Annotated in this window: 95 protein-coding genes (1 of these 95 only partly in view); 50 read left to right on the top strand and 45 right to left on the bottom strand. The window is 64.3% G+C overall.

Annotated elements, in window-relative coordinates; all coding sequences use genetic code 11:
• Nucleotides 1-19: 19 nt before the first annotated feature.
• The 3 genes from BRA1253DRAFT_RS22560 (at nt 20) to BRA1253DRAFT_RS22550 (ending at nt 3441) form a co-directional block, all read left to right on the top strand.
• Nucleotides 20-529, top strand: coding sequence for an OsmC family protein (locus tag BRA1253DRAFT_RS22560; RefSeq protein WP_007598152.1), 510 nt, complete (start codon nt 20-22; stop codon nt 527-529).
• Between the two features lie 66 nt (nt 530-595).
• Nucleotides 596-1405, top strand: coding sequence for a hypothetical protein (locus BRA1253DRAFT_RS22555; RefSeq protein ID WP_007598151.1), 810 nt, complete (start codon nt 596-598; stop codon nt 1403-1405).
• Nucleotides 1406-1764: 359 nt separating this feature from the next.
• Entirely contained in the window at nt 1765-3441 is a 1677-nt protein-coding gene (locus tag BRA1253DRAFT_RS22550; RefSeq protein WP_007598150.1) for a PAS domain-containing methyl-accepting chemotaxis protein, read from the top strand.
• A 109-nt stretch (nt 3442-3550) separates the two neighbouring features.
• Here the strand turns inward: BRA1253DRAFT_RS22550 and mutS are convergent, their stop codons facing one another.
• Nucleotides 3551-6289 (bottom strand): DNA mismatch repair protein MutS, encoded by a 2739-nt coding sequence (gene mutS / locus BRA1253DRAFT_RS22545; protein WP_007598149.1) that lies wholly within the window; start codon nt 6287-6289, stop codon nt 3551-3553.
• A 216-nt stretch (nt 6290-6505) separates the two neighbouring features.
• On the opposite strand from mutS, the gene pcaF reads away from it, so the two are divergent.
• From pcaF to BRA1253DRAFT_RS22515, 6 genes are all read left to right on the top strand, one after another.
• Complete coding sequence (pcaF, locus tag BRA1253DRAFT_RS22540; RefSeq protein WP_007598148.1) at nt 6506-7714, top strand: 3-oxoadipyl-CoA thiolase; 1209 nt, start codon at nt 6506-6508, stop codon at nt 7712-7714.
• A gap of 115 nt (nt 7715-7829) precedes the next feature.
• Nucleotides 7830-8723, top strand: coding sequence for a dioxygenase (locus tag BRA1253DRAFT_RS22535; protein ID WP_007598146.1), 894 nt, complete (start codon nt 7830-7832; stop codon nt 8721-8723).
• A gap of 91 nt (nt 8724-8814) precedes the next feature.
• Nucleotides 8815-9516, top strand: coding sequence for a protocatechuate 3,4-dioxygenase subunit beta (gene pcaH / locus BRA1253DRAFT_RS22530; protein ID WP_007598144.1), 702 nt, complete (start codon nt 8815-8817; stop codon nt 9514-9516).
• On the top strand, nt 9517-10107 hold the full coding sequence (pcaG, locus tag BRA1253DRAFT_RS22525; protein WP_007598143.1) for a protocatechuate 3,4-dioxygenase subunit alpha: 591 nt from the start codon (nt 9517-9519) through the stop codon (nt 10105-10107).
• Nucleotides 10108-10314: 207 nt separating this feature from the next.
• Entirely contained in the window at nt 10315-12006 is a 1692-nt protein-coding gene (locus BRA1253DRAFT_RS22520; protein ID WP_007598141.1) for a methyl-accepting chemotaxis protein, read from the top strand.
• Nucleotides 12007-12169: 163 nt separating this feature from the next.
• The gene (locus tag BRA1253DRAFT_RS22515) at nt 12170-13144 is read left to right on the top strand and encodes an ecdysteroid 22-kinase family protein (RefSeq protein ID WP_245285954.1); all 975 of its coding nucleotides are present in this window, start codon (nt 12170-12172) and stop codon (nt 13142-13144) included.
• A 174-nt stretch (nt 13145-13318) separates the two neighbouring features.
• Here the strand turns inward: BRA1253DRAFT_RS22515 and BRA1253DRAFT_RS22510 are convergent, their stop codons facing one another.
• From BRA1253DRAFT_RS22510 to BRA1253DRAFT_RS22500, 3 genes are read right to left on the bottom strand one after another with little or no spacing between them, the layout of a single operon-like run.
• Nucleotides 13319-14875 (bottom strand): MDR family MFS transporter, encoded by a 1557-nt coding sequence (locus BRA1253DRAFT_RS22510; protein ID WP_007598138.1) that lies wholly within the window; start codon nt 14873-14875, stop codon nt 13319-13321.
• 16 nt (nt 14876-14891) lie between these two features.
• A complete protein-coding gene (locus BRA1253DRAFT_RS22505) occupies nt 14892-16067 on the bottom strand; it encodes an HlyD family secretion protein (protein ID WP_007598136.1) in 1176 nt (391 codons plus the stop codon).
• A complete protein-coding gene (locus BRA1253DRAFT_RS22500; protein WP_007598134.1) occupies nt 16060-16542 on the bottom strand; it encodes a MarR family winged helix-turn-helix transcriptional regulator in 483 nt (160 codons plus the stop codon). Before BRA1253DRAFT_RS22500 ends, BRA1253DRAFT_RS22505 begins: the two co-directional genes overlap by 8 nt.
• Nucleotides 16543-16699: 157 nt before the next feature.
• Here BRA1253DRAFT_RS22500 and BRA1253DRAFT_RS22495 point away from each other — a divergent pair, with 157 nt between their 5' ends.
• The 6 genes from BRA1253DRAFT_RS22495 to BRA1253DRAFT_RS22470 all read left to right on the top strand — a co-directional run bounded on the left by BRA1253DRAFT_RS22495 (nt 16700) and on the right by BRA1253DRAFT_RS22470 (nt 22759).
• Nucleotides 16700-17194: a Fur family transcriptional regulator gene (locus BRA1253DRAFT_RS22495; RefSeq protein ID WP_007598132.1), complete on the top strand. Its 495-nt coding sequence runs from the start codon at nt 16700-16702 to the stop codon at nt 17192-17194.
• A 36-nt stretch (nt 17195-17230) separates the two neighbouring features.
• Complete coding sequence (locus tag BRA1253DRAFT_RS22490; protein ID WP_007598130.1) at nt 17231-18184, top strand: DMT family transporter; 954 nt, start codon at nt 17231-17233, stop codon at nt 18182-18184.
• Between the two features lie 12 nt (nt 18185-18196).
• Nucleotides 18197-19480, top strand: coding sequence for a flavodoxin-dependent (E)-4-hydroxy-3-methylbut-2-enyl-diphosphate synthase (gene ispG / locus BRA1253DRAFT_RS22485; protein WP_007598128.1), 1284 nt, complete (start codon nt 18197-18199; stop codon nt 19478-19480).
• 134 nt (nt 19481-19614) lie between these two features.
• Nucleotides 19615-20511 (top strand): TauD/TfdA family dioxygenase, encoded by an 897-nt coding sequence (locus BRA1253DRAFT_RS22480; RefSeq protein WP_007598126.1) that lies wholly within the window; start codon nt 19615-19617, stop codon nt 20509-20511.
• 85 nt (nt 20512-20596) lie between these two features.
• Nucleotides 20597-21934, top strand: coding sequence for a Rieske 2Fe-2S domain-containing protein (locus tag BRA1253DRAFT_RS22475; RefSeq protein WP_007598124.1), 1338 nt, complete (start codon nt 20597-20599; stop codon nt 21932-21934).
• 3 nt (nt 21935-21937) lie between these two features.
• Nucleotides 21938-22759: an N-acetylmuramoyl-L-alanine amidase gene (locus BRA1253DRAFT_RS22470; RefSeq protein WP_007598123.1), complete on the top strand. Its 822-nt coding sequence runs from the start codon at nt 21938-21940 to the stop codon at nt 22757-22759.
• Between the two features lie 26 nt (nt 22760-22785).
• Here BRA1253DRAFT_RS22470 and BRA1253DRAFT_RS22465 read toward each other — a convergent pair whose 3' ends face one another.
• From BRA1253DRAFT_RS22465 to BRA1253DRAFT_RS22455, 3 genes are all read right to left on the bottom strand, one after another.
• On the bottom strand, nt 22786-24393 hold the full coding sequence (locus BRA1253DRAFT_RS22465; RefSeq protein ID WP_007598122.1) for a Na+/H+ antiporter: 1608 nt from the start codon (nt 24391-24393) through the stop codon (nt 22786-22788).
• Between the two features lie 48 nt (nt 24394-24441).
• Nucleotides 24442-25311 carry a class A beta-lactamase gene (gene bla, locus BRA1253DRAFT_RS22460; RefSeq protein ID WP_007598118.1) on the bottom strand — a complete coding sequence of 290 codons (870 nt, stop codon included), beginning with the start codon at nt 25309-25311 and terminating at the stop codon, nt 24442-24444.
• A gap of 191 nt (nt 25312-25502) precedes the next feature.
• On the bottom strand, nt 25503-25877 hold the full coding sequence (locus tag BRA1253DRAFT_RS22455; RefSeq protein ID WP_007598116.1) for a nuclear transport factor 2 family protein: 375 nt from the start codon (nt 25875-25877) through the stop codon (nt 25503-25505).
• A gap of 94 nt (nt 25878-25971) precedes the next feature.
• Here BRA1253DRAFT_RS22455 and BRA1253DRAFT_RS22450 point away from each other — a divergent pair, with 94 nt between their 5' ends.
• Together BRA1253DRAFT_RS22450 and BRA1253DRAFT_RS22445 are read left to right on the top strand one after the other, a co-directional pair.
• The gene (locus tag BRA1253DRAFT_RS22450) at nt 25972-26400 is read left to right on the top strand and encodes a GFA family protein (RefSeq protein WP_007598114.1); all 429 of its coding nucleotides are present in this window, start codon (nt 25972-25974) and stop codon (nt 26398-26400) included.
• 180 nt (nt 26401-26580) lie between these two features.
• Complete coding sequence (locus BRA1253DRAFT_RS22445; RefSeq protein WP_007598113.1) at nt 26581-28413, top strand: caspase family protein; 1833 nt, start codon at nt 26581-26583, stop codon at nt 28411-28413.
• 132 nt (nt 28414-28545) lie between these two features.
• Here the strand turns inward: BRA1253DRAFT_RS22445 and BRA1253DRAFT_RS22440 are convergent, their stop codons facing one another.
• Complete coding sequence (locus tag BRA1253DRAFT_RS22440; protein ID WP_007598111.1) at nt 28546-29238, bottom strand: DUF1345 domain-containing protein; 693 nt, start codon at nt 29236-29238, stop codon at nt 28546-28548.
• A gap of 7 nt (nt 29239-29245) precedes the next feature.
• Complete coding sequence (locus BRA1253DRAFT_RS22435; RefSeq protein WP_007598109.1) at nt 29246-30169, bottom strand: polyprenyl synthetase family protein; 924 nt, start codon at nt 30167-30169, stop codon at nt 29246-29248.
• Nucleotides 30170-30329: 160 nt separating this feature from the next.
• On the opposite strand from BRA1253DRAFT_RS22435, the gene mtgA reads away from it, so the two are divergent.
• From mtgA to BRA1253DRAFT_RS22420, 3 genes are all read left to right on the top strand, one after another.
• Nucleotides 30330-31004 carry a monofunctional biosynthetic peptidoglycan transglycosylase gene (gene mtgA / locus BRA1253DRAFT_RS22430; protein ID WP_007598107.1) on the top strand — a complete coding sequence of 225 codons (675 nt, stop codon included), beginning with the start codon at nt 30330-30332 and terminating at the stop codon, nt 31002-31004.
• A gap of 170 nt (nt 31005-31174) precedes the next feature.
• A complete protein-coding gene (gene rpmF, locus BRA1253DRAFT_RS22425; protein ID WP_007598106.1) occupies nt 31175-31357 on the top strand; it encodes a 50S ribosomal protein L32 in 183 nt (60 codons plus the stop codon).
• Between the two features lie 142 nt (nt 31358-31499).
• On the top strand, nt 31500-32144 hold the full coding sequence (locus BRA1253DRAFT_RS22420) for a hypothetical protein (protein WP_007598105.1): 645 nt from the start codon (nt 31500-31502) through the stop codon (nt 32142-32144).
• A gap of 1 nt (nt 32145) precedes the next feature.
• Here the strand turns inward: BRA1253DRAFT_RS22420 and BRA1253DRAFT_RS22415 are convergent, their stop codons facing one another.
• Nucleotides 32146-32406, bottom strand: a complete 261-nt coding sequence (locus BRA1253DRAFT_RS22415; protein ID WP_007598104.1) for a hypothetical protein — start codon at nt 32404-32406, stop codon at nt 32146-32148.
• A 221-nt stretch (nt 32407-32627) separates the two neighbouring features.
• Between BRA1253DRAFT_RS22415 and BRA1253DRAFT_RS22410 the strand changes: the two genes are divergently transcribed.
• Nucleotides 32628-34322, top strand: coding sequence for a GGDEF domain-containing phosphodiesterase (locus BRA1253DRAFT_RS22410; protein ID WP_007598103.1), 1695 nt, complete (start codon nt 32628-32630; stop codon nt 34320-34322).
• Between the two features lie 17 nt (nt 34323-34339).
• On the opposite strand, the gene BRA1253DRAFT_RS22405 is transcribed toward BRA1253DRAFT_RS22410, so the two are convergent.
• From BRA1253DRAFT_RS22405 to BRA1253DRAFT_RS22390, 4 genes are all read right to left on the bottom strand, one after another.
• Nucleotides 34340-37207, bottom strand: a complete 2868-nt coding sequence (locus tag BRA1253DRAFT_RS22405; RefSeq protein WP_007598099.1) for a PAS-domain containing protein — start codon at nt 37205-37207, stop codon at nt 34340-34342.
• A 228-nt stretch (nt 37208-37435) separates the two neighbouring features.
• Complete coding sequence (locus BRA1253DRAFT_RS22400; RefSeq protein ID WP_088941075.1) at nt 37436-38311, bottom strand: acyl-CoA acyltransferase; 876 nt, start codon at nt 38309-38311, stop codon at nt 37436-37438.
• Nucleotides 38312-38348: 37 nt separating this feature from the next.
• Nucleotides 38349-39329, bottom strand: coding sequence for an amino acid--[acyl-carrier-protein] ligase (locus BRA1253DRAFT_RS22395; protein WP_007598089.1), 981 nt, complete (start codon nt 39327-39329; stop codon nt 38349-38351).
• A gap of 64 nt (nt 39330-39393) precedes the next feature.
• Nucleotides 39394-40611, bottom strand: coding sequence for an acyl-CoA dehydrogenase family protein (locus BRA1253DRAFT_RS22390; protein WP_007598088.1), 1218 nt, complete (start codon nt 40609-40611; stop codon nt 39394-39396).
• Between the two features lie 355 nt (nt 40612-40966).
• On the opposite strand from BRA1253DRAFT_RS22390, the gene BRA1253DRAFT_RS22385 reads away from it, so the two are divergent.
• The 3 genes from BRA1253DRAFT_RS22385 to mtnA all read left to right on the top strand — a co-directional run bounded on the left by BRA1253DRAFT_RS22385 (nt 40967) and on the right by mtnA (nt 43367).
• Nucleotides 40967-41239, top strand: coding sequence for a phosphopantetheine-binding protein (locus tag BRA1253DRAFT_RS22385; RefSeq protein WP_007598087.1), 273 nt, complete (start codon nt 40967-40969; stop codon nt 41237-41239).
• A 124-nt stretch (nt 41240-41363) separates the two neighbouring features.
• Complete coding sequence (locus BRA1253DRAFT_RS22380) at nt 41364-42239, top strand: S-methyl-5'-thioadenosine phosphorylase (protein ID WP_007598086.1); 876 nt, start codon at nt 41364-41366, stop codon at nt 42237-42239.
• Between the two features lie 18 nt (nt 42240-42257).
• Nucleotides 42258-43367: an S-methyl-5-thioribose-1-phosphate isomerase gene (gene mtnA / locus BRA1253DRAFT_RS22375; protein WP_007598085.1), complete on the top strand. Its 1110-nt coding sequence runs from the start codon at nt 42258-42260 to the stop codon at nt 43365-43367.
• Between the two features lie 109 nt (nt 43368-43476).
• Here the strand turns inward: mtnA and BRA1253DRAFT_RS22370 are convergent, their stop codons facing one another.
• Nucleotides 43477-44112, bottom strand: a complete 636-nt coding sequence (locus BRA1253DRAFT_RS22370; RefSeq protein WP_007598084.1) for an HAD-IA family hydrolase — start codon at nt 44110-44112, stop codon at nt 43477-43479.
• A gap of 111 nt (nt 44113-44223) precedes the next feature.
• Between BRA1253DRAFT_RS22370 and BRA1253DRAFT_RS22365 the strand changes: the two genes are divergently transcribed.
• Both BRA1253DRAFT_RS22365 and BRA1253DRAFT_RS22360 read left to right on the top strand, forming a co-directional pair.
• A complete protein-coding gene (locus BRA1253DRAFT_RS22365; RefSeq protein ID WP_007598083.1) occupies nt 44224-44982 on the top strand; it encodes a trypsin-like serine protease in 759 nt (252 codons plus the stop codon).
• A gap of 125 nt (nt 44983-45107) precedes the next feature.
• Nucleotides 45108-46610: an NAD(P)/FAD-dependent oxidoreductase gene (locus BRA1253DRAFT_RS22360; RefSeq protein ID WP_007598082.1), complete on the top strand. Its 1503-nt coding sequence runs from the start codon at nt 45108-45110 to the stop codon at nt 46608-46610.
• Nucleotides 46611-46794: 184 nt separating this feature from the next.
• Here the strand turns inward: BRA1253DRAFT_RS22360 and BRA1253DRAFT_RS22355 are convergent, their stop codons facing one another.
• Nucleotides 46795-47724, bottom strand: a complete 930-nt coding sequence (locus BRA1253DRAFT_RS22355) for a response regulator (protein ID WP_007598081.1) — start codon at nt 47722-47724, stop codon at nt 46795-46797.
• Entirely contained in the window at nt 47708-51079 is a 3372-nt protein-coding gene (locus BRA1253DRAFT_RS22350; RefSeq protein WP_007598080.1) for an ATP-binding protein, read from the bottom strand. The genes BRA1253DRAFT_RS22355 and BRA1253DRAFT_RS22350 overlap by 17 nt, the downstream gene beginning before the upstream one ends.
• 166 nt (nt 51080-51245) lie before the next feature.
• On the opposite strand from BRA1253DRAFT_RS22350, the gene urtA reads away from it, so the two are divergent.
• From urtA to BRA1253DRAFT_RS22305, 8 genes are all read left to right on the top strand, one after another.
• Nucleotides 51246-52505 (top strand): urea ABC transporter substrate-binding protein, encoded by a 1260-nt coding sequence (gene urtA, locus BRA1253DRAFT_RS22345; RefSeq protein ID WP_007598079.1) that lies wholly within the window; start codon nt 51246-51248, stop codon nt 52503-52505.
• 148 nt (nt 52506-52653) lie between these two features.
• Nucleotides 52654-53580, top strand: coding sequence for an urea ABC transporter permease subunit UrtB (gene urtB, locus BRA1253DRAFT_RS22340; protein WP_007598078.1), 927 nt, complete (start codon nt 52654-52656; stop codon nt 53578-53580).
• A gap of 17 nt (nt 53581-53597) precedes the next feature.
• On the top strand, nt 53598-54737 hold the full coding sequence (gene urtC / locus BRA1253DRAFT_RS22335; RefSeq protein WP_007598077.1) for an urea ABC transporter permease subunit UrtC: 1140 nt from the start codon (nt 53598-53600) through the stop codon (nt 54735-54737).
• Between the two features lie 10 nt (nt 54738-54747).
• A complete protein-coding gene (gene urtD, locus BRA1253DRAFT_RS22330; protein WP_007598075.1) occupies nt 54748-55503 on the top strand; it encodes an urea ABC transporter ATP-binding protein UrtD in 756 nt (251 codons plus the stop codon).
• Nucleotides 55504-55755: 252 nt separating this feature from the next.
• Entirely contained in the window at nt 55756-56445 is a 690-nt protein-coding gene (gene urtE, locus BRA1253DRAFT_RS22320) for an urea ABC transporter ATP-binding subunit UrtE (protein WP_007598073.1), read from the top strand.
• 27 nt (nt 56446-56472) lie between these two features.
• Nucleotides 56473-57702, top strand: coding sequence for a formamidase (fmdA, locus tag BRA1253DRAFT_RS22315; protein WP_007598072.1), 1230 nt, complete (start codon nt 56473-56475; stop codon nt 57700-57702).
• Nucleotides 57703-57792: 90 nt separating this feature from the next.
• Nucleotides 57793-58170, top strand: a complete 378-nt coding sequence (locus BRA1253DRAFT_RS22310; RefSeq protein ID WP_007598070.1) for a zinc ribbon domain-containing protein — start codon at nt 57793-57795, stop codon at nt 58168-58170.
• Between the two features lie 40 nt (nt 58171-58210).
• Complete coding sequence (locus BRA1253DRAFT_RS22305; RefSeq protein WP_007598069.1) at nt 58211-59251, top strand: aliphatic amidase; 1041 nt, start codon at nt 58211-58213, stop codon at nt 59249-59251.
• Between the two features lie 70 nt (nt 59252-59321).
• Here BRA1253DRAFT_RS22305 and BRA1253DRAFT_RS22300 read toward each other — a convergent pair whose 3' ends face one another.
• The 5 genes from BRA1253DRAFT_RS22300 to BRA1253DRAFT_RS22280 all read right to left on the bottom strand — a co-directional run bounded on the left by BRA1253DRAFT_RS22300 (nt 59322) and on the right by BRA1253DRAFT_RS22280 (nt 66813).
• Complete coding sequence (locus tag BRA1253DRAFT_RS22300; RefSeq protein ID WP_007598064.1) at nt 59322-60152, bottom strand: MlaD family protein; 831 nt, start codon at nt 60150-60152, stop codon at nt 59322-59324.
• A 145-nt stretch (nt 60153-60297) separates the two neighbouring features.
• The gene (locus tag BRA1253DRAFT_RS22295) at nt 60298-62517 is read right to left on the bottom strand and encodes an acetate--CoA ligase family protein (protein ID WP_007598062.1); all 2220 of its coding nucleotides are present in this window, start codon (nt 62515-62517) and stop codon (nt 60298-60300) included.
• 162 nt (nt 62518-62679) lie between these two features.
• On the bottom strand, nt 62680-63660 hold the full coding sequence (locus BRA1253DRAFT_RS22290) for a glycosyltransferase family 2 protein (protein WP_007598061.1): 981 nt from the start codon (nt 63658-63660) through the stop codon (nt 62680-62682).
• 152 nt (nt 63661-63812) lie between these two features.
• Nucleotides 63813-64382 carry a class GN sortase gene (locus tag BRA1253DRAFT_RS22285; RefSeq protein ID WP_007598060.1) on the bottom strand — a complete coding sequence of 190 codons (570 nt, stop codon included), beginning with the start codon at nt 64380-64382 and terminating at the stop codon, nt 63813-63815.
• Between the two features lie 169 nt (nt 64383-64551).
• Nucleotides 64552-66813, bottom strand: a complete 2262-nt coding sequence (locus BRA1253DRAFT_RS22280) for a marine proteobacterial sortase target protein (RefSeq protein WP_007598059.1) — start codon at nt 66811-66813, stop codon at nt 64552-64554.
• A gap of 183 nt (nt 66814-66996) precedes the next feature.
• On the opposite strand from BRA1253DRAFT_RS22280, the gene BRA1253DRAFT_RS22275 reads away from it, so the two are divergent.
• Nucleotides 66997-67767, top strand: coding sequence for a helix-turn-helix transcriptional regulator (locus BRA1253DRAFT_RS22275; RefSeq protein ID WP_007598058.1), 771 nt, complete (start codon nt 66997-66999; stop codon nt 67765-67767).
• Nucleotides 67768-67815: 48 nt separating this feature from the next.
• Nucleotides 67816-69339, top strand: a complete 1524-nt coding sequence (locus BRA1253DRAFT_RS22270) for a glycosyltransferase family 2 protein (RefSeq protein ID WP_035993797.1) — start codon at nt 67816-67818, stop codon at nt 69337-69339.
• A gap of 85 nt (nt 69340-69424) precedes the next feature.
• On the opposite strand, the gene BRA1253DRAFT_RS22265 is transcribed toward BRA1253DRAFT_RS22270, so the two are convergent.
• Complete coding sequence (locus BRA1253DRAFT_RS22265) at nt 69425-70975, bottom strand: long-chain fatty acid--CoA ligase (RefSeq protein ID WP_035995350.1); 1551 nt, start codon at nt 70973-70975, stop codon at nt 69425-69427.
• Between the two features lie 265 nt (nt 70976-71240).
• Between BRA1253DRAFT_RS22265 and BRA1253DRAFT_RS22260 the strand changes: the two genes are divergently transcribed.
• From BRA1253DRAFT_RS22260 to BRA1253DRAFT_RS22230, 7 genes are all read left to right on the top strand, one after another.
• A complete protein-coding gene (locus BRA1253DRAFT_RS22260) occupies nt 71241-72377 on the top strand; it encodes an acyl-CoA dehydrogenase family protein (protein ID WP_007598053.1) in 1137 nt (378 codons plus the stop codon).
• A 123-nt stretch (nt 72378-72500) separates the two neighbouring features.
• Nucleotides 72501-73664, top strand: a complete 1164-nt coding sequence (locus tag BRA1253DRAFT_RS22255) for an acyl-CoA dehydrogenase family protein (RefSeq protein WP_007598051.1) — start codon at nt 72501-72503, stop codon at nt 73662-73664.
• Entirely contained in the window at nt 73664-74320 is a 657-nt protein-coding gene (locus BRA1253DRAFT_RS22250) for a glutathione S-transferase family protein (protein WP_007598049.1), read from the top strand. The genes BRA1253DRAFT_RS22255 and BRA1253DRAFT_RS22250 overlap by 1 nt, the downstream gene beginning before the upstream one ends.
• Before the next feature lie 298 nt (nt 74321-74618).
• Nucleotides 74619-75419, top strand: a complete 801-nt coding sequence (locus tag BRA1253DRAFT_RS22245) for an AraC family transcriptional regulator (protein ID WP_007598047.1) — start codon at nt 74619-74621, stop codon at nt 75417-75419.
• A 193-nt stretch (nt 75420-75612) separates the two neighbouring features.
• Nucleotides 75613-76479, top strand: coding sequence for a 3-keto-5-aminohexanoate cleavage protein (locus tag BRA1253DRAFT_RS22240; RefSeq protein ID WP_007598046.1), 867 nt, complete (start codon nt 75613-75615; stop codon nt 76477-76479).
• A 114-nt stretch (nt 76480-76593) separates the two neighbouring features.
• Nucleotides 76594-78210: an acyl-CoA carboxylase subunit beta gene (locus BRA1253DRAFT_RS22235; protein WP_007598045.1), complete on the top strand. Its 1617-nt coding sequence runs from the start codon at nt 76594-76596 to the stop codon at nt 78208-78210.
• A complete protein-coding gene (locus BRA1253DRAFT_RS22230) occupies nt 78207-80180 on the top strand; it encodes an acetyl-CoA carboxylase biotin carboxylase subunit (RefSeq protein ID WP_007598044.1) in 1974 nt (657 codons plus the stop codon). Before BRA1253DRAFT_RS22235 ends, BRA1253DRAFT_RS22230 begins: the two co-directional genes overlap by 4 nt.
• Before the next feature lie 105 nt (nt 80181-80285).
• Here the strand turns inward: BRA1253DRAFT_RS22230 and BRA1253DRAFT_RS22225 are convergent, their stop codons facing one another.
• From BRA1253DRAFT_RS22225 to BRA1253DRAFT_RS22195, 7 genes are all read right to left on the bottom strand, one after another.
• Nucleotides 80286-81281 (bottom strand): ABC transporter ATP-binding protein, encoded by a 996-nt coding sequence (locus BRA1253DRAFT_RS22225; RefSeq protein ID WP_007598043.1) that lies wholly within the window; start codon nt 81279-81281, stop codon nt 80286-80288.
• A complete protein-coding gene (locus BRA1253DRAFT_RS22220) occupies nt 81278-82285 on the bottom strand; it encodes an ABC transporter ATP-binding protein (protein ID WP_007598042.1) in 1008 nt (335 codons plus the stop codon). The genes BRA1253DRAFT_RS22225 and BRA1253DRAFT_RS22220 overlap by 4 nt, the downstream gene beginning before the upstream one ends.
• Nucleotides 82285-83178 (bottom strand): ABC transporter permease, encoded by an 894-nt coding sequence (locus BRA1253DRAFT_RS22215; protein WP_007598041.1) that lies wholly within the window; start codon nt 83176-83178, stop codon nt 82285-82287. The genes BRA1253DRAFT_RS22220 and BRA1253DRAFT_RS22215 overlap by 1 nt, the downstream gene beginning before the upstream one ends.
• Before the next feature lie 9 nt (nt 83179-83187).
• The gene (locus BRA1253DRAFT_RS22210) at nt 83188-84135 is read right to left on the bottom strand and encodes an ABC transporter permease (protein ID WP_007598040.1); all 948 of its coding nucleotides are present in this window, start codon (nt 84133-84135) and stop codon (nt 83188-83190) included.
• Between the two features lie 42 nt (nt 84136-84177).
• Nucleotides 84178-85776: an ABC transporter substrate-binding protein gene (locus tag BRA1253DRAFT_RS22205; protein ID WP_007598039.1), complete on the bottom strand. Its 1599-nt coding sequence runs from the start codon at nt 85774-85776 to the stop codon at nt 84178-84180.
• 304 nt (nt 85777-86080) lie between these two features.
• Nucleotides 86081-87631, bottom strand: coding sequence for an AMP-binding protein (locus BRA1253DRAFT_RS22200; protein ID WP_007598038.1), 1551 nt, complete (start codon nt 87629-87631; stop codon nt 86081-86083).
• Between the two features lie 18 nt (nt 87632-87649).
• On the bottom strand, nt 87650-88804 hold the full coding sequence (locus BRA1253DRAFT_RS22195; protein WP_007598037.1) for an iron-containing alcohol dehydrogenase: 1155 nt from the start codon (nt 88802-88804) through the stop codon (nt 87650-87652).
• Nucleotides 88805-89286: 482 nt separating this feature from the next.
• On the opposite strand from BRA1253DRAFT_RS22195, the gene BRA1253DRAFT_RS22190 reads away from it, so the two are divergent.
• The 3 genes from BRA1253DRAFT_RS22190 (at nt 89287) to BRA1253DRAFT_RS22180 (ending at nt 95121) form a co-directional block, all read left to right on the top strand.
• Nucleotides 89287-90492, top strand: coding sequence for an efflux RND transporter periplasmic adaptor subunit (locus tag BRA1253DRAFT_RS22190; protein WP_007598036.1), 1206 nt, complete (start codon nt 89287-89289; stop codon nt 90490-90492).
• Nucleotides 90489-93653, top strand: coding sequence for an efflux RND transporter permease subunit (locus BRA1253DRAFT_RS22185; RefSeq protein WP_007598035.1), 3165 nt, complete (start codon nt 90489-90491; stop codon nt 93651-93653). Before BRA1253DRAFT_RS22190 ends, BRA1253DRAFT_RS22185 begins: the two co-directional genes overlap by 4 nt.
• A gap of 274 nt (nt 93654-93927) precedes the next feature.
• Nucleotides 93928-95121: an ABC transporter substrate-binding protein gene (locus tag BRA1253DRAFT_RS22180; RefSeq protein WP_007598034.1), complete on the top strand. Its 1194-nt coding sequence runs from the start codon at nt 93928-93930 to the stop codon at nt 95119-95121.
• A gap of 176 nt (nt 95122-95297) precedes the next feature.
• Here BRA1253DRAFT_RS22180 and BRA1253DRAFT_RS22175 read toward each other — a convergent pair whose 3' ends face one another.
• From BRA1253DRAFT_RS22175 to BRA1253DRAFT_RS22160, 4 genes are read right to left on the bottom strand one after another with little or no spacing between them, the layout of a single operon-like run.
• Nucleotides 95298-95684: an MAPEG family protein gene (locus BRA1253DRAFT_RS22175; RefSeq protein ID WP_007598033.1), complete on the bottom strand. Its 387-nt coding sequence runs from the start codon at nt 95682-95684 to the stop codon at nt 95298-95300.
• 27 nt (nt 95685-95711) lie between these two features.
• On the bottom strand, nt 95712-96794 hold the full coding sequence (locus BRA1253DRAFT_RS22170) for a lipocalin-like domain-containing protein (RefSeq protein ID WP_007598031.1): 1083 nt from the start codon (nt 96792-96794) through the stop codon (nt 95712-95714).
• Nucleotides 96784-99246, bottom strand: coding sequence for an FtsX-like permease family protein (locus BRA1253DRAFT_RS22165; protein ID WP_007598029.1), 2463 nt, complete (start codon nt 99244-99246; stop codon nt 96784-96786). The genes BRA1253DRAFT_RS22170 and BRA1253DRAFT_RS22165 overlap by 11 nt, the downstream gene beginning before the upstream one ends.
• Nucleotides 99243-99896: an ABC transporter ATP-binding protein gene (locus BRA1253DRAFT_RS22160; protein ID WP_007598028.1), complete on the bottom strand. Its 654-nt coding sequence runs from the start codon at nt 99894-99896 to the stop codon at nt 99243-99245. The genes BRA1253DRAFT_RS22165 and BRA1253DRAFT_RS22160 overlap by 4 nt, the downstream gene beginning before the upstream one ends.
• Before the next feature lie 145 nt (nt 99897-100041).
• On the opposite strand from BRA1253DRAFT_RS22160, the gene BRA1253DRAFT_RS22155 reads away from it, so the two are divergent.
• A complete protein-coding gene (locus BRA1253DRAFT_RS22155) occupies nt 100042-101367 on the top strand; it encodes an MFS transporter (RefSeq protein WP_007598027.1) in 1326 nt (441 codons plus the stop codon).
• A gap of 89 nt (nt 101368-101456) precedes the next feature.
• Here BRA1253DRAFT_RS22155 and BRA1253DRAFT_RS22150 read toward each other — a convergent pair whose 3' ends face one another.
• From BRA1253DRAFT_RS22150 to soxX, 10 genes are all read right to left on the bottom strand, one after another.
• Complete coding sequence (locus tag BRA1253DRAFT_RS22150; protein WP_007598026.1) at nt 101457-102665, bottom strand: MFS transporter; 1209 nt, start codon at nt 102663-102665, stop codon at nt 101457-101459.
• Between the two features lie 264 nt (nt 102666-102929).
• A complete protein-coding gene (locus BRA1253DRAFT_RS42920; protein WP_007598023.1) occupies nt 102930-103103 on the bottom strand; it encodes a hypothetical protein in 174 nt (57 codons plus the stop codon).
• A gap of 75 nt (nt 103104-103178) precedes the next feature.
• Nucleotides 103179-104216, bottom strand: a complete 1038-nt coding sequence (locus tag BRA1253DRAFT_RS22145) for an MBL fold metallo-hydrolase (RefSeq protein WP_007598021.1) — start codon at nt 104214-104216, stop codon at nt 103179-103181.
• 273 nt (nt 104217-104489) lie between these two features.
• Entirely contained in the window at nt 104490-104951 is a 462-nt protein-coding gene (locus tag BRA1253DRAFT_RS22140; protein WP_007598019.1) for a hypothetical protein, read from the bottom strand.
• Entirely contained in the window at nt 104948-106699 is a 1752-nt protein-coding gene (soxB, locus tag BRA1253DRAFT_RS22135) for a thiosulfohydrolase SoxB (protein ID WP_007598017.1), read from the bottom strand. Before soxB ends, BRA1253DRAFT_RS22140 begins: the two co-directional genes overlap by 4 nt.
• Before the next feature lie 55 nt (nt 106700-106754).
• Nucleotides 106755-107072, bottom strand: coding sequence for a hypothetical protein (locus BRA1253DRAFT_RS22130; RefSeq protein WP_007598015.1), 318 nt, complete (start codon nt 107070-107072; stop codon nt 106755-106757).
• Nucleotides 107069-107932 carry a sulfur oxidation c-type cytochrome SoxA gene (soxA, locus tag BRA1253DRAFT_RS22125; protein ID WP_007598012.1) on the bottom strand — a complete coding sequence of 288 codons (864 nt, stop codon included), beginning with the start codon at nt 107930-107932 and terminating at the stop codon, nt 107069-107071. Before soxA ends, BRA1253DRAFT_RS22130 begins: the two co-directional genes overlap by 4 nt.
• Nucleotides 107932-108243, bottom strand: a complete 312-nt coding sequence (gene soxZ, locus BRA1253DRAFT_RS22120) for a thiosulfate oxidation carrier complex protein SoxZ (protein WP_007598011.1) — start codon at nt 108241-108243, stop codon at nt 107932-107934. Before soxZ ends, soxA begins: the two co-directional genes overlap by 1 nt.
• A gap of 15 nt (nt 108244-108258) precedes the next feature.
• The gene (gene soxY / locus BRA1253DRAFT_RS22115; protein ID WP_007598010.1) at nt 108259-108750 is read right to left on the bottom strand and encodes a thiosulfate oxidation carrier protein SoxY; all 492 of its coding nucleotides are present in this window, start codon (nt 108748-108750) and stop codon (nt 108259-108261) included.
• Between the two features lie 38 nt (nt 108751-108788).
• Nucleotides 108789-109142, bottom strand: coding sequence for a sulfur oxidation c-type cytochrome SoxX (gene soxX / locus BRA1253DRAFT_RS22110; protein ID WP_035995348.1), 354 nt, complete (start codon nt 109140-109142; stop codon nt 108789-108791).
• A 260-nt stretch (nt 109143-109402) separates the two neighbouring features.
• Here soxX and BRA1253DRAFT_RS22105 point away from each other — a divergent pair, with 260 nt between their 5' ends.
• Nucleotides 109403-110074, top strand: coding sequence for a DUF938 domain-containing protein (locus BRA1253DRAFT_RS22105; RefSeq protein WP_007598007.1), 672 nt, complete (start codon nt 109403-109405; stop codon nt 110072-110074).
• 179 nt (nt 110075-110253) lie between these two features.
• Here the strand turns inward: BRA1253DRAFT_RS22105 and BRA1253DRAFT_RS22100 are convergent, their stop codons facing one another.
• The gene (locus BRA1253DRAFT_RS22100) at nt 110254-112323 is read right to left on the bottom strand and encodes a prolyl oligopeptidase family protein (RefSeq protein ID WP_007598005.1); all 2070 of its coding nucleotides are present in this window, start codon (nt 112321-112323) and stop codon (nt 110254-110256) included.
• 217 nt (nt 112324-112540) lie between these two features.
• Between BRA1253DRAFT_RS22100 and BRA1253DRAFT_RS22095 the strand changes: the two genes are divergently transcribed.
• Both BRA1253DRAFT_RS22095 and BRA1253DRAFT_RS22090 read left to right on the top strand, forming a co-directional pair.
• The gene (locus BRA1253DRAFT_RS22095; RefSeq protein ID WP_007598003.1) at nt 112541-113788 is read left to right on the top strand and encodes an MFS transporter; all 1248 of its coding nucleotides are present in this window, start codon (nt 112541-112543) and stop codon (nt 113786-113788) included.
• A 174-nt stretch (nt 113789-113962) separates the two neighbouring features.
• On the top strand, nt 113963-114514 hold the 5' end (the start) of the coding sequence (locus tag BRA1253DRAFT_RS22090) for an MFS transporter (RefSeq protein WP_007598001.1). 684 nt of this gene lie beyond the right edge of the window; 552 of the gene's 1236 nt are visible here — the first part of the coding sequence; its start codon is at nt 113963-113965; its stop codon lies beyond the right edge, outside the window.

Here is a 114514-nt window from a genome sequence, read left to right as displayed (position 1 = left end):
TTTTCCGGGAGAGAACAAGATGGACGCCGCAGAACTGCGCCAGATGCAGGCCCCGATCAAGGAGCGCTACAAGACCGATCCCAAGACCGCGATGATCACGCTGAAGGCCAAGGGCTCGACCGACAGCGAAGGCATCGCCTGCAAGGTCGAGACCGGCCGCGCCATCGCAATGGCCGGCCTGCATCCCGCAACCGGCGGCTCCGGCCTCGAGCTCTGCTCCGGCGACATGCTGCTCGAGGCGCTGGTCGCCTGCGCCGGCGTCACGCTGAAATCGGTCGCGACCGCGATCGAGGTGCGCTTGAAGACCGGCAACGTCTACGCCGAGGGCGATCTCGATTTCCGCGGCACGCTCGGCGTCGACAAGGAGACCCCGGTCGGCTTCGCCGAGATCCGTCTGCGCTTCGAGGTCGACACTGATGCGCCGCAAGACAAGCTCGACCTGCTGCTCAAGCTGACCGAACGCTATTGCGTGGTCTACCAGACCATCAAGAACGGCCCGAAGGTTTCGGTCTCGATGCAGCGGATGTAGCGAGCGAAGGCCGCTCGCCCCACAATTAGTGTCGTCTCGGCGAAGCCCGGGACGACAAAGAAAAAAATGTCCCCCGAGCTCCACTTCATCCTCATCCTCGTTCTGCGCATGATGGTCGCGGCGGCGTTCGTCGTGACGGCGTCGATCATCACCGAGCGCTCAGGGCCGGTGATCGGAGCGCTGGTCGCGACCTTGCCGGTCTCGGCCGGACCATCCTACGTCTTCCTCGCGTTCGACCACGATGCCGCCTTCATCGTGCAGGGCGCACTGTCGAGCTTGCCGGTCAATGCAGCGACGATCTTCATGTGCGTTACCTATGTGGTGCTGGCACAGCGGCGTAGCCTTCTGGTGAGTTGCGGAAGCGCGGTCGCAGTCTGGATCGTGTTCGCATCGATCATCAAGCAGTTCGATTGGCCGCTCACCGCCGGGCTCGCCGCCAATCTGATCGCGTTCGGCATCTGCATTCCGTTGCTCGCGGGCTATCGCCACGCGAAGATGCCGCTGGTGACGCGGCGCTGGTATGACGTGCCGATGCGGGCTGCGCTGGTCGCGACCCTGGTCGCGATCGTCGTCTCGACCTCGGGCTGGGTCGGTCCCCGGATCAGCGGCATCATCGCGCTGTACCCGGTGGTGTTCTCCAGCATCATGGTGATCCTGCATCCCCGCATCGGCGGCCCTCCGACTGCTGCCGTGCTCGCCAACTCCGCCTGGGGCCTGCTCGGATTCGGCATGGCGATCGCCACAATGCACGTGGCGGTGGAATGGTTCGGTTCAGCCATCGGTCTTGGGATTGCACTCGCCACATGCATCGTTTGGAACCTTACTCTATGGGGGATCGGGCGCAGTACGTTGCACAAGGCGCGGCAAGCACCGTGACACTACGGACATGCGGCACGGCGTCGCCGGATTCTTCCGTAGCAAACTCGCCATGACCGATCACGAGACGCTTTCCTTCAAACCCCTGAAGGACCAAGGCCATTTCAATTCAGCGCGGACCGAGCAGCGTGTAAGGCGTGCCGTCGTACAGCTTTAGGCTGCTTTGTCGGCCATCGCCTTTCCCAGAATTCGTTAGCACTTTATTCGAGTCTTATAGGTATTGAATCATCTTGCGTACCCGCCTCGGTCTTCGCAACGCGAGTTTACCGGCGGAATTTTCGATTGGAATTCGGTGCGTGTGCCGCGCCGTCACGTCCCCTGATCCCGTCACGCAATTTCATGATTTTGGAGATTCACTGATGTTTGGTCGCAAGTCCCGCAACGACGCGGACGCTCAGCTCGCAGCCATCGGGCGCTCGCAGGCCATGATCGAGTTTGCCATGGACGGCACGATCCTTCACGCCAACGAAAATTTCTTGAATGCCCTCGGCTATTCCCTCGACGAAATCAAGGGGAAGAAGCACGCCATGTTCATGCCGGCCGATCAGCGCGATAGCGCCGAGTACAAGGCGTTCTGGGCCGCATTGAACCGCGGCGAGTATCAGGCAAGCGAGTTCAAGCGGATCGCGAAGGGCGGCCGCGAGATCTGGATCGAAGCATCCTACAATCCGGTGCTCGACGGCGACGGCAAGACGGTGATGGTCGCCAAGATTGCGACCGAAATCACCGAGAAGAAGATCCGGAGCATGACGGACGCTTCGAAGATCGCTGCTGTGGGCCGCGCCCAGGCCGTGATCGAGTTCAAGCTCGACGGCACCATCGTCACCGCGAACGAGAATTTCTGCAAGGCGCTCGGCTATTCGCTTGCCGAGATCCAGGGCAAGCATCACAGCCTGTTCGTGCCCCAGGCCGAGCGCGACGGCGCGGCCTATCGCGAGTTCTGGGCCAAGCTAAACCGCGGCGAATACCAGGCTGGCGAGTTCAAGCGCATCGGCAAGGGCGGCCGCGAGGTTTGGATTCTAGCCTCCTACAATCCGCTACTCGATGAGAACGGCAAGCCCTTTGGCGTCGCCAAGTTCGCCACCGACGTCACCGCCGAGAAGATGAAGACCGCCGATCTCGCCGGCCAGATCGCGGCGATCGAGAAGGCGCAGGCGGTGATCGAGTTCAACATGGACGGCACGATCATCACCGCCAATGCCAATTTCCTCGGTGCCCTCGGCTATTCGCTGGCGGAGATCAAAGGCAAGCACCACAGCATGTTCGTCGAGCCCTCGGAGCGCGATGGCAATGGCTATCGCGAGTTCTGGGCCGCGCTCAACCGCGGCCAGTACCAGGCGGCCGAATACAAGCGCATCGGCAAGGGCGGCAAGGAGGTCTATATCCAGGCCTCCTACAACCCGATCATGGATCTCAACGGCAAGCCGTTCAAGGTCGTGAAATATGCGACCGACGTCACGAAGCAGGTGCTGGTCCGCATGGGCAACGAGCGCGTCCGCAGCATGATGGAATCGGTCGCCGCGGGTTCGGAGGAACTGAACGCCTCAGTGCGGGAGATTTCCGAGGCCATGACCAAATCGCGCGAGACCGCGATGAGCGCGGTGGAGCAGGTCGCTTCCGCTGATGCCCAGGCCCAGCGCCTCACTGAAGCGGCGCTGGCGATGAGCGGGATCGTCGAGCTCATCAACAACATCACCGGGCAGATCAACCTCCTGGCACTTAACGCCACCATCGAATCCGCCCGCGCCGGCGAAGCCGGTCGGGGCTTTGCGGTGGTGGCCTCGGAGGTCAAGAGCCTCGCCAACCAGGCCAAGCAGGCCACCGACAAGATCGGCGCTGAGATCGGTAGCCTCAACGGTATCTCCGGAGACGTCGTCACCGCCCTGGCTTCGATCAAGACGGCCATCAGCAACGTCAGCGAATATGTGACGTCGACGGCGGCGGCAATCGAAGAGCAAAGCACGGTGACCAACGAGATGTCGACCAGCATGCAGCGCGCCGCAGCGGAAGCAGCGGCGATCTCGGCGAGGGCGTAGCCAGCGCTCGGAACGGTAGGGTGGGTTAGCGGAGCGTAACCCACCTCTTTAGTTTCTGCGGTGACGGAAGTGGTGGGTTACGCCTTCGGCTAACCCACCCCACGGCACCTCATGCCTTCGGCAGCTTGGCCTTCAAAGCATACAGCGCGTCCAGTGCTTCGCGCGGCGACATCTCGTCCGGATGCAGCGCCTTCACCGCGTCCATCAGCAGTTCGGCTTCGCTCGGCGGGGCGGCTTCTGCGGCGGCGCGCGAGGGCACCGCGAACAGCGGCAGATCGTCGGCCAGCGCGCGCGCCGTCTGACCGCGGTCCTGGGCTTCCAGCTTCGCCAGCACCGATTTCGCGCGCGTGATCACGGCCGGTGGCAGGCCGGCGAGCTTGGCGACCTGAATGCCGTAAGAGCGATCGGCCGAACCCGGCAACACCTCGTGCAGGAACACGACGTTGCCCTGCCATTCCTTCACCCGCACGGTCGCGTTGAACATCCGCGGCAGTCTTGCGGAGAGCGCCGTCAGCTCGTGATAATGCGTCGCGAACAGCGTGCGGCAACGATTGCTCTCGTGCAGATGCTCGATCGCGGCCCAGGCGATCGAGAGGCCGTCGAAGGTCGCAGTGCCGCGGCCGATTTCATCGAGGATCACGAGCGCGCGCTCGCCGGCCTGGTTCAGGATCGCGGCGGTCTCGACCATCTCGACCATGAAGGTGGAACGGCCGCGGGCGAGATCGTCGGCAGCGCCGACACGCGAGAACAGGCGATCGATGATGCCGATCCGCGCGCGTGTCGCCGGCACGAAGCTGCCGATCTGGGCAAGCAGCGCAATCAGCGCGTTCTGGCGCAGGAAGGTCGATTTGCCCGCCATGTTCGGACCGGTCAGCAACCAGAGCTGGCCGGACTTTTGCGCAGGGCCCGGCGAGAGATCGCAGGCATTGGCGATGAACGGCTCGCCATTGCGCTTCAAGGCCTGCTCGACCACCGGATGGCGACCCGCCTCGATGGCAAAGCCGAGAGACGCGTCCACCTCGGGCCGCACATAGTTCTCGTCGATCGCCAGCTTGGCCAGCGACGTCGCGACGTCGAGCAGCGCAAAGGCGTGGGCGGCGGCGCGCAGCTCCTCGCTGATTGCCAGAGCCTTGGCGCAGAGCCGCTCGAAAATTTCGAGCTCGAGTCCGAGTGCGCGGTCGCCGGCATTGGCGATCTTGGCTTCGATCTCTCCCAGTTCCGAGGTGGTAAAGCGGACCTGGCCGGCCAGCGTCTGGCGGTGGATGAAGGTTGCGTTCAGCGGCGCCGACATCAGCTTGTCGCCGTGCTGCGCGGTGACCTCGACGAAATAGCCGAGCACGTTGTTGTGCCGGATTTTGAGACCCTTCACACCCGTGTTGTCGGCGTAGCGCGCCTGCATCGAGGCCACCACCAGGCGTGAGGCGTCGCGGAGGTTTCGCGTTTCGTCCAGCGCAGGCTCATAGCCTTGGCGAACGAACCCGCCGTCGCGCTTGATCAGCGGCAGTTGATCGTCGAGCGCCCTGGCGAATTCCGCCGCGAGCTCGCGCGATGGCCTTTGCAGCGCCGCCATCACCACGGCGATCTCCTGCGGCGGCTGGTCGAGTTCGTCAAGCCGCGTCAGCACCTGGTCGGCGGCGATGATGCCGTCGCGCAGGCCGGCGAGGTCGCGCGGCCCGCCGCGGCCGACGGATATACGGGCCAGCGCTCGCGACATGTCGGGGGCGCCGCGCAGGATGCTGCGAATGTCCTCGCGCGCGGCCGAGTCAGCAACGAAGCTGCCGACGGCATCGAGCCGCCGCGCAATCGCCGCCGCATCGGTCAGCGGCGCGGCAAGCCGCTGCGCCAGCAGGCGCGAGCCGGCCGAGGTCACCGTGCAGTCGATCGCATCGAGCAGCGAGCCGCGGCGTTCTCCGGCCAAGGTCCGCGTCAGTTCGAGATTGGCACGGGTGGCGGGATCGATCGCCATGGTCGCGCCCGAGGCTTCGCGCGCGGGCGGCGACAGCGGCGGATGTTTGCCGACCTGGGTGCGGTCGACATAGGTGACGGCGGCGGCGGCGGCAGTGGCTTCCAGCCGCGTCAGCTGGGACAGTCCGTCCATGGTCGCGACGGCAAAATAGTCGCATAGCCGCTTCTCGGCGGTGGCGCCGTCGAAGACGTCGCGGGTCAGCGGCGTCACCGCCGGCAGCTCGCGCAGAGTCTGTCCGAGCTCGCGATCGTTATAGAGCGCGTCGGTGACGATCACCTCGTTCGGATTGATGCGTGCCAGCGTCGCGGCAAGTTCGCCGCCCGAACATTCCGTCACCGTGAATTCGGCGGTCGAGATGTCGATCCAGGCGAGGCCAAAGCGGTCACCGCCCGCAGACGAGCGCGCGCGCGCGAGCGCCAGCAGGTAATTGTTGGCGCGCGCGTCGAGCAGCGTGTCCTCGGTCAGCGTGCCCGGCGTGACCAGGCGCACCACGCCGCGGCGCACGACACTCTTGTTGCCGCGCGCCTTGGCGGCGGCGGGATCCTCGGTCTGCTCGCACACCGCGACCCGGTGCCCGGCGACGATCAGCCGGTGCAGATAATCCTCGGAGCGCTCGACTGGCACGCCGCACATCGGGATATCGGCGCCTTGATGCTTGCCGCGCTTGGTCAGGACGATGCCGAGTGTCCTGGAGGCGATCTCTGCGTCCTCGAAGAACAGCTCGTAAAAGTCGCCCATCCGGTAAAACAGCAAGAGGCCCTGATGCGCCGCCTTGATTTCAAGGTACTGTTCCATCATCGGCGTCACGCGCGCGGCAGCTTCCGCCTGCGGCGCGGGCGTATCGTCGGGGGGCGGTACAGGGATCGGTTGTTGCATTGTCATGGGCGGCGCAACCTACAAAATTTCGCCCCGCGCTCCTATCGCTTTGGCCGGGGAGGGGAGGTTTTCCACGTTGTCCGCACCGCGGCATGCGCAACTCGCGTGCGCACCCCCAGGAACACGCGCGTATCGGTCAATTGACCTCCCGCGGGCACCCTCCTAAAACTCCGCCGACATTGAAGAATTTAGGCCGGATCGCGGCATTCAGGGAGAACAACGATGCGTGACGTCTTTATCTGCGATGCCGTGCGGACCCCGATCGGCCGTTTTGGCGGCTCGCTCGCCAAGGTGCGTGCCGACGACCTTGCGGCGGCCCCGATCAAGGCTCTGATGGCCAAGCACCCCAATCTCGACTGGGCACAGGTTGACGAGGTCTTCTTCGGCTGTGCCAACCAGGCCGGCGAGGACAACCGCAACGTTGCACGCATGGCGCTCCTGCTTGCGGGCCTGCCGGATTCGGTTCCAGGCCAGACCCTGAACCGGCTCTGTGCCTCCGGTCTCGATGCGGTCGGTGCCGCCGGCCGCGCCATCCGCTCCGGCGAGATCGAGCTTGCGATTGCCGGCGGCGTCGAATCCATGACGCGCGCGCCCTTCGTGATGGGCAAGGCGCAGGAAGCGTTCTCGCGCTCGGCTGAGATCTTCGACACCACGATCGGCTGGCGCTTCATCAATCCGCTGCTGAAGGCGCAGTATGGCGTCGACGCGATGCCCGAGACCGGCGAGAACGTCGCCGAGGAATTCCAGGTCTCGCGCGCCGATCAGGACGCCTTCGCGATCCGCTCGCAGCAGCGCGCGGGCGCCGCGATCGCGGCCGGCTATTTCGCCGAGGAGATCATCCCGATCACCATTCCCGGCGGCAAGGCCGGCCCTGTTACAGTCGACAAGGACGAGCATCCGCGTCCCGAGACCACGCTGGAAGCCCTGACCAAGCTCAGGCCGATCGTGCGCAATCCCGGCACGGTGACCGCCGGCAACGCCTCCGGCGTCAATGACGGCGCCGCCGCGATGATCCTGGCGTCCGAGGCTGCCGTGAAGAAGCACGGCCTGACACCCCGCGCGCGCATCCTCGGCCTCGCCTCGGCCGGCGTGCCGCCGCGCATCATGGGCATCGGCCCGGTGCCGGCCACCCGCAAGCTGATGGAGCGTCTCGGCAAGAAGATCAGCGATTTCGACCTGATCGAGCTCAACGAAGCCTTCGCCTCGCAGGGTATCGCCTGCATGCGCCAGCTCGGCGTTGCCGACGATGCCGATTTCGTCAATCCGCATGGCGGCGCGATCGCACTCGGTCATCCCCTCGGCATGAGCGGCGCGCGCCTCGCGCTCACCGCCGTGCACGGCATGGAGAAGCGCGGCGGCAAGCTGGCGCTCGCCACCATGTGCGTCGGCGTCGGCCAGGGCGTGGCTGTCGCGATCGAGAAGCTGAATTGACGAGACGCGCAGCGTGCCGTCATCCCGGGGCGGGGCATTTGCACCGAACCCGGGATCTCGAGATTCCGGGTTCAGCCCTCGGGCTGCCCCGGAACGACAGGGAGAAAACCGTGCCATGATCATCGCGAGCGAGCAGGACGTCACGGCCGCGGCATTGGCGGTGATGGAGCGGACGTCAGATCCGCGGCTGCGCCAGATCATGGTCTCTCTGGTCAAGCACCTGCATGCCTTCGTCCGCGACGTTCGCCTGACGGAGAAAGAGTTTCGCGACGCCACGGCTGTCATCGCCGAGCTCGGCAAGCTCTCGACCGACACGCATAACGAGGTCGTGCTGATGGCAGGCTCGCTCGGCGTCTCGCCGCTGGTGTGCCTGCTGAACAACGGCGACCAGGGCAACACGGAAACCGACCAGTCGCTGCTCGGACCGTTCTGGCGATTGAACTCGCCGCGGGTGGAAAATGGGGGATCGATCGTCCGCTCCGAGACGCCGGGCGCGCCGCTGTTCGTCAACGGCCGCGTCGTGGACAAGGACGGCCGTCCCGTCGCCGGCGCCGAGGTCGATGTCTGGCACGCATCGCCCGTGGGTCTCTATGAAAACCAAGACCCCGAGCAGGCCGACATGAACCTGCGCGGCAAGTTTACGACCGACCACGACGGAGCCTTCTCTTTCCGCTCCGTGATGATGGTCGGCTATCCCATTCCGACCGACGGCGTGGTCGGCCGCCTTCTGGAGGCGCAAGGCCGGCATCCCTATCGTCCCGCGCACCTGCATGCGTTGATCTTCAAGCCCGGATTCAAGGTGCTGATCTCGCAGGTCTACGACCCCGCCGATCCGCATATCGACAGCGACGTGCAGTTCGGCGTGACCAAGGCGCTGATCGGCAAGTTCCTGCGCCATGACACGCCACATCCGAGCGAGCGCGACGTCGCGACGCCATGGTATTCGCTCGACCATGTCTACCGGCTCGAAGCCGGCGAGGCCGTCCTGCCGCGTCCGCCGATCAAATAGGGCTCAAAGCCGCTTCCCCCAATTAGTTATATCCTATAATGATTGGCGGAAGCGTTGACCGGTCGGAAAAAGGCCGGGGAGGAGTTCGCCAATGACATTGATCTATCCCGTCGACAGCAACACGGCGCATCCGCTGCCGCTGTCGCCCGAGTACAAGAGCTCGATCAAGCGCGCGCCGAACAAGCCCTTGATCCCGATGCGCCATACGCTGTCGGAGCTGACCGGCCCGGTCTACGGCCATGAGACCGTGCGCGAGGGCGACAGCGACCTCACCACCCAACACACCGGCGAGCCGCTCGGCGAACGCATCATCGTGCACGGCCATGTGCGCGACGAGGACGGCCGCGGCGTGCCGAACTCGCTGGTCGAGATCTGGCAGGCCAATTCCTGCGGCCGTTACGTTCACGTCCGCGACCAGCATCCGGCGCCGCTCGATCCGAACTTTACGGGCGCGGGCCGCACTGTCAGCGATGCTGCGGGCTATTACCGCTTCGTCACCATCAAGCCCGGCGCCTATCCGTGGGGCAACCATCATAACGCCTGGCGTCCCGCCCACATCCACCTCTCGGTGTTCGGCCATTCCTTTGTCACGCGTCTCGTGACGCAGATGTACTTCCCGGCCGATCCGCTATTCCCGTTCGATCCGATCTTCAATTCGGTGCCGGACGAAAAGGCGCGGGCGCGGATGGTGTCATCGTTCGATCTCGAGAACACCCAGCCCGAATGGGCGCTGTGCTACCGCTTTGATGTCGTGCTGCGCGGCAAGAACGCCACCCCTATGGAGAACCATTAAGTGCAGGACAATGGGATCACGCCGTCGCAGACCGTCGGCCCGTTCTTCAAATACGGCCTGACGCCGACCGGCGAGTACGCCTGGAATGACGCGTTTACCAACTCGACGCTAACGCCCGACGTCACCGGCGAGCGTGTCCGCATCGAGGGCCGCGTGTTCGACGGCGATGGCGTCGCCGTGCCCGATGCCATGCTGGAGATCTGGCAGGCCGATGCGCAGGGGCGCTTCGCCGATCCGCAGGACAAACGCGCGCTGCCGAATGCGAGCTTCCGTGGCTTTGCCCGCTGCGGCACCGACAAGGACGGCAATTATTCCTTTGAAACCATCAAGCCGGGCGCGGTGCCCGATCCCGACGGCAAGCCGCAGGCACCGCATATCCTGCTTGCGGTGTTCGGCCGCGGCATGCTGCGGCATCTCTATACCCGCATCTATTTCAGCGACGAGGCCGGCAATGCTGCCGATCCCGTGCTGGCGGTGGTGCCGGCCGACCGCCGCGCCACGCTGACGGCCGTGCGCGAGGCCGGCAAGCCGGTGTACCGGCTCGACCTGCGGCTCCAGGGCGACAACGAGACGGTGTTTTTCGACGTGTGACCCCAGCGTCGTCCCGGTCAGGCGGAGCGCCGATCCGGGACGACAGCGGAGGACGGGCCTGATTTCGCTGCCCGAAACCGTTCACCTGACGCCGTTTCCCGTATTTTTTCGGAGCTCGCGCGATGCAATTTCTGCGCGAAGCAATCCCGTGTTTACCGTAATCCTCTAGGGTCCGTGGGATTCGGCGCGGCCCCATTGGATTATTCCATGAAAATTCGCCTTTCGCTTTCTTCCGCAATCATTGCTTTCGGCGTCGTTCTGGCGATCGGTTTCACCGCCGTGGTCTCCACCAGCCTTTACGCCTTGAAAGAGCTCAAGGTCGGCGGTCCGCTCTATTCCGACATCAAGCTGGGCAATGACCTCATCGCCGACATTCTGCCGCCGCCGGAATATGTGATCGAGGCCTATCTCGAGGCCACGCTCGCCATGCGCGAGCCCGACCAGCTTGCGGCCCATGGCGAACGCCTGGTCCAGCTCCGCAAGGACTACGACGAGCGCAAGGCATTCTGGGTCACCTCCAGCCTCTCGGCCGACCTGAAGACGGCCCTGGTGTCGAAATCCGACGCCGAGGTGCAGAAGTTCTGGAAGCTGTTGTCCGACCAGCTCCTCCCCGCCCTCAAGTCCAAGGACACGGCCGGCTCCGAGCGCGCCTACGCGCAGCTCAAGGATGCCTACACCGCGCACCGCGCCGTCATCGACAGCATCGTCGAGAGCGCCAACAAGCAGAATGCCGACATGGAGAAGCTGGCCGCGGACCGCGACAGCTCCATGCTTTATATCCTCCTCGGCGTCTCCGCCGCCGTCCTCGCCTTCATTGCGGCGGGCCTGCTCGGCGTCGCTCTCGGCGTGATGCGCCCGATCGTGCGCATGACCAGCACGATGCAAAAGCTCGCGACCGGCGATCTCGCCGCCGACATTCCTTTCGCGCATCGGCAGGACGAGGTCGGCTCGATGGCGGGCGCGCTCCTGGTGTTCAAGCAGGCGGCGGTCGAGAATTCCCGGCTGCGCGAGGAGCAGTTGCAGAAGGAGCATGAGGCGGCGCTCGCCAAGCGCGGGGCCCTGCACCAGATGGCCGAAACCGTCGAGCGCGAGACCGGCCGCTCGGTCGACACCGCGAGCGCGGCGACGCAAGGCGTGGAGCGTGCCGCCTCCAGTCTGTCCGAGATCGCAAGGTCGCTCTCGACACAGTCGCAGGCGGTCGCAGCCGCCTCGACCCAGGCCCTCGGCAGCTCGCAGACCGTCTCGGCCGCAGCGGAAGAACTCAGTGCTTCGATCCGCGAGATCGCAACCCAGGTCGCGCGGACCAGCACGGTTACAAAATCGGCGGTCGCCGGTCGGGAACAGGCGCGCTCGACCATCCAGACGCTGGCTGGATCGGTGAAGAAGATCGCCGAGGTCTCCGACCTCATCGGCGGCATCGCCGGCCAGACCAATCTGCTGGCACTCAACGCCACGATCGAGGCGGCGCGGGCCGGGGAGGCAGGCCGTGGCTTCGCGGTGGTCGCCGCCGAAGTGAAATCCCTGTCCGACCAGACCGCCAAATCCACCGAGGAGATCGCGCGGCTGATTGCCGAGATCCAGGCCTCGACGCAGGCCGCAGTCGATGCCGTCGAAACCATGGGAGGCCACATCGTCGAGATCGACGGCGTCGCCACCTCGGTTGCCGCCGCGATGGAAGAGCAGGACGCCGCGACGCGAGAGATCACGCGGTCGATCTCCGAATCGGCTTCCGCGGCCAAGGAGGTCTCGGCCAAGATCGGTGATGTCAGCCGCGACGCCGCCTCCGTGAACGAGCGCGCCGCGGAGGTCAGGCAGGCGATCGCCGGCATGGCGGCCAATCTCGAACAGCTCCGGTCGGTCGTGGTCCGGACGGTGCGCGACTCGACAGCGGCGGCCTGAGCCGGGCGCGACGTCGTTCGCTGGCGCCTGCGGCCGTGATCGTGCAGTATGACGCGGGACAGGGGCATCGTGGTTCATGACACCTCCACAATTGCCGGCGGTCGTTGAGCCCGCCCAACTGACAGCTGCGCTGCGTAGGAGTGGCGTACTGGACGCCGGCGCAGTGCGCGAAGTGAAGGTGCTGCATCAGCACCCGGCCATGGTGTCACAGGTCATCCGCCTTGGGCTGCGTTATGTCGGGGAATCCGCCGGGGCACCGCCCTCCGTGATCCTCAAGATGCCGCATCCGACCTACGCCAAGACGTTGGCCAATTCCGGTCGGCAGGAAGTGGCCTTCTACACTCATCTTGCACCGAATATGCCGTCGCAGATCGTACCGCGCTGCTACGATGGCCATTTCGACGAGGAGAGCCAGGACTGGCATCTGCTGCTCGAAGATCTCACCGGCAGCCATGAGATCGCGGCAGCTTGGCCGCTGCCGCCTTCGCGCGATCGGGCAACGGCGATCGTCACCGCACTCGCGCGCTGGCACGGTGCGTGGTGGGATCATGCCAGCCTTGGTGAGGCTGTCGGCTCCTGGTCAAGCGTCGACGAAAGCGTGAGGCAGATGGAGACCTTCGCCGGCCATTACGACCGCTTCGCCGATCTGCTCGGCGACCGCCTCAGCGAAGAGCGCCGAATCCTCTACCGGCGCTTCATCGACCAGTCGGGCCACCTGCTCCAGCGCTACCATTCGCACCGCAACGTGACCGTCGTCCACGGCGACGCGCATTGCTGGAATTTCCTGGTGCCGCGCGCCGGCGTCGCCGATAGCGTACGCATTTTTGATTTCGACCGGTGGCGCATCGGTGTGCCTACGAGCGATCTCGCCTACATGATGGCGACCCAATGGTATCCGGAACGCCGGCAGGCACTCGAACGGGCGCTGCTCAACCGCTACTATGAGACGCTGATCGCGTACGGTGTCGCCGGCTACACACGCGGCGCGCTGGACCAAGACTATCGCTGGTCGGTGCTCTGGCACATCACGAAGCCGGTTTGGCAATGGAGCGTCAACACCCCAGAGGTCGTCTGGTGGAATAATCTGGAGCGCGTGATGATGGCGGTCGAGGATTTGGGTTGCGAGGAATTGTTGTAACTGCTCACGCGATAAACCGGTGTCATCCTGGCGAAAGCCAGGACCCATTACCCCAGGGAAAGGTTGTGGCGCGAGGCTGGTAACCACGACTTACCACCAAACTCCTCCCTGGGGTAATGGGTCCTGGATCTGCGCTGCGCTTGTCCAGGACGACGGCGGAAGTTGTGACCCACGTTACTCCATCACCGCATGTTCCGGCCCGGCCGCCTGCTTGCGCAGGGTGGCCTTGGTCGAGCCGATCAGCAGGGCGAGCGGGATGGTGCAGAGGATGAAGAACATCACCAGCTGGTAGTCGTGCGCAAAGGCGATGATCTGCGCCTGCACGCTGACCATGCGATCGGCCATGGCGCGGCCGGCGTCGGTGGAGAGATTGATCATGCCGCTGACGCTGGGCATCTGGAGCGCGTGGTTGAATGGATTGATATGCTCGGACAGGATCGCGTAGGTCCGCCGCGTGCCCTGCGTCAGCTGGGCGATGACGACGGAAATGCCCACCGAGCTCGCGACGTTGCGCATCAGGGTCAGCATCGCGGTGCCGTCGGTGCGTAGCTCATTCGACAAGGTCAGGAACGCCACCGTCGATAACGGCACGAAGACAAGGCCGAAGCCGAAGCCCTGGATGACGCTGACGGTCACGATCTCCGGCACCTGGGTCAAATCGGTCCAGCCGGTCATCTGGAACAGCGAGCCGGCGGTCAGCGTCAGGCCCGTGATGATCAGCGTACGGGCCTCGACATAACGCATCATGCGGCCGACCAGCATCATGGCGAAGAAGGTGCCGAAGCCGCGGCTCGCCAGCAGCAGGCCCGCGGTGATGATGGGATAGCCGATCACGTTCTGCATATAGGGCGAGGCCAGCGCCATGGTCGAGAACAGCACGAGCCCCATCACGACCATGAACATGCAGCCGGTGACGAAGTTGCGATCCCTGAAGAGCGCGAAGCGGATGAACGGCGTCGAGGTGGTGAAGGAGTGGGCGATGAAGAAGTAGAAGGCGACGGCCGAGACGATGAACTCCGCAAGGATCTCACCCGATTCGAGCCAGCCCAATTGCTCGCCGCGGTCGAGCGCGAGCTGAAGCGAGCCGATCGCGACCGCCAGCGCCGCGAAGCCGAACCAGTCGAACTTGAGACTGAGATCTTTCCGCGTCTCGTCCATGAAGATGATCAGCCCGATCACGGTGATCGCGCCGAACGGCAGATTGACGAAGAACACCCAGTGCCAGGAATAAGTCTCGGTCAGCCAGGCGCCGAGCGAGGGGCCCATGATCGGCCCCATCATCACGCCCATGCCCCAGATCGACATCGCCTTGGCGCGTTCCTGGAGCGTGTAATAGTCGAGCATCACCGATTGCGACAATGGCACTAGCGCCGCGCCGAACACGCCTTGCAGCAGGCGGAACAGCACCATCTGGTTGATGTCCTGCGCAAGCCCGCACAGCACCGATGCCATGGTGAAGCCGGCCGAGCAGATGATGAAGATGCGCTTGCGGCCGAAGCGGTTGGCGATCCAGCCCACCGGTGCCGTCATGATCGCGGCGGCGACGATGTAGGAGGTCAGCACCCAGTTGATCTGGTCCTGCGAAGCCGACAGCGTACCCTGCATATAGGGCAGGGCGACGTTGGCGATGGTGGTGTCCAGCGCCTGCATGATGGTTGCCGTCATGGCGCAGATCGTCACCATGTTCCGGCGCAGGCCGGGAACCATCAAATGGGCATTGGGGCCGGACATCGGATCAGTCCTTGTCTCAGTCTTTGTCCGAATCTTTGTCTTGGCTCGCGGTCGCCGACAGGCCGAGCAGGCCGGCGAGCGAGCGCCGGTGGCCGGTGTCGATGGTGGCGTAGACGCTCATGCCGGCCTTCAGCTTGCGCACGTATTTGTCGCTCTCATCGAAATAGATGCGGATCGGCACGCGCTGCACCACCTTGACGAAATTGCCGCTGGCGTTCTGCGGCGGCAGGATCGCGAATTGCGCGCCGGTGCCGGGCGAGAGCGAGCCGATCTTGCCCTTGAAGAGATGGTTCGGGAACGCGTCGACCTCGAGCGTGACCGGCTGTCCTTCGGTGACATAGGTGAGGTCGCTCTCCTTCGGATTGGCGTCGACCCAGGGATGGGCGACGTCGATGATGGAGAACACCGGCGTGCCGGCGGCGACGTAGCGGCCGAGCTGAATCTGTTCGACCTGGGTTGCCACGCCATCCATCGGCGCGCGCAGCACGGTGTGGTCGAGGTTGCGCTGGGCATCGTCCAGCTTGGCTTTGGCTTGCGCGTAGGCGGGGAATTGCTCCAGCGGCAACTCGGGATTGCCGAGCAATTGGGTCTTGGCATTGGAGAGTTGCTGCTTGATGTATTGCGCCTGCGCGCCGGCGGTCACCAGCGCATTCGACGCGTTATCGAGATCGAGCTGCGAGCCGTAATTGTTCTTTACCAGCGCCTGCTTGCGCTCGACGTCGCGCTGCTTCAGGTCGACGCCCTGCTGGGCGAGGTTGAGCATGTCGCCGTAGATCTTGATGTTGGCAACGAGATTGTCATAGGTGATGCGGGCCTGGGCGAGTTGCGCTTTGGCTTCTTCCAGCGCATGACGGAACGGAGCGGGGTCGATCTCGAACAGCTCGTCGCCGTGCTTGACGATCTGGCCCTCCTTGACGACAACCTTCTGGATTTTGCCGGAGATATCGGGCGTCACCAGCACCTTCTGCGCGCCGACATAGGCGTCGTCGGTGCCGACGTAACGGCCGCCGTTGAGATAGAAAGTGAAGCCGGCAACTGCGACGACGATCGGCAGCACGACCAGAAGCAGGACGCGGCGATAACGGCGCAGGCCCGCCACCAGGCGGCGGCGCGGATTGGTGCCGGCTTTCTTGGTGGGCTTGCCGCCGTCGATTTTCTGCTCGGGCTGGAATTTGAGAACCTGATCAGCCATAGCGCTGCTCCTTACGCGCTTGTTCCGCTCCGCTGGTCTGGATCGCGGACCGCACGTTTTCCTTGATTGTTTCGAGTTGGGTGAGGAGGCGGTGGGCGTCCGCCGGAGTGATGCCGTCGAGCGCGTTGGCCGTGAGCTCGGATTTCAGCCCGCTCATCCGCCCGAGCAATTGCCGCCCGGCCTTCTTCAGGTACAGCCGCTTGACGCGGCGGTCCGAAGGATCGTTGCGTCGCTCGATCCAGTCGCTGTCACAGAGCTTGTCGATCAGGCGTGTCAGCGTGATCGGCTGCACCTCGAGAAGCTCGGCGAGTTCCGACTGCTTCATGCCTTCGCTACGCTCGACCTTGGCCAGCACCGCCCATTGCGCGCGGGTGATGCCGAAGCGCGAAGCTTCCTTGTCGGCATAGACCCGGAGCAGGCGATAGAGCTCGGCGAGCGTAAACAGGAAGTTCTGGTCCACGGGCCCTGGGCTCATGAGCTTGGTCTCCAATAAGCTTGGAATATAATAAGCAAGCTTATGATTATTTCATGGCGGGTTTGCGGGACGCTGTCCCGCAGGCCGAGCATGGCTGATGGCCGCATCGCCGGTCCTGCTTTGGGTTCCCCTTTCGAAATGGTAGAACGCCGGTCGCATGACCCTCGCAAAACCGGCATTTCCCGCGCCCGATCACGATCACGGCCGCTGTACCGCGGATGCGCTGGCGCATGCCGAGGCCGTTTGCGGAGAGCGCGCGCAGAAATTCACGCCGATACGCCGCCATGTATTGGGGGCGCTGCTCTCGAGTCACCGGCCGCTCGGCGCCTATGAGGTGATCGACGAGCTGGCGAAATCGATGCCGCGGCCGGCGCCGATCACGGTCTATCGTGCTCTCGATTTCCTGATGGCCAACGGCCTCGTGCACCGCATCGAAAGCCGCAACGCCTATCTCGCCTGCGCCGCTCACGACCACGACGCGACCTCGGCGGTGACGTTCCTGATCTGCGAGCGCTGTGGCCTGGTCGGCGAGATTCCGTCGGCATCCTTCGCCAAGGACCTCAACGCCGCCGCGCGCAGCTCAGGCTTCGCTCCCAAATTGTCCGTGGTGGAAATCACGGGCGTCTGCGCGCATTGTCAGAAAGCTGCTTAGAGCAACAACGGCGCAAAGCCGGTTTTTCAGGAAGAAATGTCCTCACCTCAAGCCATACCGTCCGCCGGTCGTCCCCTCAGTGCCGGCGCCATCGCCCTGATGCTCATGCTGTGCCTGACCTGGGGATTCAACCAGATCGCGGTGAAACTGGTGCTGCCGGACATCCCGCCGATGCTTCAGGCCACGTTCCGTTCGATGGGCGCGCTGCCGGTGCTGTTCATCATCGGCAGCTTGCGCGGCGTTAAATTCTTCGAACGCGACGGCACCTGGAAGCCCGGCGTGATCGCGGGACTGATGTTCGGCATCGAGTTCGTGCTGATCTTCCAGGGCCTGCGCTTCACACCGGCATCGCGGGCAGTCGTGTTCCTCTACACCGCGCCGTTCTTCGTCGCGCTCGGCTCCTACCAGGTGCTCGACGAGCGGCTTGGGGGGACGCAATGGCTGGGGCTCGCCATCAGCTTTGCCGGTGTCGCACTCGCGATCGGGGTGCCGCAGCCCAACGTCGATTCGCATGTCCTGCTCGGCGACCTCATGATCGTCGGCGGCGCCGCGCTGTGGGCGGCGACCACGCTGGTTGCCAAGGGCACCCGGCTGCGCTTCGCGGCGCCCGAGAAGGCGCTGGGCTACCAGGTCGCGACCTCGATCCCGATCCTGGGGCTGGCCGCCTGGCTGTTCGGGGAAACCATCCCGCACACCCCGTCGCCGCTGTCGCTGGGCCTGATGGCCTTCCAGGTGATCTGGGTCGTGGGAACCACGTTCACGCTTTGGTTCGCGCTGGTGAAGACCTATTCGGCCAGCAAATTGTCGGCTTTTACCTTCATCACCCCTTTGTTTGGCGTGGTGGGTAGTTATTTCATCATGCACGACACGCTGAACCTGACATTCGGGGCTGCCGCCGTCCTTGTCATTGCTGGGCTTTTTCTGGTTAACCGTCCCAGTCAATCCGCTGCGGCGCCGCGCGATGCATTGCTGAACGTCACCAAAACCTGATATTTGGACGCCATGAACAAGCTCGAAAACACCATCGATTCCGACGTTGCGGGCCCTGCGCCCCGGCATAAGACCACCCAGGTCAAGGTCGGCGACGTCGCCGTCGGCGGCGGCGCGCCGATCGTCGTGCAGTCGATGACCAACACCGACACCGCCGATATCGACGGCACCATCGCCCAGGTCGCAGCGCTCGCCCGCGCCGGCTCCGAAATGGTCCGCATCACCGTGGACCGTGAGGAGGCCGCCGCCGCCGTCCCGCACATCCGCGACGGCCTGCTCAAGCGCGGCATCACCACGCCGCTGATCGGCGACTTCCACTATATCGGCCACAAGCTGCTCGCGGCCTATCCGGCCTGCGCCGAGGCGCTCGCCAAATATCGCATCAATCCCGGCAATGTCGGCTTCAAGGACAAGCGCGACACCCAGTTCGCCGACATCATCGAGATCGCCAACAAGAACAACAAGCCGGTACGCATCGGCGCCAATTGGGGCTCGCTCGACCAGGAGCTGCTGACCAAGCTGATGGACGAGAACGCCGCGTCCGCCGATCCGCGCGATGTGCGCGCGGTGACGCGCGAAGCCATGGTGCAGTCCGCGCTGCTCTCGGCCGCGCGCGCCGAAGAGCTCGGCATGCCGAAGAATCGCATCATCCTCTCGGCCAAAGTCTCGGCCGTGCAGGATCTGATCGCGGTCTACCAGGATCTCGCCAGCCGTTCCGACTACGCGATCCACCTCGGCCTGACCGAGGCCGGCATGGGCACCAAGGGCATCGTGGCGTCCTCGGCCGCGCTCGGCATCCTGTTGCAGCAGGGCATCGGCGACACCATCCGTATCTCGCTGACGCCGGAGCCCGGCGGCGACCGCACCCGTGAGGTGCAGGTCGGTCAGGAGCTCTTGCAGACCATGGGCTTCCGCACCTTCGTGCCGCTGGTTGCGGCATGCCCCGGCTGCGGCCGCACCACTTCAACTACGTTCCAGGAACTGGCCAGCTCGATCCAGGGTTTCATCCGCGACGAGATGCCGACCTGGAAGACGAAATATCCCGGCGTGGAAGAGCTCAACGTCGCGGTGATGGGCTGCATCGTCAACGGCCCTGGCGAATCCAAGCACGCCAATATCGGCATCTCGCTGCCGGGCACGGGCGAGGCGCCGGCTGCCCCGGTGTTCGTCGACGGCAAGAAATTCCGCACCCTGCGCGGCCCGACCATCTCCGCCGACTTCAAGGCCCTCGTGATCGACTACATCGAGCAACGCTACGGCCAAGGCGCCAAGGTGCCGGTGACCGCGGCGGAGTAGGCCTTTTGCGGCGTGTAGCCCGGATGGAGCGCAGCGAAATCCGGGTTCTCGCAAGCTGACGAACTCAACCCGGATTGCGCTTCGCTCCATCCGGGCTACGATGTCCCCAATCAAGAGCGATCGGGAGACACGCCATGAGCTCACTCGCCGGCAAGCAGGGCCCGCGCTATCGCCACGCTACGGACGACGGCGTGCCTTACGAGACGCTTCGGGTCGAAAAGCTCACGCCCATCATCGGCGCGGAAATCTCCGGCGTCGACATCGGCAAGCTCGTTTCCGACGATGCGCGCTCCAACCGGCAGATCGACGAGGTCCACCGCGCGCTTGCCGAAAACCTCGTCATCTTCTTCCGCGACCAGACCATCACGCCACAACAGCATCTCGCCTTCGGCCGCAAGTTCGGCGAGCTGCATTTTCATCCCGCCGCGCCGCATGAGGATGAAGACCCGGCGCTGATGAAGATCTATGCGGATGCGAATTCGCCGCGCGCCAACGGCGAGGGCTGGCATTCCGACGTGTCCTGCGATCTCGAGCCGCCGATGGGCTCGATCCTCTACATCAAGCAGTGCCCGCCGCGTGGCGGCGACACGCTGTTCGCCAACATGTACGCCGCCTACGAGGCGCTGTCGGACCGGATGAAGGCCTATCTCGACGGGCTGACTGCGTTGCATGACGGCGAGCCGATCTATCGCGGGCTCTACGCCAATTACGGCGTCGTCGACCGTCCCTCCTATCCGAGTGCCGAGCATCCCGTGGTGCGCACACATCCGGTCACGGGCAGGAAGGCGCTCTACGTCAACCGCGGCTTCACCCGCCACATCAACGGAATCCCGCGCGACGAGAGCGATGCGATGCTGGCCTATCTCTACCAGCACGCCGAGAACCCGCTGTTCCAGTGCCGCTTCCGCTGGACCCAGAATGCCATCGCCTTCTGGGACAACCGCTGCACCCAGCACCGTGCGATGTGGGACTACTGGCCGCATACGCGCTCAGGCACACGGGTGACGGTGAAGGGGGAGCGGCCGGTTTAATCCGCCTGCGCACCGCTTCCGCGTTGACGTCTTCCCGCGTCCGCGCCAATCTTGCCGAAAACAAAGACCGTCGGGAGGATTTTCCATGCTCCGCGCCGAGGACAACAAATTCCTGACCGAGTCGGGCCCGGGAACGGGCATGGGCGAATTGTTGCGCCGGTTCTGGATTCCCGTTCTTCTGTCCGAAGAACTTCCCGAACTGGACGGCGAGCCGAAGAAGATCATCGTTCTCGGCGAGGAGCTGCTCGCCTTCCGCGATACGCGCGGCGTTGTCGGATTAATCGATCAGTACTGCCCGCATCGCGGCGCCAATCTCTGGCTCGGGCGCAACGAGGAATGCGGCATCCGCTGCGTCTATCACGGCTGGAAGTTCGACACCGACGGGAGGTGCGTCGACATGCCGACCTCCTATCCCGATCTCAACGCCAAGGATCTCATCCGCATCAAATCCTATCCGGCGCGCGAATGGGGCGAGATGATCTGGGCCTATATGGGTCCCGCGGATGCGATGCCCGAGCTGCCGGATCTCGAAATGGCGCTGCTGCCGGCCTCGCACCGCTACGTCAGCAAGAAATGGCAGGACTGCAACTGGGTGCAGGCGCTGGAAGGCTCGATCGACACCGCACATTTCACCTTCGCCCATCTCTCCTTCGACAAGGAGGAGAACGAGATTTTGGATATCAAGAAGCATTTCGTGAATCCGATCGCGCGGATGTCGAGCGATCACATGCGCTGGATCGCGGAGGATCCGCGCCCTGTGATCAAGATCGCTCCGCACGCGGCGGGCCTCACCATCGCCGGCGGGCGGCTCACGGGCCGCGATGACATCTACTGGCGCATTGCGCAGTTTCTGATGCCGTTCCACGCCTATGCCCCGAGCGCGATGCCGGGCGAGAACATCTTTGGCCAGACCTTCGTGCCCGTCACCGACACCAATTGCTGGATCTACACCTATGCCTGGAATCCGGAGCGGCCGCTGACGCAAGCCGAGCGTGACGCCTTTGACCGCGGCAATGGCGTGATCGCGGAGGTCGGCGACGATTACGTGCCGCTGCGCCACAACGGCAATGACTATCTGATTGATCGCAAGCTGCAGAAAACCAGGAGCTACACCGGCATCAAGGGTGTATCCGAACAGGACGCGGCCGTACAGGATAGCCAGGGTCCCATCGCCGATCGCACCCGCGAGCATCTCGGTCCGACCGATCTCGGTATCATGCATTTCCGGAAAGTCGTGATGGAACTGGCGCGAGCGCTTCAGCAGGGCGAGCCGCCGCCGCAGGTCGCGCATCAGGATCGCTACGCCGTGCGCTCGGGCGCCTGCGTCACCAGCAAGGCCAAGGACCTTTCCGCGGTGATGCTGGAGCGTTTCGGCGACGTCACAGGCTTTGTCGGCCGGCCGCGAACAGCGGCAGCGGAGTAGCACTTGGGGCAGCCGCGCAGCATCCTTGCAAGTCTCGTCTCCACGCTCGTCGCGTCGATCTTGCTATGGTCGCTGGCGCCTGCAGGTGAGGGCCATGCTGCGATCGCGCGGAAAATCGCGAAACCCAAGCCGCCGCACGCGCCGGTCAAGTGTGAGATGTCGAAATTCCGGATCGTCGTGGATGTCGGGCACACCCCGGACTCCTACGGCGCGTTGAGCGCACGCAACGACACCGAGTTCGGCTTCAACTTCCGGCTTGCAAGTCTGATCACGGCGAAGCTCAAGGCCGAAGGCTTTGCCGCGACCCGGCTGCTCGTCACGGACGGCAAGGCCCGGCCGAGCCTGCTCAAACGCGTCAGCACCGCGAATGGTGCCCGGGCCGATCTCTTCCTGTCGATCCATCACGATTCGGTGCCGGACAAGCTGATCGAGACCTGGGAGTTCGACGGCGCGAACAGCTATTTCAGTGACCGCTTTTCGGGCCACTCTCTGTTTGTGTCGGAGCGGAATCCGCACTTCGCCGCAAGCTTGATGCTGGCCCGGATGATCGGCAGGCAGTTGAAAGAGCAGGACCTGCATTATGCCAGCCAATACAGCCTGCCGGTGATGGGCCGCTACCGGCGCCAATTGCTCGACAAGGATGTCGGCGTCTACCGCTATGACGGGCTCGTCGTGCTCTCGCAAACCCGTAGCGCCGCAGTGCTGCTCGAAGCGGGCTCCATCATCAACCGCGACGAGGAAATGGCGATGAACTCGCCGGAGCGTCAGGAGATCATTGCGGGCGCCGTGGCGGTGGCGATGAGGGAATTTTGCGAGAGGCGGTAGTTTGCACCGCCAGCAATGACGGGAATCTACAGCGGCCCTCCCCGGTACTCCCGGTTTGCCAAACTCGCCTCCTCCAGGTCCAGATCCCGCTCGATCCTCCGGCGCGTCTCGTCGGTGATCTGGCCGTCGCGCAGCAGGTCATGGATGAATTTGCGCTCGGCGGCGATCAGGTCGCGGGTCAGCGCGGTACCTGCGGCGGAGACGTCGTGGTGGGTGGGATCGAGCGAATCGGGCAGCTGGTTGACCCGGATCTCGTGGCGGGCGCGCAGGAGCCGCATCACCTCGTCCGACACGTCCTTCTCCTCGGTCAGCGCATCGAGCGACGTCAGGGCGGCATCGAGGGCCTGGCGCCGTGCCGCGATCTCGGACTCGTGCTCGGCGGCATGCTCGCTGCGGCCGGCGTCCGCGACACCGAGCCAACGCACCACCGGGGGCAGTGTGAGGCCGACGCCGATCAGCGTGATGAAGATGACACCGAAGGCAACGAACAGGATCAGGTCGCGAAACGGAAAGGCCTCGCCGCCCGGCAGCGTGAACGGCAGCGCCAGTGCCGCCGCCAGCGACACCGCGCCGCGCACGCCGGTGAACGCAAGCACGAACGGCCATTGCCATGGCGGTGACGGATCGCGCGCACGCAGCGACTTGCTGAGCATTCGTGGCAGATAGGTCGCGGGATAGAGCCAGGCGAAGCGTGCGATCACGACGACCGCCAGCACCACGGCGGTCGCAATCATGATGTCGTCGAGCGGGAACGCTTTCGACTTCTCGTAGAGCGCGCGCATCTGGAATCCGGTGAGCAGGAACAGCAAGCCCTCAATCAGATAGATCACGAGGTCCCAGAAGAAGATTCCTTGCAGGCGCGTCGATGCCGAGATCAGCAGCGGGCCGTTCCAGCTCACATAGAGGCCACAGGCAACGGTGGCGATCACGCCGGAGCCTCCGAGATGTTCGGGCAGCCAATAGGACACGTAGGGCGTGATCAGCGACAGCGTCAGCTCGACCTGCGGATCCCCCGACCATTTGCGGAAACGCAGGGAGAGCCAGCCGACACCAATGCCGAAGGCGATCTCCCCGGCGACGATGAGCAGGAACTCGCCGCCTGCCAGAGGCAGCGAGAAATGCCCGACCATGATTGCGGCGAGCGCGAACCGATAGAGGATCAGCGCGGTGGCGTCATTCGCGAGCCCTTCGCCTTCGAGAATGACCATGAGCCTGCGCGGCAGATGCAGCCGGCGCGCGATCGCGAGCGGCGCCACCACGTCGGGCGGCGCGACGATGGCGCCGAGCAGGAAGCCGATCGTCCAGGGCAGGCCGATCAAATAGTGGGTGGCGGTTGCGACCAGTGCTGTGGTGAAGATCACCGCGCCGACCGCGAGCATCACAATGGGGCGAAGATTCTTTTTGAATTCGCGCCAGCTCATCGCCACGCTCGCCGAATAGATCAGCGGCGGCAGCACCATCAGTAGCACCAGTTCCGGCGGTAGTTCGACCGGTGGCATGCCCGGCACGAAGGCGAGGCCGACGCCGGAGAGCATCAGCAGAATGGCAGGCGCGATGTTGAAGCGGCGGGCGACAAGCGCGGTGCCCGCCAGCACGGCGAGTAGGATGAGAAAGGTCTGAAATTTCGCTTCCATGATGATCTGTCTTCACCCGGAAGCGGCCGCAAGGTCAATGCGTGCGGCTTACGCCAGCCGCTCGGCCACGATGTGCCCGATGCGTGCGAACACGGCTTCGATCTGTGCCGCGCTCGGCGTGCCGCCCTGGGTATAGGCCGCGATCAGGATCGGGGCATCGGGTTTCGTATCGGGCTTGGGCCAGGCCACCGCGATGTCGCCCGAGGCGTCCTTGCCGTTGTTGCCGGTCTTGTCGCCGATCTTCCAGCTTGCGGGAAGCCCGCCGCGCAGCCGGTTCGCGCCGGTCTTGCAACCCACCAGCCAGTCCGTGAGCTGCGCACGCGAGGTCGCCGACAGCGCCTCGCCCGTCACAAGCCGGCGCAGATTGCCTGCCATCGCCGCCGGCGTCGTGGTGTCGCGGGGATCGCCGGGCGGTGAGCGGTTGAGCTCGGGCTCGTTGTGGTCGAGCCGTGAGGTGGTGTCGCCGAGCGACCGCCAGAACGCGGTGAGTGCGGCGGGACCGCCGATCCGCGCCAGCAGCAAATTGGCGCAGGTGTTGTCGCTGAGCTCGACGATCGCCTTGCACATCTCGGTGACCGACATTGCGCCGGCGGCAATGTTTTGCTTGGCGACCGGTGCGTACTCCAGCAGGTCGGCCTTGCCGTACGGGATCATGGCCGCAAGCTGATCCTCGCCACGATCGACCCGCGCCAGTACGCAGGCCGCGAGCGAAGCCTTGAATGTCGAGCACATGACGAACCGTTCGTCGGCGCGCCATGCGAGCTTCGCGCCGGTCGCGAGGTTCTCGGCATAGACCCCGATCCGGCCGCCGCTCTCGCGCTCATAGGCTTCGAGTTCAGGTAGCGCGTCCGCGGCGAGCGCGGGAGAGGCGGCAATCCAGCACAGCGAGGCAAGCAGCGAACGGCGGTCGAGAAGCATGGGGAACCTTTTGAGCGAGGCGGGCGGGGTGGAGATGCGGCATGCACTCCATCCGCATCATCATTGCGAGCGCAGCGAAGCAATCCAGTCTGCCTCCGCGGAAAGACTCTGGATTGCTTCGCTGCGCTCGCAACGACGGAGGATGTGGGACGAGTGCGCCCGATTTCGGGCAGCGGAAGATTAGGCCCCCCTCACTCCCGCAGATCATACCGATAAGACTTCGATACGATCTGCCAGCCGTCGGCGAGCTTCATCGCCACCAGATAGTCCGTGAAAAAACGCGGCGGCAGTTGGCATCGGACCTTGATGAAGGCGGTCTTGTCGTCGGAACGGTCGATCGTGACGATGAAATCCTCGCGCGGCTTGCCTTCGGCCTTGCCGGAGGGACGCTTGCGCACGCGGTCGAGCCAGTCCGGCACGGTCAGCACCTGCAGCTCACCCTTCTCGACCCAGCGCAAATCGGCGGAGGGATGGAAGATGGCGCCGAGCTTTTCGGCATCGCCCTCATAAAGTCCGTCGAAATAGGATTGCACGACGGCTTCGACACTCGAACGGTTCTGGCTCATGGGTCATCCCTTTGAATGATGGCTCGGGGCGAACTTAGTCGTACACGTCAAAATGCGCTATGGGAGTGCGTACCATTTGCGCGAGGACACTGTGATGACCGGATCAGAGAATTCGAACGCTCGTATCCTGGTCGGCGAATGCTACTGCCGCGCCGTGCGCTACGAGGTGGCGGACGCGTTCTCTTATGCGATGAACTGCCACTGCTCGGATTGCCGCCGCACCACCGGCGCCGCCTTCAAGCCGTTCGCCGGTATCGAGCAGGGCAAGCTCCGCATCGTCAGCGGCGAGAACCAGCGCACCATCTACGGCGACGACACCACCCATGACGCCCACTGCGCCCGCTGCGGCTCGCTGCTTTATTCCCGGGTGCGCGAGGGAAAATGGGTCCATGTCGCCATGGGAACCCTGGTCGATGCCCCCTCGATCCGACCGAGCGCCCACATTTTCGTGGGCTCGAAGGCGCCTTGGCACGAGATTACGGATAATCTGCCGCAATATCGGGGCCACGTGGGAGATGCCTGAGGGAATCTGCTGTGCACTCGTTTCTCGGCGAACCGCGGCCGGACTGGCGCGACAAACAAAAGGGGCCTTTCGGCCTGCCGCTGGCACCACCTTCGTGACCTCCGTCACAAGCGTCCGCGACGGACCCTGCTAAAGCCGTCCCAAAGGGGCTCGAACGGCCCTGAACCCGGAAGTCGTGTCATGCGCAAATTGCTCAGACTTTGCCCCCTTCTCCTCGCCGTCGCGCTGCTATTCGGCACCGGGCCCGCTTTCGCCGGAAAGCGCGTCGCGCTGGTGATCGCCAACTCCGCCTACCAGCATGCGCCGTCGCTGACGAACCCCGTCAATGACGGTTCGGTGATGGCCCGGACGCTGAAGGAGGCCGGGTTCGACATCGTCGATTCCCGGCACGACCTGACGGCGCAGGAAACCCGACGCGTGCTGCGCGAATTTGCCGACGGGACCCGCGATGCCGATATCGCCGTGGTCTATTATGCCGGCCACGGCATCGAGGTCGAAGGCTCGAACTATCTGATCCCTGTCGACGCCAAGCTGGAGCGTGACACCGACGTCTTTGACGAGGCGCTCTCCCTCGACCGCGTCCTGGTCGCGGTCGAACCGGCCAAGCAGCTTCGCCTGGTGATCCTGGACGCCTGCCGTGACAATCCGTTCGGCAAGACCATGAAGCGCACGGTCGCGTCGCGCGGCATCGGCCGCGGCCTCGCCCAGGTCGAGCCGACCAGCCCCAACACGCTGATCGCCTATTCGGCCAAGGCCGGCTTCACGGCGCAGGATGGCGACGGTGCGAACAGCCCCTTCACCGTGGCGCTGTCCAAGCATCTGACGACGCCGGGCCTCGACGTCCGCCGCGCCTTCGGCTTCGTGCGCGACGACGTGCTCAAGTCGACAGGTAACAAGCAGGAGCCGTTCGTCTATGGCTCGCTCGGCGGCGAGGACGTGCCGCTGGTGCCGGTCAAGGTGACGGCTGCGGCTCCCGCCGCGCCCGCGCCGAACCCGCAAGCCGACATCCGCCGCGATTACGAACTCGCGCTCCAGGTCGGCAACAGGCCGGCATGGGAGGCGTTCCTTGCCCAGCATTCCGACGGCTTCTATGCGAGCCTTGCCAAGCTTCAGCTCGAAAAAATCGGCGCCGAGCAGGCTCATGCGGCGGCCACCGAGAAGGCGAAGCAGGCCGAGGCCGAGCGCGATCGTCTTGCCGCACTTGGCGCGCAGAAGGATACGCAGGCCAAGGCAGTCGCCGATGCGAAGGCCGCCGAGCAGGTACAGCTTGCGGCGCAAAGGGCCAAGGAGCAGGCGCAGCAGCAGGCGGCCGCCGCCGAGCAGCAGCGCGTCAATCTCGCCGCCGCGGCGCCGAGTGCGGCGCCAGCCACCACGGCGAGCCCCGCCGGCACAAACGTCGCGTCGCTGACGCCGGCCACCGCGCCGGCCGATCTCAGCCGCTCGGTGCAGACCGAACTCGGCCGCGTCGGCTGCTTCTCCGGCGCCGCCGACGGCAACTGGACCGCGTCCGCGCAGCGCTCGTTGTCGCAGTTCAACCGTTATGCCGGCACCAAGCTCGACGTGAAGGTGGCGAGCACCGATGCGCTCGACACGGTCAAGTCGAAGCAGTCGCGCGTCTGTCCGCTGGTTTGCGAGCACGGCTTCAAGACCGACGGCGACAAATGCACCAAGATCGTCTGCCGTGATGGTTATGCGGTCAACGACGACAACGAGTGCGAGAAGCAGCGTGCCGCCAAGCCTGCGACCGCCAAGCCTGCGACCGCAAAGCGTGACGATGGCGACGAGCGTCCCGCGCGGCAGCGTCGTCAAGCCGGCGGTGAGGCTGCCGGAGCGGCCGGCGGCTTTGGTGGCGCTGCGGGCATCGCTGCTGCCGCTGGCGCCAGCCGCCGCTCGAGCGGCGGACAGCTATTCTGCAATAGCGCCGGCTGCCGTCCGGTCAACCGCGGCTGCCATCTCGAATATCGCGGCGGCGGCGGCCCCGGCAACGATGCCAATGCCGAGGTGTGTAATTAACTCCCAATGTCGTCCTGGCGAAAGCCAGGACCCATTACCCCAGGGAGAAGTTGCGGCGCCGAGGAGCCAACCACCAGTCTTCGCAAAACCACGGCCGGTGGCAATGGGTCCTGGCTTTCGCCAGGACGACGACTACGTCGAGATCGCGCTCGCCGCGATGTTGACCGTCAGCGCCAGCAAGGCCGTATTGTAGATGAATGAGACGATGCCGTGCGCGGTCGCGGTGCGGCGGATGGTCTTGTCGGAGATGCCGACGTCGGAGACCTGCGCGGTCATGCCGATCACGAACGAGAAATAGACGAAGTCCCAATAATCCGCGTGGTCTTCCTTGTCGCCGCTGGGAAACTGAAGGCCGCCCGGCGTGGCGTGCCGGTAATAATCATGCGCGTAATGCAGGGCGAAGATCGTGTGCACGGCGGCCCACGACAACACGATGGTGGTGATTGCGATGCTCAGCTCCAGGACGCCGCGATGCGGCGTTCCAAGCTCGGAGACGATCGCGGCGATGCTGGCGAAGGCGCCGATCGCCGTCACCAGCAGGATCACGAAGCGGCCATCGTCCTGCATCGCTGCGGCGCGGCGGATGTGCTGGTGGTCGTTGCATAGCATCATCGCGTAGACCAGCACCAGATAAACGGCGATCAACGCATCCCAGCCGAACAGAAGCCGCGTGACCAGCCGGTGCGAACCCGGGATGAGCAGGCAGACGAGAATACCAACAGCAAGCGACATGAACGTCCGCGGACGCGCATAAATCAGCCGCATCGGCCGCGACATCTTGCGAAAGCGGGCGAGGGCGGGGTCTTCCTTGCTGCCGCCCGCCATCGCGCTATCAGCTCTTCCGTTCGGCCACGAACCGCGCAGCCGCTTGCAGCACGGCGGCCCGTTCGCCGAAGATCGACACGGCGCTGTCGGCGCGCGCGAGCAGGTCGCGCACGCGCTGCTTGGCGCCTTCGATGCCGAGCTGGGTGACGAAGGTGGTCTTGCCGAGCGCTGCATCAGCGCCGGCAGGCTTGCCGAGCGCGGCGGCATCGCCTTCGACGTCGAGCAGGTCGTCGGCGATCTGGAAGGCTTCGCCGAGCGCGCGGCCGTAATCGTCGAGCGCCTGATATTCCTTTTGTGAGGCCTGGCCGAGGATCGCGCCGGCGACGCAGCCGTAGCGCAGCAGCGCGCCGGTCTTCATCTGCTGAATGCGGGCGACGTCGATCGGCTCGTTGCCGCCAAAGCGGCCTTCGCCGGCGAGGTCGAGAATCTGGCCGCCGACCATGCCGCCGATGCCGGCGCAGCGCGCCAGTGCGCGCGTCAGCAGGAGCCGCACATTGGCGTCGCGATGGATCTCGTCGCGGGTGATGATGTCGAAGGCGAGCGTCAACAGGCCGTCGCCCGCGAGGATCGCGGTCGCGTCGTCGGTCTTCTTGTGCAGGGTCGGGCGCCCGCGGCGCAGGTCCGAATTGTCCATCGCCGGCAGATCGTCGTGGATCAGCGAATAGCAGTGGATGCATTCGAGCGCCGCACCGGCGAGCAGTGCGGCTTCGCGCGACACGCCGAACACGGCCGCGCTTTCGACCACCAGGAACGGCCGCAAGCGCTTGCCGCCATTGAGGCTCGAATAGCGCATTGCGTCCATCAGTCGCTTGGGACGGGCGATCTCATCGTGCAGGATGTCGTCCGACAGCAGGCGCCCGAGCAGGGCCTCGGTGTCATCAGCGGTCTTGTCCAGACGTTTGGCGAAATCGGACGGGGACGTGCCGGTCATCAAGAAGGGCTCCAGAACTAAAATTCGGCGGGACAATCCTTTATGCGCCCGCCTCAGTCAATCGTTTGGAAGGCCTAAAAAGTGCTGGAAAAGGCCCGAATTATCACAGACTTAATGCCGGGCCCGTGGCCGCGTTTCGTTCTGCGCCGGAAAGGTTGATTTGCGCGTCGTCAAAACCCTTCTCCTGGTGCTCGCGGTCGCGGCTCTCGCGCCCTATGTCATCGCGCCGTTCTACCGTGCCGGCCATCCCGTTTCGGCGCTGATGGTCTGGCGCTCGCTTCGGGGTGCGCCGATGCAGCGGGCATGGATCGATCTGGCGGCGATGTCGCCCTCGCTGCCACGCTCGGTGGTGGCAGCCGAGGACGCCCATTTCTGCAAGCATCACGGCATCGACTGGGGTGCGCTGCGTGAGGCGATCGACGATGCGAAGGAGGACGGCACCCCGTTCCGGGGCGCTTCCACCATCACCCAGCAGGTGGCGAAAAACTTGTTCCTCTGGCAGGGGCGGGACTTCGTCCGCAAGGCGCTGGAATTCCCGTTGGCGCTGTGGATCGATCTCGTCCTGCCGAAGGCACGGATCCTGGAGATTTACCTCAACATCGCCGAACTGGGACCACAGGGCCAGTTTGGGGCCGAGGCGGCCAGCGCCTATGCTTTCGGCAAGTCGGCGGCGAACCTCTCCCCCCGGGATGCGGCGCTTCTGGCCTCGATCCTGCCGAATCCGGTCAAACGCAGCGCCAGGACGCCGGGACCGGGTGTCCGGCGGCTGGCCGGGACCTATGTGGCGAGGGCGCAGGCCAGCTCGCTTTCGACCTGCTGGCGGGAGAATCGCTGATTTCGGGTCCTTTTCGGGCGCATTTTCCGGCCCCAGAGCCCTAGATTTAAGGCAGGCCTTCCTCTATAAGCCCGGCCTTGACCGGCATTCAGCTCGCCTCGGTTTGCGGGTGCTGAGCCGTCCCTCCGCGGACGATGCCCTGATGACACCAATCCCTAGAGGATACTGAAATGGCCGTTCCGAGAAGAAAAACCTCGCCGTCGCGCCGTGGCATGCGCCGCTCGGCTGACGCCATCAAGAAGCCGACCTATGTGGAAGACAAGGATTCCGGCGAGCTCCGTCGTCCGCACCATCTCGACCTCAAGACCGGCATGTACAAGGGCCGTCAGGTCCTGAAGAAGAAAGAGTCCTGAGTTCGGACCTTTCTTTGGGCAGGACGATCGGGCCTGCCTGATTTCGGCCAACCCATGAGATATGACAGTGACGGCGGCGGAGCTAATGCTTCGCCGCCGCATTGTCCTGTCTGGATATCTTGATCGAGAAGGCATTTCGCCGATGGTCGGTTTCCCGCTGCTCCTGATCCCGCTCGCGGTCTACAACATCATCGCTTTCCTGATGCCGAGCGTGTCCTTTACGGACGTGCTGTTCAAGGTGCCGATGATCACGGGCGAGGCCTGGCCGGTCACGCTCGCCGACGTGATGCTCGCGCTAGGTGTCGTGCTGCTGCTGCTCGAAGTGGTCAAGGGCGCGCGGCCCGGTTCGAAATTCCTGATGGATCATTTGCTGTCACTGATCGTGTTCGGCGCGGCTGCGGCCGAATTCGTGATGTGGCCGAAATTCGGCAACTCCACCTATTTCCTTCTGGTGCTGCTCGCGATGGCCGATTTCCTCGGCGGCATCGCCCAGCGTACCCGCCGCCGCGTGGCTTATGTCGCCGAGACCGCACCAGCGCCGCGCAAGGCCAGGCGTCAGGCCGAGACGCCGGCAGATGAAGGGACGTTCGAGCCCAAGTTCGAGCCAGTGCCCGCTCCGCAACCAGCTCCGGCGGAGCCGCCCGCGCCTACGGCACAATCGGTCGCCGAATCCGTGCTGATGGATCACCCGGCGCCGAAGCCTGTGAGTACGCCTTCACCGGAAATTCCCTCGCCGCATTTGCAGCCGGGCAACGGCACCCAGCCGTCTCCCGACGCGCCGCGCTGATTCAAGCCACCTGCCGCGTGCGCGCGGTGACGCTCGGAAGCGGGCGCTTGCTGCCATAGGCGACCTGCGCATCCCCGGAAGACGCGCGGCGGAGCCGGGTCGCCTGGGGCAGGTGCTCGGCATTGGCGATGAGCTGGGTGACGAAGCTGGGATCGGGGCGCGGCAGCGGTGCCTTGTGGACCCACTGCAGAATCGGCATCAGCGGCACCAGAGCCGAGCCCGTGCTGTTGTCCGAGGCGTTCGATCGATCGGTACTCAACATCGCAATCACCGTTGACCCGGCGAAGATCGTCTCGTTTCGAGACGCTGGCGCCGGTGCGTGTCATGTACTCGCAAGGCCTATGCCGGGCGGGCCGGTTTGGTTCCTGCGCGTGAGGAAACGTGGTTTCCAAATTGTTTATCAACTTTGCCTAGGGTCAATGGCGAATCTGGCTTTATCCTGTGCCGACTCAGGACTCCCCGCTGTCCCGAAACGAGGCGATTTTGACCCCCGCATTGCCGCAAGCCTCCGACATCCTGGCCGCCCTCGGCCAGGCCGTGTTCGCCTGGGACATCGCTAGCGATGCCATCGTTTGGGGTGAGCAGGTCGGCGCCATCTTTCCTGGCATTCCCCCTGAACGGCTGGCCACCGGCGCCGAATTCGCCAGGCTGATCGAGCCCGCGCAATCGCTGCGGACCGCCGCGCTGGCGCAGACCTCAGCCGTGCATGGCGCCGACGGCACGCCCTACCGGATCGAGTACGGCGTGCGCATGAGCGCCACCGATCCCGTGGTCTGGATCGAGGAGACCGGCCGCTGGTTCGCCGGTCCCGATGGCCGCCCGGTGCGTGCGATCGGGTCGGTCCGCATCAACAATGAACGCCATGCCCGCGACGAGGAACTGACGAAGCTGGCCCGGCTCGATCCGCTGACCGGCGAGCTCAATCGCTCGCATCTGATCGCCGCGCTGGCCGAGGCTATCGAGGAGGCGACCCGTTTCCGCTCGACCGCGGCCTTCATGCTGGTCGGCATCGATCATCTCGCGCGTGTGAACGAGGCCTTCGGCTTCGACGTTGCCGACGCCGTGATCCTCGACGTCGCCACGCGCATTCGCGCGCGCTTGCGCGGTGGTGACGTGCTCGGCCGCTTCTCCGGCAACAAGTTCGGCCTGATCCTGAAGAATTGCACCGTCGACGACATGAACGTCGCCGCCGAGCGCTTCCTCGCCGGCATCCGCGACGAGGTGGTGCCGACCAAATCCGGGCCGGTGTCGGTCACCGCCTCGATCGGTGCGGTCAGCGTGCCGCGCTATGCCCGCAACACCGATGAAGCCGTCAATCGCGCCCACGAGACCCTGGACACGGCGAAACAACGCCGCGTTGGCTCGTTCGCAACCTGGCGCCCGGATGCCGCGCGCGACGCACAGCGCCGCGTCAACATCCGCGTCACCGACGAGATTGTCACCGCACTGAATGAGCGCCGCATCAAGCTCGCTTATGAGCCGGTGGTCGCTGCCCTCTCGCGCGAGTGCGCCTTTCACGAATGCCTGGTGCGAATGGACCAGGGCGACGGCCAGGTGCTGCTTGCGCCCGACATCGTGCCGGTCGCGGAACGGCTCGGCCTGATCCGCCTGGTCGATCACCGCGTGCTCGAGCTGGTGGTCGCCGAGCTCGCCGCCGCGCCCGACATCTGCCTCAGCCTCAACATCTCCCCGGACACCACCATGGACCCGGATTGGTGGGCCGGAATCGAATCGCTCATGCGCGCCCATCCCGGCGTCGCCGAGCGGCTGATCGTCGAGATCACCGAAACCGTCGCGATCCAGGACATCGACGACGTGCGCGGCTTCGTCACCCGGCTGAAGAATTTCGGCAGTCGCATCGCCATCGATGATTTCGGCGCCGGCTACACCTCGTTCCGCAATCTGCGCAAGCTCGGCGTCGACATCGTGAAGATCGACGGCGCGTTCGTGCAGAACATCACTCGCTCGGCCGACGACCGCGCCTTCGTGCAGACCCTGATCGACCTCGCCCGCCGCCTCGACATCAAGACGGTGGCCGAATGGGTGCAGGACGAAGAAGCTGCGAACATGCTGCGCGACTGGGGCTGCGACTACATCCAGGGCCGCCTGATCGGGCTCGCCTCAGCCGACCGCCCCTGGGGCGCGCCGCCGGACAGCGTGCTGCCCGCGGCAGGATAGGAGTCTGAGCCCGATCCCTACGCCACGCGCCGAACGGTGTTCAGGCGCTCGATGACTCGCACGACCTCCGCGGCCGGGGAGGGCTTGCCGAAATAATATCCCTGAACGGCGGTGCAGCCGCATTCGCGGACGAAGTCGAGTTGTTCAATCGTCTCGACACCCTCCGCCGTGGTCTCGACGTTGAGCACCGAGCCGAGGCTGGCGATGGTGCGGACGATCGCCATACTCTCGGGGCTTTCGCTGAGCGTGCCGACGAAGGAGCGGTCGATCTTGATGCGATCGAACGGAAACTTGCGCAAATAGCTCAGCGAAGAATAGCCGATGCCGAAATCGTCCAGGCTGACGCGCACGCCCAACGCGCGCAGCTGGTGCAGGATCTCGATCGTCGCCTCGCTGTCGTCGAGCAGCGCCGTCTCGGTGACCTCGAGCTCGAGCCGATGCGGCGGCAGGCCGGCCTCCGCAAGCGCGCTCGTGACCATTGCCACCAGCCCGCGCGAGCGGAACTGAACCGGCGACAGGTTCACCGCGACGGTGAGATCGGGCCAGGTCGCTGCGGTCGCGCAGGCCGTGCGCAGCACCCATTCGCCGATCGGAACGATCAGCCCGTTCTCTTCCGCGATCGGAATGAATTCGGCCGGCGAGACGAGGCCGCGCGAAGGATGTTTCCAGCGCAGCAGCGCCTCGAAGCCGGTAAGTTCGGTGGTGTCGAGCCGCACCTGCGGCTGGAATGCGAGGTGGAATTCACGGGCCTCCAGCGCGCCGCGCAGATCGTGCTCGAGCGCGTGCCGGCTGCGAGCCTCTTTCTCCATTTCGGGCTCGAACAGCTGATAGGCGCCGCGCCCTTTGGCCTTGGCCTGGTACAGCGCGAGGTCGGCGCATTTCATCAGCTCGTCGGCGTCGAGCCCATGATCGGGCGCGATTGCGATGCCGACCGAGACGCCGACATGCATCGACTGGTGCTCCAGCGGCGGCGGGTGACCGATGATCTCCACCAGGCGGCGTGCGAGCCTTTCCGCCGATTGCGGCTGCGGTCCGCGCTGGAGAACCGCGAACTCGTCGCCACCGAGCCGCGCGACGGTGTCGTGCTCGCCGACATTCTCCTGCAGCTGCGCCGCGACCCACCGCAACAGCCGGTCGCCGGCCGCGTGGCCGAGGCGGTCGTTGACGGTCTTGAAATTGTCGAGGTCGAAGCACAGCACGGCCATCGCGCCGCCGGCGATCGCGACCTGGTTCAGCCCCTCGCCCATCTTCTCGCGGAACAGCGTGCGATTGGGCAGGTCGGTGAGCGAATCGTGCCGCGCCATGTGCGCCACGCGGGCCTGGGCCTTGTGGCGTTCGGTGACGTCCTCATAGGTGACGACCCAGCCGCCATGCTCCATTCGCTTGTGATTGAGCTTGATGATGCGGCCGTCGCCCAAATAGCGGTGCAGCGTGTGCTCGCCCTCGCGCAGCCTCTCGACATAGTCGGCATAGAGCCGCGCGGCGGTGGTCTTTGGATGGATGCCGAGCTCGCAGCTGTGCTCCATGATCTCGCGCATGGACACACCCGGCTTCACCAATTCGGGGGACAGTCCATACATCTCGATGTAGCGCCGGTTGCAGACGATGACGCGCAAGCTCGAATCGAGCATGCACAGGCCCTGGCTCATGTTGTTCAGGGCCGCGTCGAAGCGTCGATACTGTTCGCTCAACTCCTCGACTGCGTGCTCGCGTTCGGTGATGTCCTCGTAGGTGGACACAAAACCACCTTCGGCCAGGGCGCAATAGCGCACCGAGATCGTAGTGTCGTTCGACATCCGCCGGCGTATCGGCGAGGAGTTGCGGTCTGCAATCCTTGCGCTGGCGGCTTCCAGGAGTTGTTGCGGACTATACTCGGACGAGAACGCGCCGTTTGCCATCGAGCGTTCGATCAGTTCGCCGAGATGCGTGCCTGGCTTGGCTTCCTCCGGCGACAGCCGATAGATCTTTCGGTAGGTGGTGTTGCAGACGCGCAGGCGCATGTCGCTGTCGTAGAAGGCGAGTCCGTGCGCCATGTTCTCCAGCGCCGCATCGAGCATGAAGTTCTGCTGCCTCAGCATCTCCTCGTATTGCAGCCGCTCGGTGACGTCTTCGTGCACCGTCACCCAGCCGCCGTCGGGCAGAAAACGGGAAACCACCTGCACCATCCGTCCGTCATAGCGCATCACCAGCAGGGTTTTCGTCGTCCTGGTGCGCACGTCCTCCAGCCTGGTGTCGTGGAATTCGTCGGCCGACATCCCCGGCAGGTTGCCGCGCGAAAGCCAATGATCGATGGTCGCGCCGTGCGTGACGCCCGGCTTCACGATGTCCGCGTCGAGATTGTAGAGCTTCAGGAAACGTTCGTTGCAGACGACGACACGGCTGTCGGCGTCGTACATGATCAGCCCGTGCGACATGTTGGCGAGCGCGTGCTGGCTGCGCTCAGTCTGCACGCGCAGCTCCGCCTCGACCCGGGCGAGGCGGCTGACGTCGTCGCATATCGTCATCCAGCCGCCGCCGGGAAACGGCTTCAGCTCGAGCGCCATGACGAGGCCGCTTGCAAGCGTCTGTTCAGTCCGGAACGGCTGGCCGGTTGCGATCCGCGCCATGCGCGCGGCATAAAGTGTGTCGACTTCGTCTGCGGGGATATTGCCAAGGGCCACGCTGTGGGCGAGCACGTCGCGGTAGGTCGTGCCGACCCGCACGATGTCGGCCGACATGTTGAACAGCGCAAGGTAGCGCTGATTGACCAGCACGATCCGGTTGCCGGCATCGTAGACGCAGACGCCTTGCTCCATGTGGTCGAGCGCAAGCTGGCTCAGCCCGACCAGGGCCTTCGGGCCTTGCTCGCGGCGTGCATCAAGCTCGTTGTTGCGCATCGACGTCATGGGGCGGCGGGGTCTCGGCGGGCAATAGACCTAACGCAAGGTAATTCGGTCGCCGAGGCTAGCGAAGAGGCGGGAAAATTCCCTTAAGCGCCGTAGTTTACGGAGGGTGACCAGCATCGCAGTGATGCGTGCGAATGTGGAGGGGCGTGCAGGCACGCGTCGCGCCGGTCGACCTGCGCAATTGCGCGTTAGGCCCTAATGACATCGAATGTCTGGCCCAAACGGCGCCTACGGCCCGTACAGCACGAGTTCCGTATCCGTGAGGTCGGCGAGCTGCGGCCGGTGTGGGCCTTTGAAATATTTGCGGCCGCGACGCTCGGTATAGATGCCGACGAGGCCGGGAACCGGGCCGTTGGAATCGACGGCGACCGCGATCTTGCCGAGCCGCAGCAGCAGCCGACCGATGCGGCCCGCGCATTCGGTGTATTCGGCCGCGTTGCGGCAGTAGATCAGCTTCATCGCGGGTGGCGCAATGATGCCACGGCGGATGCGCACCGGTTGCAGGATGAAGGGGAACGCTCCTTTCGGCGTGCGGCAGACGAGGCTGAGGCAATTGTAGCGCGCATGCCGCGTCAAGAGATCGGTCTCGGCATCGGAAAGCCCGTCGATCGTCTTGGCGTGCTGCGAGATGACCTCGATCTTGCTCCAGCGTGGGACGCGCGCCAGCGCAGGGACGGAAAAGAATATGCCGCGGCAATAGGCGCGAAAGCCCTGCGTCTCGATGATCGGCCAGGTCCAGGGCGCCGGGCTGATGTTGAGATAGGTGACGTCCTTGTGACGTTGCGCGATCTTGGTCAGGAGCGGGGCGTAATTGCGGTAGGCCGGGTCGACGTACCAGCTCGACAAATTGCACTGGATGGCGGTCTCGTCGCCGTCCCTTCGCGCCGTATAGATCAGCAACAGCACGCCGACCGGCGTACCATCATTGTCGAGCATGTAGCCGAAGCGCGGGTAGCCGTCCGGTACGGGTCGGAAGGCTTGCCGGCGCAGGCCCTGGATCCAGTAGCTGCGCGAGCGGCCGACGAAGCCGCGCGTCAGCAAGTCCGCGACCGCATCGACGTCGGCCTCGGTGATCTCGCGGCATCGGACCTTGGTATGGATCACGCTCGTCTTTCCCGTGGAAATGACCGGCCTCGTTCCGTTAGCGCCAGCCTTCGCCGTGGGCATCGGCCGCGATCTGCGGCTGCAGGCCCATGATCTCCCGCACCTTGGCGGGCCAGGCGGAAGGGTCGGTGCCGTGCGTGTGGAACATGGCGACAGCCAGGCGGTCCATGCCGAAAGCGACGCAGCCGGTGTGGGCCGGCTCGCCATTGGCGTCCTGGATGTCCCAGGTCGTGCCGAAATGCTCACGGTGATAATTGAAGCTCATGCAGGCGGTCGGCTGCTCTTCCGAGCGCAGCGGGATCAGCAGTTCGAACTTGAGCTGCTGCTGCTTCTGGCTCACCGCCTTCATCTGACCGACGCGGCCGAAGAACGGATCGCTCGCGTAATCGACGCGGAAGGTGAGACCGAGATCGGTCGCAATCGCCTGCGCCCGCACCATCCAGCGCTCGCGGAAATCGGCGACGTCATCGGGGCTGCCGATGCAGACATATTCCCGCATCCGGAACGATTGCAGCCGGTCGAGATGTTTTGACGGTTCACGGCGGAAGCAGTCGGCGGCGACGTCGAAGCGCAGGCCACCCTTCGGCAACTGGCCGCGGCTCGCCGCGATCGGATAGACGGGATAGCAGGCCGCCGGCGACAGCACGAGGTCTGCCGGCGAGAGCGAGCTGGTCCAGTCGCCGCCGGCATCGAAGCGGCTGACCGCGGCGTTGATCTCGCGCTCGGTGCCGTGCAGGCCGCAGACGCAACCGAGCAGGTTCGGAAAGCTCTTGAGGTAGCCGGATCTTTCCAGCTGAGACCGGCTCATCACCGGCGGGAAGCGCATCACCTCAGTGCCGGCCTCGCGATGGCTCGTGATCAGCGCGGCGAGCTTTTCGACGATGCCTTCATAAAGCGCGGTCCGGGCATAGACGCCGTCAGAGCCCATGGGGTGGAACAGCTTCTCGGCGAGATGGTCCAGCGGATCCGCGATCTGCGGCGCGGTCTCAGGCGAGTTGGGGAGAACAGCAATGTTCATGTTCGGCTTCCTGCTATCTGAAATTATTCTTATTGAACGAAGGCACGTCGGTCTCGAAAGCTCGTCAGTCCCGAAGGCCTGTCGGCACGCCGCTCATCAGGGTCGACGTCGCGGCATTGGCCAGAATGCGGTCGTTGTTGATCATGATCGGCGACGACAGCACGTCGCGCAGGTGGCGGCCCATGGTGAACTCACCGTCGTTGCGGTAGCCGGATAGTCCTGCGGTGCGCATCGCATGCATCACGGTCTCGACCGCGAGCTCGGAGGCCTGCACCTTCAGAAGCGTGATCGAAGACTGGAAGTCGAGCGAGCCGAGCGCGCGTTCGTCGTGCTCGGCGCGAGCAAAGGAGTCGATATTGGCCGATATCAGCGCCCGCAGTTTGGCCAGCGACATCTTGGCGGCGGTGAAATGCGCGGCTGCCGGGGGCATCTGTCCGCCCGAGGTGCGGGCCGCCTTGCGGACGAAGGCCTGCGCACGGGTAACGGCGGCTGCAGCGATACCAGCCCAGGCCGAGGACCAGCACAGATGTGCGAACGGCGTCATGGTCTGGGCGTGGATCTTGTCGTAGGATTCCGGGAAGACGCGGTCGGTCGGGCAGTCGACCTTCAGCTCGAAGCCGGTCGAGCAGGTGCCGCGCATGCCGAGCGTTTCCCAGCCCAGCGTCCGCTTCAGCGAATAATCGTCCCTGGCGAGCGCCAGCAGCACCTGGTCGGATGCAGAAGCGTCGGTGGCGCGGCGGGCGATGGTCACGAGGCCGTCGGCCTCGGCGCCGTAGGAGATCACGGTGGCGTCGCGCAGCAGCGAGACAGTGTCGCCGGCGACGTCGACGGCGGCGGCGCTAGCGCGGATGTTGCCGCCGTTCTGGCCTTCGGTGGTGGAGGAGGCGAGCAGCCACTGGTCGCGCGCGACCCGGCGCATCATGGTTTCCATCCAGGGAATGCCGTGACCGTGCCTGACGACGCAGGCGACCTTTGTCGTGTGCATCGCGTAGATCATCGCCGTGGAGGCGCAGGCGCGTCCGAGCGTGTAGCAGACGTCGGTGAGGTCGTGGATCGAGGCACCGAAGCCGCCGAACTCGACCGGGATCATGACGCCGAGCAGCTTCTGCTCACGCGCAACCTCGAAAGCCTTGTGGGGGAAGCGGGCATCGCGATCGACCCCGTCTGCGTCGGCAGCCGCCACGGTGGCGGTCCGGGCGGCGCGCTCAATGAGGGAGGGACCCTGCTCGAGAAAGCTCGTCTGCGTCTCGTCGACAGTGAGGACTGCTTCACGCACGTTCATACTCGTCCGCCTCCGGTTTGCCGTTCAGGATCGCCGGCATCATTCGCGATGCCGCAAGCGATCCTCCGACCATCTTTGCTTATGAGATGAGGCTACGGATTTAATTCAAATTCGTCGATGAAATAGAGGGTAAACAAAGGCCAATTCCGAACGAACAGTTAAGTTCGGGTTGTTTGCATCGCCCGGATTTCCGCGGTCGCGTTAGGGATCTGTAAGAAGCCGGAATTCCAGACAATCTGAGTCATCGTTTACTAAGAAACGCGAAGTAATGGTGGCGTCCATTGCGGGATCGGCCCGCCGTGCCCATCGTAGCCGGCAACCGGTCCGACCTTTGTCGACAGATGGGAATTTACCGATGCAGGCTTTCGATACCGAGTTGCGCAATCGCATCATCAAGCTGGTGAAGGGCATCCTCGCCCAGAACTCGCTCTCCGCTGAGGTCGCGCCGCAGGCCAAGCTCGTCGACGTCGGCCTGACCTCGATGGACATGGTCAATCTGATGCTCGGCGTCGAAGCCGAGTTCGACTTCACGATTCCGCAGTCCGAGATCACACCGGAGAACTTCCAGTCCGTCGAGACGCTGGAGCGCATGGTCGCGACCCAGCTGCAGTCGGCGGCCGCGGCATAATCAGGAGTGCTGGCGCGCATCCTCCTGACGGCACTTCCTGATCCCATCCCCCGTTCCAAAACCGATGTAAAACTGGCATAGCTTCCTCTCGGGATTGCGATGGCGCAAACGGGGTGGAGCAGGCATGGCGCAGGCGGTATTGGGCATCATCGGCGGCTCCGGCATCTACGATCTGCCGGGGCTGGAGGACGCTCGCGAAGAGGTGATCAGGAGCCCCTGGGGCGAGCCGTCGGCGCCCCTGCGGCGCGGCTCCATTGCCGGCCTGCCGATCGTGTTCCTGCCGCGCCACGACAAGGGCCACCGGCTGTCGCCGTCCGATATCAATTATCGCGCCAATATCGACATCCTCAAGCGCGCCGGCGTCACCGACCTGATCTCGCTGTCGGCCTGCGGCTCGTTCAGGGAGGAGCTGCCGCCGGGAACCTTCGTTCTCGTCGACCAGTTCGTCGATCGTACCCACAAGCGCGAGAGCTCGTTCTTCGGGAGGGGATGCGTCGCGCATGTGTCGATGGCGCACCCGGTCTCGCCGCGGCTGCGCATCCATCTTGCCACGGCGGCCGAAGCCGAGGGCATCGCGTTTGCGCGAGGCGGCACCTATGTCTGCATGGAGGGGCCGCAATTCTCGACCTATGCGGAAAGCATGACCTACAAGACGCTGGGCTATTCCGTGATCGGCATGACCAACATGCCCGAGGCGAAACTCGCGCGTGAGGCCGAGCTTTGCTACGCCACCGTTGCGATGGTGACGGATTTCGATTGCTGGCATCCCGATCACGACGCCGTCACCGTGCAGGACATCATCCGCGTTCTGAGCTCGAACGCCGACAAGGCAAAAGCGCTGGTGGCGCGGCTGGCGAAAGACTTCCCGCGCGAGCATGAGCCGTGCCCGATCGGCTCGGACCGCGCGCTCGATACCGCGCTGATCACCGCGCCCGAGGCGCGCGATCCCGAGCTCTTGAAGAAGCTCGATGCGGTGGCCGGGCGCATCCTGCGGACGTGATACGAAAGGCAGAATGCCATGAAAGTCGACGGCAAGCATTTCCGCAGCATCTGGCGTGAGCGCGACGGCTGGTCGGTCGGCGCGATCGACCAGCGCCGGCTGCCGCATGAGTTCATCGTTGCGAAGCTGACCTCATGCGAGGACGCGGCCCTCGCCATCCGCGACATGCTGGTGCGCGGTGCGCCACTGATCGGCGCGACCGCAGCTTACGGCATGGCGCTGGCGATGCGCGAGGATGCTTCCGACGCCGGGCTGAAGCGCGCCTACGACACGCTCGTGGTGGCGCGGCCGACGGCGATCAATCTTAAATGGGCCCTGGACGAGATGCGCGCGAGCCTCGCGCCGATCGATCCGCTGGAGCGCGCCGAAGCTGCCTATGCGCGCGCCGACGAGATCGCCGAGCAGGACGTCGAGATCAACCGCGGCATCGCCGGCAACGGCCTGAAACTCATCGAGGCGATCGTCGCAAGGAAGAAGCCGGGCGAGACCGTCAATGTGCTGACCCATTGCAACGCCGGCTGGCTTGCGACGGTCGATTGGGGCACGGCGACGGCGCCGATCTATCTGGCGCATGAGCGCGGCATCAAGGTCCATGTCTGGGTCGACGAGACGCGTCCGCGCAACCAGGGCGCCTCGCTCACGGCCTGGGAGCTCGGCCATCACGGCGTGGCGCATACGGTGATTCCCGACAACACCGGCGGGCATCTGATGCAGCACGGCATGGTCGATCTCGCCATCGTCGGCACCGATCGCGTTGCCGCCAATGGCGACGTCTGCAACAAGATCGGCACATATTTGAAGGCGCTCGCCGCGCACGACAACAACGTGCCGTTCTATGTCGCGCTGCCGTCGCCGACGATCGACTTCGCCGTCGATGACGGCATCCGCGACATCCCGATCGAGCAGCGCAGCGGCACGGAAGTCACCGACATGACCGGCCGCACTGCGGACGGAAGACTTGAGACCGTGCGCATCGTGCCGGAGGGCTCGCCGGTCGCGAATTATGCCTTCGACGTCACCCCGGCGCGGCTCGTCACCGGCCTCATCACCGAGCGCGGCGTGCTGAAAGCCGATCGCGCGTCACTTGCCGCGGCGTTTCCGGAGCGGATCGCAGCCGCGGCGGAGTAGCGTTCGTAGGGTGGGGCAAAGGCGCATCGCGCCGTGCCCACCATATTCATTCCGGGCCGCGCGAGCTTTGGTGGGCACGCTTCGCTTTGCCCACCCTACGGTTCACCGCCTAGCTCAGCTTCAATCCCGTCGCGGCCTCGAGCTCAGCGATCGCCTGGGCGCCGCTGGTGACCTTGATCGTCGTCATGCCCATCTCGCGGGCCGGCTTCAGATTGACGCCGAGATCGTCGAGATAGACGCAATTCTTCGGATCGACCTTCAGCGCCTCGACCATCAGCTGATAAATGCGCGGGTCGGGCTTGCGCAGGCCGATCTTGGCGGACTCGATCACATGATCAAACAGCACCATCACCTCGGCGACATAGAGTGAGCGCCCGGTCATGCTGCCGATCGCATTGGCCGGCAGATTGTTGGTAATGCAGCCGGTCTTGAATTGCGCCTTGATGCGCTTCAGCGCTTCGACCATCTCGGGGCGCAGATCCCCCTGAAGCAGCGGGAGCACATCGCGGCCGCGCACCTCTGCGCCGAGCGCCAGCGATTCCGTCGCGAACAAATGATCGAACGTGTCGATGTCGACCTCGGCGCGCTCGAACTTGGCCCATGCATTTTCCAGATGATTGGCGGCGTTGGTGCGCCGGATGATGTCGATGGGCAGGCCACGCTCTGTCTCGAACCGCGTGAACGCCTCAAACGGCGAACTCGTCAGCACGCCGCCAAAATCAAAGATCACAGCCTCGATCGTCAAGATCCCGCCCTCGTCAATTCCTTTCCAAGAGCGCTAGCATGCGCTATCGGCAAGGGCCAGTCCGAAGCCATCCCACCGCCGTCAGCGATGCCGATACCAAAGCGTGTTCCCATGAAAAAGCTTGTAACCATCATCGCAACCGCGCTGCTGCTCGCCACGCCCGCTTATGCCATCGTTGGCGGCGGTACGCCGCAGGCCGATGGCGTCGCGCGCGCCGTCGTCACGATCGTCGGCTCGCGCGGTAATTTCTGTACCGGCACCCTGGTTGCGCCAAAGCTGGTGCTCACCGTTGCCCACTGCGTGCAGCCCGGCGCGGACTACAAGATCGTCGATCGCGGCACCGACGGGCAGCCGCAGCTGCTGAATGTCCGCACCGTCGCGATCCATCCGAATTTCAACATGCAGGCGATGCAAGCGCATCGCGCTACCGCCGACCTGGCGCTTCTGCAATTGGAAATTCCACTCAAGGGAAAATCGACGGTGCCGGTCGGTGCGCCGAATATTCCGATCCAGGTCGGCAGCCGCTTCGTCATCGCCGGTATTGGCGTCACCGTGCGTGGCGACGGCAAGAGTGGCGGCGCGACGCGTGTTGCCGGCCTCGTCGCGACGGGGCAGCCCGGCACGCTCCAGATCAGGCTGGTCGACCCCGTAACCAACGGTGTTCGCGACGGAATTGGGGCTTGCACCGGTGATTCCGGCGGTCCCGTGTTCGAGGACAAGCCGACCGGAGCCGTGCTCGTCGGCGTCATCAGTTGGTCCACGGGGCCGAACGGAGCCGCCGGCTGCGGCGGGCTGACCGGCGTCACGCCGCTCACGCTCTATCGCGACTGGATCTTGCAGACCGCGCGGATCTGGGGTGCGGCGCTGTGATTTGACCGCGCCCTGATCTATGTCATCTTGAAGCGGAAGCGCGATGGGCAACCACGTCCGTCGCGGAGGAAACGCGCCGCCCAATCAAGGGCGGGCACAAAAACAAGCAAGGCATAGAAGCAACAATGAATGTCGCTGTTCGCAGTCACGCCACGGCCAAACAAGCTTCTGAACATTTCGACGTGCTGATCGTCGGTGCCGGTATCTCGGGTATCGGTAGCGCCTATCACATGACCAAGCAGCTTCCGGGTGCGAGCTTCGTCATCCTGGAAACGCAGGCGACGTTCGGCGGCACATGGACCACGCACCGCTATCCCGGAATTCGTTCGGACAGCGACCTCCACACCTTCGGTTATAGCTTCAAGCCCTGGGTCGGGCCGCCGATCGCGACCGCCGACGAAATCCTCGCCTACATGAAGGAGGTGATCGACGAAAACGATATCGCGCGGCATATCCGCTACAAGCACAAGATCAATTCGGCGAGCTGGTCGAGCGAACAGAACCTCTGGACCATCGCGGCGGTGACGATCGACACCGGCGAGCCGAAAACTTTCACGGCGAACTTCCTCTGGATGTGCCAAGGCTATTACCGCCATTCGGAAGGCTATACGCCGGAATGGAAGGGCACGGATCGCTTCAAGGGCCGAATCGTTCATCCGCAGACCTGGCCCGATGATATCGACCTCGCGAACAAGAAGGTCGTCGTGATCGGCTCCGGCGCGACGGCGGCGACGCTGGTGCCGAATATCGTCGACAAATGCGCGCATGTCACAATGCTGCAGCGGTCGCCCACCTATTTCCGTCTCGGGCGCAACGCCATCGAGATCGCGGAGGAGCTGCGCCGGCTTCAGATCGACGAGGCCTGGATCCACGAGATCGTCCGCCGCAAGATCCTGTTCGAGCAGGACGCGTTCACCAAGCTTTGCTTGTCAAAACCCGAGCAGGTGAAGCAAGAGCTGATCGGGCAGATCAGCGCGGTGCTCGGTCCGGAGTACGATGTCGACACACATTTCACGCCGAGCTACCGGCCCTGGCGGCAGCGCATCGCCTTCGTGCCCGATGCCGATCTGTTCAAGGGCATCGCCAGCGGCAAGGCGTCTGTCGTCACCGACGAGATCGAATGTTTCGTCGAGAACGGTATCCAGCTCAAATCCGGCAAGCTGCTGGAAGCTGACATCATCGTCACCGCGACCGGCTTCAATCTCGCGGCGCTCGGCGACATCGCCTTCGAGATCGACGGCAAGCCGCTCGCTTTCGGCGACACCGTCACCTATCGCGGCATGATGTTCACGGGCGTGCCGAACATGGTCTGGGTGTTCGGCTATTTCCGCGCCAGCTGGACGCTGCGCGTCGACCTCGTCGCCGACTTCGTCTGCCGCCTGCTCGGTCACATGAAGTCCAAAGGCAAGAAGAAGGTCGAGGTCAAGTTGCGCGCCGAAGACCACAACATGCCGATCCTGCCCTGGATCGATCCGGAAAACTTCAACCCCGGCTACATGATGCGCAACATGGACCTGCTGCCCAAGCGCGGCGACAAACCGGAATGGCAGCACAGCCAGGATTACTGGACCGAAAAGGACGAGATCCCGAAGACGGATCTGGATGGCGGGGAGTTCGTGTACGGGTGAGGCGCGGCAGGCGACGCTACAAACTTCTCCGTCGTCCTGGCGAAAGCCAGGACCATCACCCCAGGGAGAAGTTGCGGCGCGAGCTTGTCATCAAGAGTCTTCGCCATACGACGTACCGTGGTAATGGGTCCTGGATCGGCGCTCCGCTTCGCTGCGCTTGTCCAGGACGACGGCGGTGGGGGGGTCAGGAATTCCTTCTTGTTGCATTCGTTGCAATCGCCGCAGCCGCAGTCCGGTTCTCGACCCCAAGCTTGGAGTAGATCTGCTCGAGATGCTTGTCGACCGTGCGCGGGCTCAAGCCCAAGATCTGCGCGATGTCGCGGTTGGTCTTGCCCTTGCTGAGCCAGGCCAGCACCTCGCCTTCGCGGGTGGTGAGGCCAAGCTCGCTGGTGAATTCGGGTGGCGGCGCGGTGCCGGACTCCCTGGACAGCCGCAGCAGGAACTCGTTCGGCGCGGTCTCGCCCATGTAGTACAACCGGAGTTGAGGATTGTCGGGCAGGGACGCGGCCTGAGACTTCGAGCTGCCCTTGCCCTTGGCCTGCTCCAGCCATTGCAGCAATGATACCGGCAGGACGAAATCGTCGTCGGCCTGCGCGCCGTGGTGGTCCGCCAGCAGCTTCTGCGCCTGCGGGGTCGCCCACAATAATTTGCCCTGGCGGTTGACCGCGAACAGGAATCGGCCCGAGACGTCGAGCGCAGCGCGTGCGCTTTGCGTCAGCCGCGCATTGCCGAGATGAACGCGGATGCGCGCCAGCATCTCCTCGATCACGATCGGCTTCGTCACGTAGTCGACGCCGCCGGCCTCCAGCCCGCGCACGATGTGCTCGGTCTCGGCGAGCCCCGTCATGAAGATCACCGGGACATTGGCAAGGCCCGCATCACGCTTGAGGCGGCGGCAGGTCTCGAACCCGTCCATGCCCGGCATCACCGCGTCGAGCAGCACGATGTCAGGCGTGATCTGGTCGACGATGCGCATCGCGGCCGCGCCGTCGAGCGCCACCATCACCGTCATCCCGGCGCTGTCGAGCGCGTCGGTGAGCAGCCGCAGCGTCTCCGGGGAGTCGTCGACAACGAGCGCGACGTCGCGCTTTTTCGACTCAGTGCTCATACGCATGCAACGTCTTCAATGTGGCCATGTACTGGTCGAGATCGAAGCGGTCGATCAGCGACCGCATTTCCGCGACGAAGTCGGCATGTTCAGGGTGCTCGCTGCCGATCTCGTCCAGCTTCAACTGGATAGCCTTGACGTAGCCGATCTGACCAAGCCCGATCAGCGCCTCGATGTGTTGGACAGGCGGCCGCGAGCCGCTTTCGGGCCGCCACAGCGGCACGGCGATCTCCTCCGAGCCGTATTGCCATTCGATCTTCAGAAGCTGGCGGATGCTTTCCAAAAGCTTGGGAATGTCGATCGGCTTCATCAGATAACCGTCGTGGAAAGGCTGTGCCAGCGGTGTGCCGTGGGCCTCGAGCGCGCTGGCCGACACCATCAGGATCCGCGCCTGATGGTGGCCGCTGGCGCGTAGCGTCTCCGCGACCGTCCAGCCATCCATGCCAGGCATGGAGATGTCGAGCAGGAACAGATCGGGCCGGCAGTGCTGGGCCAGTGCCAGGCAACCAGGTCCGTCGGGCGCGCTGAGCAGGATGAAGCCGAGTGGTGTCAACACCTCGCGCAGGAGGTCGCGATGCACGGGATCGTCGTCGGTAATGAGGATGGTCTTGCGCGTGCCGTGATAGCCGGAGATCGGGGCCTCCACCGGCGCAATGCGCTGCGGATTGGTGACTTCCGAGAGCAGCATCTTGACCTTGAACGTGCTGCCGCTGCCGACCGTGCTCAAGACCTTGATGTCGCCGCCCATGACGCCGGCGAGCAGCCGGCTGATGGTCAAGCCCAGTCCGGTGCCGGTCTGTGGCTGCGAGACACCGAGCGCGCCGCGCTCGAACGGTGCGAAGATGCGTTCGAGATCGTCGCCCTGGATGCCGGGGCCGGTGTCGATCACCTCGAACTCCGCGACCGGGCTGCGATAGTGCACCACGAACTGCACACTGCCGGTCTGGGTGAATTTGATCGCGTTGGACAGCAGATTGATCAGCACCTGGCGCAGCCGCTTTTCGTCGGCATAGACCACGATCGGTAAATGCGCCGGACGCCTGAACACGAAGTCGATGCTCTTGGCGGCGGCCTGAAGGCGGAACATGCCGACGAGCTGGTCGAGGAATTCGGTCAAGCGCACCTCGTCGCGCGACAGGTACAGCCGCCCCGCCTCGATCTTGGAGATGTCCAGAATGCCGTCGATCAGGCCGGAGAGGTGATCGGCGCTGCGGCGGACGACGCGGACCTGGTCGCGCGGCTTGGTGTTGAGCGTGGTGTCCTGCTCCAGGAGTTGGGCATAGCCGCTGATCGCATTGAGCGGCGAGCGCAGCTCGTGGCTCAGGCCCACCACGTAGCGGCTCTTGGCGAGGTTGGCGGATTCGGCGATTTCCTTGGCGCGCTGGAGCTCTGCGTCGGTGCGCTTGTGGGCATCGATCTCCTGGATCAGCAGCGTGGTCTGGCGCCGGGTCTCGGCCTCGGCGGCCCGTCGGCTCTGCTGCGCCAGCACGAACAGCCAAGCCACGACCCCGATGATGATGCTGAGCGAGAAGAACACCTTCCAGAGCACGTTGGAGACGAGCATGTTCTCGCCTGGCACGCTGACCGAGGTCTGGAGGTAGATCAGCCCCAGCACCAGCGCGACGAGGCCCGCGGAGACCACGAACACACCGATGTAGTGGCCGAACTGCGAATTGATCCGCTGATAGATCGACTGCGGCAGGATCCTGGCGAGCGCGTCGGCGAACTGCACCTGCGCCCGCGCATGCGGTTTGCACAAATCATGGCAGCGCGCGTCGAGCGAGCAGCATAGCGAGCAGATCGGGCCGGCATAGGCAGGACAGGAGGTCATGTCCTCCGGCTCGAAATGGTGCTCGCAGATGCAGCACTGGATCGATTCGATATTGGCCCAGCTCCTCTTCGGCTTGCGCGCGATGTAGTATTTACCGTCAGTGAGCCAGGCGATGACGGGCGCGGTGACGAAGGCGACCGTCAGCGCGACGAAGGCCGCGAGCGCTTTCATGGTCGAGCCGAACAGGCCGTAGAATGCCGCGATCGAGACGATGGTCGCGATCGTCATCGCGCCGACGCCGACCGGGTTAATGTCGTAGAGATGGGCGCGCTTGAACTCCATCTGCGGTGGGCGCAGGCCGAGCGGCTTGTTGACCACGAGATCGGACACCAGCGCCCCGACCCAGGCGATCGCGACATTGGAGTAGAGCGCGAGCGTCTGCTCCAAGGCCTTGTAGACGCCGATCTCCATCAGCAGCAGCGCCACCATCACGTTGAACACCAGCCAGACGACCCGGCCGGGATGGCTATGTGTCAGACGCGAGAAGAAGTTCGACCAGGCGATCGAGCCTGCATAGGCGTTGGTGACGTTGATCTTGAGCTGCGACAGGATCACGAACGCGCCGGTGAGTGCCAGGGCCATGTCCGGCTGCGACAGCACGTAGCGAAACGCTTCGAGATACATGTGCGCCGGCTCGGCCGCCAGCTCGCTGGAGAGACCGTGGCTCAGCGCGAAGAAGGCGAGAAACGAGCCCAGCAGCAATTTCAGCGCGCCGAAGATGATCCAGCCGGGGCCCGCGATCAGCAGGGCGGCCCACCACGACGTTCGCGAGGTGCGGCGGTCGCGCGGCAGGAACCTGAGGAAGTCGACCTGCTCGCCGATCTGGGCCACCAGCGAAAACACCACGGAAGATGCGACACCGAACAGCAGCAGATCGAAATGTCCGCTGGGGTCGCCGTGCTCGCCGGCGAATTTCCGCCACTCCGTGAATGAGTAAGGATTGGCCCAGGCGATCGCCGCGAAGGGCAGGATGTGCAGGATGATCCAGATCGGCTGCGTCCAGAGCTGGAAGCGGCTGATCAGCGTGATGCCGTAGGTGACAAGCGGGATGATTGCGACGGCGCTGATGAGATAGCCGATCGGGCGCGGAATGCCGAAGCACATCTCGAGCGCCGTGGCCAGGATCACCGCTTCGATCGCGAAGAAGATGAAGGTGAAGGAGGCGTAGATGAGCGAGGTGACGGTCGAGCCGATATAACCAAAGCCGGCGCCGCGGGTGAGCAGGTCAATGTCGATGCCGCATTTGGCGGCATAATAGGCAATCGGAACGCCGCAGCAGAAGATGATGGCGGAGACGACGAGGATCGCGGCGGTGGCGTTGGTAACACCGTAGTTCAGGGTGATGGTGCCGCCGATCGCCTCCAGAGCGAGAAAGGAGATGGCGCCCAGTGCGGTGTTGGCGACGCGGGCGGCGGACCACCGGCGCGCGCTCTTGGCGGTGAAGCGCAGCGCGTAGTCTTCCAGCGTCTGGTTGGCGACCCATTGGTTGTACTGGCGCCTGACGCGATCTATCCGCTGCCGCCCTGCCACTTAACCCCCACTCCCGAACTCCCGCATCCCTCGCAAAACCTGTACCAAAAGCCTACGTCGTCATTTTGCGGTGCAGTATACGCGATCTTGCGTATGCTTGCAGTGCACAAATTCGAGCCATCCTCACGGCACCAATCGCGTGTCCTCGAACAACAGTGGGGTGCTCATGTCAGACGAAGCGAACAAGGGCCTGTTATCGCCGCTCCGGCGCAAATTATTGATGGGAATGGCGGCCGTGCCGGCCATCACCCTGCTACCGCGAGCATCTTTTGCGCAGGCCCCGGCGACCTCGGCGGTCAATACCACGGGTCTCGCGGTCACCGACACCGAGGTGACGGTCGGCATCCTGCATTCGGCGACCGGCACCATGGCGATCTCCGAGACCGGCTCGATCGAAGCCGAAAAGCTCGCCATCGAGCAGATCAACGCCATGGGCGGCGTGCTCGGGCGCAAGATCAAGTTCATCCAGGAAGACGGCGCCAGCGATTGGCCGACCTTTGCCGAAAAGGCCAAGAAATTGCTGGTCAACGACAAGGTCGCGGCGATCATGGGCTGCTGGACCTCGGCGTCCCGCAAGGCCGTGCTGCCGGTCATGGAGCAGTACAACGGCATGCTCTATTACCCGACCTTCTATGAAGGTCTCGAGCAGTCCAAGAACGTGATCTACACCGGCCAGGAAGCCACTCAGCAGATCCTCGCCGGCCTGAATTGGATCGCCAAGGAGAAGGGTGCGAAGTCGTTCTTCTTCATCGGCTCCGACTACATCTGGCCGCGCACCTCGAACAAGATCGCGCGCAAGCATGTCGAGAACGTGCTGAAGGGCAAGGTTGTCGGCGAAGAGTATTATCCGCTCGGCAATACCCAATTCAATTCGGTCATCAACAAGATCAAGCTGACCAAGCCCGACGTGATCTTCACCGACGTTGTCGGCGGCTCGAACGTCGCGTTCTACAAGCAGCTCAAGGCCGCCGGCATCGACCTCTCCAAGCAGGCGCTGCTGACGATCTCGGTGACGGAAGACGAGATCGACGGCATCGGCGGCGAGAACATCGCGGGCGCCTATGCCTGCATGAAGTACTTCCAGTCGCTCGACAATCCCAACAACAAGACCTTCGTCCCGGCGTTCAAGAAGATGTGGGGCGAGAAGACCGTGATCGGAGACGTCACCCAGGCTGCCTATCTCGGCCCGTGGCTGTGGAAGTTGACAGTGGAGAAGGCGGGCTCCTTCGACATCGACAAGATCGCGGCGGCGTCGCCAGGCATCGAGTTCAAGGGCGCTCCGGAAGGCTATGTGCGCATCCACGAAAATCATCACCTCTGGTCGAAGACCCGGGTGGGGCGCGCCAAGCTCGATGGCCAGTTCGAGCTGATCTACGAGACCGCCGATCTGGTCGAGCCGGATCCGTTCCCCAAGGGTTACCAGTAAGACCAGAGCTACCAGTCAGTCACGGCGTTCGCCGCCGTTTCCCTCTCAGGCAAACCCTCTCCCTGGCGTGGACCGCAAATCCACGCCCAAGACCCCCGCGTCGCGAACCTGCTCGCGACGCGGGACCCTTTCCCGACGGAGGACATCGATGTTCGGCGACTACTCGCTTGGTGACCTTGGCTCCATCTTCGTCATGCAGGGCTTTGCAGGACTGATCCTGTTCTCCGTCTACGTCCTGATGGCGCTCGGTCTTGCGATCATCTTCGGCCAGATGGGCGTCATCAACATGGCCCATGGCGAGTTCATGATCCTTGGGGCCTACGTCACCTGGATGACCTCGAGTTTCTTCCAATCCTATTTGCCGAGCCTGTTCAGCGGCTACTTCTTCCTCGCGATGATCCTGGCCTTTATCGCATCCGGTGCGTTGGGGATGCTGGTGGAATGGGTGCTGATACGGCATCTCTACAAGCGCCCGCTCGACACGCTGCTTGCGACCTGGGGCCTCAGCCTGATCCTGCAACAGGCCTATCGCTCCGTGTTCGGCGCGCGCGAGGTCGGCGTCGAGCTGCCGCAATGGATGCTTGGCTCGCTGCACGTAACCGACAGCATCGAAGTGCCGATCAACGGCGTCTTCGTGATGTGCCTCACCGTCCTGATCACCGTCGGTGTTGCCTACGTGATGTACAAATCGCGCTGGGGTCGGCAGGTGCGCGCCGTCGTGCAGAACCGCATCATGGCCGGTGCCGTCGGCATCAACACCGAAAAGGTGGATCGCTACACTTTCGGCCTCGGTTGCGGCATTGCCGGTGTCGCCGGGAGCGCCTTCACCATGATCGGCTCGACCGGGCCGACCTCCGGACAGCTTTACATCGTCGATACGTTCCTGGTGGTCGTGTTCGGCGGCGCGGCAAGCCTGCTCGGCACCATCGCATCGGCCTTCTCGATCTCGCAGACCCAATCCACCCTCGAGTTCTTCCTGTCGGGCTCGATGGCCAAGGTGCTGACGCTGCTTGCCGTTGTCGGAATCCTGATGCTGCGGCCGCAGGGTCTCTTCGCCCTCAAGGTCCGCAAATAACAAGAAGCAGGCAAGTCATGGTCATCAACTCACGCTTCTTCAATCGATCCGAGCTCATGGGCTTCCTCGTGCTGGCCGTTGTGCTGTTCGTGATCCTGCCGCTCTCGCTGGATGTGTTCCGTCTCAACCTCGTCGCAAAATATCTGACCTACGCCTTCGTCGCGCTCGGTCTCGTGCTGTGCTGGGGCTACGGCGGCATTCTCAGTCTGGGGCAAGGCGTGTTCTTCGGCCTCGGCGGCTATTGCATGGCGATGTTCCTCAAGCTGGAGGCCTCCAGCGTCGAGAATACCAAGATCCAGTCGACGCCAGGCATCCCGGACTTCATGGACTGGAATCAGATCACGTCACTGCCACTGTTCTGGCAACCGTTTCACAGTCTCACCTTCACCATCCTCGCCATCATCCTGGTCCCCGGCATCTTCGCGCTGATCATCGGCACTGCGATGTTCAAGCGCCGCGTCGGCGGCACCTACTTTGCCATCATCACCCAGGCGGTGGCGGCCATCCTCACCATCCTGATCGTGGGCCAGCAGGGCTACACCGGCGGCATCAACGGCATGACCGACCTGCGCACCCTCAAGGGTTGGGACATAAGGCCCGACCACGCCAAGGTCATCCTGTACTTCGTCGAAGTGGTGCTGCTGTTCGCCTGCATCGGCATCGCGCAGTTCATACGCCTGACCAAGCTCGGCCGCATCCTGGTGGCGATGCGCGAACAGGAGGACCGCGTCCGCTTCTCCGGCTACAGCGTCGCCAACTTCAAGATCTTTGCGTTCTGCATGGCCGCGGTCTTCGCCGCGATCGGCGGGGCCATGTTCGCACTCAATGTCGGTTTCATGTCCCCGTCCTTTGTCGGCATCGTGCCGTCGATCGAGATGGTGATCTACACCGCGGTCGGCGGACGGATGTCGATCTTCGGCGCGATATGGGGAGCCATTCTGGTGAATTTCGCCAAGACCAGCCTGTCGGAGTCCTTCCCGCAACTCTGGCTGTTCGGTCTCGGCGCGCTGTTCATCGCCGTCGTGCTCGCTTTCCCGAACGGCCTGTCGGGGCTCTGGGCCGACTATGTGCAGCCGCGCATCGACCGCCTGTTCACCTCGCGCAAGAAGCCGGGCTGGAGCGACAATTCGGTTGCCGATGGCGCACCGGCAGAGTGAGGAGACCATCATGCTTGTTGGACATCAGCCGAAGGAATTCCTGCTCGCGGTCTCCGGACTGACCGTTTCCTTCGACGGCTTCAAGGCCGTCAACGATCTCTCGTTTTACGTCGAGGAGAACGAGATCCGCGTCATCATCGGCCCCAACGGGGCCGGCAAAACGACGGTGCTCGACCTGATCTGCGGCAAGACCAAAGCGACCGAAGGCTCGATCCAGTTTCGCGGCACCGAGCTGACCAAGCTCAAGGAGAACGAGATCGTCAAGGCCGGCGTCGGCCGCAAGTTCCAGACGCCGTCGGTGTTCGAAGACCTCACCGTGTTCGAGAATCTCGAGATTTCGTTTCCGCGCGGCCGCACCGTGTTCGGCTCGCTCACCTTCCAGCGCGACCAGCCGGTGAAGTCACGCGTCGCGGAGGTCGCCGAGATGATCTTCCTCAAGGACAAGCTCAACACCTATGCCTCTGAGCTCAGCCATGGCCAGAAGCAATGGCTCGAGATCGGCATGCTGCTGATCCAGGACCCGGACCTGCTGATGCTGGACGAACCCGTCGCCGGCATGAGCGTGTCCGAGCGCGCCAAGACCGCCGAGCTGCTCAACCGCATCATCAAGAACCGCTCGGTGCTGGTGATCGAGCACGACATGAAGTTCGTCGAGGACATCGCGCACAAGGTCACCGTGCTTCACCAGGGCCAGATCCTCTCGGAAGGGACCATGGATAAGGTGAAGAACGACCCCAAGGTCATTGAAGTCTATCTGGGGCACTGAGATATGACGAATTCGGGCCAGTCTGTTGCGGCAATGACAGTGCACCTCTCCCCCTGTGGAAGAGGTCGGATCGCGCAAGCGATCCGGGTGAGGGGTATCTCTCCGCAGCTCAAACTGCCTCTCGCCTTCGCGGACGCAGACCCCTCATCCGTCGCGGACTTCGTCCGCGCCACCTTCTCCCACAAGGGGAGAAGGGAGAAAGTTCACGGCAGAGCGGCCTCACCAGAATTCATGCTGATTTAGGGAGCGATCATGCTGGCAATTTCCGATCTTCACGTCGCCTATGGCCAGAGCGAGGTGCTGCACGGGCTCAACGTCAAGGTCGCGCCCAACGAGATCGTGGCGATCATGGGCCGCAACGGCATGGGCAAGACCACGCTCATGAAATCGCTGATGGGCATCCTGCCGGCGAAGAGCGGCTCGGTGACCATGGACGGCGCCGAGCTTGGTGCCTTGCCGAGCTACGCGCGCGTCGCCAAGGGCCTCGCCTATGTGCCGCAGGGCCGCATGATCTTCTCCACCATGACGGTGAAGGAGAACATCGAGACTGGCCTCGTTGTCTCCGGCGGAACCGAGGTGCCCGGTGACATCTACGAACTGTTTCCGGTGCTGCTGGAGATGAAGGACCGCCGTGGCGGCAATCTCTCCGGTGGCCAGCAGCAACAACTCGCGATCGCACGCGCGCTGGCGACCAAGCCAAAAGTTCTGCTGCTGGACGAGCCGACCGAAGGCATCCAACCGTCGATCATCAAGGAGATGGCGCGCACGCTCAAGCGCATCCGCGACGAGAAGGGGCTTTCGATCGTCGTGTCCGAGCAGGTCCTGAGCTTCGCGCTCGATATCGCCGACCGTGTGCTGGTGATCGAGAACGGCGAAATCGTCCGCGACGATCCGCGCGACGCCGTCGATGCCGCGCAGGTCTCGAAATATCTGTCCGTCTAACCAACCGTGTAAAAGGGGAGCCTCTCGATGCCAGAGACACTGATCAAGGTCGATCTCACCAAGTCGGCCTATGAAAATGACATGGTGCATAACCGCTGGCACCCCGACATTCCGATCGTAGCCTGGGTCAATCCCGGCGACGACTTCATCATCGAGACTTATGACTGGACCGGCGGTTTCATCAAGAACAACGATTCCGCGGACGACGTCCGCGACATCGATCTGTCGATCGTGCACTTCCTCTCCGGCCCGATCGGCGTCAAGGGCGCCGAGCCCGGCGACCTCCTCGTCGTGGACCTGCTCGACGTCGGTCCGATGAAGGAGAGCATGTGGGGCTTCAACGGCTTCTTCTCCAAGCAGAACGGCGGCGGCTTCCTCACCGATCATTTCCCGCTGGCGCAGAAGTCGATCTGGGACATCAAGGGCCTCTACACCTCGTCGCGGCATATTCCGGGCGTCAACTTCGCCGGCCTGATCCATCCCGGCCTGATCGGCTGTCTGCCCGATCCGAAGATGCTGGACACCTGGAACAAGCGCGAGGCCGAGCTGATAGCGACCAATCCGACTCGTGTGCCCGGCCTTGCCAATCCACCGTTCGCGCCGACCGCTCATGGCGGCCGCGCCAAGGGCGAGGTCAAGGACAAGATCGGCGCGGAAGGCGCGCGCACCGTGCCGCCGCGCGAGCATGGCGGCAATTGCGACATCAAGGATCTCTCGCGCGGCTCGAAGATCTACTTCCCGGTCTATGTGCCCGGCGCCGGTCTCTCGATGGGCGATCTGCACTTCAGCCAGGGCGACGGCGAGATCACCTTCTGCGGTGCGATCGAGATGGCCGGCTGGCTGCATCTGAAGGTCGAGGTGATCAAGGACGGCATGGCGAAGTACGGTGTCAAGAATCCGATCTTCAAGCCGTCGCCGATCACGCCGAACTACAAGGACTATCTGATCTTCGAAGGCATCTCGGTCGACGAAGCCGGCAAGCAGCACTATCTCGACGTCACCATCGCCTATCGCCAGGCCTGCCTGAATGCGATCGAGTACCTGAAGAAGTTCGGCTACTCCGGCGCCCAGGCCTATTCGATCCTTGGCACCGCACCGGTTCAGGGCCACATCTCCGGCGTGGTCGACGTGCCCAACGCCTGCGCCACATTATGGCTGCCGACGGAAATTTTCGACTTCGACGTGATGCCGTCCTCGGCGGGTCCGATCAAGCACATCAAGGGCGATATCCAGATGCCGATATCGCCGGACAAGTAATCCCTGCGCGACGGGATGCGGGACGGCGTAGCTGTCGCCCCGCATCCTTCGCCGGAACTCTCTCACAGACAACAGCGTAGGAATGATGCGATGCCGGTCTATGAATATCTCTGTGACGATTGCGGTCCGTTCAAGGATCTGCGCCCGATGGCCGAATGCGACGATCCGCAGGTTTGTCCGCAATGTGAAATCATGGCGCCGCGCGTCATTCTGACCGCCCCGAACTTCTTCTGCATGCCGTCGGAGACGCGCAAGGCTCACGCCGTCAATGAGCGCAGCACGCACGCGCCGCAGACGCTGGCGCAATACAAGGCCTCGCATGGCCCCGGCTGCGGCTGCTGCTCGACGGGAAGAAACTCCTCGGACATGAACTCATCGGACAAGAAAAAGCCGGCGCGGCTGGTGACCAAGACCAGGAGCGGCGCGAAGGGTTTCCCGACCGCGCGGCCCTGGATGATCAGTCACTGATTCATGCGGCAATCTCAAACAGAGTAGAGGAGCAATTCAAATGCTTCACGGTGACATCTCCAGCAGCAACGACACCGTCGGCGTCGCGGTGGTCAACTACAAGATGCCGCGCCTGCACACCAAGGCCGAGGTGCTCGACAACGCCCGCAAGATCGCCGACATGGTGGTGGGCATGAAGACCGGCCTTCCCGGCATGGACCTGGTGATTTTCCCGGAATACTCCACCCAGGGCATCATGTACGACTCCAAGGAGATGTATGAGACCGCTTGCGCGGTCCCCGGTGAAGAGACCGCGATTTTTGCGGAGGCTTGCCGCAAGGCCAAGGTCTGGGGCGTGTTCTCGCTCACGGGCGAACGCCACGAGGAGCATCCGAACAAGGCGCCCTACAACACCCTGATCCTGATGAACGACAAGGGCGAGATCGTGCAGAAGTACCGCAAGATCATGCCGTGGGTGCCAATCGAGGGCTGGTATCCCGGCAACTGCACCTATGTCTCCGACGGCCCGAAGGGGATGAAGGTCAGCCTGATCATCTGCGACGACGGCAACTTCCCGGAGATCTGGCGAGACTGCGCCATGAAGGGGGCCGAATTGATTGTACGCTGCCAGGGCTACATGTATCCGGCCAAGGAGCAGCAGATCCTGATTTCGAAGGCCATGGCGTGGGCCAACAACGTCTATGTCGCGGTCGCCAACGCCGCCGGCTTCGACGGGGTCTATTCCTACTTCGGTCACTCCGCGATCATCGGCTTCGACGGCCGCACCCTCGGCGAGTGCGGCGAGGAAGACTACGGCATTCAATATGCCCAGTTGTCGAAGCATCTGATCCGCGATGCGCGCCGCAACGGCCAATCGCAGAACCATCTCTACAAGCTCGTCCATCGCGGCTACACCGGCATGATCAATTCCGGCGAAAGCCCGCGCGGCGTAGCGGCCTGTCCCTATGATTTCTACAGGAACTGGATCGCGGATCCCGAAGGCACAAGGGACATGGTCGAAGCGATGACGCGCGCGACGCCCGGGACCGCCGAATGCCCGATCGACGGCATCCCGAATGAAGCGGGACCGAGCAACTACTGAGCCATGGCTGCATCAACCACACGGTCCTACGCCGACAAGGGCGGCGTCATGCACTCCGCGTGATGAGGGTCTACCGTTTCTGCTGCGCCGGCTTGCGTGGCGGTCGCGGAGCGGCGGCCGGCGTGGGTGTCCCGCTCATCTTGTTGGCGGCCTCGCTGACGTCGAGCAGCGATCGGCGGATGTCTTCGAGGAAGTTCGCCGATTTCTTTCTCATGGTGTCGGCGAGCTCGTGCAATCCCTGGATCTTTTCGAACAGCTCGTCGGCCTTGCCGTCGGCAAAGCCGGGCACTACGCCTTCGATCTTTGTGACCGCCTTGTCGAAGCCCGCGAAGGCGCTGTCGACCTTGGCCATGACGGAATCGATTTCGCCGCCCTTGCTCCTGAGATCGGCGGTGTAGTTCTCGAACGTGCGCAGGCCCTCCTTGATCGCCGGGGCGTTGCTGACGATCGTGCGGTCGACACTGTGCAGGGTGTCGACGATTGATTCGGCGTCGCTGAGATCGGCGGTCAGCACGGGGACGCCGTCCGAATCCAGCGGCACTGGCGGTGCGGAGGGCGCGCCGCCGATCAGCGAGACCGCGGCGACGCCGGTAAGACCGAGGAACTCGATGCCCGCGACGGTGTCCTTGCGGATCGGCGCGGAGTTGTCGAGCATCACCAGGGCCACGACCTTGCGCGGATTGTCCAGCTTGATCGACAGGATCTGGCCTGCGGGGACGCCGTCGAAATTGACCGGCCCGCCGCGGCGCAATCCGCTCGCCGAGCCGCCCTCGAACACGACGCGCAACGGGCTGCGGCTCTGGAGGGTGCGCCATTTCTGCACGCCGAGCACGCCGCCGAACGCCACGGCGATCACCGCCAGCGTCGCCGTTCCGATCACCAGATTGCTCGCGCGTGCCATGCAGGGTGATTTTACGGCCAAACGAGGGAAGTTGGAAGGAGCTGCAATGGTACGTAGGGCGGGTTAGCGAAGCGTAACCCGCCAACGCCTCGTGCGGCCATGGAGCGATTTGGCGGATTACGCTGCGTTAATCCGCCCTACGGTCTCAATGCCCGGCGGCGCGCTTGGCCGCAGCATTGTTCAGCACGATCAGGGCATCGACGGCGACGCCGGTCCCGGCATTGATCAGGAACGGATTGACGTCGATCGAGGCGATCCGGTCGCCGGCATCCGCGATCAGGTTGGAGAGGCCGACCAGCGCCTTCACTGCGGAGGTCTCGTGCAAAGCCGGCTTGCCGCGATAGCCGCGCATCTTGATACCGGCTTTGGTGCGGCCGATCAGGAGCCGGGCCTCAGCCTCGTCCAGCGGCGCGCCGGCGAGCGCGACGTCCTTCATCAGCTCGATGTCGATGCCGCCGGTGCCGAACAGCACGACCGGACCCATCTCGGCATCGAGGGAGGCGCCGACCACGAGCTCCAGATCGGCCTTGACCTGTTGCGCGATCAGGATGCCGTCGAGCTTCGGCTTGCCCTTCAGCCTGCTCACCCGCGCGGTGATGTCGGCGAACGCCTTCTTCACTTCGGCCGGGTTGGTAAGATTCAGCACCACGCCGCCGATATCTGATTTGTGCAGGATCTCGGCGCTGACGACTTTTGCCACGACCGGGAAACCGATCTGCTTGGCGATCTTCACGGCCTCGGCTGCCGTCTGCGCGATTGCCTCCTTCGAGATCGGGATGCCATAGGCCTTCAGCAGCTTCTTCGAGGCGACCTCGTCGAGCGCGGCGCCCGTTGCCGATTTCAGCGCCTTCTCAAGCACGGCACGCGCGGCCGGCTTCGAGCTCGAGACGATATCGGGCACTTCCTTGCGCAGCTTGGCGTAGTCGAGCAGCGACTTGATCGCAGTCACCGCGCGGTCCATGCCCTGCATCACCGCAAGATGCGGCAGCGACTTGCGCAAGGTCTTGGTGAACTCGGTGAAGCCGATCGACATCGCGCTGATATAGATCACCGGCTTGCCGGCCCGGCTCGCCATCTCGTCGACGATGCGCAGATTGCGCTCGCGCAGCTCGTGCGGCGCTTTCGGCAGCTCGGCATCGATGATGACGATGTCGATTTCGGGGTCGTCGATCATCAGCCCGATCGATTTCATGTAGACGGAGGGATCGACCACCGCGGCGAAGCCAGCGTCGAGCGGGTTGCCGACGATCGAGCCCGGCCCGAGCATCTTTGCCAGCTCCGAGCGGACATGCGAGCTGAGTGGTGCAAAATTCAGGCCTTCTGCATCGAAGGCGTCGATCAGCATGCCGCGCTTGCCGCCGGATAGCGTCACTGCGGCGAGCCGGTCCCCCCTGGGCACAGCGGCATGGACGAAGCATTCGGTGGTCTCGATCAACTCGTCGAGCCCGCCGACCCTGATGACCCCTTCGCGCGTTGCAATGGCGTCGAATGTCTCGATCGAGCCCGCGAGCGCGCCGGTGTGTGCCATCGCCGCCGCGCGGCCACCCTCGGAGGCCCCGAGCTTGAGCGCGATCACCGGTTTGCTCGCGGCGCGCGCCGCCTTGCAGGCGTCCCGGAACGCCTTGGTGTTGCGCACGCCTTCGAGGTACACCACGATCACCTTGATGCTCGGATCCTCGGCGAAATAGCGCATCAAGTCCGGCGTCTCGAGCCCGGCCTCGTTGCCGGTCGTCACCATGTAGCCGACCCCGACGCCGCGATCTTCCAGGGCCTGGCGGATCGCCATGACGATGGCGCCGGATTGCCCGGCAATCGCCACCGCGCCCTGTTCCATGGTGACGATACGGTCGTCGATATTGGTGAAGAGCTTTTCGCCCGCGCTCAAATTGCCGAGGCAGTTCGGGCCGGTGACCGCCAATCCCGTCTCGCGCACGGCCGCTTGCAGTTCGGCGGCGAGCTTCTGGCTTTCCTCATCCTGCAACTCGCTGAAGCCCGAAGTGACGATGGTGGCCGAGCGCGCGCCGGCCGCGGCGGCGTCGCGGATCACTTGCACGGCAAAGCGCGCCGGCACCAGCACCAGCACGTGGTCGGGTTTTTCCGGGAGGCTTGCAAAGTCCTTGTAGCAGGGGACACCCCAGATGGCGTCGCGTTTGGCATTGACCGGATAGAGCCCGCCCTCGTAGCTGTATTTGACCAAATTGTTCCAGATGCGCTCGGCGTAGTTGCCGGGCTTGTCGGTCGCGCCCACCAGCACGATGTTGCGCGGATGCAGCATGGCGTGGATGCCCTTGACGATGTCGCTGGCATCGGGCGCCGGAGACCATGGGCGCGACGAAGCTGAGGCGGCAGATACGCGAGCTTCCATGGTGTGACCTCACCTGTTGTTCTTGTTGGTGGTGCGTCACTCTGTTCTATGGCGAGTTCTTCGGACTGGCAACCACGTGGGCAGGTATGCCGTGCGGTGGAATGAGCGCGCGTCAAGCCCTGGTGGTGATCGACATCTTCGGATCTCTGCTCGCGCCGTGGTTCAGTATCTCAGCATGCCGAGTTTGTAGGCGTAGTGATAGGCCAACTGCTTCGCCAGATAAGGAGCGATGGCGCGCCGGATCTGCATCTGTGTCGGTTCGAAGCCGAGAACGCGTCGCCGCAGGACGCCCATCTCCCTGACGCCGACCGCATAGGTGGATGCCGTCTTTTGTGCGTCATGGATTCGGAAGCAGGCGAGAAATCGCGGCAAGCGTGCGAATTTGAATCCTGCGGCTTGCGCTCGAAGGATGAAGTCCCAGTCCATCGCGTAGTGTAAACTCTCGTCGATCGGCCCGATCCTGTCCCACACGCGCTTGCGCCAGAACATCGTCTCTTGCGGAATGTAGTCGGCATATCGCAACGCCTTGCCGTCGTGGGGCGGCAGCACGGCGCGGCCGACCTCGAGTCCCTCGCGATCGATGAAGACGCGATGGCCGTAGACGACGTCGACATGCGGATGTGCGATGAAGTAATTTGCGACATAGGCAAGCGTCCCGGGCAGCAGCATGTCGTCGCTGTTGAGATAGGCCATGATCTCGCTCTCGATGCCGGCGAAGCCGAGATTGATGGCGCTGGATTGCCCCTTGTCCGGCTCGCTCCTCCAGCGCAGGCTATCGCCGCGCCCCTTCAGGAGATCGAGCGTGCCGTCGATCGAGGCGCCGTCCTGCACGTGATAATACAGGTCCGGATAGTTCTGGCTGACGATGCTGTCGATCGTGGCGTCGAGATATGGCGCATGGTTGTAGCTCGGCGTGACCATCGCGATTCGGGGCGCGCCCGGATGGATCGCAGGTGCTGGCGGGAAAGCCGTCAGGTTGAGCAGACGCGGCGGATATTGCTCGAAGGTCCACATCGGCGGGCGGCGCCAGAGGCTCCGAAGCGAGGAGCGTCTTTGCCCGGCGGCGATAAGATCCTGGTTCCTCTCCAGGAGCGCGACGCGGTTTTCGAGCTGTTCGAGACGCTGCCTGAACTCCTCATCCATCCCCGTTCTTCTCGCAAATTGCAGCGAAAATGCTCAATGGGCCATTCTGATAGGTCTCCCGTCGACGGCGCCGGTTCACGGGTTCCATCATGCGGGATTGTCCCTACAGGCCGGGCGGATTCAAGAGGGGGGTGCGGATCGATTGCGAACCGCTATTCATCGGTTCCGATCAGGGTGGCATGCAGGATGTAGCGCTCGGGGCCGGACACGACGGCGTCGAACGGCCAGCAGGTCGCGAGCACGAGTTCGGCTGCCCGTGCCGCAGGATCGATGCCCGAGGCATCGAAGCGAACCACAGCGGAGGAATCCGCGCGAAAACGAAAGTGCTTGCCATCACTGCGTGTGACATCGATCAAGTCACCAATGGCGACATTCCGCAGGAAGCGGAAATGAGTGTCGCGGTGCGCTGCATATACGGCAACACCCCGCTCGCCCGCGTCAGCCGTTTGGCGGATATGGCCGGGACCGAAAGCGAGCGCCTGGCCGCTCGCGCCTTCCAGCACGATCGCGCTGGCGCCGATCCGCCTCACCTCGATCCGCGCGACCGGCCATGTGTCGGCCCATGACCATGGCCTGACCACTTCGCCGGTCGCAACGCTCTTGTCGAACGCGCGCTCCAGCAGCACCTGCGCGAGCCACGCCTTCGCATGGATGTGGGCGCCGTCGCCGAACAGGATGATGCCGATCAGGGCGAGAGCCAGGGGAGAGATGAAGCGGGGCATTGTTTCCACACTCGTCATTGCGAGCGAAGCGAAGCAATCCAGAATCTTTTCGCGGAGGCAGCCTGGATTGCTTCGCTGCGCTCGCAATGACAACAAAAAGGCGCGCGCGGCCGTTGGTGTGGGACGGGCAGCCGCGCGCGCTAACAGAGGAGTTCGGGGAGCTCCTCTCTCAAGCGGCGTCAGTGAGCAAGGACTGACGCCGGTTGAACACGAACAGGATCATGGCGAGCAGGATCAGGATCACGCCTGCGGTCATCTTCAACTCGGCCGAGGTCGCGGTCTTGGGCAGGCGGATCGTATCGGTTGCCGCCGGCGTCGGCCGCCTCGTGGCCGACTGGCTGCGCGCATCGGCGTGACGCTCGCGGAGTTGCGCCGGGACCTGCTGGCGTTCGCCAAAGACCTTCGCGAAATCCCAGCCGGCCGGCAGGTTGATCGGCAATTCGCTGAGCTTGAGCGGCTCACCCTCGGGACGGCTCGGCGTCTTGTCGACCGCGACGAGGCTGGTGAGTCGGGTGACGATCTGATGGTCGAGCGCCAGTGCCAGGATCGCCTTGTCGGAATCTTCGGGCGTCATCTCGCGCACGGTGCGCGCCACTTCGGCATCGTCGATCTTGCGCTTGGCCCAAAGCTTCGACAAGCCTTTGCCTTCGGCCGCATTTTGCAGCGGCAGCGTCACCGACCATGGGCGGTCGCCGACGCGGCCCTTGATCTCGACCGAGCCCGCGAGCGTGTCGAGCTTTGCGGCCAGCACCAGCGGCTCGTCGCGATAGACGTCGGGAATGATCGTCGGTGTGACGTCGGCCTTGGCTTCGGAGAACTTTGCGCTCAGGCCGGTCACGGCCGGGTTCTCGAGCTTGGCAAACAGGCCGCGCATGCGCTCCTCGATCTGCTCGACCGAGCCGATATGGGTGAAGGCACCGCGGCCGAGCTCGGCGGCGCGCGTCATCAGATAGGTGTTGGGCGCCGACCCGATACCGACCATGAACACGCGCGAGCGGCCGCGCATCGCCGTGATCGTTTCGAACAATTGCTGCTCGTTGCCGATCGCACCATCTGTCAGGAATACGACCTGGCGAACCATGCCGGCGTCGCCGAGCTTGTCGGTCAGCGCGGCCCGCATCGCCGGCACCATCTCGGTGCCGCCACGCGCCTGCAGCGCGCTGACGAACGAGGTGGCTTCACCGACACGCTCGGCATCCGCCGCCACGGAGGCCGGAAACAGCACGTCCATGGTGTCGTCGAAACGGATGACATTGAAACGGTCGGTCGGCTGGAGACGGGAGAGCGCGTAGGTGAGGCTCGCCTTGGCCTGAACGATCGACGTGCCGCCCATCGAGCCGGAATTGTCGATCACGAATATCACCTCGCGCGGCCGTGGCTTCTGCGTCGCCTGCTCGGCGGCGGGCGGGGTGACGAAGGCGAGCAGATAATCGGTGTCGCCGACGCGCTCGCGGAATAAACCAACCGACGGCGCCTTCGCGGCGGCCGGCTTCCAGGTCAGTTCGAAATCGCGGTCGGCAGGCACGGCACCGTCGGCAAGCGTGACGATTCGCGTCGTATTGTCCGGGCTCTCGACCTTGACGTTGTGGTGGGGGCTCTTGACCTCGCCGAGCGCAAAGCCGGCGTTCAGGCGTATCGTGATGCTGGTCGGGTTGACCGGTGCATTCCTGGCGGGATCCAGCACGGGCGGCGAGATGCGGTCGCGGTCCGGCACCGGGTCCGAATTCGTCGCGCCCCAGCCGGAGCCATCGTTGCGGAAATCGACGCTCTGGACGATCGGCGCCGGATTGTAGCGCGGTCCGACCACCAGCGGCAGGCGCAGCGAATATTCGTTGCCGGATTGATGCACCGGTTCCTGATACTCGATCTGCACCAGCACGGTTTCTCCGGGACCGATATTGGCGACCGAGTTGGTGAAGATATTCGGCCGCTCCTGTTCGGTGAGCGCGGCCTTCTGGCCGGCCCGGCGCGCCTCTTCGTAGATCACGCGCGCCTGCTGCCGCTCCTTGATGTCGCCGACGATGACGCGATTGCCGACCACCATCTTCAGCGAATCGACGGCACCGCCGGCGGGGAGCGGATAGACATAGGTCGCCTCGGCCCAGTCCTTGGTCGGATTGCGGAAGATCTGGGTGACGCGGGCGCGCAATGTCGGGCCCGACACCGTGATGTCGACGTCGATGCCGAGGCGGATCGCTTCCGTGTAGGCGCCATCCTCCTTCAGAAGCAGGGTGCCGGACTTGGCGTCGCCGGGCTGAAGCAGGCTGGCCTGCTCCGTCGTCGCCGACCAGCCCGGCTCCAAGCTCACCAGCAGCGCCACGAAGGCGACCAGCATCACCGCGATGCCCTGCGCCAGAAGGAACAGTCCGACCACGATGAGTCTGCCCAGCCAAGGGTGTTCGTTGCTGTCCGTCGTGTCGTAGGTATCCATTTGGCCTGCTCCCGAGGATGTTTGCTGGCTCTGAGCATCGGCCAGGACGGCGCGGTTTCGCGAGCAGAATGATCGGCAATGTTCCGCCACGGCCGGCCCGGCCGGCCGCCTCCGAGATGGCCAAGTGCGGTTTTGTGCTGGTTTGTCCGCCCTGCTAGGATGCTGTCCTGGAGCAGAGCCACGATGCAGACGCAGGACAAATTCACCGACAAGCAGCTTTCGGACGAGCAGAGCCGCGAGATTGCGGAGACCATCCGTGAGGAGCTCGCCAGGCGCCGGATCTCCCGGCAGGCGCTGGCCGAGCAGGCCAAGCTCAGCCTGTCGACGCTGGAGAAGGTGCTCGGTGGCCGACGGCCGTTCACACTGGCGACCACAGTGCGGCTGGAGCAGGCGCTGGGCGTCTCCCTGCGCAGAAGCGCCGCCGTGGTGACGCCTCCGGCCGCAAACGATGTCGCGCCCGACAGCCTCGGCTCCTATGCGCATCGCGCGGTGACCTGGCTCGAGGACGTCTACATCACGTTGCGACCGTCGTTCGGCGACAAGGACGCGATCTTCGCCTACCGCACCGAGATCGTCTGGGAGCCGAAGGTCTCCTCATTGGTGTTCCGCGAGGGGGAGCGGACCGATGCCGCCTATGAACACACCGGCGAGGTCGCCGTGCCGCATCAGTCCGGCTTCATCTATCTCGTCATCATCAAGCATGGCCAGCATCGCGTAATCACCGTGTCGCGGCCGACGGTCGCCGGCGAAATGTACGGGATCATCTCGACGCTCCGCGCCGGCCCCGGCTCGCAGCTGACGCCGATCGCAGCGCCGATCGCCTATGTGCCGCTTCGAAACTTCGCGAAGCCCTCGCTGGGTCGGGTCGCGCCCGGCGATGCCAACCATGAACTGTACCAAAAGCACCTGCGCCGAACGGTGGAAGAATCGTTCGCGCTGTTTCTGTCGGTATAGTCCGCAGGAAATTATCCGGAATGACGCGGCATGCGTCTATAAGGGGACATGCAGGACGCGCCCGCACTCGATGACGGCGAATCTCCGCTGTTCTCAATCATTATCCCGCTCGAATCTCACCGAGGGCAGTGGGAGATGTCCTGGCTCGGCTGGACGTCGCAGACTGCCGACAAATCGCTCTACGAGATCATTTTGGTCGTGCCACCGGATTTCACGGCACGCGAGCAGTTGAAGACGCTGGCCGGCAACAGGGCTCGACTCGAATTCACCGATTCCGAACACGACATCGGGCTCTGCGCATTTGGCGCGACGAAGGCGCGCGGCAGCTATCTGTTCTTCACGGAATCGCACTGCCGGCCCGAACCCGACGTGATCGAACTCTGCATTCGCGCGATCGATGCTCATCCCGACTGGGCCGGCTTTTCCTGCCGTTCGATCCCGATCTGCCATAACCGGTTATCCGTGGCAGAGGCCGCCATGTACAAGGCCGACATCGAGTTCGGTATGAAGCAGCATCCCTGGCGCAAGGTGCTGGATCAGTGTTTCGTGACGCGGCGAGACGTCTACTGGGAATGCGGCGGCCTGCGCGAAGAGCTCGGTCATTTCGCCGAATGGGTGCTTGCCGCCGCCTATCACGCGAGAGGCCATTCCATAGGCTATCTCGAGGAGGCGCGCTTCCATCACTACTATGTCGGCGAGATCGACGAGCTGAAGCAATTCACGCTCGACTTCGTGCAAGGCGAGATTCGCTATCTGAGCGAGGCCCGCAACGATCCCGGCAGCGAGCTGCTCGACGTTCCGATCGAGTGGAGCTCGCGGAGTGAGGCCGGCACGTCGCTCGCCCGCAATGCACTGAACGCGCTCCTGCGCTACAGCCTCGCTGGCGGCGGCCGAGGACGGTCTGGCGAGAAATTGCTGGCGTTATGGCGTTGGGCCGTGCCGGCGCTGCTCGGCGATCTCGGCGCGCGCGCTTTCACGCGGCTGGGGGCATGGCACGCGCGGGCCGTGCTGGTCGTTCTGACGGCCGCCGGATCGAGCGAGGCGATCGCGCGATGGATGCGGCGATACATCGCTGCGCTGATCCGGCATCAGAGACTCGATTGCATTCATCGTCTCGGGCGAGATGCGCGGTCTGTCGACGGCTTTCTTGGTGGCCACGTTATCGCGCAGATCGGATTCCATGCCGAGGAGTTCTCCGCCGGTTACACTTTCCGCTGGAGCGAACCGGAGGCTGCCGTGCGCATCAAGGGGATGCCTGGCCGCACCATCCTTCGCGTTCGAAGCCCCGCGCTTCGCGCGCCGCTGGATACGATCGACACGCGATTCTATATCGACGGCACGCCCGTCGCCCCCGAGGCGGTCGCGACCGGTTATGACGGCTACACGCTGAGACTCGATCTGCCGCCGTCAGGCATCGCCACCCTGGCCTGGGCATGCCCTGTGTTCAGGGGCGTCGGCGATTCTCGTCGTCTCGGTCTGGCCGTCGCGGGCATCGAGGTCGGCCACGACATGATCGAGGTCGAAAGCGCGGGACCCCCCGCGCTCACCGAAGAGAATAGCGGCCCTTCATGAAAATTCGTTAAAATTCCCTGGGGTTTCTTCTGGGGTGGAGCAGGCATGTCACAAAAGAAAAGCGCCCGCGAGAGGAGCGCTTTCATCAGGCGTTGGCGGCTTTCTTGTCGACTTCGGAAGTGACCGAGAATTCCTTGCGCAAGGTCGGCTTGTGGATCTTGCCGGTGGCGTTGCGAGGTAACGCGTCGACGAAGCGGACCTGGCGTGGACATTTGAACCGCGCGAGATTCGCCGCGCAGTGTGCGAAGACATCGGCCTCGGTCAACCGCTGGCCGGGCTTGGCCGCGACGATGGCGAGGCCGACCTCGCCCCATTGCACATCGGGAATGCCGATCACGGCGGCTTCCGCGATGGCGTTGAGTTGGTGCAGGACGTTCTCCACTTCGGCCGGATAGACGTTCTCGCCCCCGGAGATGTACATGTCCTTCCAGCGGTCGACGATGTAGTAAAAGCCTTCCTCGTCGACGCGTGTCGCGTCTCCCGTGTGCAGCCAACCGTCGGTGAACGACGTTTTGTTCGCCTCCGGCCTGTTCCAGTAGCCGGGCGTGATGTTCGGTCCCTTGACCCAGAGTTCGCCGTGTTCGCCGACATCGGCGTCGCTGCCATCGGGCCGCACGATCCGCACTTCGGTGTGCAGCACCGGCTTGCCGGCCGACCCGGCCTTGCGCGCCGCATCCTCGCGGTCGAGCACCAGCACCGCCGGCGAGGTCTCGGTCATGCCGTAGCCCTGCTGGAGCGCGACGCCGCGCGCCTCCCACACCTTGAGCAGCGGCACCGGCATTGGTGCACCGCCGACACCGCCGACGATGAGCCTGCCGAGGTCGGTAGTCGCGAAGGCCGGATGCTGGGCCATAAACTGGTAGATCGCGGGCACGCCGAAGAACACGTTGATGCCCTGCGCGGGATCGTTGATCAGACCGAGCGCCGCGCCGGGATCGAAGGCGCGCATGATCATCACGGTGCCACCGGCATGCAGCACCGGGTTGGTGTAGCAGTTCAGTCCGCCGGTGTGGAACAGCGGCAGCACGGTGAGCAGCACCGAGGACGGCCCGATGCAGGCGGGGCCGCCGAGATTGACGCAATTCCAGAAGGTCATGCCATGGGTGATGGTGGCGCCCTTGGGATGACCCGTCGTGCCGGAGGTGTACATGATGGTCGAGACGTCATCGAGGGTCACCTCCTCGATTTTCTCGAGTGGCTTTGCGGCGGCGATGCCGGCCTCGTAAGTCCCGCCGGGGCCAAGCAGCAGGCTCGTCTCAATGCCGCAGAGCCTTGCCACGGCAAGCGCCGTTTCGGCGAGATCGGTGTCGTGGATCATCACCTTCGGGGCGCAATCTGCGGTGATGAACTGGAGTTCGGGAACGGTGAGCCGGGTGTTCAGCGGCACGAAGATCGCGCCCAGCCGGCCGCAGGCGAATTGCACCTCCAGCGTATCGGTCGCGTTCAGCGCCAGCACGGCGACCCGCTCGCCGCGCGAGACATTCAGCGTATGGCGCAGAAATGAAGCGAGACGAGAGATACGCGCATCGAGCTGCGCATAGCTGAAGCGGCGCCCGCTCGCGAGGTCGATCACCGCGATCTTGTTCGGCGTGCGGCGGCCATAATGGGCGATCCAGTCATAGTAACGAACGGCCAAGAATTCCTCCCTCGGCGGTTTGGTGCCGCCCGCGTCCCTATTGCCATGCACCATGCCCGGCATGGCCCTGGGGCCAGCCGGAGTTTGTGCACCACGCCTTTTTTTGATCCGGAGTTGGCGCGCGAGCGGTGAAAATCGTCTTGCGTTGAGTTGCTAGAGCGGGCGCTGCTCGGAAGCGGCCGCCGGCCAGCCACTCCGCGCAAGTGAGCCGCCAAGGTTCCGGCCATGGTGGACGAGACGAATCCGCCAGCGAGGCGAGAGTGCGATGATGAGCCCGTTCTATACCGTCGAGCATGACGCCTTTCGCGAGGTGATGCGTCGCTTTGTCGACAAGGAGATTGCGCCCTTCGCCCACGAGTGGGACGAGGCCGGCGAATTCCCGCGCGCGCTCTATCGCAAGGCGGCCGAGATCGGGCTCTTGGGACTCGGTTTCCCCGAGGAATATGGTGGGATCGCCGCCGACCAGTTCATGAAGATCCTCGCCAGCCAGGAGCTGGCGCGGGCTGGCGCCGGCGGCATCAGCGCCAGCTTGATGAGCCATACCATCGGTTCGCCGCCGATCGCGCGGGCCGCGCGCCCCGAGGTCAAGGCGCGCGTGCTGCCTCAGGTGCTCGCGGGGGAGAAAATCTCTGCCCTCGCGATCACCGAGCCGGGCGGCGGCTCTGATGTTGCGGGCCTCCGGACCAAGGCGCGGCGCGACGGCGATCACTACGTCGTGAGCGGCGAGAAAACCTTCATCACCTCGGGTATGCGTGCCGACTATCTGACCGTTGCGGTGCGCACCGGCGGCGAGGGCGCCGGCGGCGTCAGCCTGCTCCTGATCGAGGGGGATACGCCCGGCCTGTCGCGGACAAAGCTGAAGAAGATGGGTTGGTGGGCCTCTGACACCGCGACGCTGCATTTCGACGAGTGCCGCGTACCGGCGGAAAACCTGATCGGCGAGGAAGGCCATGGCTTCAAGATCATCATGCGGAATTTCAACAGCGAGCGCATGGGCATGGCGGCGGGCTGCACCGCGTTCGCGCGCGTCTGCCTCGACGAGGCGATCGCCTACGCCAAGGAGCGCAAGACCTTTGGCAAGCCGCTCGCGCAGCACCAGGTGATCCGCCACAAGATCGTCGACATGGCGCAGAAGGTCGCCGCTTCGCAAGCGATGCTTGAGATGCTGGCCTGGCGGCTGGAGCAGGGCGACAGCCCGGTCGCCGAAATCTGCATGATGAAGAACCAGGCGACCCAGACCATGGCATTCTGCGCCTCGGAGGCCGTGCAGATTTTTGGCGGCGCAGGCTTCATGCGCGGCATCAAGGCGGAGCGCATCTATCGTGAGGTCAAGGTCAACGCGATCGGCGGCGGCACCGAAGAGATCATGAAGGATCTGGCGTCGCGGCAGATGGGGTTGTGAAGGACGCCGTCTTTCCGGGGCGGCGCGTAGCGTCGAACCCGGAATCCATCGAGCCGCAGATGTCGCAGAAGAATGGATTCCGGGTTCGCGCTTCGCGCGTCCCGGAATGACAAAGGGAAAGAAATGCTGTTCACCGCCGACCACGACGAGATCCGCCGTTCCTTGCAAAAATTCATCGCCAACGAGATCAATCCTCATGTCGATGAATGGGAAAAAGCCGACATCTTCCCGGCGCACGCGCTGTTCAGGGAGATGGGCAGCCTCGGCTTTCTCGGGCTGAACAAGCCGGTCGAATTCGGCGGCTCCGGCCTCGACTATTCCTATGCGCTGATGATGGCGGAAGAACTCGGCGCCATCAATTGCGGCGGCGTGCCGATGGCCATCGGAGTGCAGACCGACATGGCGACGCCGGCGCTGGCGCGGTTCGGCTCCGATGAAGTGCGGCGCGAGTTTCTCAGCCCCTCGATCTCAGGCGATTACGTCGCCTGTATCGGCGTCTCCGAGCCCGGCGCAGGCTCCGATGTCGCATCGATCAAGACCAATGCGCGCGGGGACGGCGACGATTATGTCATCGATGGCGGCAAGATGTGGATTACCAACGGCACCCAGGCCGACTGGATCTGCCTGCTCGCCAATACCGGCGACGGACCCGTTCACCGCAACAAGTCGCTGATCTGCGTGCCCATGAAGACCAAGGGCGTCACCGTCGCGCGCAAGCTCGACAAGTTGGGCATGCGCTCCTCCGACACTGCGCAGATCTTCTTCGACAACGTCCGCGTGCCCAAGCGCAACCGGATCGGCGAGGAGGGCAAGGGCTTTACCTACCAGATGATCCAATTCCAGGAGGAGCGGCTCTGGGGTGCGGCGGCCTGCCTGAAGGCGCACGAATACATCATCAACGAGACCATCGAATACACCCGCAATCGCAAGGCCTTCGGGAAGTCGATCCTCGACAACCAGGTGGTCCACTTCAAGCTCGCGGAGATGCAGACCGAGGTCGAGCTGCTGCGCGCGCTGATTTACCGTGCCGCCGAGCAGCTGGTCGCCGGCGAGGATGTCACGAAACTGGCGACCATGGCCAAGCTGAAGGCCGGCCGGCTCGGGCGCGAACTCACCGACGCCTGCTTGCAATATTGGGGCGGAATGGGCTTTACCAACGAGACGCCGGTCAGTCGCGCCTATCGCGATAGTCGCCTGACATCGATTGGCGGTGGCGCCGACGAGGTCATGCTGATGGTCCTGTGCAAGATGATGGGCACGCTGCCCGGCAGCAAAGGAAGTTCCTGATGATCACGCTCTATCATTGCGACGCCGCGCGCTCGTTCCGTCCGCTCTGGATGCTGGAGGAGATGGGGCTGCCCTATGAATTGAAGATGCTGCCATTCCCGCCGCGGGTCTTCGCTAAGGAATACCTCGCGCTCAATCCGCTGGGCACGATTCCCTTCATGGTCGATGGCGAGACGAAAATGACCGAGTCCTCCGGCATCTGCCACTATCTCGGCACCAGGCATGGACCGACGCCACTGATGGTCGGACCCGAAGATCCCGCCTATGGCGCGTTCCTGAACTGGATGTATTTCAGCGACGCCACGTTAACCTTCCCGCAGACGCTGGTGCTCCGATACACCCAGCTCGAGCCGGAAGAGCGCCGCAATCCGCAGGTCGCCGGCGACTATGCCAAGTGGTTCTTGGGCCGCCTGCGCGCGGTCGAGGCAGCCACCGCAAATACCGAGGCCTTGTGCGCGGGCCGCTTCACTGCCGCCGACATCGTGATCGGCTACGCGCTCCGCCTCGCGGACAATATCGGGCTCGCCAAGGATTTTGGGCCAAATGTCGCAGCCTATTGGGCGCGCTTGCAGCAACGCGATGGCTTCAAGCGCGCGGTTGCTGCGGAGCAACAAGCCGGCGTCGAGCAGAACGTGGCAGCAAGAGTGAGGGCGTAATTATCGTCCTGGCGAAAGCCAGGACCCATTACCCCAAGGATTTGTTTGGCGACGACTCGCGGTTGTCGCCCTCGCGCTGCAATTTTCCCCTGGGGTAATGGGTCCTGGATCGGCGCTCCGCTCCGCTGCGCTTGTCCAGGACGACGATGTTGGCACGAGTTCCGGGTCGTCCACCACGCTCCCGGACTGCCGCTGTTTTGCGCTTCATGATAGCGCTATCCCGCCGTGACAGCGCCCAGATTTCCGCTAAGGTGACCTCCGTCCGCAGCGGCCAGAGAGCCGCGCGAGGAGGATCCCAATGGAAGATACCGGTCGCGAATCCGACCATTTGATGCTGATCACGCCGGAGCGGGTGTTCTATGCCGGCCTGCTCGGCCGCCCCCGCAAGCGAACGCCCGGCTGCTGCCATGTCTATGTCGCGGTGAAGGGCAGTCTGCATCTGACAATCGACGATGCCCTCGCCACCGGCGAGCTGTTCGTCACCCTGCCGAACCAGCGGCATTCCATTGCCAGTGACTACCGCACCGCGATCAGCGTGACGCTGGAGCCGGAGAGCATGCCCGATGGCGTGATCGAGATCCTGGCCGAGCGGCTCACCGGACCCGACAGGGCCGTCTATGCCCGCAAGATCCTCGCCGCCTACGCGCTGCTGCGCCAGCGTCGCTACGGCGACATCACCACCGCCGAATTCGACGAGATGTGTTTTGGCGAAGCGCTGCCGCGCCGCGTGCTCGATCCCCGTGTGACGCGCGCGGTCGCCCGGATCGGCCGCTTCACGGGTGAGCCCTTGACGGCGGACACTTGTGCGGCGGACGCCGGACTCTCCGCTTCGCGTTTCCTGCATCTGTTCAAGGAAGAGACGGGTATCTCGTTCCGCTCCTTCCGCGCCTGGAAGCGTGCGCGTCACCTGCTGCACTTCGCCAACCAGGACCTCAACCTCGCCCATCTCGCGCAGGACATCGGCTATCCCGATTCCACCCATTTCAGCCACTCGATCCGCCGCTTCTACGGCCTGAAGCCGCGCGCGATCTTCGTCGGCTCGCGGGATCTTGCGATTTATCGCAGCACCGAGACGGTGAGGCTGGCGGAGGCGAGTTGATCGCTTCGTATGGTGGATTAGCCGAAGGCGTAATCCACCAATTCTGCCTCCGAGGAAGCTTAAGAGGTGGGTTACGCCTTCGGCTAACCCACCCTACGGCATCTCGTTTTCCAGCTTCTCCGCGCAAGAAGCCGCATGCCGCCCATCACATGATCGCAAACGTTGAACTATCAACGTGCGAGACATTCAAGGCATGAGCGACAAGGCTGTCATCACCTGCGCGCTGAACGGCGTGCTCACCGACCCGAAGCAGCACAACGTGCCTGTCACGCCCGAGCAGATGGCGCGCGAGGCCAAGGCTGCGTTCGATGCCGGCGCGTCCATCATGCACATCCATCTGCGCCAGCAGGCACCGGACAAGGGGCAACTGCCGTCCTGGGAGGTCAGCGTCAGCAAGGAGATCCAGCAGGCGATCCGCGAAGCCTGCCCCGGCGTGATCATCAACCACACCTCGGGCGTCTCCGGGCCGAACTACAGCGGTGCCCTGGATTGCATCCGCGAGACCAGGCCGGAGATCGCCGCCTGCAATGCCGGGTCGCTGAACTATCTGAAGGTGAAGGCCGACAATAGCTGGGCCTGGCCGCCGATGATGTTCGACAATGCGGTCGAGAAGGTGAAGGATTACCTCGACGTCATGAACGCGGTCGGCACCATCCCCGAATTCGAATGTTTTGACGTCGGTATCGTCCGCTGTGTCGGCATGTACCGCCAGGTCGGCATGTACAAGGGCCCGCTCGAATATAATTTCGTGATGGGCGTCGCCTCCGGCATGCCGTCGGATCCCGATCTGTTGCCGATCCTGATCAAGCTGAAGCGTCCCGAAGGGCATTTTCAGGTCACCGCGATCGGCCGCGAAGAGATCTGGCCGCTGCACCAGCGCTGCGCCGAACTCGGCGGTCATCTGCGCACCGGTCTCGAAGATGCCTTCTATCTCGCCGACGGCAAGAAGGTGACGTCGAACGGCCAGCTGATCGAAGCCATCGCCGCCTGCGCCCGCCGTGCGGGCCGCGAGATCGCGAGCCCGGCGGAAGCGCGGAAGATTTTTGGGACGAATAGGTAAATTATCGCCTCAACCGTCATTGTGAGCGAAGCGAAGCAATCCAGAATCTCTCCGTGGATGCAGTCTGGATTGCTTCGTCGCTTCGCTCCTCGCAATGACGAGCAGGATTGAGTTATGTCCATTCTCGAAAACACCATTTCCCCCGGCAGTGCCGCCTATCGCGCCAACCGCGACGGCATGCTCGGCCTGATCGACCGCATGCGCGCGCTGGAAGAGCGCACGCGTGCGGCGTCGGCCGCGGCGAAGGATCGCTTCCACAAGCGCGGCCAGCTGTTGCCGCGCGAGCGCGTCGCGCTGGTGCTCGATCCTGGCGCGCCCTTCATCGAGCTGTCCACGCTCGCCGGCTACATGTTCGACGTCTCAGATCCGGACAAAAGCGTGCCCGGCGGCGGCGTCATCGCCGGCATCGGCTTCGTCTCGGGCATCCGCTGCATGGTCAGCGCCAACGATTCCGGCATCGATGCCGGCGCGCTTCAACCTTACGGCCTGGACAAGACGCTGCGGGTGCAGGAGCTCGCGCTGGAGAACAAGCTGCCCTACGTCCAGCTGGTTGAGAGCGCAGGCGCCAATCTCCTGCGCTACCGCGTCGAAGACTTTGTCCGTGGCGGCAACATCTTTCGCAACCTCGCGCGGCTTTCGGCGGCCGGGCTGCCCGTCGTCACCGTGACGCATGGCTCTTCGACCGCCGGCGGCGCCTATCAGACCGGCCTGTCGGATTACATCGTCATGGTCCGTGGCCGCACCCGCGCCTTCCTCGCCGGGCCGCCGCTGCTAAAGGCCGCCACCGGCGAGATTGCGACCGAGGAGGAGCTTGGCGGCGCCGAGATGCACACGCAGGTTTCCGGTCTCGGCGATTATCTTGCCGAGGACGACCGCGACGCCCTGCGCATCGCGCGCGAGATCATGGCGGCGCTGGAATGGGAGCGGCCGGACAAGGGAGCCGCGCAATACAAGCCGCCGCGCTACGACCCGGACGAGCTGCTCGGCATCATGCCGATGGACCACAAGCGCTCCGTGGACATGAAGCAGGTCATCGCGCGCATCGTGGATGATTCCGACTTTACCGAGATGGCGCCGAACTACGGCCCGGCCACCGTCTGCGGCCATGCCCGCATCGAGGGCCAGGCGATCGGCATCGTCACCAACAACGGCCCGCTCGATCCGGCGGGTGCCAACAAGGCGACGCATTTCATCCAGGCCTGCTGCCAGACCCGCACGCCACTCCTCTATCTGAACAACACCACCGGCTACATGGTCGGCAAATCCTACGAAGAAGCCGGCATGATCAAGCACGGCTCCAAGATGATCCAGGCGGTGACGTCGGCGACGGTGCCGCAGATCACCATCTATTGCGGGGCTTCGTTCGGCGCCGGCAATTACGGCATGTGCGGGCGCGGCTTCCATCCGCGCTTCTGCTTCTCCTGGCCCAACGCCAAGACCGCCGTGATGGGCGGTGAGCAGGCCGCCGAGACCATGGCGATCGTCACCGAAGCCGCCGCAGCCCGCCGCGGCAAGCCGGTCGAAAAAGAAAAGCTCAATGCGATGAAGGCGCAGATCATCGGCGTGTTCGACGGCCAGATGGACGTGTTCTCGACCAGCGCGCGCGTGCTCGACGACGGCGTGATCGATCCGCGCGACACCCGCGCGGTGCTGTCGGAAGTGCTCGCCATCTGCCGCGAGGGCGACGCGCGCACACCCCAACGCATGCAGTTTTCGGTGGCTCGCCCATGAGGAACGGTTCAACGCAGCACCGGCCGTTCTTCAAGGTCCTGATCGCCAATCGCGGCGAGATCGCGCTGCGGGTGATGCGCAGCGCGCGGCGGCTCGGCCTCGGCGTCGTCGCGGCCTATTCGGATGCGGATAGCAATGCGGTTCATGTGCAACAGGCCGATCAGGCCGTACGCATTGGCGAGCCGCTGCCGGCGCAGTCCTATCTCAACATTCCCGCGATCGTTGCGGCCGCAAAGGCCAGCGGCGCGGATGCCGTTCATCCCGGCTATGGCTTCCTCGCCGAGAACGAGGAGTTTGCGCAGGCCTGCAAGGATGCCGGGCTCGTCTTCATCGGCCCCTCGCCGCAGGCGATCGAGGCGATGGGTAACAAGGCCGGTGCCAAGGAGATCATGAAAAAGGCCGGCGTCCCCGTCGTGCCCGGCTATCAGGGCGCAGACCAGGGCGACGAGGTGATGCTCGTGGAGGCCAAGAAGATCGGCTTCCCCGTGATGATCAAGGCGGTCGCCGGCGGCGGCGGGCGCGGGATGCGGCTCGTGGCGGATGCCAATTCGTTCCCCGACGCACTGCGGAGCGCGCGGTCCGAGGCGAAGGCGGCGTTTGGCGATCCGACGATGATCCTCGAACGCGCCATCCAGAATCCCCGTCACATCGAAATTCAGGTGTTCGGCGACAGCCATGGCAATGCCATCCATCTTGGCGAGCGCGACTGCTCAGTGCAGCGGCGGCACCAGAAGCTGATCGAGGAGGCACCGTCGCCCGCAGTGACGCCGGAACTGCGCGGAAAGATGGGCGAGGTCGCGGTCGCCGCGGTGAAGGCGCTGCGCTACGAGGGCGCCGGCACGCTGGAGTTTCTGCTCGACGCGAGCGGCGAATTCTATTTCATGGAAATGAATACGCGCCTCCAGGTCGAGCATCCCGTGACCGAGGCGATCACCGGGCTCGATCTCGTCGAATTGCAGCTGCGGGTCGCGCGCGGCGAGCCGTTGTCGGTCAAGCAGCAAGACATTCACTTCACTGGCCACGCCATCGAGGTGCGGCTGTGCTCCGAGGATGCCGCGCATGATTTCATGCCGCAGTCCGGGCGCATGGCGCGCTGGCAGGTGCCTGACGGCATTCGCGTCGAGCACGCGCTGCAATCAGGCTCCGAGATTCCGCCGTTCTACGATTCCATGATCGCCAAGGTCATCGGCCATGGCGCGACACGCGAGGAGGCGAGGGCGCGCCTGATCGTCGGCCTGGAGCAGCTCACCGCTTTCGGCGTCACCACCAATCAGGTCTTCCTGATGGCATGCCTGCGTCATTCCGGCTTCGCCAAAGGCGAGGCGACCACGGCGTTCATTGGCGCGCACTGCGACGAGTTGCTGGCGCCGCGCGCGGACGCCGTATTCGATATCGCTTTGGCCGGCCTGCTGCTCTACGTCACGAACCCGCAGGCACCGGCGTGGCGCCGCGGACGGAGCCTCGCGGCAACGTTCCCGCTACCGGCGAAAATCGAGATCGCAGGCCATGGGTATGAGCTCGAACTCTGGCGCGAACGCGATGGCAGCTACATTGTTGGCAGCGACGGCCGGCAGGACAAGTTCGAGATCGACCAGCTCGATTTCGACGTGATCCGCTTCCGCCATGACGGCGTGACGGACAGCGCGAAATTCCTTCGCGACGGCGACCGGCTGTACGTCCAGCGCCGCGGGATCCCGGTCGCTGCCGCCGATCTCACGCTCGCCGCGCCGAAGGCGGCCGCGAGCAACGGCGACGGCAAGGTCCGTGCCGCCATGAACGGCCGCGTCGTTGCCGTCCTGGTCAAGCCGGGCGACCGCGTCACCGCCGGTCAGCCGGTGCTGACGTTGGAAGCGATGAAGATGGAGCACGTCCACAAGGCCGGCATCGATGGCGTCGTCGCCGCGATCGACGTCGCCGAGGGCGAGCAGGTGACGACGGGGAAGATTGTCGCCGAGATCGGGGCTGGGTAGAGCGGCAAGTGTAGCTATCGTAGGGTGGGCAAAGGCGCGCAGCGCCGTGCCCACCATCGTGCGGCGATTGCGATTGAATGGTGGGCACGCTTCGCTTTGCCCACCCTACGGCATCGCATTTGGTCGCCCCGTCCCTTCGTTGAGCAAGCACGCCACCCGGTGCCCGTCACCGGCATCCACCAACACCGGCCGCTCTATCCTGCATCGCTCCATCGCAAACCGGCAGCGGGTGTGAAACGCGCATCCCGGCGGCGGATTGACCGGGCTTGGCACGTCGCCGTCGACCAGCGGCACGAGCTTTTTGGCGAGCGGGTTGGCGACCGGCACCGAGGCGAGCAGGGCCTGTGTGTAGGGATGCCGCGGATTGCGGAACAGCTCGTCTTTGTCTGCAATCTCGACGATGCGACCGAGATACATCACGGCGACGCGGTGGCTGATATGGGCGACCACGGCGAGGTCGTGCGCGATGAAAAGATAGGAGAAACCGTGCTGCCGTTGCAGATCGATCAGGAGGTTGATCACCTGCGCCTGGATCGAGACGTCGAGCGCGGAGACCGGCTCGTCGCAGACGATCAGGCGAGGCCCGAGCGCCAGCGCGCGGGCGATGCAGATGCGCTGGCGCTGGCCGCCGGAGAATTGGTGCGGAAAATTGCGCATCTGGTCGGGCCGCAAGCCGACCTGCTCGAACAGCTTTGCGGTACGCGCCTCCAGTGCCTTGCCGGTCGCAAGGCCATGCACAGCCACTGGCTCGCCGACGATGTCGCCTGCGGTCATGCGCGGGTTGAGCGAGGCGAACGGATCCTGGAATACGATCTGCATCGAACGGCGGTGCGGCCGCAGCGCGGACTTGGAGAGATGGGTGATGTCTTCGCCCTCGAGCCGGATCTGGCCTGAGGTCGGCTCCACTAGCCGCAGCACGCTGCGAGCCACCGTCGATTTGCCGCAGCCGGATTCGCCGACGAGGCCCAGCGTCTCGCCGACCCCAACCGAGAACGAGACGCCGTCGACCGCATGCACCGTGCCGATTTGCCGACGCAACACGCCGGCGCGCACCGGATAGTGCTTCTTGAGATCGGTGACTTCGAGCAGTGCCTCGGTCATGCCACCTCCGCAATCTCGGCCGCGCGCCAGCAGGCGGCGAGATGGCCGCCGCCCCAATCGATGAGCGGCGGATATTCGGCCTCGCAGCGCTTGATCGCGAGCTTGCAGCGCGGCGCGAAGGCGCAACCCTTTGGCAGCCGCACCAGCGACGGGACCGTGCCGGGAATTTCGTTCAGTCGCGCCGGCGCGACGACGCCCGGCGCCGGCACCGTCGGGATCGACGCCATCAATCCGCGCGTATAGGGATGTTTCGGCGCGGCGAACAGTGCCTCGACGCTCGCTTCCTCGACCTTCCGTCCCGCATACATCACGATGACGCGCTGCGCGGTCTGCGCGACGACACCGAGATCATGGGTGATCAGCACGAGGCCGGTGCCGAGTTCTTTCTGAAGGTCCAGGATCAGCGCCAGGATCTGCGCCTGGATGGTGACGTCGAGTGCGGTCGTCGGCTCGTCCGCGATCAGCAGTGCCGGCCGGCAGGCCAGCGCCATCGCGATCATCGCGCGCTGGCGCATGCCGCCGGAGAGCTGGTGCGGATATTCGCGCGCGCGCCGCGCCGGCTCGGGGATGCGCACCAGGCGCAGCATCTCGACTGCGACATCCTGAGCCTCTCGCTTCGACATCTTCCGGTGCAGCCGCACGGCCTCGACGATCTGGTCGCCGATCCGCATCACCGGATTGAGCGAGGTCATCGGCTCCTGGAAGATCATGGAGATGCGGTTGCCCCTGACGGCGCGCATCTCTGCTTCGTCCAGCGTCAGAAGATCGGTGCCTTCGAGCGTGACGGAGCCGCCGACGATGCGGCCGGGCGGATCCGGCACCAGCCGCATCAGCGACAGCGCAGTGACGCTCTTGCCGCAGCCGGATTCGCCGACGATCGCCAGCGTCTCGCCGCGCTTCACCGTGAAGGAAACATCGTCGACGGCCTGGAAGAGACCGGAGTTGGTGAAGAACACCGTCTTCAGGTTCTTCACCTCGAGCACGAGATCGGATTTATCAGCCATCAGCCGCGCTGCCGGGGATCGAGGATGTCGCGCAAGGCGTCGCCGAACAGATTGGCGCCGAACACCGCGAGGCTGATGGCGATGCCCGGGAAGATCACCAGCCAGGGCGCCGTGCGGACATATTCGGCGGCCGATTCAGAGAGCATGCGGCCCCAGGACGGGTACGGCTCGGGAATGCCGAGGCCGAGGAAGGAGAGGGAGGCTTCGGTGAGGATGGTCGAGCCGAGCTGGGCGGTCGCAAGCACGATCAGCGGCGCCAGCGTGTTCGGCAGCACGTGGCGGAGCGCAATGCGTACCTCGCTCATGCCGATCGACTTGGCGGCCTCGATGAATGGCAGCTCGCGCAGCGCCAGCGTGTTGGCGCGGATGACGCGCGAGACGGTCGGGATCAGCGGAATGGCGATCGCAATGATGACGTTCGGCAAGGATGGCCCAAGCGCTGCGGTCATGATCAGGGCGAGCACCAGAAGCGGCAGCGCCTGGAGAACGTCGGACACACGCTGGAATACGAGATCGACCCAGCCGGAGAGATAGCCGGAGGTCAATCCGACGATCACTCCGATGCTGCCGCCGAGCGCCGTCGAGCCGATGCCGACGGCGAGCGAGATCCGCGCGCCATGAATGATGCGGCTGAAGACATCGCGGCCGAATGCGTCCGTGCCCATCCAGTGGGCCGGGCTTGGACGCGCCAATGCCCTGGCGGCGTCGATCGTCAGCGGATCGTAACGCGCGATGAAGTCGGCGAATATCGCGGTGAACACGAACAGGGTCATGATGACGAGCCCGGCCGCACCCAGCACATGCCGCTGCGCCAAAAACAGCACGCGGCGCCAGCCGACGGTCGCGTGCGCCCCGGCGCGCCTCAGTTCAACGTCATAGTCGATCGCAGCCAACAATCTCTCCTAATCCGTGTACCGGATACGCGGGTCGAACACGGCGTAGAGCATGTCGACGATGAAATTCGCGCTCACCACGACGATGGCAATCAGCATCACCAGGTTCTGCACGATCGGATAATCGCGCCAGCGTATAGCCTCGACCAGGAAGCGGGCGACGCCGGGGATGTTAAACACGGTCTCCGTCACGATAAGGCCGCCGATCAGGAACGCCGCCTCGATGCCGATCACGGTGATGACGGGCAAAATCGCGTTCTTGAGCGCATGCTGATAGTTCACGGCGGCGTCCGATGCGCCCTTGGCACGCGCGGTGCGGATATAGTCCTGCCGCATTACCTCCAGCATCGAGGATCGCGTGATCCGCATGGTCAGTGCCGCGCTGCGGAAGCCGACGGCGGCGGCGGGTACGGCGTAGGTTGCGAAGGCTTCCAGCCATGTCGCCGGATTCGGGTTGAAGATCGGCATCTGGTTGAACATCGCCACCGAGGCGGTGAGGATGAGCAGGCCGAGCCAGAACGAAGGCAGCGACAATCCGCTCAGGCTCACCACACGCAACGCGTAATCGAGCCTCGTTCCCTGTTTCACCGCGCTGATCACGCCCAGGGGAATGCCGATCGACGCCGAGAACAACAGCGCCAGGCCGGCGAGCCGTGCGGTGATCGGAATCCGTGGCAGGATTTCCTGAAGCGCCGGCTTCTCCGAGACATAGGAGTAGCCGAAATCGCCGCGCAGAAAACCGCTGATCCAGTGCCAATATTGCACCACCAGTGGCTGGTCGATGCCGAGCTCTTTCTCCAGATTGGCCTTGTCGGCGGGATCGACATAGCCGGCCGCGGCAAACAGGATGTCGACGATATTCCCGGGAACGATACGCAGCAGGAAGAAGATGACGACCGAGATCCCGAACAGGGTCACGAGCATCAGAAACAGGCGCCGCACCAGATAGGCAAACATCCCGCGCCCTCCTGTCGAGCCGCTAGTCGTCAGTCTTGCGCGCTACTTGTCGAGCCAGACGTCCTCGTAGCGAAAGCCGTTATAGGAGCTGTTCGACATGATCGTCACGCCCTTGACATAAGGCTGCCAGCAGGTGCCGGCCCGCGCATGGAAGATGATCGGGCGGGCGACATCCTCCTGCAGCTTCTTGTCGATGTCCCAGACCAGTTGCTTGCGCTTGCCGACGTCGATCTCCTGCGATTGCAGGTCGAACAGCATCTCGATCTCCTTGTTGCAATAATTGGTGTAGTTCCGCTCCGAGCCGCAGGAATAGTTTTCGTAGAAAGACTGGTCAGGATCGTCGACGGAATTGCCGGTCAAGTTGAGGCCGAGCATGTAATCCTTGCGTGCAACCTTCGGGAACCAGTTCGCGGTTTCCACGACGTCGAGCTCGCCGTCGATATAGATGCTCTTGAGCTGGTCGATCAGGATCACCGCGGGATCGCGATATTCCGCGAGATTGCGCGTCGAGACCTTCACCGCCAAGTGCTTGTCGGGACCGTAGCCCGCCTTCTGCATCAGCTTCCTGGCCTCATCCCGGCTCGCATTCACGTTCGGGCCATAGCCTGGAATGGTCTCCAGCTTGTCCTTGGGCATGCCCCAGATGCCCTGCGGCGGCGGCAGCATAGTGCCACCGATATCGGCCTGGCCTTCGAACAGGATGTCGACGAAGGCCTTGCGGTCGAGCGCCATCGCCATGGCCCGGCGGATCTCGATGTTGTCGAACGGCGGGGACGCCGAATTGACGATGATGTTGGTCGAAACGTTGGTCGGCTCGACGACGCAGAGGGCGTTCGGCGCCTGCGACTTGATGTCCTTGAGGAGCGGGATCGTGATGTGCGTCGGGAAGGTCATGTCGAACTTGCCGGCGACGAAGGCGAGGATCGCGGTGGAGCGGTTCGTGATGATCGTGTACTCGATGCCGTCGAGATAGGGCAGGCCCTTCTTCCAATAGTCCGGGTTTCGCGTCAGCTTGATCGATTCATTGGCCTTGAACTCGACGAATCTGAACGGGCCGGTTCCCACCGGATGGGTGCGCATCTCCGCCGGCGAGACGTGACAGGGATAGATCGGCGTATAGCCGGATGCGAGCATCGCCAGCAGCGAAGGCTGCGGCCGCTTCAGATCGAAGGAGACCTCGAAATCACCGTTCGGCGTGACATCGTTAACCTCGCTGTACCAGGCTTTGCGCGGATTCTGCCGCAGCTTTTGTTGCGATTTGCCCATCAGGAGATCGAAGGTGCATTTGACGTCGGCCGACGTGAACGGCTTGCCGTCATGCCACTTGACGCCCTGGCGCAGTTTGAAGGTCAGCTTCTTGTTGTCGCCGCTCCAGGACCAGCTCTCGGCCAGCTCTGGCCTCAGGGTATCAGGGCTATTCTGCGCAATGTGCTGGTCGTAGATGACGAGATTGTTGAACACTCCCATGAAGGGCACGTTGATCGAATATGTCGCGCCCTCCAGGATGGACGCATTGGCCGGGCTGTCGCGGTGATACATCCGCAGGATCCCGCCCTGCTTTGGTTCGCCGGCCGATGCGATCGTCGAAAACGCCAGCAAAGACAGCGCCGCCGTCGCGGCGAGCGCCCGTACGCTCCGCATCCTCGTCCTCCCTGGACTTAGTCTTTTCGGCCTTTTGGCCTGTTTGTCAGGACGATAGCGACGCAGGCGCGGTGAGGCAACCGGCAAGGACGGAGGGCCTCTCGGCAATTCGGATGACGGCGGGCGCACGAGCGGTTCTCTCACAAATTGTGAGAAGTGCCTCCGGCGTCGTCCTGGCGAACGCCAGGACCCAACACCCCAGGGAGGTGTTTGGCGAAGATTGGTCGCTCGGGATTGCTACCTTCTTCAGTTGTGAGATCACGCGGTATCGGTCCTGGCTTTCGCCAGGACGACAGCTGCGACTTCACACAATCCGCGACGCCTTGTTCCCCCAATACCGGTCCCTTAGCAGCCGCTTGTACAGCTTCCCCGTCGGCAGCCGCGGCAACTCCTTCTCGAAATCGACCGAGCGCGGCACCTTCTGCCGTGACAGCGACGCCCCGCAGAACGCGATCAGCTCTTCGACGAGCGCCTCGTCCGGCACGACGCCGGGCATCGGCTGCACCACCGCCTTCACCTCTTCACCGAGATCGGGATTGGGCACGCCGAACACCGCGGCGTCCGCGACCTTCGGATGGGTGATCAGCAGATTTTCGCATTCCTGCGGATAGATGTTCACGCCGCCGGAGATGATCATGAAAGTCGCGCGGTCGGTGAGGTACAGGAACCGATCGGCATCGACATAGCCGACGTCGCCAACCGTGCTCATGCTGCCGTCGGCCGAGCGCGCTTCCTTGGTCTTCTCCGGGTCGTTGAAATATTCGAACGGTGAGGCCGTCTTGAACCAGACCTGACCCGGCCTGCCGGTCGGGCATGGCTTCATGTTTTCGTCGAGAATATGGAGGTCGCCGAGCAGCACCTTGCCGACGGTGCCGCGATGGGCCAGCCATTCCGCGCTGTCGCAGGCGGTGAAGCCAAGGCCTTCGGTCGCACCGTAATATTCGTGGATGATCGGTCCCCACCATTTGATCATGTCGTCCTTCACCCGCGCCGGGCAGGGCGCGGCGGCATGGATCGCGATCTCGAGCGAGGAGAGGTCGTAGCGCGTGCGCACCTCCTCAGGCAGCTTCAGCATGCGCGAGAACATCGTCGGCACCAGCTGCGTGTGAGTGATACCCCATTGCTCGACGAGCTGGAGGTAACGCTCGGGATCGTAATTCTCCATGATGATCGCGGTGCCGCCCATCCGGATTGTCAGGTTGACCGCGGCCTGCGGCGCGGAGTGATAGAGCGGCGCCGGCGACAGATAGACCATGCCCTCGCGATAGTGCCAAAGCTTGGTCAGGAAATCGAACAGCGGCAGATTGTGCTTCGGTGGCTCCTCCGGCAGCGGCCGCAAAATGCCTTTCGGCCGTCCCGTTGTGCCCGATGAATAGAGCATCGCGGTACCCAGACATTCATCTGCAATCGCAGTCGTCGGCAGATCGGCCGTGACCTCGGCGAGGCCGACGATACGGTCACTCTCGCCGGGGCCGTCGGCGACGACGCAGAGCTTGATATCGGGGCAGGCCTTGATCGCCTCCCGTGCGATGTCGAGCTTCGCCATCGACGTGATCAGGATCTTCGACTGGCTGTTGACGAGGAGATAGGCGAGCTCGCCCGGCGTCAGGAAGGAGTTGATGCAGGTGTAGTACAGCCCGGAGCGCTCGCCGGCGCCGCAGGCTTCGAGATAGCGCGAATTGTTCTCCATGAAGATCGAGTAGTGGTCGAGCCGCTTCAAGCCGTGCCTGCGGAACAGATGCGCCAGGCGATTGCTGCGCGCCTCCAACTCGCGATAGGTGACGGCCTCGCCGCTCGCCGCCATGATGAAGGCGGGCTGGAGCGGACGCAGGCGGGCATGCTGACCTGGATACATCGGTCCTCCGGCTTTAGATCATGCGGCAAGAAGCAGGATTTCGCGCACCTGCGCGGGACCGTCGATCTTGCGCGGGTTGCGCGGCACCCAGGGCGTGCGCATCGCCTGTTCGGCGATGGCGTCGAAATGCTCCGGCGTGACGCGTACATCGGCGAGGCTGCGCGGCATGCCGAGCGAGCGGATGAAGGCATCGAGCACGTCGGCCGCCTTGTGACCCGGAAAGCCCATTGCGGCCGCCACGATCATCTGGCGCTCGGCATTGTCGGGCGCATTCCAGCGCATCACGGCCGGCAGCATGATGCAGGAGGTGTAGCCATGCGGCACGTCGAAGGCCGCGCCCAGCACGTAGCCGATGCCGTGGCTTGCGCCCATCGGCACGCCGGCGGCGAGGGCGCCCATCGACAGCCAGGTGCCGATCTGCGCATCCATGCGCGCATCGAGGTCAGCAGGGTCAGCCTTCACCCGTGGCAGCGCGTCGGCGAGCATCGCGAGGCCCTTGACCGACTGCGCGTCGGCATAGGGATGCGTCTCCGGCGAGCAGATCGCCTCGACGCAATGATCGATGGCGCGGATGCCGGTCGAGAGGAACAGCCATTCCGGCGTGTGCACGGTGATGGCGGGGTCGAGAATGGTCGCGCGCGGCACCGTCAGCGGATGGCGCAGCATCTGCTTCACGTGCGTGCTGCGGTCGGTGACGCCAGCGATCGCGCTGAACTCGCCGCCGGCGATCGTGGTCGGCACGCTGATCTGGCGCACGACAGGCGCCGTCATTTCCGGCGCGACGCCCTTGTGCACGCGGATGCGCTCGATGCCGTCGACATCGTCGATGCCGTTGGCGAGGCAGAGCTGCACCGCCTTGGCGCCGTCGGTGATCGAGCCGCCGCCCACGGTGACGATCAGGTCGGCGCCGGCCTCGCGCGCCGCATTGGTGGCGGCGATCACCGCCTCCCGCGGGGTGTGCGCCGGCATGGCATCGAAGACGCCCGCGCAATTTGTGCCCAGGGCTTGTGTGATCTTCGCGATTTCGTCGGTCTGCCGGTTCAGCGTGCCCGACACCATCAGGAAGGCACGGCGCGTCCCCAGCCGGTCCATCTGGGCGACCACGGCCTCGGCCGCGGGGTGGCCGAACACGACTTCCTCGATCGCGCCGTAAACGACACGTCCCTGATGCACGTCTGTCCTCCCCGGACAATTCGTCTTGTTTTTGTGGGGGTAGTCTAACCGCGCTGGCGGCATTCGTCATGCGCGAAGACGCTGTCGCTCTCTCCTCTCCCTCTCCCGCTTGCGGGGGAGGGCTGGGGGTGGGGGTGTCTCCGCGTCGGGATTGTCGAGAATTGCGGAGGATGTCCCTGCGTGGTGAGAGCCCTCACCCGCCGCGCGCGGGACGATGCTGCGCATCGCCCGGGGCGCGTCGGCCCCTCCCGCAAGCGGGAGAGGGGAGCAAGCCCGCGCTCCTCGTGAAATCCATATGCGATTGCCTTGCGGTTTACCGGGAGAGGCAAACAAGCCCTGTCAACCCGTCATCCGGCCAGGGCATTCCTCCGAGCATTGCCCGCGCTTTGGTCTTGAAGAGTTCATGATTGAAACCCATCTTGTGGCGCCCGCGGGTACGGGCGTACCCTGCTATTACCGCGGTTTTTATGCGAGGACCTGGGATGACTGGACCGGACGGAAGCGAGCAATTTGTCAAAACGCACGATTTCGTTTCGCCTCGGCCTTACGCCATCGTCGGCCTTCTCGCCGCGGCCTTTGCGCTCACCGGCTGCGGCCAGCCGGCCTCGCAAGCGAGTGCTCCCCCGCCAGCGCCGGTGACCGTCGCCCAGCCGGTCAAGCGCACCGTCACCGATTGGGACGAATTCACCGGCCGCTTCGAGGCGGTCGAGGAGGTGCAGGTCCGCCCGCGCGTCGGCGGCTTCGTCAACTCCGTCGAATTCCAGGACGGCGCCATCGTCCATCAGGGCGATCTGCTCTACGTCATCGACCCGCGTCCATTCGAGGCGGTGGCCGAGCAGGCAGACGGCCAGCTCTCCGATGCGCGCGCCAAGGTGGAGCTTGCCAAGCGCGAGCTCGACCGCGGCCTCAATTTGGTGCAGACCAGCGCGGTCTCCGAGCAGGCCGTCGACCAGCGACGCCAGGCCTTACAGGCCGCGCACGCCGCGGAGACGCAGGCCGCTGGCGCGCTGAAGGCCGCGCGGCTCAACATCGAATTCACCCATGTGACCGCGCCGCTCACCGGCCGCGTCAGCCGCCATCTCGTCAGCCCTGGCAATCTGGTGCAAGGCAGCGATACCGGCTCCTCGACGCTGCTCACCTCGATCGTCGCGCTCGATCCGATCTACGTCTATTTCGACATGGATGAGGCGACCTTCATCAAATACAGCAAGCTGTGGTTCGAAGGTAAGCGCCCGAGCTCGCGCGACACGGCGAACCCGGTGCAGGTGACGCTGGCCGGCGAGAGCAAGCCGTCGCATGAGGGTACCATCAACTTCCTCGACAACCGCCTCGACGTTTCCACCGGCACGCTACGCAGCCGCGCCGTGGTCAAGAACACCGATCTTTCGATCCTACCCGGTCAGTTCGGGCGCATCAGACTGATCGGCAGCGCGCCCTATGAGGCGCTGCTGATCCCCGATGTCGCGGTCGCAACCGACCAGTCCCGCAAGATCGTGTTCGTGGTCAAGCCGGACGACACCGTCGAGGCGCGTCCCGTGACGCTCGGGCCGCTCGACGAGGGCCTGCGCGTGATCCGCGAGGGATTGAAGGCGGACGACCGCGTCATCGTCAACGGCATCCAGCGCGCCCGCGTCGGTGCCAAGGTCGCTCCGCAGACGGCACCAGCGCCCGCCGGTGGCAAATCATGAATCTTGGCCGTCTCTCCATCAACCAGCCCATCCTGGCCATGGTGCTGTCGATCGTGCTGCTGATCGTCGGCGCCCTCGCCTACACCACGCTGCCGGTCTCCGAATATCCGCAAGTGGTGCCGCCGACCGTCGTGGTCACTACGCAATATCCCGGCGCCTCCGCGCAGACCGTGTCCGACACCGTTGCCGCTCCGATCGAGCAGCAGATCAACGGCGTCGAGGACATGCTGTATCTCTACAGCCAGGCGACCTCGAACGGCCAGCTCACCATCACCGTCACTTTCAAGCTCGGCACCGACCTCGACAAGGCCCAGGTGCTGGTGCAGAACCGCGTCGCGATCGCGCAGCCGCAACTGCCGGACGAAGTGCAGCGCAACGGCGTCGTCACCCGCAAGAACTCGCCCGACATCCTGATGGTCGTGTTCATGCTGTCGCCCGACGACACGTTCGACCAGCTCTACATTTCCAACTATGCGCTGCTCCAGGTCCGCGACCAGCTGCTGCGGATCGACGGTGTCGGCGACATCCAGATTTTCGGCGCGCGCGATTATTCGATGCGGCTTTGGCTCGACCCTGACCGGATCGCCAATCTCGGCCTGACTTCGGCCGAAGTGCTCGCCGCGATCCGCGCGCAGAACGTGCAGATCGCGGGCGGCCAGATCGCCGAACCGCCGATCGCCGACCGCGCCTTCCAGCCGAACCTCACCTTCACAGGGCGTTTGAAAGACCAGAAGCAGTTCGAGGACATCCTGATCAAGGCCGGCTCCGACGGCCGCACGGTACGCCTGCGCGACGTCGCCCGTATCGAGCTCGGTGCTCTCGCGTACTCCACCAACAGCTTCCTGCTGCGCAAATCGGCGGTCGCGATGCTGGTGACGCAGCGGCCGGGATCGAATGCGCTCGCGACCGCGAAGAACATTTCGGACACGATGGCGAAGCTGAAGGAGACCTTCCCGAAAGGCCTCGACTTCAATATCGGCTACAACCCGACCGAGTTCATCGCGCAGTCCGTCCATGAGCTGATCAAGACCATCTACGAGGCCATGTTGCTCGTGGTCATCGTGGTTCTGGTGTTCCTGCAAGGATGGCGGCCCGCGATCATCCCGATCATCGCGATCCCGGTGTCGCTGGTCGGCACCTTCGCGGTGATGGCGGCGCTCGGCTTCTCCATCAACAATCTCACGCTGTTCGGTCTCGTTCTCGCCGTCGGTATCGTGGTCGACGACGCCATCGTGGTGGTCGAGAATGTGGAGCGGCATCTCGAGCACGGCATGAGCCGGCGCGACGCCGCACTGAAGACCATGGAGGAGGTCGGCGGCGCATTGGTGTCGATCGCGCTGGTGCTCTGCGCGGTATTCGTCCCGACGGCGTTTCTGGGCGGAATTTCCGGTCAGTTCTTCCAGCAATTCGCCGTCACCATTGCGGTCGCAACCGCAATCTCCTGCTTCTGCTCATTGACGCTGTCGCCGGCGCTGGCCTCGCTTCTTCTCGTTCCGCACGAGGAGAAGCGGCCGCCAGCGCGCTGGAATTTTCTCGCACGCGGCTGGAACGCTTTCACGGGCGTGTTTAACCGCGTGTTCGACCGTCTCGCGCATGGCTACGCCGGCCTCGCCAATTTCGTGATCCGGCATTCGGCGGTGATGATCCTGATCTACGTCGTGCTGATCGGCAGCGCCGGCTGGCTGATCGGGACCACGTCGCAAGGCTTTATTCCGGCGCAGGACCGCGGCTACGTCATCATCTCCGTGCAATTGCCGGGCGCGGCGTCGCTGGCACGCACCACCGAGGTCGTGCGCGAGATCGAGCGGATCTCGCTGGATACGCCGGGTATCATCCGCGTTGCCGCTTTCGCCGGCTTCTCCGGCGCGACGCGCACGCAGGCAGGCAATGCAGCGGCGCTGTTCCCTGTTTTCGACGAGCCAGAGGCGCGGATCAAGAAGGGGCTGACTGCGAACGCCATCACGGCCGAGCTGCGCAAGCGGCTCGCTGCAATCCAGGGCGCGTTCATCATTGTCATTCCGCCTCCGGCCGTGCCCGGCATCGGCACCGGCGGCGGCTTCACCATCCGCATCCAGGACCGCCAGGGACGCGGGCCGGAGCTGCTCGCCGCGGCCACCGACGAGCTGGTCGCCGCGGCGCGCAAATCGCCGTCGCTGCTCGCTCCCACGGTGTTCTCGCCGTTCTCGGCCAACACGCCGCAGCTCTTCGTCGACATCGACCGCACCAAAGCGCAGAAGCTCGGCGTTCCCATCGCCAACATCAACGACACGATCCAGACCTATTTCGGATCGACCTATGTCAACGACTTCAACCTGTTCGGCCGCACCTACCACGTCACCGCACAGGCCGACTTCCCGTTCCGGAAAGAGCCGAGCGATCTTGCGCGGCTGCGGACGCGCAACGCCTCCGGGGACATGGTCATGCTCGGCAGCGTGGTCGACTTCAAGGATGTTTCCGGCCCTGACCGCGTCGCGCGCTACAATCTCTATGCAGCATCCGAGCTCCAGGGCGAGCCAGCCCCGGGTACCAGCTCGACCACTGCGCTCAACGCGATCAAGAAGCTCGCCGACGACACCTTGCCGAGCGGCTTTACCTTCGAATGGACCGATCTGTCCTATCAGCAGATCACCGGCGGCAATGCGGGACTGCTGGTGTTCCCGATCTGCGTGCTGTTCGTCTATCTCGTGCTCGCCGCGCAATATGGCAGCTGGACCTTGCCGTTCGCGGTGATCCTGATCGTGCCGATGTGCCTGCTGGCCGCCACCATCGGCGTGCGCATCATGGGGCAGGACGTCAACATCCTCACCCAGATCGGCTTTGTCGTGCTGGTGGGCTTGGCGGCGAAGAACGCGATCCTGATCGTGGAGTTCGCCCGCGACATCGAGAATGAAGGCAAGCCGCGGCTGGAGGCCGTGATCGACGCCTGCCGGCTGCGCTTGCGGCCGATCCTGATGACGTCCTTCGCTTTCATCCTCGGCGTGCTGCCGCTGGTGATCTCGTCCGGCTCCGGCTCGGAGATGCGGCAGGCCGTCGGCGTCGCCGTGTTCTTCGGCATGATCGGCGTCACCTTGTTCGGGCTGTTGTTCACGCCGATCTTCTACGTCGTGGTGCGGAACCTGGCCGAGGGGAAGAACGAGGGCAAGCCGAAGGCGGTGGGCTGATTCCTCTCCATGTCGTCCTGGCGAAAGCCAGGACCCATTACCCCCAGGGAGTGGTTGCTGTGCGAGCTGCTCACTCCGAGACTTCGCCAAACTGCTCCCTGGGGTAATGGGTCCTGGATCAGCGCTCGCTCCGCTCGCTTGTCCAGGACGACGGCAATTCATCAAAAATGGCCGCGCCCATACTAACGGCCTAGACCGAAATGGATGGGCACCGCCGGGGTTCTTCACTAGTATCCGCGCGATTTCAAAACAGAAAACTGCTGGGAGCTAACACATGAAATCAGCCCTTTTGGCCGCTGTCGCAATTTCGGCTTTGCTGCTGGCCGCGCCGGCCTCCGCCCAAGGCGTCAAGATCGGCATCCTCAACGACCAGTCCGGCGTCTACGCCGATTACGGCGGCAAATGGTCGGTCGAAGCCGCCAGGATGGCGATCGAGGATTTCGGCGGCGAGGTGCTCGGCCAGAAGATCGAGCTCGTCACCGCCGACCATCAGAACAAGCCGGATCTCGCGACCTCGATCGCGCGGCGCTGGTACGATGTCGAGAACGTCGACATGATCACGGAGCTGACGACCTCATCGGTCGCGCTCGCGATCCACGAGCTCTCCAAGGAAAAGAAGAAGATCGACATCGTCGTCGGCGCTGCGACCTCGCGCCTCACCGGCGATGCCTGCCAGCCCTACGGTTTCCACTGGGCCTATGACACCCGCGCGCTCGGTGTCGGCACCGGCGGCTCGCTGACCAAGGCCGGCGGCGACACCTGGTTCTTCCTCACCGCGGATTATGCCTTCGGCTACGCGCTGGAAAAGGACACCAGCGAGATCGTCGCCGCCAATGGCGGCAAGGTGCTCGGTTCGGTGCGCGTGCCGCTCAACTCCTCGGACTTCTCCTCCTTCCTGCTCCAGGCGCAGAGCTCGAAGGCGAAGATCGTCGGCCTCGCCAATGCCGGCCTCGACACCACCAACTCGATCAAGCAGGCGTCCGAGTTCGGCATCGTCTCCGGTGGCCAGAAGCTCGCGGGCCTCTTGATGACGCTCGCCGAAGTGAACGGTCTCGGCTTGCAGGCCGCGCAAGGCCTGGTGCTGACCGAGGGCTATTACTGGGATATCAATGACCGTACCCGCCATCTCGGCGAACGCTTTCTCAAGCGCACCGGCCGGATGCCGAACATGATCCAGGCCGGGACCTATTCGGCGACGCTGAGCTATCTCAAGGCGGTCAAGGCCGCCGGCACCAAGGATCCGGATGCAGTCGCCAAGAAGCTGAAGGAGCTGCCGGTCGACGACGATTTCGCGCAAGGTGGCAAGGTGCTCGAGAACGGCCGCATGGTCCACGACATGTATCTGTTCGAGGTCAAGAAGCCCTCCGAATCGAAGAAGCCCTGGGACTATTACAAGCAGCTCGCGGTCGTTCCCGGCGAGAAGGCGTTCTTCACGGCCAAGGAGAGCGGCTGTCCGCTGACGAAGTAGGATGACGGCGGCTTAAAAAGCGCGATGTCGTCCTGGCGAAAGCCAGGACCCATTACCCCGATAGCGACTTGTTGAAACAAGCTGTCGCCACCATCGTGCCCATAGCGGCGCCTGCGGCTATGGATCCTGGCCTTCGCCAGGACGACGGCGGGGCAAGTGGACGCATGTCGGCTACCTCACACCAGCCGCAGCACCGCCGCTCCCAGCGCCCCGGCCCACAGCGCAATGGCCGCGATACCCTGAATGAAAAATCCCGGGCCGCGTTTTGCTGCGGCCTTCGAATAGCCGATGAAGTAGACGATGCGGCCGACGATCCAGAGCGCGCCGATCGCCGCCGCGCCGGAATCGCTGATGTAGATCGCGAACAGCCAGAGCGACGGCAGGAAGATCGGCATCCATTCCAGCGTGTTCATCTGGATCCGGAACGCGCGCTCGAAATCCGGATGGCCCGCCATCGCCGGCGCCTTGACGCCGGTTTTGGTGCGCGAGCGCGACACGTTGATGGTGATGAAGAAGTAGAACAGGATCGTCAGCAGCGTGACGAGGGCAGTGAGGTGATACATAACGGATTCCTTGGAGGACGCTGCGCTTCAATACCCGGTCAGCTCGAGATAGCCAACGCCGTCATGCGTGCCGGTAAAGCTGATCGGCCCTTCCCAATAGGAAAAAACGGTCCCCATCCACGCCTTTGGATTGAGCGGCTTGCACTGGATCGAGAACGACCGCGAGGGGATCGCGATCTGCCACTCCACCGGCAGCTTGCGCCCGGCCATCTCAGCCGTCGCTTTCGGAATCATCCGGATATCGGCACCCACGATCATCTGCGTGTCGCCTGTGGCGCTGATCCAGTTGCCGAATGGATAGTCCATGCCGTCCTTCTGCCGCAGCCGGTATAGCATCAGCTTGTCGCCGGACGCGAGATGCAGCGACAGCCAGTCCCAGCCGGTCTGGTCGGTGTCGAGCGGCTGGCTGCTCCATTCGCGGTCCATCCAGGCCTGGCCGGAAACATCGACCGGCCTATCATCGATGGTGAGCGTGCCGCGGGCGCGATAGAACGGCTGGCTGTAATAGTAGGAGGCCTGTCCGCGCTCCGACTTGCGGCTGTAGCCGCGATCGCCCTGCAGCACCACGGGACGATCGGCCTCGAGCGTCAGCGCGTAACTGAAGTCGGCGCCCGAGGCCTTCAGCGTCAGCGGCGCCAAAGCGCGATCTTCGGTGCGCTCGGATCCGTTCATCGCCCAATCGTCGATCCAGGCTGAGAACGGTTTCGCCGTGACGCCGGCCTGTCCCACGCCGCCGCGTGAAAACAGCTCGCTGAAGCGGTGGGTGTCGGCCCGCGTCACCGCCGCATGCGCCATCCACACCTGCTGGTTGGCCCAGCCCTCGCCCTGCGGTCCCGGCTGCGTCGCCTGGCGAAACAGCGTCCATTGCAGGCCGCAAGCCGCGCCGCTGCTGTCGACGAGATTCGCCGTGAGATACCACCACTCGATGCGAAACTCCGGATGCGGGCCGTGATCGGCGGGGAAGGAGAACGTCTTTCCCGGCTCGACCTTCGCAAAGCCGTCGGCGGTTTCACCGAGGCCGGCATACCCTTGCGCATGTGTCCGTCGCGCGAGAGCGAGGGCGGCAATGCCGCCGGCGAAGGTGCGCCGCGAGATCCTGTCAGCGTTCATTGGCAAACACCTTGACGAGGCTCGCCGGCTGCATCCGCGCCAGCCGTATCATTGGCAGCAGCGCGGCAAGCAACGAGGCGAACAGCGCGACCGCGACCAGCTCGACCAGTTGCAACGGAAACACATGAAACGGCAGCCGCCAGCCGAACGCTTTGACGTTGACGATCGTGATCAGGCACCACGCCACCAGCAGTCCGAGCGGCACGGCCAGGAGTGACGTGAACAGCGCGACCGACAGCGTCTTGGTCAGTTCGATCGCGGCAAGGCGGGGCCGCGTGATGCCGATTGCCCAGAGCGGCGCAAGCTGCGGCAGGCGCGAATTCGCCAGCGTGAGAAGGCTGGTCAGCAGCGCGATCCCGGCGACGCCGAGCGTGAACGCGTTCAGCGCCGACGTCACCGCGAAGGTGCGGTTGAAGATCCGGATCGATTCCGCCTTCACCGTCGCCTGATCGGCGACGCTGCGATCGTCGAGCGCAAACTGCTTCTGCAGCGCGGCGATCAGGCCGGGGATATTCTCCTTCGCGACGATGAGACCAATGCGCGTCTGTGGCGTCTGCGGAAACTGCCGGATCAGCGCCGCGACATTCACCGCAAGCTGTCCCTTGGGGTTGCCGTAGTCGGCATAGATGCCGACGATGTCGAGCTCCCAGGTCCCGCCTGGCGCCGGGACGTCGATGACGTCGCCGACGCGGACGTTGAGTCGGCGGCTCAGCTGCTCGCTGATGAACGCGGCATTGCCGGGTATGAGTTGTGTCCAGGCACGGGGCGCGGCTTCGAGCAGCGGCCAGCGCTCGCGATAGAGTGCATGATCGGGCAGGCCGAGCAGTTCCACCGGCTGCCCCTGAACCTGCGCCTCGGCGCGTCCGCCCGACAGGATCGCCTGGACATCGCCGCGCTCCTTCAGCCAATTGCGGATCGCGACGCCTTTCGCATTGTCGGAGGCGCTGATGTAGACGTCGGCTGCGAGCCGCCCGTCGAGCCAGCCGACAAAAGTGCGGCTGAACGTTTCCACCATGGTGGATACCCCGACATTGACGGCGAGCGCGAGCAGCAGCGCCATCAGCGCCAGCGACAATCCCGAGAGCTGCTGCCGGCTATCCGCCCAGAACCACAGGGCGAGCGGCTGTCGCGCGAAACGCTGCCCGGTCCGCAGGATGATGTCGAGGAAGGCCGGCAGGATCAACGCGGCGCCCAGCATCAGCGCTGCCAGCACGCCAAAGCCCGCGATCAACGATTGCCCGTACTGGAGCAGCAACAGCGCGACCGCGAACACGGCGCAGGCAGCCCCGCTTTGCAGGATCAGCCAACGGCGCTGCCGCTGTTGCCAGGCGCGCGGCTGCGCGGTCGCCAGCACCGGCATCCTGACAGCCTTGATCAGGCTGGTCGCCGCGGCCACCAGCGCGCCGGCAATGCTGATGCCGATCCCGGCGAGCCACCATTCGGGTCGCAAGCTGAGCTGCCCCGGGATTTGCGCGCCATAGAGTCCCCGCAGGGACGCCGCGACGTCGGGCAAGAGCGCAGCCGCAATGAAATAGCCGCAGGCAAGCCCGATCAGGCCTGCGACCAGCGACAACGCCACGAGTTCGACCACCAGCACGGTGTTGACCAGTCGCGCCGAGGCACCGCAGGCCCGCAGCGTGCGCAGCATCGGCAGCCGCTGCTCGAAGGCGAGACCGACGGCAGAATTGACGATGAAAAGACCGACGAAGAACGACAGCAGGCCAAACGCAGTGAGATTGAGGTGAAAGCTGTCGGTGAGGCGCTCCAGCTCGGTCTCCGCATTGGGCTCGACCCGCTGCAAGCGGTCGCCGACGACGCTCGCCAATGGCGCGGGCTTGCCCCTGGGCTTGCCGATCAGAAGTCGCGAGATTTGCTCCGGCTTGTTCAGCAGCCGCTGCGCCACGCCGATATCGACCACCAGCACGTCGGGCACAAGCTGCGGCAGCACGCGCAGTGGCGGCAGTTTTGCGCCGCTGCTGATCGCTGGTGCCGCGCCCTCCTGCTCCTGCAATTCGTTCAGCGTCTCCCGTGCCACCAGCGTCTGGCCCGGCGGCGCGATGAAGTTGCTCAGATCGGCGGCGCCTAGGCGCGGTGCATTGCCGACATCGACCGGCAGCGTCACCGGCTCGATGCCGAGCAGCCGGACCGAGCGCCCGTTGACCTGGATGCGTCCCTCCAGCATCGGTGAGACCGGCCAGCCGGCGCGGCGGAGCTTGACGAACAGCTCCTGCGGAAAAGTCGCGGCGTCAGGCGCGACCAGCATCGGCGTGCGCGCGCCGCCGAAGGTTGCCGCGGCGCGGTCATAGGCGTTGCGGGCCTGCTGGTTGATCGCCTGCACGCCGCTCCACAGCGCGGTCGCCGCGATCAGCCCGATCAGGAGCGTCGCGAACTGCATCTTGTGGCGCCGCCAATGGCTGAGCAGCACGGCGAGGACCCAGAGCGCGCGCCTCATGCGATCCGCCCGGCATGCAGATTGACGTGGCGATCGAGTGTCGCGGCCAGATGCAGGCTGTGCGTCACCATCAGAAAGCCGCAGCCGGTGCGCGTGACGAGGTCGCGCGTCAGGGCAAGCACGTCCTCGGCGGTGGCCTCGTCGAGATTGCCGGTCGGCTCGTCCGCCAGCAGCAACGACGGCTTTGTCGCCAGCGCCCGGCCGATCGCGACGCGTTGCTGCTGTCCGCCTGATAATTGTTCTGGATAACGCTTGAGCAGGCCGCCAAGCCCGAGACGCTCGATCAGCTCTTTATACCAAGCTGCGTCGTACCGGCCGGCGATCCGCGCCTGAAACACCAGATTGTCTCCGACCGACAGACTCGGGATCAAATTGTATTGTTGAAACACCAGGCCGATCCGGTCGCGCCGCAGGCCGGCGCGTCCCGCATCGGACAATTTGGTGACCTCGGTATCTTCCAGTCGGATCGTGCCGCTATCGGCGGCATCGAGCCCTGCGATCAGGTGCAGCAGCGTGCTCTTGCCGCTGCCGGATTCGCCGGTCAGTGCGACGCGTTCGCCGGCCTTGAGGTCGAGATCGACGCCGCGCAGGACATGGACCGGCTCACCGGCCGAAGAGAACGTCTTGGAGAGGTTTCGGATGCTCAGCACGATGAATGGCGCCGGACGGAATTAGCGGAATTGCTGCGTAGCACACTTGCTGCGGAAATGCCGGGTTGCGTTGCTATTGAAGCCGTTGTTAGCTCCTAAGAGGACTACATCAAAAAAGTGCCAAAAACGGACGACGGGGAGAATGATGAGCGCTCAGGGAACGCCCGAGGTGGCGGGCAAGACGACTGGAACGCCTAAGGGCGCCTGGACCGTTACATTTCTGCTGTTTCTTTTCATGCTGGTGAACTTCGCCGACAAGATCGTCGTCGGTCTCGCCGGCGTGCCGATCATGACTGAGCTGAAGCTCGAGCCCGAGCAGTTCGGTCTGCTCGGCTCGTCGTTCTTCTTCCTGTTCTCGATCTCTGCGATCGTGGTCGGCTTCATCGTCAACAAGGTGCCGACGCGCTGGGTGCTGCTCGCGCTCGCGGTGGTCTGGGCGCTCGCGCAGTTTCCGATGGTCGGCACCGTCTCCTTCACCACGCTCCTGATCTGCCGCATCGTGCTCGGCGCCGGCGAAGGCCCGGCCTTCTCGGTCGCTGCGCATGCGATCTACAAATGGTTTCCCGACGAGAAGCGGACGCTGCCGACCGCGATCCTGTCGCAGGGCTCGGCCTTCGGCGTCATCCTCGCTGTGCCGGCGCTGAACTGGATCATCGTCAATCATTCCTGGCACTATGCGTTCGGCGCGCTCGGCGTCGTCGGCCTGATCTGGGTTTGCGCCTGGCTCGCATTCGGCAAGGAAGGCCCGCTGGAGGACACACAGGCTCAGGCTGCGGCCGAGACGAAGATTCCCTACCTTCAGCTGCTCACCTCGCGCACCTTCCTCGGCTGCGTCGCGGCGACCTTCGGTGCTTACTGGGCGCTGTCGCTCGGGCTGACCTGGTTCACGCCGTTCATCATCAAGGGCCTCGGCTTCTCGCAGAGCCAGGCCGGCTGGATCTCGACCCTGCCCTGGGTGTTCGGCGCCACCATTGTGATCCTGACCGGCTGGATCTCGCAACTGATGATGGCCCGCGGCTCGACCACCCGCGTCGCACGCGGCGTGCTCGGCTCCGTGCCGCTGGTCATCGGTGGCCTGATCCTGGCCGCGATGCCGCATGTTCAGGGCGCGGGCTTTCAGCTCACCTTGCTTGTGGTTGGAACGGGCTTGTGCGGAGCGATCTACGTGGTCTGCCCGCCGATGCTCGGCGAGTTCACGCCGACGTCGCAGCGCGGCGCGATCCTCGCGATCTACGGCGCGCTCTATACGCTCTCGGGCATCATCGCGCCCGCCGTGATGGGCACCGTGATCCAGCGCGCCGGCAGCATGCTGGACGGCTACATGACCGGCTTCACCATCAACGCCGCGATCATGGTCGGCTCCGGTGTGCTCGGGCTGCTCCTGCTCTGGCCGAACACGGAAAAGGCCAGGCTGACCGGCACCGCCGCGCCGCAGGCCAGCGCGCTGAAGGGCGCGGTATCGCCGACGTAAGGGGCCACTTCAGTCAACCCAATCACAACGTCATCCCCGCCCCTGTGCGCAATTGCGCGCAAGGCCGGGGCGACAATTGAGCTTGTTGCTCAAGCAGCGATTGGCCGCTTCCGCTCCGTGAACGGCGACAGCACCACGGTCGCGACCATGAAGATCACCGACGCCCCGAACACCCAATGCGGCGCGCTCTGGTCCATGATCCAGCCGAACAGCAGCGGGCTGACGATACCGCCCAGATTGAAGCCGGTGGAGACGATGCCGAAGGCGCGCCCCGCAGCACCGGGAGGGGCGGCATTGCGCACCAGCATGTCGCGCGAGGGCGCGATCACGCCGGAGAGGAAACCCGCTGCCGCCATCGTGGCGGTCAGCGCCCAGCCCGGCAGCGTGACCAGCGCGATCAGCAGCACGATCGCCGCGTTCGCGGCAAAGCAGGCGGCGGCGACATAGCCGTGGCGCTCGGTATGGTCGGCGAGAAAGCCGCCCGCGAGCACGCCGGCGGCGCTTGCACCGAGGAACGCGGTGAGCGCGACATTGGCCGCGGAATAGGTCACGCCATAGCCACTCATCAGCGCCACCACGCCGAAATTGTTGATGCCGGCGACCGACAGGCTGAGCAGCATGAACAGCGCCGTCAGCGTGATCAGCGCCGGCGTGATCACGGCTTGTTTTGGTGCGTTCTCGGTGCCCGGCTTCGTCTTGTGCGCGCCGGCATCGGGAATGTTCATCGTCACCAGCAGCAGCGCGACCAGAACACCGATCGCCCCCGATGCGATCAGCGCGCCGGCACCGCCAGATACGGTGACCAGCGCGGCGACGATCGCCGGCGCCACCGCGCCGCCGAAATAGCCGGCAAAGGTATGGATCGAGAAAGCACGGCCCATCCGCGCTTCGTCCATGTGCTCGGCGAGAATGGCGTAATCGGCGGGATGGTAGACGCTGTTGGCGAGCCCGAGCAGCACGGCGCAGGCGATCAGCGAGGCATAGCTGAGGTGCAGGCCGAGCAGGATCAGCGCGAGGCCGCCAAGCGTGAGGCCGCCCAGCAGGATTCTTCGCGCACCAAAATGGTCGACGAGATAGCCGGTCGGCGCCTGCGTCAGCCCCGAGACCACGGCCGACACGGTCAGTGCAAAGCCGAGCTCGACATAGCCGACGCCGAGTTGATTCTTGAGGAACGGAAACAGCATCGGCAGGACCAGCAGATGGAAATGGCTGACCCAATGCGCGATCGAGATTCCCGTCAGCGTGCGTAGCGCGCTGTCCGCCTTGCCTTGTTGCGGTGCGGCGAGAACGTCGACCATTGCAGTTCCGTTTCACGTCCTTTGGAGACGCGCAAACTATCGGGCAGAGCGGTTATTTGTCCATGAACGCAGGCGCATGGCAGGTAGTGTGGGTGGGAGATTCCCCGCCGTCGTCCTGGCGAAAGCCAGGACCCATTACCCCAGGAAGCAGTTTGGCGAAAACTCGTGGTCCGGTACTGCGACCATCCACGATCGAGAGATCACGCGGTATGGGTCCTGGCTTTCGCCAGGACGACAGTTGAGAGCGAGGCAAGAGCCGAGCCCTCAAAACGGCTCGTCATCCGGCCCGTAGCGGTCTCGCTTTGGTGTCGCGATGTCGCCGTCTTCGTAATCATCGTCTTCGGTGTCGCGCGGAGGCGGAGGCTTCTTCGCCTTGTCTTTTGCTGGCGTGTCGTCCGCAATTTTGGGCGGCGCGCTCGGCTTGCCGATCTTGGCCATGGCTGGTCCCGGATGGTGATGCTGCGGCCGATCCTATCCGGAAGATATGTGCGGTTCCTGACTTATCTCAAGTCGTCAGTGCACCACCGGCCCGCCGGCCTTCTTCCAGGCGTCGATGCCGCCGGCGATGTGGGCGGTGTTGGTGAGCCCGGCCTCCTTGGCGGCGGCGACGGCCATCGCCGAGCGTTCGCCGAAGGCGCAGAAGAACACGACGCGGCGGCCGGTGGCGGCCGCGACCTCGCGCAGCATGCCGCCGGGCTTGAGGCTGTCCTCGACGGACGGATAGGGCGTATGCAACGCGCCTTCGAGCATGCCGTGCTTCATCCGCTCATTGGTCTCGCGCAAATCGACCAGCAGGATATCGGGACGGCCGAGGCTGCGGATCGCCTCGACGGCGCGGAGCGCGCGGCCCTCTTTCTCCAGCTCCTCCTGGTGCAGGCCGACATGCATGTTGGCGGGCACCGCAACGTCCATCATCTTCGGATTGGGCAGCTTCAGATTGGCCATCAGCTCGATATAGTCGTCGACCGAGCGAACCTGGAGCCGCGGATTGTAGCGCTTCTCCTCGCCGATGGTGGAGACGGTGTCGCCCTTGTAGTCATGCGCTGGGAACACCATGGTCTCGTCGGGCAGCTTCAGCAGCCGATTGAAAATAGACTCATATTGCGCGCGCGAAGAACCGTTCTGGAAATCGGTGCGGCCGGTGCCGCGGATCAGCAGCGTGTCGCCGGTGAAGACGCGGTCGCCCATCAAATAGGAATAGGAATCGTCGGTGTGGCCGGGCGTGTACATCACGTCGAGCGCCAGGCCCTCGATCGTCACCTTGTCGCCGTCGGCAACCCGCATCGCCACCACGTCGGCCTTGGTCTGGTCCCCCATCACGGTCATGCAATGGGTGCGGTCGCGCAGCTCGCCGAGGCCGGTGACATGATCGGCATGGAGATGGGTGTCCACGGCCTTGACCAGCTTGAGATCGAGCTCGCGCAGCAGCTGGCAGTAGCGGTCGACCTTCTCCAGGACGGGATCGAGGATCAGCGCCTCGCCGCCGGGGCGGCTCGCCAGGAGATAGCTGTAGGTACCCGAAACACTGTCGAAGAGCTGACGGAAGATCATGGCAAGACCCGGCGTGAATTACCCGGAGATTCTACTACATTTCGGGCTCACAAGAGAAGCAATTCACTGTGCAAGCAAGAAAATTTGGAAGATTTTTATTCCTGTGACCGGCGAGTGGGCGTCACCTGGCCACCGCTGTCATTCCCCGCGAAGGCGGGGAATCCAGTACGCCGCGCCCCCTTCCGTACCCCTCGCCGTCTCGGAGTACTGGATCGCCCGCCTTCGCGGGCGATGACACCGACTGCGCCGCGACGCTTTGCCCCGACAAAAGGCTCAGGGTCGCACCAATGTGTACCCGCTCTCGCTGAGAAACAGGATCTGCCCGACCCCGACCTGCACCGGGGTGGCGGCAGGGATGAACTCCGGCCGCTTGCCGGTCTCACGCTCGATCGTGTCGACGGTGTTGAGGCAGATGTCGAAGCGCACGCCTTGCGCGATCAGGCTCTCGACCTGCTTGCGGCGCTCGCTGCCTGACAACAGGAGATCGATGCCGGGACCGAACGCCACCACCTCGATTGCGACCTTGTCGGGGTCGTAGGCCTTCAGCAAATTGTTGGCGACGCTGAGCACCAGAGCTTGCTTCCTCGCATCCCCATCGGAGAGCTGCAGCACGATCTTGTGCTCGGCGAACGGCTTGTCCTGCAGCGGCACCTGTTGCGCAAAAGCCGGCGGCATCACCGCCGCCCAGGCGAGCAGCGCCAGCAGCATCGCTGACAAGGTTTGCGACCGCATCATCCCTGTCCTGCAATGCCCGGATTACCCTCGACGCCCTTTAGCGTGACGCCGGAGCCGAGCCGCTCCTGAAACATCCGGCCCGACCGCAGATATTTTGCCACCACATCCCACACCGGCGTGCCTTGCTGGCCGTTGACCGAGGCCCAGCCCGCGACCTTGTAGCGGTGGCTGGCACTGAGCGCCTTGCCGCCATTGAGCTTCAGCTCCGAGATGCGGCTGCCGATCGCCGCCGTCGGCGTACAGGTGTAGCTGAGCCCGCCGGCGCGGACCATGTCGCCGCCCTGCTGGTAGTAGGGATCGGTATTGAAGAGATTGTCGCAGACGTCTTCCAGCACGTCCTTGATCTGGGCTCCCGTCATCTCCTGCACATAGGTCTCGGGATAGCTGATCGCGGTTTCCGCGAGCAAATCCTCCATCGTCAGCGCCTGGCCGGACAGCCCGGTGACGCCCCAGCGGAAGCCCGGCGACAGCGCGATCTCGGCGTCGAGCTCGGTGCGCAGCGCGCTGCAGATCAGCTCGTCGACCGGGCCGGCGAAATTGTCGCGGCGATACAGCAGGCGATCGGGCGTCGCGATCTTTTCCGACCAGTCGTTAGCGAAGGGCGCCCGCAACCGGCCGATCAGTTCGGCCATCCCAGGATCGGATTTCAACAGCTCGGAATAAACCGGCAGCAGATGATATCTGACGTCGCCGACCTTGCCTTTTTCGAGCGCGAGATCGAGCACGGCAAGAAATTTTCCGTTGGAGCCGGCATTGGTGACGAGCGTCGTGCCGCTGGCATTCTTCACGGCGATGGGCTGCGGGATCGCATCATGGGTATGTCCGCCGAGGATGACGTCGATGCCGGTGACGCGGCTTGCAAGCTTGAGATCGACGTCCATGCCGTTGTGCGACAGCAGAATGACTGCATCGACCTTGTCGGTGCCGCGCAAGCGGTCGACATGCTTCTGGAGTTCCTCCTCGCGGATGCCGAAGGACCAGTCCGGCGTGAACCGTTTGGGATGCGCGATCGGCACGTAAGGGAAGGCTTGGCCGACGATCGCGACGCGATGGCCGCCGAGCTCCTTGATCAGGGAGGGCTTGAACACGCGCCCCGTCGCCTTGTCGAAGGCGGGGGCGTCGTTGAATGCGGCTTCCTCCGTGAGAAAGACGTTCTGCGCCAGAAACTCGCCCTTGAAGCGCGCGAGATTGTCGCGCAGCGCCTGCTCGCCGTAGGTGAATTCCCAATGCCCGGTCATCGCCTCGATGCCGAGCAGGTTTGCGGCCTCGACCATGTCGCGGCCCTGCATGATGTTGGCGAGTCCCGTGCCTTGCCAGAGATCGCCGCCGTCAACGAGCATGGAGTGTTTTTCGCCGGCATCGCCGCGCAAGCGGTCGATCAGCGTCTTCAGATGGGCGAAGCCGCCGAGCTTGCCGAAACGGCCTGCGGACTTCTCGAACTCGAAGCAGCTGAAGGCATAGGCGTCCGCGCTGTCGGGCCTGATGCCGAAACGGTCGAGGAAGGCGCGGCCGACCAGATGCGGCGGCCGTCCCGCCATCTCGCCGATCCCGATATTGACGCTGGGCTCGCGAAAATAGACCGGATTGAGTTGCGCATGCGTATCGGTGAGGTGAAGAATGCGCGCATTGCCGAACCGTTCGATGTCGTAAATGCTCGCGGCCTCAGCACCGCGCGCAAGCCGTGGCAGGCTAAGCGATGCGGCAGCAAGGCCTGCATTCTTCAGGAAATCGCGGCGGCGGATCGCCATCCAGAAATTCTCCGCGCCCTCTCATGGCCGCAAGGCTGTTGCACAAGCGAACAGTCTAGCGGATTTCCATCGCCTTCCAGGCTTCTTTTTCGGAAATCGCCTGGAAGATCGACGCTTTCGCCAGCGCCTCGGCCTCCCTGGCTGCGGCCACGGCGCGGTCGTAATCGCCGCCATCGGCCGCCTTCTTCGCGGCGGCCAGCGTCGAGACGGTCACGGTCCACTGGTTGCGCATGCCGGCGGCCTCCTTGGAGGAGGCCTCGGCGGCGGCATAGGCCGCCTTGTAATCCGCCTCGTTTGCCGCACGCGCCGCCGGCGCGAGGCTCAGAGCGAGCGGCAAGGCAAGCACCACGGCGAGAGCAAGCGACCGCTTCATGGCCGCGCTCCCGGTCCCGATATCGGCAGGCCGTTGGCGACGTAGGACAGGAAATATTCGACGTCGCGATATTCATCCGCCTGCGGCTCCAGCGGAACCGCGCGGGTCTGGCTGTTACAGGTGACGAAGCGGCGACTGGTCGTGCCCATGCCGCTCCATTCGGAGCGGTAGATCGGCATCGCGTTCAGAATGCCGAGCGCCGGCGCCAGGATCTCGGCGCGGATGCGCTCGCCCGGGCTCTGCACATGGCAGCTCGCGCAGGAGAAATTCAATTGGCCGCGGCGGGTGTAGAAATAGCGCTTGCCGTTCTCGAATGCCGCAAGCGCGCGAGGATCGTCGGGGATCTTGATGTCCATCGGCTTGCCGCGCGAGGTGAAGGCCATGTAGGCGGTGAGCGAGGCCATCTCGTCCTTGACGTAGGAATAGGGCGCCTCGCCATTGGCCTCGCGGCAGCGGTTGAGCGCCAGCTCCAGCGTGACGACCTTGCCTTCCTTCTCGTCGAAATAAGGATAGTTCTGGCGGATGCCGATGCCGCCGTTCGGGAAGCAGTCGGCATAGGTCTTGCCGTTCTTGAACGGGGTGGCGAACATTTCCTTGCCGGCGTCGAGCGCGAACTCGTAGGGCGGGAATTCCTCCTTCTCCTGCCACTGCCGCTTCATATCCTCGTTCATGGAATAAGGACCGTTGACGAAATCTTCGTGCTTCACAGTCGGAAACTTCTGGAAGAAGAAGTTCTGGAACGCCTTGGCATCGGCGACGGGATCGACCTTGTCGGCCGCCACCACGCGCGGAGAGGTGAGGGCCAACGCGACGAGCGCGGCGCTCAACGAACCAAGCAGGATGGAGGTGCGGGCCTTCATCACGAAATCTTCGCGGTGGTCGTGTCCGACGCACCCTTGTTATCCGTCCAGGAGACCTTGAGATCGTCGCCCTTCTTGGCCCCCTTGAAGCTGAACTTGACATAGGGGTCCTTCGAGATCGCGGTGCCCCAATCGGCAACGAAGACGTCCTTGCCGTTACATTCGAATTTCAGCTGCTGGATGTAATGCGCCGGGATCAGCTCGCCCTTGGCGTCCTTGACGAAGCCGGTATCCATGGGGTGCTGAATCAGCGCCTGCACCTCGGTGATGTCGCCGTTGGCGGTGGCGCGGACGCGAATGCTGGATGCCATCTCGATCTTCCTCGCTTAGCCGCCGCAGCCGCCGACGGTGACCTTGACCTCTTTGGTCGCGCTGTAGAGCTTGCCGTCGGCCTCCACGATCGCAACGACGTTGGTGGTCTTGGCCATCTTCAGCCGGTTGGCGACAGCAGGGATCGTGCCTTCGGGAATCCTGTAGGACGCGGCCAGCGCGCTGGGATTCTCGGCCACGAAGAACGAGATCGAGGTGACCTTGTCGAGCGTCGTCGCCACCGAGATCGGCACCACGCCGCCGTTCTCGGCGATCTCGGGGGCGTCCAGCTTGACCTTGTCGGACGGCTCGGCGGTTTTGCCGTACAGCGCCTTGATGGCGTCCGCCTCGCTCTTCTGCTTGAAGGCCTCTTCGGGATATTTGTCGTTGGCCGCAGCGCGCGCGGGCGCGGCGCCGAACGGCAGATTGCCGAGGCCGAGCAGCGCGACCGAGGCTGCGCCCTGAAGGATCAGGCGCCGCGTCGCGCTTGGGCCGGTGAGTGTGGTCATCTCGGGTCTCCCAACCAAATCTCGTGGCGTGCCTGAAGTCACAGGGTCTGCAGGAAATCAACGATCGCGCTGATCTCCTGTTCGGTCAAAATCCGGTTCCGGCCGAACGGCGGCATCATGGTCTGCGGATTGCGCTTGGTCTCGTCGAAGATGATCGCGGCCAGCTCGTTGCGATCGGGGTACTTGGCCTTGAGGTCCTTCAGTTCCGGCCCGATCGTTCCCGGCAGGTCGCCACCCTTGATCACGTGGCAGGTCAGGCAATTGCCCTTGCCGCGGTCGAAAGTGAGTTTCTGGCCGTCGGCCACAGCGGACTGCGCCCACGCCGGGCTGGCGAGGCCGGCGGCAATGGCCAGCAAGATGAACAGAACGGGCGTCCGGGAAAAGGCGGTCACGGCGTTATTCCGAGGCGTTATATCGATGGTCTCGATCGCGAAATAGAAGCGTTTCCAAAGCACAAAGGGCACCGCCTGACAATCAAGACTATGCACGCGACAAAATGAAGTTAATATCTTCCCCATTGCAACTAATGAGATTATTTGTTCAGCCGATTTGGCCCGAGAGTTTAGGGCCGTGGCGCGGGCCGGCTGTTTCCCGAGCGTTTGGGCGCTCAACCTGTTTTCATCGCGTTCTCGTTTTTTCAAGGGGACCTCACTTGGCTGAATATGTCGTCGAATTCGGCAGGGATGGCGGTCGGGTCGAGTCGGATGGTCGGCTCGATGCACCGGCATTTCATCGCAATCACGAGCCGCTCTGGGCGGCGCTGGAGAAGCATCTCGCCGGCTGCACCGGCAACGTGGTCGAGCTCGGCAGCGGAACCGGCCAGCACGTGGTCTACTTCGCCCGTCACACGCCTGGCCTGATCTGGTGGCCCAGCGATCTCAACCAGCGCCACCTCAAGAGCATCGAGGCCTGGCGTGTTCATTCAGGCCTGAAAAACATCCGCTCGCCGCTGCGGATCGATCTCACCGATCCGGACTGGTGTCCGGAGATGAAAAGCGGGCAGGCACCGTCGAGTCTTGCCGCATTGTTCTGCGCCAATGTCATCCACATCGCGCCATGGAGCGTCGCCGAGGGCCTGTTCGCCGGCGCCGGCCGCTATTTGCGGGCCGACGGCAAGCTGTTCCTCTACGGCCCGTTCAAGCGCGGCGGCAAGCACATCGCGCTCAGCAACGCCGTGTTCGACACCTCCTTGCGTGAAGGCAATCCCGACTGGGGCGTGCGTGACATCGCCGATGTCGAGGCGCTCGCGCGCGGCGCAGGTCTTCGCCTTGTCGATACCATTGACATGCCAGCGAACAATCTCACGCTGGTGTTTTCGCGCTAAGCCTAGACGGCGCTGCGCTCCCCTCCCTCGCCTGCGGGGGAGGGTTGGGGAGAGGGTGTCTCCGCAATGGGGTATCCCCTAGAGGATAGAACCCTCACCCGGCGCTTCGCGCCGACCTCTCCCGCAAGCGGGCGAGGTGCACCGCCTGCTGCGCTCCCACTGATTCAATCAAGAGGTCGTCAGCCCTCGCCGTCCTTCCACCCGATCTTGTCCTTCAAGAACCGAAAGCCAATCACCTCGAACCCGGCGCGCTCCTTGTTGTCCTTGCCGTAGCCGTGGCCGCCCGCTTCAGGCTCGTAGAACCAGGCCTCGTAGCCCATGGCCTGGAGCTTTGCCGCCATCTTGCGCGCATGCCCGGGATGGACACGGTCGTCGCGCCGCGTGGTGGCGATCAGGATCGGCGGATAGGGCTGGCCGGCTTTGACGTTGTGATAGGCGGAGTAGGTCTTCAGCCAGTCCCATTCCTCGGGCTTGTCGGGATCGCCATATTCCGCGATCCAGCTCGCGCCGGCGAGCAGCTTCGTGTAGCGGCGCATGTCGATCAGCGGGATGGTGCAGAACAGCGCGCCGAAACGTTCGGGGTATCGCACCAGCATGTTGGTGATGAGGATGCCGCCGTTGGATCCGCCCTGCGCGGCGATGCGCTTTGCCGTCGTCACGCCGCGGCGGACGAGATCGGCGGCAACGGCGGCGAAATCATCGTGCGACAGCTTCTTGCCGGCGTATCGCCCCGCATCGTGCCAGCGCGTACCGAATTCGCCGCCGCCGCGCAAATTCGCCTGCACCGTGGTGCCGCCGCGCTCCAGCCACAGCTTGCCGAGCGACGAATTGTAGTACGGCTTCACGGCGAGGCCGAAGCCGCCATAGGCGCTCATATAGACCGGTGCATCGCCGGTCTCGCGAGCGGGGCCGGTCTGCACATAGGGGATGCGCTCGCCGTCGGTCGAGATCGCCTCGTGCTGGGTCACCACGAGGCCGTCGGCGTTGAATGTTTTCGGCGCCTGCTTCAACACGATCGGGCTCGCGACGTCGCGCTCGATGAGCAGCAGCGACGGCGGCGTCAGCGGATCCTGCACATTGGCAAGCAGGTCGCCGTTGCTCTCGGAGGGATGGCGATCCAGCGGCCAGATGTCGACCACGCCGATCTGCGGCAGGCCGCCAAGTGATTCGCGGCTCCAGCTTGTGGCGGACGGCGTGCAGATCTCGAATTGCGGCTGGAGCTCGTCGAGGATCGACAGCACCAGCCTGCCCCGGGCCCAGAACAGGCCTTGCAGGGCACGGCGAGGTTCGGGCGCGAACAGCACCGCGAAATCGCGGCTGCCGGCGAGGAAGGCCGGGAGCGAGATGCCGAGCACGGTGTCGGCGGCATAGGTTCTGCCCTCGATCGACCAGGCCTCGCGCAGCTTCATCGCGAACCAGTCGCCATGCGCCTGCAACCAGATGCCGGTCGGCAGATCGAGCTTCGTCGTCGTGCCGTCGGCGTCGCGCAGCCAGAGCGCATGATTGAAGAAGTCGATCTGGTCGACGATCCAGCTGCGCGGGGCCGCAGCGGTGTCGTCGACGATGCCGGAGATCGCCATATGATCGGCCGTGGTCTCGATGATCATTTGCGCCTGATCGACAGGCTGGCCGCGCCGCCACAGGCGAACCGTTCGCGAATATCCCGAGCTCGTCGCCATGCCTTCGCCATGGGCGCTCGACAGCAGCAGCGTGTCGGCATCGAGCCAATCGGCGCCGCCCTTGGCTTCCGGCAGCGCAAATCCGTCCGCCACGAAACTCTTGGTGCCGAGGTCGAATTCCCGCAAGGTGACGGCGTCGCTGCCGCCGCGCGACAGACTCAAAATGGCGCGCGCGCTTCCCGGCTGAGTGGTGATGCCGCTCAGCAGCCAGTCCTCGCCTTCGCGTGCCGCGAGCTGGTCGACGTCCAGCAGGATTTCCCACGCGGGATGCGATTTGCGAAACTCGGCGAGCGAAGTCTTCCGCCACAAGCCGCGCGGGTTGGTGGCGTCCTTCCAGAGATTGTGCAGTTCGTCGCCGCGCCGGCTGACATAGGGAATGTTGTCGGGACGATCGTAGATCGCCGCGAGCATGTCGCGGTCGCGCGCGAAGGCGGTCCCGCCGAACGCGTCGAGCGTCAGGCTGTTCTGCCGCGTGACGAAATCGAGCGCCTGCTTGCCTTCGATCTCCTCCAGCCAGAGCCAGGGATCGTCGTCGGGAGCGCTGAGCGTAGGCCTGTCGTCGACGGACATGAACGAAACTCCGGAAGGTCGCGGCGGATAGGATTTGATCGAGCGCAAGCCGTCAAGTGCGCGGCCCATTATCATCGGCCCGATTGCGTCAGAGGCATGGCCTGCGCCCGTTTGCGCCGGTTGCCCGCCCTCTCGCGTCCCGCCATAGTGACGGGAATCAAGCGAGCCTTTGAAAGCCTTTGAAGCCCCTCGAAAGCCCGTTGGGGCGGAAATGCCGATGCTGGATGTGACTGCAGCCAATGAGATCGCCGCCGACGCCCGCGTGCGTGCCAATGTGGTGCGCCTTGCCGCCGCGCAGGCGCTGACCGGCGCCAACTCGGCGGTGATCTTCGCAACCGGCGCGATCGTCGGCGCGACGCTCGCGCCCGACGTCTCGTTCGCAACCGTGCCGATCTCGATGTATGTGCTCGGCCTCGCCGCCGGCACGCTGCCGACCGGCGCGATCTCGCGCCGCTTCGGCCGCCGCGTCGCTTTCATCGTCGGCACCGGTGTGGGCGCGCTGACCGGTCTGCTCGGCTGCTTCGCGATCCTGCACGCTTCGTTTCCGTTGTTCTGTCTGGCGACTTTTCTCGGCGGCCTCTACGGCGCGGTGGCGCAGTCCTACCGCTTCGCTGCCGCCGACGGCGCCAGCGCGGCGTACCGGCCCAAGGCGGTGTCCTGGGTGATGGCGGGCGGCGTGTTCGCCGGCGTGCTCGGTCCACAGCTCGTGCAATGGACCATGGATGTCTGGCAGCCTTATCTGTTCGCCTTCAGCTTCCTGGTCCAGGCGGCTGTCGCGCTGGTCGCGATGGGTATCGTCGCCGGGGTCGACATGCCGAAGCCGGCAGCGGCCGATCTTCACGGCGGGCGGCCGCTGCTCGAGATCGTGACCCAGCCGCGTTTCATCGCGGCGGCGCTGTGCGGCGTCATCTCCTATCCCATGATGAATCTGGTGATGACCTCGGCGCCGCTCGCCATGAAGCTGTGCGGCTTGAGCGTTTCCGATTCGAATTTCGGCATTCAATGGCACATCGTCGCCATGTACGGGCCGAGCTTCTTCACGGGTGCGCTGATCGCCCGCTTCGGCGCGCGGAAGGTTGTTGCCGCCGGCCTGCTGCTGGAGGCCGGCGCGGCCAGCATCGGCCTGTCCGGCATCACCGCGATGCATTTCTGGGCCACGCTGATCGTGCTCGGCATCGGTTGGAATTTCTCCTTCATCGGCGCCTCCGCGCTGGTGCTGGAGACGCACCGGCCGCAGGAGCGCAACAAGGTGCAGGCCTTCAACGATTTCCTGGTGTTCGGCATGATGGCGATCGGTTCGTTCTCGTCCGGCCAATTGCTCGCCAGTTACGGCTGGTCCGCGGTGAACATGGTGGTGTTCCCGCCGGTGCTGCTCGGGCTCGCCGTGCTCTCGCTGGCGTCCTGGACCCGCCGCCGCAAGGCGCGGCTGGACGCGGCCATGGGCGAGTTTCCGGACGCGATCTGAGATGGCGGGAGGCTGTAAGCAGCGTTGATAGTTCGATCCAGGCCGAAGTGATTTCCGGGGCGAGTTGCTTAGATGTCATCATGGCCGGGCTTGTCCCGGCCATCCACGTCTTGGGCGCCCGGATCGAAGAACGAGGATGCTCGGAACAAGTCCGGGCATGACGGAGTAAGCGGCATGCTCGACAATCCTCAACATCCCACGATCGACGAGTCCTCTCTCCGCTACGAAGGCTGGCGCATCGTTGCGGTCTGCTTCCTGCTCGCGACCTTCGGCTGGGGGCTCGGCTTCTACGGCCAGAGCGTCTATGTCGCCGAGCTCCAGCGCGCGCACGGCTGGTCGGCCTCGCTGATCTCGTCCGGCACCACGTTCTTCTATCTGTTCGGCGCGCTGCTCGTCGTCTTCGTCGGCGAGGCCGTCAACACATACGGCCCGCGCCTCGGCCTGATCGCGGGGACGCTGGCGATGTCCGCCGCGGCGGTCGCGATCGGCGCGGTGCGTGAGCCGTGGCAGCTTTATCTCGCGAACGCCGTGCTCGCCTTCGGCTGGGCCGGCACGAGTCTGGCCATGATCACCAACACGATCAGCCTGTGGTTCGACCACAAGCGCGGTATGGCCATCAGTCTCGCGCTGAACGGCGCAAGCTTCGGCGGCATCGTCGGCGTGCCGCTGCTGGTGACGTTGATCGGCCATGTCGGCTTCGCCAGCGCGATGTTTATCGTCGCCGGC

The sequence above is a fragment of the Bradyrhizobium sp. WSM1253 genome, from assembly GCF_000244935.1.
In the GTDB taxonomy this organism is placed as follows: domain Bacteria; phylum Pseudomonadota; class Alphaproteobacteria; order Rhizobiales; family Xanthobacteraceae; genus Bradyrhizobium; species Bradyrhizobium canariense.
This window is presented reverse-complemented; position numbering and strand designations above follow the sequence as displayed.

Excerpts from the sequence above, each read along its gene's own strand:
- BRA1253DRAFT_RS22310 (WP_007598070.1), top strand. The coding sequence starts at position 57,793 with ATGCCGGTCTATGAATATCTCTGTGACGATTGCGGTCCGTTCAAGGAT.
- BRA1253DRAFT_RS22295 (WP_007598062.1), bottom strand. The coding sequence starts at position 62,517 with ATGGAAGCTCGCGTATCTGCCGCCTCAGCTTCGTCGCGCCCATGGTCT.
- BRA1253DRAFT_RS22355 (WP_007598081.1), bottom strand. The coding sequence starts at position 47,724 with ATGCGTATGAGCACTGAGTCGAAAAAGCGCGACGTCGCGCTCGTTGTC.
- BRA1253DRAFT_RS22230 (WP_007598044.1), top strand. The coding sequence starts at position 78,207 with ATGAGGAACGGTTCAACGCAGCACCGGCCGTTCTTCAAGGTCCTGATC.
- fmdA (WP_007598072.1), top strand. The coding sequence starts at position 56,473 with ATGCCAGAGACACTGATCAAGGTCGATCTCACCAAGTCGGCCTATGAA.
- BRA1253DRAFT_RS22280 (WP_007598059.1), bottom strand. The coding sequence starts at position 66,813 with ATGGATACCTACGACACGACGGACAGCAACGAACACCCTTGGCTGGGC.
- BRA1253DRAFT_RS22560 (WP_007598152.1), top strand. The coding sequence starts at position 20 with ATGGACGCCGCAGAACTGCGCCAGATGCAGGCCCCGATCAAGGAGCGC.
- BRA1253DRAFT_RS22260 (WP_007598053.1), top strand. The coding sequence starts at position 71,241 with ATGATGAGCCCGTTCTATACCGTCGAGCATGACGCCTTTCGCGAGGTG.
- BRA1253DRAFT_RS22455 (WP_007598116.1), bottom strand. The coding sequence starts at position 25,877 with ATGAGCCAGAACCGTTCGAGTGTCGAAGCCGTCGTGCAATCCTATTTC.
- BRA1253DRAFT_RS22220 (WP_007598042.1), bottom strand. The coding sequence starts at position 82,285 with ATGGCTGATAAATCCGATCTCGTGCTCGAGGTGAAGAACCTGAAGACG.
- BRA1253DRAFT_RS22495 (WP_007598132.1), top strand. The coding sequence starts at position 16,700 with ATGACCCTCGCAAAACCGGCATTTCCCGCGCCCGATCACGATCACGGC.
- BRA1253DRAFT_RS22185 (WP_007598035.1), top strand. The coding sequence starts at position 90,489 with ATGAATCTTGGCCGTCTCTCCATCAACCAGCCCATCCTGGCCATGGTG.
- BRA1253DRAFT_RS22145 (WP_007598021.1), bottom strand. The coding sequence starts at position 104,216 with ATGATCTTCCGTCAGCTCTTCGACAGTGTTTCGGGTACCTACAGCTAT.
- BRA1253DRAFT_RS22245 (WP_007598047.1), top strand. The coding sequence starts at position 74,619 with ATGGAAGATACCGGTCGCGAATCCGACCATTTGATGCTGATCACGCCG.
- pcaH (WP_007598144.1), top strand. The coding sequence starts at position 8,815 with ATGACATTGATCTATCCCGTCGACAGCAACACGGCGCATCCGCTGCCG.
- BRA1253DRAFT_RS22380 (WP_007598086.1), top strand. The coding sequence starts at position 41,364 with ATGGCGCAGGCGGTATTGGGCATCATCGGCGGCTCCGGCATCTACGAT.
- BRA1253DRAFT_RS22200 (WP_007598038.1), bottom strand. The coding sequence starts at position 87,631 with ATGTATCCAGGTCAGCATGCCCGCCTGCGTCCGCTCCAGCCCGCCTTC.
- BRA1253DRAFT_RS22435 (WP_007598109.1), bottom strand. The coding sequence starts at position 30,169 with ATGACCGGCACGTCCCCGTCCGATTTCGCCAAACGTCTGGACAAGACC.
- BRA1253DRAFT_RS22555 (WP_007598151.1), top strand. The coding sequence starts at position 596 with ATGTCCCCCGAGCTCCACTTCATCCTCATCCTCGTTCTGCGCATGATG.
- BRA1253DRAFT_RS22275 (WP_007598058.1), top strand. The coding sequence starts at position 66,997 with ATGCAGACGCAGGACAAATTCACCGACAAGCAGCTTTCGGACGAGCAG.
- BRA1253DRAFT_RS22170 (WP_007598031.1), bottom strand. The coding sequence starts at position 96,794 with ATGAACGCTGACAGGATCTCGCGGCGCACCTTCGCCGGCGGCATTGCC.
- BRA1253DRAFT_RS22360 (WP_007598082.1), top strand. The coding sequence starts at position 45,108 with ATGAATGTCGCTGTTCGCAGTCACGCCACGGCCAAACAAGCTTCTGAA.
- soxA (WP_007598012.1), bottom strand. The coding sequence starts at position 107,932 with ATGAAGGCCCGCACCTCCATCCTGCTTGGTTCGTTGAGCGCCGCGCTC.
- BRA1253DRAFT_RS22385 (WP_007598087.1), top strand. The coding sequence starts at position 40,967 with ATGCAGGCTTTCGATACCGAGTTGCGCAATCGCATCATCAAGCTGGTG.
- soxB (WP_007598017.1), bottom strand. The coding sequence starts at position 106,699 with ATGGCGATCCGCCGCCGCGATTTCCTGAAGAATGCAGGCCTTGCTGCC.
- BRA1253DRAFT_RS22480 (WP_007598126.1), top strand. The coding sequence starts at position 19,615 with ATGAGCTCACTCGCCGGCAAGCAGGGCCCGCGCTATCGCCACGCTACG.
- BRA1253DRAFT_RS22420 (WP_007598105.1), top strand. The coding sequence starts at position 31,500 with ATGGTCGGTTTCCCGCTGCTCCTGATCCCGCTCGCGGTCTACAACATC.
- urtD (WP_007598075.1), top strand. The coding sequence starts at position 54,748 with ATGCTTGTTGGACATCAGCCGAAGGAATTCCTGCTCGCGGTCTCCGGA.
- BRA1253DRAFT_RS22305 (WP_007598069.1), top strand. The coding sequence starts at position 58,211 with ATGCTTCACGGTGACATCTCCAGCAGCAACGACACCGTCGGCGTCGCG.
- BRA1253DRAFT_RS22250 (WP_007598049.1), top strand. The coding sequence starts at position 73,664 with ATGATCACGCTCTATCATTGCGACGCCGCGCGCTCGTTCCGTCCGCTC.
- BRA1253DRAFT_RS22535 (WP_007598146.1), top strand. The coding sequence starts at position 7,830 with ATGATCATCGCGAGCGAGCAGGACGTCACGGCCGCGGCATTGGCGGTG.
- BRA1253DRAFT_RS22520 (WP_007598141.1), top strand. The coding sequence starts at position 10,315 with ATGAAAATTCGCCTTTCGCTTTCTTCCGCAATCATTGCTTTCGGCGTC.
- BRA1253DRAFT_RS22395 (WP_007598089.1), bottom strand. The coding sequence starts at position 39,329 with ATGAACATTGCTGTTCTCCCCAACTCGCCTGAGACCGCGCCGCAGATC.
- BRA1253DRAFT_RS22445 (WP_007598113.1), top strand. The coding sequence starts at position 26,581 with ATGCGCAAATTGCTCAGACTTTGCCCCCTTCTCCTCGCCGTCGCGCTG.
- bla (WP_007598118.1), bottom strand. The coding sequence starts at position 25,311 with ATGCTTCTCGACCGCCGTTCGCTGCTTGCCTCGCTGTGCTGGATTGCC.
- BRA1253DRAFT_RS22150 (WP_007598026.1), bottom strand. The coding sequence starts at position 102,665 with ATGGTCGACGTTCTCGCCGCACCGCAACAAGGCAAGGCGGACAGCGCG.
- BRA1253DRAFT_RS22225 (WP_007598043.1), bottom strand. The coding sequence starts at position 81,281 with ATGACCGAGGCACTGCTCGAAGTCACCGATCTCAAGAAGCACTATCCG.
- BRA1253DRAFT_RS22300 (WP_007598064.1), bottom strand. The coding sequence starts at position 60,152 with ATGGCACGCGCGAGCAATCTGGTGATCGGAACGGCGACGCTGGCGGTG.
- urtC (WP_007598077.1), top strand. The coding sequence starts at position 53,598 with ATGGTCATCAACTCACGCTTCTTCAATCGATCCGAGCTCATGGGCTTC.
- BRA1253DRAFT_RS22155 (WP_007598027.1), top strand. The coding sequence starts at position 100,042 with ATGAGCGCTCAGGGAACGCCCGAGGTGGCGGGCAAGACGACTGGAACG.
- ispG (WP_007598128.1), top strand. The coding sequence starts at position 18,197 with ATGAACAAGCTCGAAAACACCATCGATTCCGACGTTGCGGGCCCTGCG.
- BRA1253DRAFT_RS22095 (WP_007598003.1), top strand. The coding sequence starts at position 112,541 with ATGCTGGATGTGACTGCAGCCAATGAGATCGCCGCCGACGCCCGCGTG.
- urtE (WP_007598073.1), top strand. The coding sequence starts at position 55,756 with ATGCTGGCAATTTCCGATCTTCACGTCGCCTATGGCCAGAGCGAGGTG.
- mutS (WP_007598149.1), bottom strand. The coding sequence starts at position 6,289 with ATGACAATGCAACAACCGATCCCTGTACCGCCCCCCGACGATACGCCC.
- BRA1253DRAFT_RS42920 (WP_007598023.1), bottom strand. The coding sequence starts at position 103,103 with ATGGCCAAGATCGGCAAGCCGAGCGCGCCGCCCAAAATTGCGGACGAC.
- mtnA (WP_007598085.1), top strand. The coding sequence starts at position 42,258 with ATGAAAGTCGACGGCAAGCATTTCCGCAGCATCTGGCGTGAGCGCGAC.
- BRA1253DRAFT_RS22415 (WP_007598104.1), bottom strand. The coding sequence starts at position 32,406 with ATGTTGAGTACCGATCGATCGAACGCCTCGGACAACAGCACGGGCTCG.
- BRA1253DRAFT_RS22440 (WP_007598111.1), bottom strand. The coding sequence starts at position 29,238 with ATGGCGGGCGGCAGCAAGGAAGACCCCGCCCTCGCCCGCTTTCGCAAG.
- BRA1253DRAFT_RS22175 (WP_007598033.1), bottom strand. The coding sequence starts at position 95,684 with ATGTATCACCTCACTGCCCTCGTCACGCTGCTGACGATCCTGTTCTAC.
- urtB (WP_007598078.1), top strand. The coding sequence starts at position 52,654 with ATGTTCGGCGACTACTCGCTTGGTGACCTTGGCTCCATCTTCGTCATG.
- BRA1253DRAFT_RS22130 (WP_007598015.1), bottom strand. The coding sequence starts at position 107,072 with ATGAAGCGGTCGCTTGCTCTCGCCGTGGTGCTTGCCTTGCCGCTCGCT.
- BRA1253DRAFT_RS22505 (WP_007598136.1), bottom strand. The coding sequence starts at position 16,067 with ATGGCTGATCAGGTTCTCAAATTCCAGCCCGAGCAGAAAATCGACGGC.
- rpmF (WP_007598106.1), top strand. The coding sequence starts at position 31,175 with ATGGCCGTTCCGAGAAGAAAAACCTCGCCGTCGCGCCGTGGCATGCGC.
- BRA1253DRAFT_RS22550 (WP_007598150.1), top strand. The coding sequence starts at position 1,765 with ATGTTTGGTCGCAAGTCCCGCAACGACGCGGACGCTCAGCTCGCAGCC.
- BRA1253DRAFT_RS22205 (WP_007598039.1), bottom strand. The coding sequence starts at position 85,776 with ATGCGGAGCGTACGGGCGCTCGCCGCGACGGCGGCGCTGTCTTTGCTG.
- soxZ (WP_007598011.1), bottom strand. The coding sequence starts at position 108,243 with ATGGCATCCAGCATTCGCGTCCGCGCCACCGCCAACGGCGACATCACC.
- BRA1253DRAFT_RS22365 (WP_007598083.1), top strand. The coding sequence starts at position 44,224 with ATGAAAAAGCTTGTAACCATCATCGCAACCGCGCTGCTGCTCGCCACG.
- BRA1253DRAFT_RS22100 (WP_007598005.1), bottom strand. The coding sequence starts at position 112,323 with ATGTCCGTCGACGACAGGCCTACGCTCAGCGCTCCCGACGACGATCCC.
- BRA1253DRAFT_RS22475 (WP_007598124.1), top strand. The coding sequence starts at position 20,597 with ATGCTCCGCGCCGAGGACAACAAATTCCTGACCGAGTCGGGCCCGGGA.
- BRA1253DRAFT_RS22490 (WP_007598130.1), top strand. The coding sequence starts at position 17,231 with ATGTCCTCACCTCAAGCCATACCGTCCGCCGGTCGTCCCCTCAGTGCC.
- BRA1253DRAFT_RS22390 (WP_007598088.1), bottom strand. The coding sequence starts at position 40,611 with ATGAACGTGCGTGAAGCAGTCCTCACTGTCGACGAGACGCAGACGAGC.
- BRA1253DRAFT_RS22465 (WP_007598122.1), bottom strand. The coding sequence starts at position 24,393 with ATGGAAGCGAAATTTCAGACCTTTCTCATCCTACTCGCCGTGCTGGCG.
- BRA1253DRAFT_RS22165 (WP_007598029.1), bottom strand. The coding sequence starts at position 99,246 with ATGAGGCGCGCGCTCTGGGTCCTCGCCGTGCTGCTCAGCCATTGGCGG.
- BRA1253DRAFT_RS22255 (WP_007598051.1), top strand. The coding sequence starts at position 72,501 with ATGCTGTTCACCGCCGACCACGACGAGATCCGCCGTTCCTTGCAAAAA.
- BRA1253DRAFT_RS22240 (WP_007598046.1), top strand. The coding sequence starts at position 75,613 with ATGAGCGACAAGGCTGTCATCACCTGCGCGCTGAACGGCGTGCTCACC.
- BRA1253DRAFT_RS22180 (WP_007598034.1), top strand. The coding sequence starts at position 93,928 with ATGAAATCAGCCCTTTTGGCCGCTGTCGCAATTTCGGCTTTGCTGCTG.
- BRA1253DRAFT_RS22140 (WP_007598019.1), bottom strand. The coding sequence starts at position 104,951 with ATGATGCGGTCGCAAACCTTGTCAGCGATGCTGCTGGCGCTGCTCGCC.
- pcaF (WP_007598148.1), top strand. The coding sequence starts at position 6,506 with ATGCGTGACGTCTTTATCTGCGATGCCGTGCGGACCCCGATCGGCCGT.
- BRA1253DRAFT_RS22405 (WP_007598099.1), bottom strand. The coding sequence starts at position 37,207 with ATGACGTCGATGCGCAACAACGAGCTTGATGCACGCCGCGAGCAAGGC.
- BRA1253DRAFT_RS22210 (WP_007598040.1), bottom strand. The coding sequence starts at position 84,135 with ATGTTTGCCTATCTGGTGCGGCGCCTGTTTCTGATGCTCGTGACCCTG.
- BRA1253DRAFT_RS22270 (WP_035993797.1), top strand. The coding sequence starts at position 67,816 with ATGCAGGACGCGCCCGCACTCGATGACGGCGAATCTCCGCTGTTCTCA.
- BRA1253DRAFT_RS22510 (WP_007598138.1), bottom strand. The coding sequence starts at position 14,875 with ATGTCCGGCCCCAATGCCCATTTGATGGTTCCCGGCCTGCGCCGGAAC.
- urtA (WP_007598079.1), top strand. The coding sequence starts at position 51,246 with ATGTCAGACGAAGCGAACAAGGGCCTGTTATCGCCGCTCCGGCGCAAA.
- BRA1253DRAFT_RS22290 (WP_007598061.1), bottom strand. The coding sequence starts at position 63,660 with ATGGATGAGGAGTTCAGGCAGCGTCTCGAACAGCTCGAAAACCGCGTC.
- BRA1253DRAFT_RS22285 (WP_007598060.1), bottom strand. The coding sequence starts at position 64,382 with ATGCCCCGCTTCATCTCTCCCCTGGCTCTCGCCCTGATCGGCATCATC.
- BRA1253DRAFT_RS22235 (WP_007598045.1), top strand. The coding sequence starts at position 76,594 with ATGTCCATTCTCGAAAACACCATTTCCCCCGGCAGTGCCGCCTATCGC.
- soxY (WP_007598010.1), bottom strand. The coding sequence starts at position 108,750 with ATGACCACACTCACCGGCCCAAGCGCGACGCGGCGCCTGATCCTTCAG.
- BRA1253DRAFT_RS22450 (WP_007598114.1), top strand. The coding sequence starts at position 25,972 with ATGACCGGATCAGAGAATTCGAACGCTCGTATCCTGGTCGGCGAATGC.
- BRA1253DRAFT_RS22190 (WP_007598036.1), top strand. The coding sequence starts at position 89,287 with ATGACTGGACCGGACGGAAGCGAGCAATTTGTCAAAACGCACGATTTC.
- BRA1253DRAFT_RS22500 (WP_007598134.1), bottom strand. The coding sequence starts at position 16,542 with ATGAGCCCAGGGCCCGTGGACCAGAACTTCCTGTTTACGCTCGCCGAG.